The following is a 115,343-nucleotide window of genomic DNA, read 5'->3' on the forward strand; positions in this document are numbered from 1 at the left end:
TCGTCCTCGACGCCACCCGGGCGCTGACCGCACGCCTGGCTGAAGCCGAACCGCCCACCGGCCGGCCGCTCCACCTCGACACCCTCGTCGCCGACCGCCAGGCCTTGCTGGACCGCCTCAGGTCGCTTATCGGCTCCGGTCCATGAAGCGACTCGGATCTGCAGCGGCGGCACGACGATGAAGATCAGCATGCCCCACAGGAAGACGATGGCCACGGCTACCGCGGCAATCGCACCGGGCTTGGTAAAGACGACAAACAGCAGGGCCATGGCGAGGAGCGTGGCGATCACACGTCGGCATCAGCTTCCAGTCTGCCGCCGATGATGTTGCCGATGGTCATGCCGGCGCCGAACAAGAGCAGCACCCAGGTCACGGTCGCCGTCGACAGGCCGGAAACGTCGATCCGATACGGCTTGATGTAGGTGAAGACGGCGAAGAGGCTGGCCGAGGCCAGCGAGGCGATCGCGCTGACGAAATGTTGGCGAGAACTTCGGCGGTTTTTTTCGCCACTAGCCGTTGGCCACGGCCTCACATGCCTGCGCCCGCGAGCGCCAATGGCCGGCACGCGGCTGAGCGATCTCATACGCATCGCATGTCTGCGCCACATGCTGGCCTCTGATGCCATACTGCCTTGCGATTTCGGTCATCGGTTTCGACCAGACCAGATCGTAGGGCTCGGCCCGCGTCATTCTCAGCACGTATCTTCCTCTCGTATCAATCGCCAGCAACGTGAGCCAGCCTCTCGGCAATTTAGACGCGCTTGGCCTTACCTCCGCCTAAATGAAGATTTCGTGGATGCGCTCGGGCCGCGCCATTCATCCAAACGGAACGACACGACGTAGAGGAATATCCGCCCTAATTTTTCTTACCCCAGGTAGCCGGGAAAGGACTTCCCGGTGGATCTCTTCGTAGCCCCGGATATCTTTTACGCAGACGTATAGAAGGTAATCCGTCTTGCCGCTCACCGCATAGCATTCTTCGATTTCAGGGTGCTTTCGAAGAGAATTTTCGAAGCGCTCGACCGTGTGTGAGCTAACGGCCTCCAACTCGATCCGGACCGGGATTTTGCTACCGGTTGTCAAATTTCTCTCTCCGGTTTTTCCAACTTAAACACCTCATGGAGTCAGCCGCGGTTTCAGCGGGATCGAGCCGCGGGGAGAAAACCGCTGTGCGGGGTTGACCCACGCTTTCTATTCGAACCCAAACTGCCGACGACAGTATGTCTCCCTTTGAAGTTGCGCGAAGACCTCTCGTATAGCCAGGCCTACACCTGGCTTGCAAGTCGCCCGACGATCGCCCGCGCAAACATGTCGTACCTGGCATAGTCACAATCCGTGAATTCACGTCGAATGACGACGTTGTCGCCGGGGGAGGGCGAATGTTCCCTTTGGCCATCGGGGCAGTACGGTGCCACAGATGACGGCCCGGATTGCGGCATGGGGGCGCGATTTCATCCCGCGCCTGGCTGCAACCTCGTCGGATCATGAATACGATCGCTTTATTGAGAAGGAGGGGCCAAAAGCGTAGCGATGGATGACCAGCCAGGGGCAACTCCAAGAAAGTTGAGCAAGGTTTTCCGTCCGCGGCGTTCCGCCGAAGGCGTGACGTGGTCATGAAATAACCTTCTGACCACCTCGACATCAGCGTACCGCGGTTGAAGTAGATAGCGAGCCGATCGCCGGCGTCGCCAGAGGCGACCAGCGGTCCCGTCCGATCCGAGCGGCTCGCAGCGTCGGGGACAAACCTTGGCACAGATTGCCAAATGTTTGGTTTGGCCAGCAATGTTGCCGCGTGTCTTGGTTTTGCCATTGGCCCGGCTTCGGGGCGGTCGCGCTTCGCCGATCCTGTCGACGTCGGCAAGCCATCGGCCATACTTCGCAGCCCCACTGGCGTCATCAGATTGCCCGCGATTGCCACCACGCCGCAGCGGCCCGGGGAGGGGGCCTTGTTGCAGTAAGCGGGCTTCGTCGTGCCGCGCTCCTCCTTCAATCGCCACCTTGTCATCGCACCGAACTCGATGCTGCCAGAGGTAAAATCGTGCGGCTCTGACATGGATCAGGGCAAACAGGCCGCGACTGCGTAATTGATGCGACGCGGATTGGCGTCCGCCGGAATTTCCAGATCGGGACTTGCGATGAAATTTGGCACAGAGATCGTCCTTCTAGGCCTTTTTGCTTTTGGCGCCCTCGTAGCCGCCGGCTTCGGGGTGGATGAACCATTTCGCCAGCACATGTGGGTTTTGTTCTTCGCCGTGGCTGGCTTCAACGCGATGCTGATGCGCAACACCGAGTTCAAGCCCGCGGCGCCGATCGACCCTTCCGCCTACATGGATGGACCGATCCGCTACGGGGCCATCGCAACGGTGTTCTGGGGTGTCATCGGCATGCTGGTCGGCGTCGTCATCGCTCTTCAGCTTGCATTCCCTCACCTCAACATCGAGCCTTGGTTCAATTTCGGCCGGCTGAGGCCGCTTCATACCTCCGGCGTCATCTTCGCCTTCGGCGGCAATGCGCTTCTGTGCACATCTATGTATGTCGTGCAGCGCACGTCCCGCGCCAGGCTGTTCGGCGGCAATCTCGCCTGGTTCGTGTTCTGGGGTTACCAGCTCTTCATCGTCATGGCCGCGACCGGCTATCTGCTGGGCATCACCGAAGGCCGCGAATACGCCGAGCCTGAATGGTACGTCGACATCTGGCTGACAATCGTGTGGGTCGCGTATCTGGTCCTTTTCCTTGGCACCATCCTGAAGCGGAAGGAACCGCATATCTACGTCGCCAACTGGTTCTACCTCTCCTTCATCATCACCGTTGCGATGCTGCACGTGGTCAACAACCTGTCGATGCCGGCTTCTTTCCTGGGGTCCAAGAGCTACTCCGCCTTCTCGGGCGTTCAGGATGCGCTGACGCAGTGGTGGTACGGGCACAATGCCGTCGGCTTCTTCCTGACGGCCGGCTTCCTCGGCATGATGTATTACTTCGTGCCGAAGCAGGCGAACCGCCCGGTCTATTCATACCGTCTATCCATCATCCACTTCTGGGCGCTGATCTTCCTCTATATCTGGGCCGGGCCGCATCACCTCCACTACACCGCCCTGCCAGACTGGGCGCAGACGTTGGGCATGGTGTTCTCGATCATGCTTTGGATGCCGTCCTGGGGCGGCATGATCAACGGCCTCATGACCCTTTCCGGTGCCTGGGACAAGCTGCGCACCGATCCCATCATCCGCATGATGGTCACGGCCGTCGCCTTCTATGGCATGTCGACCTTTGAAGGGCCGATTATGTCGATCAAGACCGTCAACTCGCTCTCGCACTACACGGACTGGACCATCGGCCACGTCCATTCGGGCGCGCTTGGCTGGGTCGGCATGATCTCGTTCGGCGCGATCTACTACATGGTGCCCAAGCTCTGGAACCGCGAGCGTCTCTACTCGCTGCGCCTCGTCACCTGGCACTTCTGGCTGGCGACCCTTGGCATCGTGGTCTACGCGGCCGTGATGTGGGTTTCCGGCATCATGCAGGGCCTGATGTGGCGCGAGTACGACGAGCAGGGCTTCCTCGTCTATTCCTTCGCCGAAACGGTCGCCGCCATGCATCCCTACTACGTCATGCGCGCCGCCGGCGGCGCCATGTACCTCTCCGGTGCACTGATCATGGCTTGGAACATCACAATGACCATCTTTGGCCACCAACGAGAAGAGGATCCGATGCCGGGCTCTGTCGCCGCCCTCCAGCCTGCGCGATCAGGAGCCAGAAAATGGGCTTGATGGACAAGCACGCGCTGATCGAGAAGAACGCCACGCTACTTCTCGTCGGGTCCCTGCTGGTCGTGACCGTCGGTGGCATCGTCGAGATCGCGCCGCTTTTCTATCTCGAGAACACGATCGAGAAGGTGGAGGGCATGCGCCCCTACACCCCGCTCGAGCTCGCCGGCCGCAACATCTATGTGCGCGAGGGATGCTACCTCTGCCACAGCCAGATGATCAGGCCGTTCCGTGACGAAGTGGAGCGCTACGGCCATTACAGCCTGGCGGCCGAGTCGATGTACGACCATCCGTTCCAGTGGGGATCCAAGCGCACCGGGCCGGACCTGGCACGCGTCGGCGACCGCTACTCCAACAGCTGGCACGTTCAGCACCTCACCGATCCGCGTTCCGTCGTGCCGGAATCCATCATGCCGAGCTATGGCTTCCTGAAGGATACACCGATCGAGGTGAAGGACTTCTCCATGCACCTCGTCGCCAACCGGCGCGTCGGTGTCCCCTACACCCACGACCTGGTCGTGCAAGCCAACGCCGATCTGATGGCGCAGGCCGATCCCAACGCCGACACGTCCGGACTGGAAAGCCGCTATCCGAAAGCCAAGGTCGGCGACTTCGACGGCAATCCGCAACAGGTCACCGAGATGGACGCCCTGGTCGCCTATCTGCAGCTGCTCGGCACGCTCGTCGACTTCAAGAACTACGACGAAGCCGCCGGCTACCGCTGAGGAGAACAAACCGATGGAATACAACCTGATGCGCGAGTTTGCCGACAGCTGTGGCCTGCTTGCCATGGTGCTCTTCTTTGCTGGATGCGTTGCCTTCGCGCTCAGACCGGGCGGTCGCAGTCAGGCTCATGAAGCCGCACACATCCCCTTCAAAGACGACTGATCATGAGCACGCAGTATATCGATGATATGTCGGGCATCTCAACCACCGGTCATGAGTGGGACGGCATCAGGGAACTCAACAACCCCCTTCCGAGGTGGTGGGTGGTCACCTTCTACGTCACCATCGCCTGGGCGATCGGCTACACCATCGCTTATCCGGCTTGGCCGATGCTGACCTTTGCAACAAAAGGTGCGCTCGGCTATTCAAGCCGCAATGACGTCAAGAACAAGATGGCTGCGGCCGAAGCCGCCAAGGCCAAATATGTCGCGGCGATCCAGTCCAAGAGCGTCTCCGAAATCGCCGGCGACGACGCGCTGCGCGAGTTTGCCGTCTCGGCCGGCGGCGCGGCATTCAAGGTCAACTGCGTGCAATGCCACGGATCCGGCGCGCAAGGTTCGAAAGGATTTCCGAACCTTAACGATGACGATTGGCTGTGGGGAGGCAAGACGGAGCAGATCCAGCAAACGATCACGCACGGCATTCGTTTCACCGCGGATGGTGACACCCGCCAGTCGGAGATGCCTGCCTTCGTCGATGTGCTCAAGCCCGAACAGATCGCCCAGGTCAGCGCTTTCGTTGCCAGCCTTTCGGGGACCATCAAGGACAAGAGCCTGATTGAGCCCGGCGCCAAGGTCTTCGCGGAAAACTGCGCTGTCTGCCATGGTGAGAACGCAAAGGGCAACAGGGAATTCGGCGCACCCGATCTGACCGATGCGATCTGGCTCTATCGACCAGGCGAGACGGCGATAGCCGCCCAGGTCCGCACCCCGAAACAAGGCGTGATGCCAGCGTGGATCGAGCGCCTCGGCGAGATCAAGGTCAAGGAACTTGCAGTCTATGTCCATTCGCTTGGCGGCGGAGAGTAGGCGGCGGCCTATTCTCGGCCCTCCCCCCGCCAAGCGACGAGGCCCGGCGCGAGCCGGGCCTCGACCGCGTTGCGGCAGTCCGCGATTGAACTTCCTCAACGCGACGCTGCCCGCCATGCGGCAAGGGTCGCCCGACCATCGGCCAGAACCCGTGGCCGAGTGTCGGGCGCGAACATCGTCGCTGGTCACCGGAGCTTCTCGTGCTTGATAACAAGCAGATAAAATGGCTCGAAGCCGAAGCGGTCAACTCCGCCACGACACGCCAGCCGCTCTATGCCGCGCGCAAGAAGGTCTTCCCAAAGCGCGCCTCCGGGCGTTTCCGCCAGTTCAAATGGCTGGTCATGGCGATCACGCTCGGCATCTATTATCTCACGCCCTGGCTGCGCTGGGATCGCGGACCATTCGCTCCGGATCAGGCCGTTCTCATCGACCTGGCGAACCGCCGCTTCTACTTCTTCTTCATCGAGATCTGGCCGCAGGAATTCTACTACGTCGCCGGCCTGCTGGTCATGGCCGGCGTCGGCCTGTTCCTCATTACATCGACGATCGGGCGGGCCTGGTGCGGCTATACCTGCCCGCAGACGGTCTGGGTCGACCTGTTCCTAGTCGTCGAGCGCGCCGTCGAAGGCGACCGCAATGCCCGCATGAAACTGGACGCCGCACCATGGACCGCACGCAAGCTGGTCCTGCGAGCATCGAAGCACGCGATCTGGCTGGTCATAGCGGTGGCCACCGGCGGCGCCTGGATCTTTTACTTCGCCGACGCGCCTAGGTTGCTCGGCGAAGTCGCCACCGGAACCGCCGCGCCCGTCGCTTATGTCACCATCGGCGTTCTGACCGGAACCACCTATCTGTTCGGCGGGCTGATGCGCGAGCAGGTCTGCACCTACATGTGCCCGTGGCCGCGCATCCAGGCCGCCATGCTCGACGAAAATTCGTTGACTGTGACTTACAACGACTGGCGTGGCGAGCCGCGGTCACGCCATGCCAAGAAGGCATTGGCGGCCGGCCAGCCGGTCGGCGACTGCGTCGACTGCAAGGCCTGTGTGGCGGTCTGCCCGATGGGGGTCGACATTCGCGACGGCCAGCAGCTCGAATGCATCACCTGCGCGCTGTGCATAGACGCCTGCGACAACATCATGGACAAGCTCGGCCGCGAACGCGGGCTGATCTCCTACGCGACGCTTTCCGACTACAACACCAACATGGCCATAGCGACGGCAGGCGGCACCCACCCGATCGATCCCACTCTCGTTCGGACCGCCGGCGGCGCTTTCTCCGACAATCTGACGCATTTCCACGTTCACAAGATCTCTCGTCCGCGCACCTTTGTCTACATGGGCTTGTGGTCACTCGTCGGCATCGGACTGCTCTTTTCACTGATGACCCGCAACCGGCTCCAGGTGAACGTGCTTCACGACCGCAACCCGCAATTCGTGACGCTGTCCGATGGATCCATCCGCAACGGCTACACTGTGAAGCTGCTAAACATGACCCCTGAGCCGCGAACCATAGTCGTCACGATGCAGGGACTGGAAGGCGCGCAAATGAACCTCGTTGGCTCTGACCTGCCCGCAGGCCGTTCCTTCGCTATCCCGGTCGAACCCGACCGCCTCAAAACGTTGAAAATCTTCGTGCGCCAGCCCGCCAATCAGCTCCGGGGCCAGACACAGACCTTCACGTTTGTCGCAAACGATCAGGCCGGTTTGGAGTCGGACCGATACATCGCCACCTTCAACGCGCCGGAGACGACCAGGTGAGCACTAAAACAGAGCAACCTCGCGAATTCACCGGCCGGCACATGCTTCTCGTCATCTCGGCCTTTTTCAGCGTGGTCGTCAGCGTCAATGCATTGATGGCGACGCTTGCCACTACAAGCTGGACCGGGCTCATCGTCGAAAACGCCTATGTGGCGAGCCAGCAATTCAACAAGAACGCGGATGAAGGCCGCGCTCAAGCGGCCCTTGGCTGGAAGAGCCATTTGACCATTGTCGGTGGCGAGGTTCGCTACAGCCTCGCGGATGCGGCTGGCAAGCCTGTCGCATTGCATGGCGTCAAGGTGCTCTTTCGTCATCCCGCCTACGAAGCCGAGGACTACTCCATCACTTTAGCCCTTGCCTCCGGTCAGGAATACGCGGCCCGGCATACGCCCCGCAATGGCGTCTGGATCGCTGAGGTGGACGCGGACGCAGGTCTTGCGAAGCCCTATCGGGAAGTCCGCCGAGTCATCGTTTCCAATGGGGCCTTGCAATGAGTTGCTGTGCACCTGGCGCCGAGATGGTTCCGGATCCAGGCAGGGTGACGCCGGACCTGCCCTCGAACCAGGAAATCAGGCTGGCAAGCCGCCGTCTTGGCGACGGCATCATTCAGTCGGACTTGTCGGTCCCGACGGTCCACTGCGGAGCCTGCATCCAGGCGATCGAGGCAGCACTCGCAAAACTCGACCGCGTCGAGGGCGCGCGCGTCAACCTATCGACGAAACGGGTGTCGGTGCAATGGCGCGAAGGTGAGGTGCCGCCGATCATAGCCACGCTCGAAGGACTGGGTCATCCGGCGCACCTCTTCGAAACCGACGGCGACGAGAAGGACGCGATGCTTTCGGGATTGGTCCGGGCAGTCGCGGTGGCAGGCTTCGCTGCGGGCAATATCATGCTGCTGTCGGTCTCTGTCTGGTCGGGCGCTGAAGGGCCGACCCGCGATCTGTTCCACTGGGTCTCGGCGCTGATCGCCATTCCCGCGCTTGCATTCGGCGGCGGCATCTTCTTCCGGTCGGCCTGGAATGCGCTGCGACATGGCCGCATGAACATGGACGTCCCGATCGCTGTCGCAGTTTCGCTCGGCTATGCGATGAGCCTCTACGAGACAGTCATTCATGGCGAGCACGCCTATTTCGACGCGTCGGTATCGCTGCTGTTCTTTCTGCTGATCGGCCGGACGCTCGACCACCTGCTGCGCGAACGGGCCCGAACCGCCGTCAAGGGCCTGTCCCGGCTGGCTGCCCGCGGTGCCATGGTCTTGCGCGATAACGGCGCACGCGACTATCTGCCGGTCGGCGAGATCGAACCGGGCATGCGTGTGTTGATCGCCGCTGGCGAACGGGTGCCCGTCGACGGCAGGATCGTTCAAGGCACGTCGGACATTGATTGCTCACTAGTCTCGGGCGAGAGCACACCACTAGACGCCGACGCGGGAGAACTGGTCCAGGCCGGCATGCTCAACCTGACCGGCCCGCTGACTGTCGAGGCGACCGCGGCCGCCAAGGATTCCTTCCTGGCGGAAACGGTCCGTCTGCTGGAGGCCGCCGAGGGCGGCCGCGCCCACTATCGCCGGATCGCAGACCGCGTTGCCGTGCTTTATGCGCCGGTGGTACACCTGACGGCGTTCGCGACGTTTCTTGGCTGGATGGCCGCCAGTGGAGACTGGCACAGGGCGATGACGATCGCCATCGCCGTCCTGATCATAACCTGCCCCTGCGCACTCGGCCTTGCCGTGCCCATCGTCCAGGTTGTCGCCGCGCGACGACTGTTCGACAACGGGATCATGGTCAAGGACGGGTCGGCCCTGGAACGCCTGGCGGCGATCGACACGGCGGTCTTCGACAAGACGGGCACTCTGACGCTGGGAAAACCCCGGCTCGTCAACAGGTCGTCTATCGATCCGGCCATGCTGGCCATCGCCGCCGCGATGGGCGCGCATTCCCGCCATCCGCTTTCGCAGGCGCTCGCCGGCCTCGCGAGCCCGGCCGGGCAGCCGACGTTCAATGAAGTGAGAGAGCATCCGGGTTTTGGCATCGAAGCGATTGCCGCGGGCAGCACCTGGCGCTTGGGCAGGCGGGGATGGGCCGGCAGCAACGGTCGGATCGGTGCCGAAGGAAAAACCGGTGTGACGGTGCTGACCCGAAACGGAAGGCTCGTCGCATCCTTCGAATTCGAGGACGCCTTGCGGGCGGGTGCGGACACGGCCATTGCGCAGTTGAAACATGCCGGACTTACGGTGGAAATGTTGTCCGGCGATACGGTCGCCGCATGCGCCGTAGTCGCCGACGCGCTAAAGCTCGACCGTTTTACCCCCGCTCTCGTGCCTTCGGGAAAGGTCCAGCGGATCAGGCAGCAGACCAATGATGGTCACCGGGTCTTGATGGTCGGCGATGGCCTGAACGACACGCCCGCGCTGGGCGCGGCGCATGTCTCGATCGCTCCGGCCACCGCCGCCGACATTAGCCGCAACGCTGCGGATTTCGTATTCCTTCGCGAGAGCCTATGGGCGGTACCCCTTGCCTTGGACGTCTCGCGGAGGGCGGGACGATTGGTCCGCCAGAACATCGCCATCGCGATCGTCTATAATGCGATTGCCGTGCCGATCGCAATTCTTGGACACGTCACTCCACTGATCGCCGCCATCGCCATGTCCGCCTCGTCGCTGCTTGTCATTGGAAACGCGCTGCGCCTGCAAGGCTTTGCACCTACCACGACGGCTCCTTCGGCAACGCGCGCGGGCATCCGCGCATGGGTGCAGCCCTCATGACGACGCTCGTCTACCTATTACCAGCAGCGCTGTTCCTTGGCGCCCTTGGCCTATCCGGCTTTCTATGGGCGTTAAGGAGTGGTCAATACGAGGATCTCAACGGCGCCGCTGAGCGCATCCTCATCGACTGGGACGACAAGCTGGAACGCTGACCCGATCGCTGTGCCGGCAATTGTACGGATGGCGGTGGTCAGCCGGGTCGACTTGGTCGGGGCCAGACTACCAAGGCTCCCACAGCGAGCTCGCCAAGCGACGTTCAATTAGCCCCTACCGCTCGAAGGACTTGTCACCCGTTCCTCCGTGCAGGCGGCTGACGTGACAAAATACCTCGCATGGCAGACGGAAGCGTCCGATGTTTGCCTAAAAATGCTGCCGAGCCGATGCGACGGGCGCGAAGAACCGATCAGCCAAGATTAAGTTTTGCCGAGCGTACGCCAGGGGGTGCCCGTCATTCCAGGATGACGTGACCACATGGCCGACATTTTCTTGGGCCGTTGACCAGTCGAGCATAAAACCCGCCGCTGTCGGCTTTGCCGCATCTGGCTGATCCAGATCAAGGTTATCTTCTGAGCGGCGTGGTTACGTCGACCAATCCTTCAAGGGAGAATGCATGTCTAACGCACAGTGTGGTCGTTACCTTCAGCGAACCGCCGTGGTGAGAATCCCTCTTGCTGGCTGGCAATCTGCCTGGCTCGGCCCGCGGTCCTATCGGCTGCGTTGCTGGCTGCATCCTTCGTTGCCGATTTATGCGCATTCTTGTGTCCAGTGGCTTGAGGCAATGCAGCGCACACTGGCAGCCAGGGCAACCGGTCCACGGATTGCGGCTCAACGCAACCAGCACCTCACCCAGATAGCCGACGCGATGGCAGCGCGCTGATGGCCAGCAGCGACGACAGTTTCGACATCATCGTCGCCGGAGCCGGGCCGGTCGGACTTTCCTTCGCCGCATCGCTTGCAGAGAGCGATCTCAAAGTGGCGGTGGTTGAGCAGCAGGCCCTCGAAAGCCTGGCGAAGCCGCCTTTCGATGGTCGCGAGATCGCGCTGACCTTCGCCTCGATCAGCATCCTTCGCGAGCTCGGCGCCTGGGACGCCATCCCCGCTGGTCACAAGTCACCAGTGCAAGGCGCGCGCGTGCTCAACGGATCGAGCCCTTTCGCTCTGTGTTTCGATCCTCCAAGAGGATCTGCAGAACCACTCGGATTTCTGGTCCCAAATTGTCGGATCCGCGATGCCCTGTTCAAGATCATCCGCTCGCACCACCGTGTCCAGCTGCTATGCGGCCACTCGGTCGTTGGTGTAACCAACAGCCGCAAAGGGGCGGTCGTAAAGCTTTCCGACGGCAGGCGGTTGACCGCTCGGCTTTTCGTTGCAGCAGATTCGCGTCTGTCGCGCACGCGCGACCTGCTCGGCATCGCCGCCGACATCAATCGGCTTGGCAGCTCGATGGTGATTTGCCGGGTCAGGCACGAGCGCGCCCACCATCAGCTCGCAATCGAATGGTTCGATCACCATCAGACCATAGCGATCTTGCCGCTGATGGAAGGCGAGTCGTCATTGCTTCTCACATTGCGCGCAAACGAGGCCAATAGACTTCTTGCTTTAGACGACGATCTGTTCCTGATCGAATTGACGGACCGGTGTCGAGGGCGCCTCGGAAAAATGACCCTTGCAAGCAAACGCCATATCTATCCGTTGGTCACGACCTGGGCGCACAGCTTCTGGGCTCCAGGCGCTGCACTTATCGGCGACGCTGCTGTCGGCATGCACCCGGTGACCGCCCATGGCTTCAACATCGGCCTCTGCGGTCAGAAGCAACTCGCCCGTAGAATCCTGACAGCACGTGGCGACCGTCGCGACATTGCTGATCCCGACATGCTCCACAGATACGAAAGCTGTCTTCGGCTGTCGGCGGCACCGCTCTATCATGCTACGAATCTACTCGTCGGACTCTACTCAGGCGAGCACGCGGCGGCACGGTTTGCAAGGCATGTCGGGCTTCGCCTTGCCCAATGTTTTCCCTTTGTCCGCCATGGCATTTCGGTCATGCTGAGGCGGTGAAACACAGGCATGGGTAGCTTACCCCTAGCACGACGCCTTCTGCATGTCCCGCCGCTCGGCGGTGACGAAGCCGCCCGCGAGCGGGCCCTCAACGACACGCGAGCGGCACGGCAGCGGAGGTCGGTTGCCGAACACCTCGCCTGGTTCGAAAAAGCACCGGTGACCACCGCTCTATCGAGCTGCACCAGGTTTCTGGACGTCACCTTCGCGTGCCCCGGTTCGAGCGGCCGATCTCCCCGCCGCCGATCCTCACCAGGCACGCTTACGTGCAGCGGTCAGACACGATGCTTCAACCTAGGTTTGAATTTTCGCCTCCGTCCATTGGAACTCAGACAAACTCCGTTGCCTCTCCGACACACCCGTTGTCAGCCTTCTGACGAGGGTGCAACGCCGCTGTGTGAGTGAGCAGGTTCTTGGGCCGGTTTCCCGTTTGGCCTGGCAATTGCTTGGACAAAGACAAGCGATTCTGAGCACGCACGAGCAGGAGCCATGACAGCCTCGCCAGATAGACAATCCAAACAGCGGTGGTGCGTCCGCCGCAGGTCAGTATCGACATCCTGGCCGACCAATATTCTAGCGTATCCGCAGGCAGGCCCGCGGTCCTCCGACATCCCTATTAAGCCACGCATGCTCTATCGGCGCTCACCTTGCCGAAAAAAGGGACTATTCCTGCGCCCGCCAGCGGTCACCTAAATCGGTCGGCCGACAGCCAGGCATACTCGCGTCGCGTTCCTGCACCGTTCTGACAATTCCCATTCTTCTGAGACGAAGGACAACGACATGCTGCATTCTCAAAAGTCCATGAAGGGTGGAACACGGTCTTTTTCGCCGCTGCGAAGCGCACCTAATCGGCCAACAGCAGCCGCCCGCAGTTTAGCGGCGAAGAGGTCAAGGCCCCACACTGATGTGCCGAATGAAAAAGCCAGTGAGCGTGCAAAGCGCGTCACCTTCAAGGCCGTCATCACTTCTTGTGTCCTGTTGTCGGCGCCATCGTTCGCTGCCGAGGGGAAGGGCCCATTTTACATCGACAATGGGAACATCGTGGTTTCCGGCGAAATCGGTCTTGCCGACATCAGGGCCCAGGAATTTGTCTACTGGAAGCACGACTGGCACAATCACAAGGTCAGCCAGCTGGATTGGAAGAGCATAGAGGTCACTCTGCTGACGGTTGGGGTCAGTGCACCCATCGATAAGGAATGGAGCCTAAAGAGCAGATTCGATGTCGGTATTGGCGGCGACGGGCACATGCTCGACCGCGATTGGGCCAGCAAGCTCCACGACAGCTGGAGCGGCCGCGCGGTTATGCCCGATACCGACCTCGATCACTATTTCGCCGGTTCGATCGAGGTTGACCGGATCGTCGGCAGCAATGAGACCGGCAGTCTCGCGGTCGGTGCGGGCTTGCGCTATACCGATGTTAAGTGGACAGCCTTTGGGGGATACGGCATCGAATCCAGCGGGGATCCGCTCTTTCGCGACCGACAGGAAATCTGGTCGGGAAACCATAAAGTCATCAGCAATCGGCAGAAAATTCCGGTTGGCTTCGTGAGCCTGAGCGGCGAACAAGTCCTCGGTGACCTTAGCGTCAGTGGCGGCATTCGAGCTGGCCTGAGCATCGGCTTCGAGGACATAGACGACCACTGGGGCGAGCATCGCTTTTACAGTGACCTATACACAGCACCGACGATGGGAGCCGATATCGCGGTTAGTTACGCGGTAACGCCATGCACCTCGCTGTATCTGCGGGGGTCCTTCGATCGGGTGTTTCACACCCGCGGCGACGAAGAAAGCTTAGACACCGACAAAGGGCAGCTCAAGGGCCCGTGGAAAGACAGAGTCGCGGCGACGTTCCAAGCCATGTCAGTCTCCTTTGGTCTCAAGGCCACTTTTTGAGGATGCTGAGACATGCACCTTTGCCGAAGCGCCGAAGGAGGCCGAGACTGCTATGGGCGCTCGATCGCTTCCAGCCATTGCCTCAGCCGAAGCGGCACGCTCACCGCGTGACGTATTCACGATCGCTGGGCGCCGGTGCGCTTACGTTCTTGATTGTCGGGCCGTGATTTATCCATGGTCGCGCCAGCGCCGACAACCTTGCTAAAACCCGCTCCCGACGTACGATGATAGCGGGGTCGTTCACCAAACCTGTCTGGATTGCGGACGCTTCAGATCAGCTCGGGCCGCCATCGGGCATGCCAGACATTGTGTCTGGCGGGCCAATAAGCTGGCGCATCGCCGCAAACCCGCTTCGTCGCGAGGACGCGCTTTTCCAGGGCGCTGCTAAGATCGGATTTTGCCGCGATATGCGGCGCGGGACGGTACCCGCCGCGGATCTTCATCTACTCAAACGAGCACCGGGCGGCCCGATTTGCAAGACATGTGGGGCTTCGCTTGGGTCAATACCTTCCGTTCGTCCGCCACGGCATTGCGAACATGCTTGGGCGATGAAAAAGCTGCCAGTAGATTTTCGGGCTATTGCGGCGGATGGATTGCCAGGTGCGCTGCGAAATTCCCCCTGGGCAAGTTGCTGTCCCTGGCGCGCAATTCGGCAGGGACTTCCGGCTGGAGGTCCTTCGTCCCCGAGTTCCTGGGTGACATTTTCGTCGGCCCCGGGGTCGCGTTGGCTGAGGAAACGGAGCCTCCGCCGGATCTTGCCTCAGCCCGCATCGCCGTATGCTGGCACAAATGCTCCCGCCCGCAGGATGAGGCGAAGCGCCCCGGTCCATATCTCGCCACTGGCACTGCCGCCCGGTGTCGGGCTGCCGTCTTTTTCTTGTCGGAACGCCAGTCAGCCGGCGAACAATTCCCTGTAGCCTGTCGTCACCATCCAGTTCGCCCGATCGAGATGGCTGCGGGCCGCATTGCGGGCCCGTTCCGGTTCGCGTTCGGGATCGATGCCGAGGATCAGCTGCGCCATTTCCTCGTAACTGGCACTGTCGGCGGCGGCGTCCAGGAACCGCATATAGGTCGTAAAATGCCCTTTGTCGTAGGCCGTGAGGCTATCCGACCAGGGAACTTCGTCTTGCATTTCGATGTCCAAGTGCTTTGTGCGAGTTCGGCTTCAGGGCGCGTCTTCCACGATCCCAGATGTGTTTTGAGCGGCTCACTATAACGAATAGGAACGATCGTTCCTAGAACGATAGTTCCGGTTCTGGTCCGTATATCGCCATGGACCTCAAAGAGGTGATGGCGATCAACATGCGTCGCGTGCGCCATCATCAGGACCTGACGCAGGAGGACTTGGCGGCTCTCGCGCAGCTCAGCATGCGTTATGTGGGCTCAATCGAGCGCGGCCGCGTCTCCGCGAGCGTAAGTGTCCTGGGTCGGCTCGCAAAAGCTCTTAATGTTGATCCTTGCGAATTGATCAAGCCGCCCCGGTGATCAAGCAATCCATATTCCCCGTCGGCATGACTCGTTAATGCATGTCGCCCAGAAGTGTGCAGCGGTTCTGGGACAACGACATGCATCAAAATAAAGACCTAAAAGCGCGTCGCCTGAATCCGTTTCAGCGCGACGCGCTCTGGATGGCGGCGTCCAACCCCTTGAACTGAGCGGCGGCTGCGCGCAGACGGCGCTCACCGGACGCTCGGGAAATCGAACCTGCTCGGCGATGCGCTCGGCCCGATGGCTGCGTCAGCCGTTTTCCGGCGTGACAGCAAAAGAGCTATCGTTGAGAGGTCGACAGCCAGGAATGATTGTGGCCGATTGTTTAATAGTCGCTTCGAAGTTCCGCAATCGTTAAACAATGTTGTAACGAAAGTTTCACAAAACTAGCTTTTATTGTTAGTTTTATTGTGTAAAGTGTTATAGATATGCTTCGATTTGGTTTCGGTGATGCTTTGGTGATCTGGGGGAAGATTGTAAGACATATTGGGTCGGCTACGTTATTGATCTCAGGTCGGCAACCGGATTCATAACTATGATAGGAGATGTGACCATAACCGCGAACTCTAACAATGGAACTCGCCAAGCATCCACCGCATCGGCGTTGCGGACTCTGGTATGTTCGAATGAAATCGCTTTCCTTATGGAAGCCCACGACGCCCTGTCGGCGTCGGTCGCGGAGGCCGCCGGCTTTCGAGGTCTGTGGGCCTCAGGACTGTCGATCTCGTCCTGCCTGGGCTATCGCGATGCGAACGAAGCGTCGTGGACTGAGATCGTCGATGCTGTGCACAGAATCGTCGAGGCCACGCAAATACCTGTTCTTGTCGACGGCGACAGCGGATTCGGGAATTTCAACAACGCGCGTCTGTTCGCGCGCAAGCTGCACCAACGCGGGGCGGCCGGTGTCTGCGTCGAGGATAAGAGCTTCCCAAAAAAGAACTCGTTTGTCGCAGACCGGCACTCACTCGCTGAGATCGGTGAGTTCTGCGGACGTCTGCAGGCTATTCGGGACCACGTGCCGGATCCGGAATTTGTTGTGGTCGCGCGGATCGAGGCACTCATCGCGGGGCATGGTCAGGATGAGGCGCTGACGCGGGCACATGCTTATGCTGACGCCGGTGCCGACGCGATCTTGATCCATTCGCGCAAACCAGACGCAGCGGAAATTCTCGCCTTTAGCCGCGCCTGGAGGAACCGTCTTCCGGTAGTGATCGTCCCGACCAAATATTACCGCGCGCCGGTCGCGCAATACAGAGCCGCACAAATCTCAACCGTGATTTGGGCGAACCATAATATGCGTGCTGCGATCTCGGCCATGCGCCAGGTTTGCGACCGCATCATCCGCGAAGAGAGCACCGCCGGGATCGAGCGCGACGTTGCGACGCTCGAAGACCTCTTTGATCTGCTGAAATATCAAGAGCTCTCCGCGGCCGAACAAAAATATCTGCCGCATATAGCGAGCGGTGCCCGATAAACGGGCCTGACTTCCCAAATCAAGGCAAGGAGGCGCCGATGCTTGCTCGACGCACAAGCTCGTTCGGTTCATCTGGAACCGCCGCGGCGCGGGCCGCCGCAAGACAGGCAGCCCACAGCCGCCAAGAGGTGATCGACCTGACCGCTGGCGAGATCTGGAGCGAGCTCGCTCCGACCATTCGCGACGGCGCGATCAATGCTATCAACAACGGCGTCAATCGTTACACCGATACGCTCGGCATGATGGAATTGCGCGAGGCGCTGGCGCGGAAGGTCTCCTTCGATACGGGCCAAACCTTCAAAGCCGACGAGATCGCGGCAACGACAGGCGCCAAGCAAGCGCTCTTCAATGCGACCATGGTGCTGCTGAATCCAGGCGATGAGGTGATTATCCCTTGTCCCTACTGGACGACGTTCTCGGCCCAGGTCGTAATTGCAGGTGGCAAGCCGGTTTTCGTCGATACGCGTTCCAACGCATACGTCCCTCGGATCCAGGACATCGCTGCGGCATTGACCGAAAAGACCCGTGCGATCGTCGTCAATACGCCCGCCAACCCGTCGGGTGCGGTCTACGATTTTGATACGCTGACGGCGATCGCCCATCTGGCGATCAACCGCGACCTGTGGGTCATTTTCGATGAATGCTATGCCAACTTCGTCTACGGCCATCATGTGCATCACCCGATCGTCTCGGTTGTGCCCGAAGTCAGGTCTCGAACAATTATCGTCAACGGATTCAGCAAGTCGCTGGCCCTGACGGGCTGGCGGATCGGCTATCTGGCGGCTCCAAAGGAAGTTGTTGATGCCGTCAGGGCCTTGCAGTCCCATACCACCTCAAATCCCAATGTGATCGCCCAACATGCGGTGCTGGCTCACCTTGAGCGGGGAGACGGCTGCCATGAGAGCAAGCTGGGCTTGCAGCTGGCAAGTTCCAGACAGATCGGTCTCGGCATCCTCTACTCATTGAGGCGGATCCCCGCGCCTCGGGCGCAGGGCGGCATTTATTTCTATCTTGATCTTTCCAAGTTGCGACCCGCATTCAAGAATGGTCAGGCGAGCGCCGATGACGTTGTGACCTCGCTCCTTGCCGACGCCGGCGTCGCAGCTGTATCGGGCACCGCCTTCGGCGACCCCCTCGGTCTCCGCCTGTCCTATGGAATTCCTCCCGAACAACTCCAAACCGGGCTAACCCGGCTGGTTGATGTCCTCAACAGCTGGAAATGACACCACGAAGAAAGGGGGATCGACATGCCTGTCGCCGCGCCCAAGAAAGCCGTCATTCTCGCCGCCGGAATGGGCTCACGTCTGCGCCCGCTGACCGATCTGCGGCCGAAGCCCCTGATCGAAGTCAACGGCACATCGATCCTGCACAATGCGCTGCGAAACCTCGCAGCAATCGGCGTGGAAGAGGTCATAGTCGTCGTGGGCTACCGCAAAGACGCTATTCAATACGCATGCGGCAACCGCTTCCACGGCATCGAGATCACGTATGTGGAGTCAACGGTTTTCGAGCGCACCGGCAGCGCCTATTCGCTTTGGCTAGCCCGCGATATGCTGCTTTCGGGGGATTGCTATCTTCTCGAAGGCGACGTCTTCTTTGAACAGGAAGCACTCCACTATCTTAACATAGCCGATGCCACCGACGTTGCCGCCGTTGTAACGTTCGACGCTACGATGCAAGGGTCGGCGGCGGTCATTTCGGCGAGCGGATTGATCTCGACTTTCCGCACAAAGCAGACCGCGGCAGATCTTGCCGAAAGCGGGCCCAAGCTCTTCAAGACGATGAATCTACTGCGTTTGGCCGCGTCTACCCTTAGAGGCCTCATCGTTCCCGCGCTCGACGAGGTCATCGGCTCAGGTGCTACTCAGGCGCACATAGAGGAACTTCTTGCCTATCTGGTGGAAAGGCGCGGGCTCCAACTGGCCGCGGCCCGTTGCGATGGCGTGAAGTGGTGCGAGATCGACAGTGCCGAGGATCTGCAAAGCGCGCACAGCATCTTTGCTGATGCCGCGCAGCCGCTCCACCCCGCCCGGGCGTAGCGCCTGCGATAATCAGCAAAGGGAGGTCTCGATGATCCGCCTGCTTGTCGATCCGGCAAATGCAATCACCGCCATGGGCCTCGCACTCTCCTCGATCGGCATCGATTTCTCGATCGCTGGGTTTCCGGAGATCGGCATGGCAATCGTTTTGTGGGCGCTCTTGGCTGATCATTTCGACGGTGTCGTCGCGCGGCGAATGCGAGGCAGCCGTTCGGCGGAAACCGCAGAAGTCGGCAAGAATTTGGACTCACTCGCCGATCTCGTCAGCGCTGGAATTTTTCCAGCCGTGACCCTGATCGTCGTCGGGCACGGATCGCCACTGTGCGTTGTTTGCGGAGCCGTTCTCGTCGTCGCCAGCGCCTTGCGGCTGAGTTTCTTCAACGTGGTCGGGTCTCCGACAGGGCGGTTCGTCGGAGTGCCGACCAGCTGGGTCATGCCGGTGACGGCGATTGTATTCTTGCTTCGTCCCACTCTCCCCGAAAGTATTTTCGCAAAGCTGTTCGCATTCCTCCTCATCCTGCTCGCCATTCTCCACGTCTCGCCGGTTCGCGTGCCTAAAACCGCGGGCTTCATGTATTTGGTCGTGACGGCGTTTTGCGTCGTTGCATCCGCGGCGCTCGCATTTCGGGGCGCGTCTTGAGGTTGGCGGAAAGTGCCGCGAGCACGGCAGGCCGACGTGCCCTTTGTGTCCGGGCGACCGTGCTCAGCCATTGCGGCAGGCCGACGTAGGGCTGAACAATCGATAAGGCATGTCACATCGCGCTTTGTTTCCCCATTCGTCCATCGCAAATGTTGCATGACGCAACTTCGCGTTTGGCCCTGTCGTTCCCGAGGTCGCTCGCCGCTACGTTCGCAAACGACGACAGCCACGACTTCAAGCTTCTTGCCCCTTGTCGGCACCCACGAAACCCAGGGAGCGCCTCATGAGCCGTCCGCGAACCAGCGCAATCGATCTTTCCACCGCGCTGCCGCCGTGCCCATCTTTTCTGGGAGAGGCTTTGTCTCGATCCCTCGTCGAACTGGCCTCGCAATCGCAGCTCCACTGGCGGATCCGGAAAAATCGGCCCGGTGGAGAGGAACGGGATCGCGAGATCGGCTCCATATGGATAAAGCCGCGCGTCGGTGAGATCCTCCCCGCGGATCGCATCCTGGTGACCAACGGCACCCAAAACGCGCTCGTCGTCATACTGCGGCACTTGTGCAAACCGGGTGACGTCATTGTGGCGGAAAAGCTGGCTTATCTCCTGATACGTCCGATAGCCTTGTCGCTCGGCCTTATCGTAATCGGTGTCGAAATGGACGCGGAAGGGGTCGAGCCGGCCGCGCTCGAGGCTGTATGTCGGCGAGCCAGTCCCAAACTTCTCTACTGCACCCCGACAGTCCAGAATCCCACCACGGCAGTCATGTCAGCAAGTCGGCGAGCCGAAATTGTCCGCGTGGCACGAGCGCACAACATTGCGATCATAGAAGACGATGTGCTCGGCCGTCTCCATCCGGAAGCACCACCATCACTGTACGCCCACGCCCCGGATACCACCTGGTACATTATGAGCGTTTCCAAGTGCTTCGCGATGGGCCTTAGATTGGCCTATCTGGCGATACCCGAGGGCCTCGCGGCGGCAGATGTATTCAGGCCGCATCTAAGATCGTCGTCGATGTTTGCCAACTCTTTGTCCTGCGAGCTCGTTGCGCATTGGGTCGAAGGGGACAATGCTGGGCAAATCGTCGACACCGCGCGTGTCGAAGTCACGGCAAGGCAACAATTGGCCCTGCAGCATCTTGGCCGATCCGGCGCCAAAACCGTGCCGGGGGCTTTGCACTTCTGGATAGAACTGCCTCAAAACGCGAGCTGTGACGCAGTCGTCGAAGCCGCTCTGGCGGCTGGCGTCCAGATTAGATCCGCCAGGGTTTTTTCGGTGGACGATCAGCCACCTCCCAATGCGATCCGCGTGGCGATTACAGGTCCCCAGGATCACGCGCAGCTTCATGCCGGTTTGTCGATCGTTGCGGAAATCCTTTCCGACCATCTCTCACACGACCCACCATGAAGACGTTAAACAGTGCATCCATCAAGACAAGGAATACGGGAAATGAGCACGACAGACCGTCAAATAATGACCACCGCGCCTGCGGATCTGTTTGCGGGAGCCGCTTACTATTTTGCACGCTACCAAGCAGACTATCCGGCCGCGATGTTCGATTTCTTGACACAAAATTACCTTTCTGGCCGAGAGCCGGCCGTCTTGCTCGATCTTGGCTGTGGAACGGGCCAGATCAGTGTTCCGCTTGCTCGATTTGCCGATGAAGTCATCGCCGTGGACCCCGATCAAGGTATGATCGATGAGGCACGTCAATACGCCGCCAGGTCCGGCGCTCGCAACGTCTCCTTCGTGACTGGAAAATCCGAGGAGCTTGGCTTGGACATCGGCCCGTTTTCACTGGTCACGATAGCGGGCGCGTTCCATTGGATGGATCGGGAGCGGGTCCTGAAGTACCTCGAGAAGGTGGCGGCGCACGACTGCGCTATCGCTGTCATTTCGAGGCACCGTTCGAACTGTTCACCCGATGATTGGTGGTTGGAACAACTCGCCTATACCGAGGCTTTCTGGGGCGGTTTCTTTCCGGCGGGCAGCGAAGGTATCCGACCTGCCTTGAAGGTCGCGAATGGTGTCATCCTTGCCCGTTCAGCCTTCAGCGACATTCAGGACAAAAGCTTTCCTTACGAACATCATTGGGATCTGGATTCGCTCGTCGGCTATATCTTGTCCACCTCCAAGGCTTGCCCCGGGGTGCTCGGCGACCGACGGCCGGCATTCGAGGATGGCTTGCGGTCCCGACTCTCGGCGATGTCGCCCACCGGGACGTTCATCGAGCGCGGCGTCGCTTCTTTGCTTTTGGCAGCGCGGCCATAACGAGCAGTGTCTCGCCCGTATATGGCGCGCATCATCTCAGCTTCGTTCAGCATGTCGCGCCGAGGCTTGGCGGGACATGCTGAACGGCTGACATCATGCAGAAACCGCTTCCAGTTTATATGGCAACTGCTTCAAACGACCATGGAACTCACGAGCGCCATAGCTCAACATATGGTTGGCATGATCATAAACGAGCCGAACGCCCTTATCGACGAAGGACCCCACGTCGCTATGGTTGACGAGCGTGCCGCAGATCTTGCCTGCGTCCACTATCGTTTTGATCGCACGATCGACGATTTCGGCAACGGCTTGCGGCTTGTTGCCTTGCTGCCATTCGTAGGTGATGGGCTGAGCGCCGATCGTGAGGGCCAGGTCCCCAGGAGCAACCAAATAGGCGTCGACGCCTTCGACGGCCATGATTTGCGGCAAGTTGTTGACTGCCTCGATGGTCTCAATCATCAGGATAAGCAACCGGTCCTGGTGATCGAATGGCGCGGAGAACCTGAACCGGTCCACGATGCTCTGCGCTACTTTCGCGTCCGACACCAGCGGGATCATCAGACCATCGACGCCGCATTCGAGATACTTGGTCACCATCCATGGCGAGGGATCTTCCGGCCGCAGGATCGAAACGATTCCCGACAGACTCGAAGCGCGCGCCATCTCTTCCACCCGTTCCGGACCGGCCGAACCGTGTTCACAGTCGATGAGGACGGCATCGAACCCGCATTCAGCCAATTTTTCCACTAGGCTGGGCGACGGATGACTGGAGTGTACCAGGGTGCCGAAGCCCCCGGAACGGAGTTTTTCTTTTAGCGCGCGAGAGGCCGACAAGTCACGCTTTAGGAATGATGCCATTTGATAAAACCTTTTGATTGAGGAGTGGTTGGGATCAGGTCGGTCAATGCAACGGCAGCAGACCGGAGACGTCACGTCCCATCTGCTCCAGTGCCTGCTTGGGTGCGACTTTCAGCAAAACCACCGACGCCAGGTGGTTCTTTATCACGGTGGTGATCTTGACTGAGTTCTCGCCCGGGAACGCTTCCCATGGTCCCATCACCGACAACGCCGGGATCAGCGCCTGGAGGTTGGGACGCGATGCATAATATTCCCGGAGCGCTTCGGTCCCGAGCGCGAGATCGTTGGCCGGGAGATAAGCCGTGTGCGTCGCCACGATCGTCTGCCCCGCGACACCTGAAGCGAACTTCATGAACTCCCATGCCTTTTGTCGCTGCTCCGGATCCTTGGAGAACATGATGCTGATGGGTCCGGCGGCGGGCAGGTGACCGGCTTCATTGGCTACCGGGAACGGCCGCATCGCAATTTGAAACTGTCCTTCGGCGCGTTTGGCGATAGCCGCATAACTGCTGCTTGAAGTACACAGGATGCCGATCTGACCCGCGGAAAATGCCTGTCGTGCCTGATCGCGTGACATGTCCGTTCGCGCTTGTCCGCATGCGCCGAAATCCCGCAAAATTCCAAGAGCGGCGAGCCCTTCGGGCCCGACAAATCCGACGTTGCGTTCGTCATCGGCCAAGATGCGGCCGCCAAACCCATTCAAGAGGCAATGGAACGTCCAGTTGCCACCGTTGTCGTACTCCATAAACGCGCCCACGACCTGGCCTTTGCCCATGGCATCGAGTTTGCGGCCCAGCGCCGTGATTGCTTCCCAGGAGTCCGGCGGCTCGCTGACGCCAATTCGCTTCAAGAGGTCGAGGTTATAGAGGATCACCGGCATCGAGACCGCAAAGCCAAGGCCACGCATGCTTGCTCCAAAGCGGCCGATTCGTGTCACGGCCGGTGAGAAACTTTGGCTCCAACCGGCCTCGTTGCGCTGGTAACCATCCAGGCTTTGCGCAAGCTTTCTGTCGGCAAATACACGAAGACAGTTCGGGCTGATGAAAAGGACGTCCGGCAGTTCCCCAACCATTGCCGAGCGCAGCACGGTGGTGATGGCGGTCTCATCCTCTCGAATCGAGGTGTCTATGTTCAACGCAACGTCATGTCCCGCCTGATAGGCAGCTCCCAGCGCGGAATACATGTCGGCGAATATGGAGGGAAGCGCGACGACGCGCAGTGCATCCGAGGGCGCCGCGCGCGCGACAGACCCCGTGGTAAGGAAGATGGATGATGAACCGGCGAGAAAATGGCGCCGCGTGATTTCGAACATTGGTTGATCCTCATTGTATTTGTGAGCTGCGTTCATTTCACCGACCCACCAGTCATTCCCTCCACGAACCACTTCTGCGCGGCCAGGAATGCGATGAGCAAAGGGGCGACGACCAGCGTCGATGCGGCCATCAATGGGCCGTAGTCATTCCCGGCCTCCTCGTTCTTGAAGGCCATGATCCCGAGCGGCGCAGGCATCAGGTTGCCGTCGCGCACCGCAATCAGCGGCCAGAAAAGATCGTTCCAGTGAGCGACAACCGAGAAGATGGAAAACGCGATGACGGCAGGCAGCGCCATCGGCACCATGATTTTCCAGACGATGGCAAGTTCGCACAGGCCATCAAGCCGAGCCGCGTGGACAATGTCGTTCGGGATCTTCTTGAAGAATTGGCGCAAGAGAAAAATACCGAACGGCGAGACGACGTATGGAATAACCAGGGCCAGGTACGTGTTCAGGATGTCGAGCTTGTAGCAGAGGATGAACAAGGGAAGGGACAGCACCTGGTGCGGCAGAAGCAGCCCGACGAGAACCATGGCGAAAATGAAATCGCGGCCCCAGAACTTGAGCTTGGCCAGAGCGTAAGCTGCCGGCGCGCACACGAGAATTTGTGCTGCCAGGATCAGCGCGCAGACAAGGAGGCCGTTGCCCATGTACCGCGGCAGAGGCACCGAAGTGATCGCCTTGGCGTAATTGTCGACACCATAAAATTGTGCGGGAAGGACCGAGAAGGTCGCCCGAAAAATCTCACCAGGCGATTTGAGCGACAGGCTGACCATCCAAACGAAGGGTACGAGAATGAATGCGGACGTGAGGACCAGCACGCCGTGGCGCAGGATGGCGGCCGCAGGAGAAAGGCGGATCGCGCTCATTGATAGTGTACCCGTTTGTCCATGCTACGCGCCTGGAGCAACGTCAGCGCCACGACGATTGCGAGAAAGACGATGGCGACCGCGGCGCCATAGCCCGCGCGCAAATATTCAAAACTTTCCCGGTAGATCGTGAAAAGCAGCATTTCCGAGGAGTGGCCCGGGCCGCCTTGGGTCAGGATCTGGATCGTGTCGAAGGTTTCGAAAGCTCTGAGCGCCACAACGATGACGACGAACATGGACACCGGTCCAAGCATTGGGATGGTGACCGTTCGCAGGCGATCGAGCCAGTGATCGGCCCCGTCAACATCAGCGGCGTCGTATAAATCGAGCGGGATCGACTTCAGCCCCGCCATGAAGAGCACCATGGCGTAACCGAGATTCTGCCAGATGCCGATAACGGCGAGGACAGGCAGGGCCGTCGTTTCGTCACGCAGCCAGTTGGCGACAGGTAAACCAAGGGCCGCGAGGCTGTGGTTGACCAGGCCGATGGTGGGATGGAGCAAGGCCTCCCACGAGATCGCCATTGCAGTTGCCGTGGCCATGAAGGGCAAGAAATGAACTGCTCGATAAAGAGCGCGGCACGAATGGCTGCTCTCTATGAGCAGCGCGATCAAAAGTCCCGCAAGGACGGTTCCCGGAACAACCATCGCTACATAGACGACAGTGTTGATCAGCGACGCTCGAAAACCCTCGTCAAAGATGACTTCGCGGAAGTTTGCGAGGCCGACGAAGGAAAGCGAGCTGGCGCCGAACTGCCAGTCGCTAAACGCTATGACAAAGACGCCGACAACCGGCAGGAAGAACAGAACGACGAGAAAGATGAGAGCAGGCGCAATCAGTGCCCAACCCCACATTGCCTCATGCAACGAGTGTCTTCGTGGCAGCGAGACGCGCGACGATAGCTTGCCCGCGACCCCTTCCGCAGGCTGGGCAAGCCGACTGACAGCATTTAGGCTTGCGCTCATCAGGCCCATTCCCTGACTGGTGTGGACGAGTGAGCGCTCAAGACGTCTCGCGCACGAACCCGACGACCGTCGCGGTTGAAGACGAGCAGCTGGTCCGATCTGACTGAGACATGCAGCGTCTGTCCGGTGACAATATGGGGTGCGCGCTCGGCGGAAAGCCTGGCTATCAACGGTTGCTGGAGGCCGCACGGGTCGAAATAAACGAACAAATCGGAGCCCATATGCTCGACCATGCGTACCGAGCCGGTGATCACGCCCGGGCCGGAATGTTCAGCAAACTGGAAAGCCTCTGGGCGGATGCCGACAGTGAATCTGGACCCCGGCGCTATCTCGCAAGCAACCGAAAGGGCCGAGCCCGCAAGATCGACCAAGCCTGGTTCGCGCATTGTTGCGTCCACCATGTTGATCTTTGGCGATCCGAGGAACTCAGCCACGCGTATGTCGTTCGGGTCGGCATAGATCTCCTGGGGCGGGGCAACTTGCAACATCTCGCCGTCGCGCATCACAACGACACGATCGGACAGCGTCATCGCTTCCGCCTGGTCGTGCGTCACATAGACAAATGTCACCCCAAGGCGACTGTGCAGGTCCTTGATCTCGGCACGCATTTGGACCCTCAGCTTGGCGTCGAGATTGCTGAGCGGCTCGTCCATCAAAAACACGGCAGGATGGCGCACCATGGCGCGACCGACCGCCACCCGCTGACGTTGTCCGCCGGACAGTTGTCCCGGTTTGCGATTGAGCAGATGCGCAATTCCGAGCGCTTCGGCGGTGCGAGAAACCTCCACCTCGATCCCGCTCATCACCGGCCCGGAGCCTGGTAGCCATCGGCCGATGAGCGGCAGGCGCTGCGCGCGACTCAGTCGTCGCATTCGCAACGGCAGGGCGATGTTCGCGGCGACACTCATATGCGGGTAAAGCGCATAGGATTGGAAAACCATCGCCACGTCGCGACGCTTCGGGCGTACTCCATCCACCACACGACCGCCAATCTCGATGCTGCCTGTGTCCTGGACCTCGAGCCCAGCCAGTATGCGCAACAATGTCGATTTTCCGCATCCCGACGGGCCGAGAAGGGTCAGGAACTCGCCATCCGCAATCGAGAGCGAAACGTCATGCAGCACCCTTGTGGCCCCGAACGACTTGCGAATATTTGTTATGGTAATCCCACTCACGCGGCGGCCTCCTCATTCCTCACGGAAGCGACGACACGCCCAACTGACCTCGTCGACGCGCACCGCTGATGGCAAAGGACGCAGCGCTCCAGCGGTCTGATAGACCAGCTGTCAAACGTGCCCAACGCAAGACGATTGGGTAACCTGCGCCAGATTTGACGGCGACATGCAATGCGAGCTGTCGGCTCACGTTGCGCAAAGCAATAAGTAAGGAACCCAACGCTATTGAGTGGAAATGTCATGCACCCATCCTGGGCCGGAACTCATGGCTACGCGGTACCGCCGGGACACGACAGTCCGGTGACAAATATCGAATAATGTGATGGATGGTCCCAGTTTGGAGATGAATGGCCGTAAGGGATCAGCCCTCCAACTATTTTTCCGGAGCTACCGATGACGAGCGAAGATGAAGCAGTGCCTTTGAACGCAATCCGCGCTTTCGTAACGATCGTGCGCGAAGGAAGTCTGACGCGGGCAGCTAACGCCTTAGGGACGACGCAGAGCTCAGTCAGCCGCTACCTAGCGGTTCTGGAAGGATATCTCGGGACAGACTTGATGGAACGGCGGGGCAGGCGAAGCGAACTAACCGAGTTTGGAAGATTATTCGCCAACACTGTCTCGGAGCCGCTCGATACAGTGTGCTTCACCGCTCAAAGAATGCGGCGGCGGACTCGGCCGAATGCCAACCGGATTGTCGTGCGCACATCACTTTCGACTTTTGCCTATTCATTCTTGATCCCAAATCTTCAGGCATTCTCCACCGAAATGGGCGGCGTGATGGTTGACGTGATCAGTTCGCTTTCGCTGCCGACATCCACCGACGATTTCGACATCTTGATTACACGCGACCTTTCGGTCGTCGAACCTGCCGATCATTGGGAAATCTACAACGAGCAACTCGTGTGTGTGGGCTCTCCAAATCACATAACGGGCAAAAGTCTTTCGGTCGTTCGCTCGATGCCGATAATCAACGTCACATCTCGTCCCGACATACTCCCCACCTGGCTGAGAGGGATGAATCTGACATCAAGGGATATCAAGTCGGGCGCACGATACGATCACAATTACCTTGCGCTGCCTGCCGTCATGACAGGAAAAAGCCTTCTTGTAGCGCCCGAGATCATCGTCAGTGACCTGGTGCGCACTGGCGCTTTGAATGTGGTGCCGGGATCGCTTACGCCAAGCGGTATGCAATACCGGGCCTATGCGGTCGATCGCTCTGACAATCCCGAACTCGCTCGCGCCTTTTGCCGGTGGTTGGCTCGACTGTGTAAGAAGGCGGCGATTTCGGAGGCTCGTTAATATCGCATTCGGCTATGGAAAGGTCTCAAAAATCGATCAATCCGTTTGATTGCCAACGACGTCGCTGAATACAGGTGGCAGTAATTCGATCATTCGTCGATTCCAGAGGCGCGCAAGATGCTGCAAACTGGTCAAAGCCCCAAGCACATCTCCGGAGCCTCCACGCTGACGAGCAGGGCATCGCTGCGAGCCCATATCTGCGCCGGCCGTCTGGCCCACGTCATGGCGGCGCACAGTCCCTTGTCGGCAATCCTGGCCGAGGAGGCAGGCTTCGATGGCATCTGGGCCTCCGGTTTCGAACTTTCCGCTCTTTATGGACTGCCCGATGTAAGCCTTGTCTCCATGACGCGGCACCTCGACATGGTCCGTTCGATGGCCGAGCAATCATCGCTGCCGATCATAGCTGATATCGACACCGGCTTCGGCAACGCCATCAACGTGATCTACGCCATCGAGCAATACGAGCGTGCGGGCGCCGCCGCGGTGGTCATTGAAGACAAGGCTTTTCCAAAGGTGACGAGCCTCCTGGCAGATGGTCGCCAGGAACTCATCCGGACCGAGGAATTCGCGGGAAAGATTCGGGCGGCCGTTGCCACGCGCGCAGACGCGGACTTCCTCGTCATTGCGCGCACCGAAGCGCTGATCGCCGGACTGGGTGAAGCCGAGGCCCTGAAGCGGGCCAGGGCGTATGAAGAAGCTGGCGCGGACATGATCTTGATCCACTCCAAGCGCAAGACGCCCGACGAGGTGGAAAGTTTTGTACGAGCATGGCGCGGCGAAGTTCCGATAGTCATCGTGCCGACGGCCTATCCGGAAATGAACGAGTCGCGCATCCGCGCGCTCGGCAAGATTGCGATGGTGATCTATGGCAATCATGCCATTCGGGCAGCGGTCACCGCGATGAAGGACGTCTTTACCCGCATCCGCGCCGACGGCGGTATTCACCGCATCGACCCCGAAATCGTGCCCGTGGAGGAAATCTTCCGACTGCAGAAAATGGACGCCGTCAAAGCGAACGAGGATAGGTTTCTGTGGTGACGTCACCAGGGCTACTTTCCGGACCATCGAAAATAGGTCTGAGGATGACCTCCTGATGCAGCCAAGTTCGTCCGTTTCTGCATCTTCGGTGTCGGGTTCGAGGTGCCGAGCTCATTTCGGTTTTCAGTTCGCAATGCGGGCACTGAGCTTCAGGCGCCCGCGTGTCTCTCGCGGCAACGGATTTTTCGATGCTATGGCGTGCGGCCGAGTTTTGTTGTCTTTCCATCAATGGAGCTCAGGCTGCTGCATGGTTCGGCGCCACCATCGTGCGAGCAGGCGCCGCTTGGCCAGCTACTTTTCGCGCGAGGTATGCCTCGCTGGTGCCCTACGGCAAATGATGCAATGGAGGTTTCGCCGAATTGGAAATTTTCGAAAGACTTGAAGCGTTGATTGATTCGCCGGGCGCGGAAACGGTCAATGAGGCACGCTCAATGCTGCGTCAATTCGAGGCGGTCGTGACTGCCGACGCGATCCACCAATTCTTGCTGGATCTGATGACCTTGGTGTTTGTGGTGGACGCTGCTCCTCAAAATTATCACGCGCCGGTGCGCAAGCTCGTCAAGGTCCGGCTGGCAATGCTCAAGATGCTTGGCGAAGCCTCGGCGTGAGCACCGGCCAAGCAAGCCTGTCGCGTGGCGCAAGCACTATCAGCCGGATGGCGAAACGGCTGAAAATCTGTCGCGGCTGCACGTTGAATGGCGCGTGCCGCGGATCCGGTGTCATCGCCTGTCGGTTCGAATTGGATGCTGAAGAGGTTCGAATCGGCATTCTGCCATCGTTGGAATGCCAGCCGGAAGGTGACGGACTGGCCATCGCGTAACGCTCCGTGCCGGCGAACGTGGCCATGTCACCTTGGCAAGCTGCCCGCCGGCTTCCGCGACTCCGAATGCCACGCGGCGGAAGGGTCTGGGGACGACTAGGCATGCAATTTGTCTTCGAGACCTTCCTGGAGCAGCTTTCGGAAAGCGTCGATGAGACGGATTTCCGCGACGCGATGGCGCGTGCTGCCGCGGCATTCGATCTCGTCAAATTCGCCTATCTGTGCCTGCCGCCACGGGCGCCGGGAAAGCCAAGGCTGATCTCGAACTATCCGCCACGCTGGACCGCTCATTACCTGAGCAACCATTATCACGCCATCGATCCGGTGATCGCGCGGGCGCAGGGCGGCCAATGCCCGTTTCTGTGGGGGCTTCACTACAGCCGAACCGGGCTGTCGGATTTCGAGCAGAAGCTCTTCGACGAAGCGGCCGCGTTCGGCATCCGCTGCGGTTTCACCATCCCGATCCTAGACAAGCGGGGCAACGTCGCCGCCATGAGCTTTGCCGCCGACGGGCTCAATCCGGCCCTCCTGCGGGTGACCGAGCGCTACCAAGAGGCATTTCGCTTCATGGCGACCTGCTTTCATATCTGCGTCCGCCGCAAGCTCTCGGCCGATCGGGTGGTCAATGGCGTGCAGCTGACGCCGCGCGAATATGAATGCCTGGAATGGGCCGCGCAGGGCAAATCCGCACGCGACATCGCCTCGATTGTTGGCATCAGGCGCCGCACCGCCGCCTTTCACCTGGAGAACGCCAGGAAGAAGCTTGGGCTGCGCACCCGCATGCAGGCCGTGGCGCAATTCTCAGCCGCCAGAACGGGTCTCGGCTGACCAGGCACCTGTACCGCTGTACAGGCTGCTTCGGCCTCACGCCTGGCCTCCAATGGCAGGGTCAATCCTGCCAGGAGGCCGATAATCATGCTGCAGCTTATTGCTCCCGAATGGTACGGCGACTTCGCCGACGAGCTCCACGAAATGCACCGTCTGCGCCACCGTGTCTTCAAGGAGCGGCTGGACTGGGACGTCGACACCAGCGGCGGCTACGAGATCGATCGCTTCGACGCGCTGAAACCCCACTATCTGCTGCTGCGCGGCTCAATTGGCAGCGTCGACGGCTGCGTCCGCCTGCTTGCCTCGACCGGGCCGACCATGCTTGGCGATATCTTTCCGGCCCTACTGGACGGACAGCCGGCGCCGCAGGATCCAAGAATCTGGGAAAGCAGTCGTTTCGCGCTCGACCTGCCGCCGTCGGCCGTCAAGGGGGCAGGCGGCATCGCTGGCGGCACCTACGCGCTCTTCGCAGGCATGATCGAGTTCGGCCTGTGGCGAGGTCTGAGCCGCATCGTCACCGTCACCGACCTGCGCATGGAGCGCATCCTGCGCCGGGCCGATTGGCCGCTCGAGCGGCTCGGCGAGCCGCGCGCGATCGGCCCCACCAAAGCCCTGGCCGGCTACCTCGAGGTCTCAAGCGAGCGCCTCGATGCCGTTCGCCGCAATGGCGGTCTTGCCGGTCCGGTGCTGTGGGCGCCGGTCAATCCACGAGGCCGCATGATGGCTTCGCTTCGTGCTTCGGGCGGAGATACCTGATGAGCCTGCCAGAACCTGACGCCGACCGGCCGGACTGGCGCGATGAGCGGTCCTATGACTACACCCTTGAGCTGACGCGGCGCGGCTGGGCCTGGGAATTCCTGCGGCGCAATCCGGCCTTCCGGCATGATCTGTCCCACGCATTGGAACGGGCCAGGTCTGTCGATCAGCGGCCGTCGCTCGATGTCATTTTATCCTCCGCCGACCTGTCGCGCTGGGGGCTTTTGTTTCGCGTCCTCGACGCACCCTGACGCAGCCACGTTCTGGTGCCCGAGCCGATGCCCTCAGGTGTTGCCGGTCGTCGCCGAACAGGTGTCCTCCTCGCCGGCGATGCCGGCGTTCGAACCGGCGAGTCTGCCCTGCCGTGCGAGTGTGCTCAGGCTGGTTGACGGTACCCAGCATCTCCTGCTGCACAGCGCCGGCCGGCAGCTTCAGCTCGCCGTTTCGGGGCAGAGTATCCTCGGCCCCGTTCGGCTGCGCACCGATGCGGTCTGGCCGGCCGGTGAGTGGCGGCAACGCCTCTGGGCGCTCAAATGCCTCAATAGTCTCGTGGCAGGGGAACGGTTGCCGAAAAGACTGTTTGTGCCGGAAGCGCGCGGTCGTCGCCTGCGCTTTGTTCTGCGGGCTCTTGACGGCTCAGTTGCGGGCGCCTCGTACCGAGACATCGCCGAAGCGCTGATTGGTCAGACGCGCGTGCGGGCCGACTGGACGGATCCTCGCGACCATCTGCGCGATCGCATCCGACGTGCCGTGACACGGGCTCGCGTGCTCATGAATGGCGGCTATCTCGACTTTCTTTCCTGACGTGTCTCGCGCCGTATAAATGCGTCAGCTGGTGAACAGCTCCCTGTAGCCCGTCGTCACCATCCAGTTCGCCCGGTCGAGATGGCTGCGGGCCGCATTGCGGGCGCGTTCTGGTTCGCGCTCCGGATCGATGCCGAGGATCAGTTCGGCCATCTCCTCGTAGCTGGCGTCATCGGCGGCGGCATCCAGCAAGCGCATATAGATGGTGAAGTGCTCCTTGTCGTAAGCCGTGAGGCTGTCCGACCATGGCGCTTCATCCGCTACCGGCACGGTCGAGTGAGGCTGCAACATCGCTGATTCCATCTTCAAGAGCGGTCTCGCAAAACCCGTCCGCGAGTGGATTGAGACGCTTGGTGTGGAATACATATTATAGTTGATAAACTCAAGGAGCCTGATCCGCTGACTTCTCACGCATGGACATGCGTCAGTTGGTCGGTCGGAATGTGATAAGGATCAGGCTGAAGAAAGGTCTGACGCAGGAACAGCTCGCCGAAGTTTCCGGCTTCAGCCAGCAGTATATCAGCGGTCTGGAGAAGGGCCGCCGCAATCCGACGATCGTCACCATCTATGAACTGGCATTGGCGCTTGGCGTCAGCCACATGGATCTGGTTCGTCCCGACAAATAATCGATCTTGGCGTGCAAATTGCTGGGCACCTGCGCGCCTGAAGGCGCGCATCGGGTGCTCGTGAACCGAGCCCGCTTGTCTTCGCGTCGCTCAGGCGGTCTCGGCCATTCGGCTTCGCCCCCTGGCGCGGGCAGCCCTTGCGGGCTGTGCCGGTCGCCGCCCCAGGGGCGGCGTTGTTTTTTGATTTGGCCTTCCCGGCGGCGCGGTGTGGGCGGCTCTCCCTTCTAGGCCCGCCGCGGCGGCCCGCAACCCTTCGCTTTGCTCCGGGTCCTCCACTTGCGTTCCGGTCCTTCGGATGCAGGCCACCTCTGACGGCGGGCCTTTCCGGTCGTTTTTCGCCGCCCACCCCGCTTTGCGGGGAAGGGCGCGGCGAGATTGGCGAGCGGAGATCTAATTATGCGCAAGACCGGCAAACATAGCGCTAGCGGAGAAGTAGGCGGCAAGAGGAGCGAGCCGCTTAAGGGCAGCCTTTATTCCGAGATCACAGACCGCATCATCGCCGATCTGGAGCGGGGTTGCGTGCCTTGGGTGAAGCCTTGGGGCAGCGCCAAGGCCAGCCTTGGCCTGCCGAAGAATGCCGCCACGGGGCGCGGCTATTCCGGCATCAACATCCTGATCCTGTGGGGCGCGGTCATCGAACACGGCTATGCCGGCCAGAACTGGCTCACCTTCCGGCAGGCGCTTTCCCTCGGCGGCAATGTCCGCAAAGGCGAGCACGGCACGACCATCGTGCATGCCGACCGCTTCGTCCCGAAAAACGAGAAGGAACGCGCCAAGGCGGAAGATACCGAGCCGCAGGCGGTGCCGTTTCTCAAGCGCTTCACCGTCTTCAATGTCGCTCAGTGCGAGGGCCTGCCCGACGCGCTTTACAGCCAGCCCGAGCCGCTGCCCGAACGCCAGATCATCCCGCATGCCGAGGCGCTTGTTCGCAAAACCGGTGCCGATATCCGCATCGGCGGCGACCGCGCCTTTTACATGCCGTCTGCCGATTTTGTTCAACTGCCGCCGCAACCGGCGTTCTTCGAGCAGATCAATTATTACCGAACCTGCTTCCACGAGCTTGGCCATTGGACCGGACACCCAACGCGGCTTGCGCGTGACCTCTCCGGCTCGTTCGGCAGCAAAGCTTATGCGCGCGAGGAACTGGTGGCCGAGATCACGGCTGCCTTTACCTGCTCGAGCCTCGGCATCGAGCCGACCGTGCGTCACGCCGACTATATCGCCTCATGGCTCGAGGTGCTGCGCGAGGACAACCGCGCCATTTTCCGCGCTGCCAGCCTTGCCTCGAAAGCCGCCGATTTCCTGCTGGCCTTCCAGACGGATGCCGAAACCAAGATGCGGGAAGGGATCGCGGCATGAGCGCTCCCGAATCCCGTTGCGCTGCAGAGCGAGCCGACGCCGCAACGCGAGCAGACGCTCGTTCCCGATGTCCGTCCGGCCGACCTCTTCGCCCGCCGAAGCGGGCTTCGCGAAGGTGGGTCACCGCCCGCGACCGGCTTGACCTTTTGATGGACGCGCCGATGCGCCCGCGCGCGGCGCAGGAAGACGCTCGATTTCGACCGCTTCGATGAAGCCAAACGAAACCAACTCGACCTGTTCTGACCCAGTTCGACCTGTTCTGACAAGGAAGCTTTGCCATGATCCTGATCACCGACGAATTGCGCGCCCGCCTTTGCGCCAATGGTGCCGCCGAAATCGAAACCGACCATGTTCCGGTCGTCAAACTGTTCAATCCGGTCGGCGCCGCGACTTGGCTTCTGAGCGAACTCGACGCCGACGGCGACACGCTGTTCGGGCTTTGCGATCTCGGCTTCGGCTTCCCGGAACTCGGCAGCGTCAGCCTCGCCGAACTGCAAGCCGTCAAGGGACCGCTTGGCCTCGGCATCGAGCGCGATCTCTATTTTCGTGCGCGGTTTCCGCTCTCGGTCTACGCCCAAGCCGCCCGGATTGCCGGCCACATTACCGAGGCCGAGCGGCTTTTGCGGCAGGCCGCCGCCGCTCTCGAAATCCCCACTCCCGAGCTTCCGCCAGACCGGGCGGAATGACCGCGCCGCCAGGCGCAAACATCCCGCCGCTCGGCCTGCGGCCTCGCGGTGGGGCTTTTGAAAGCCCAGACAAAGGAGAAAGACCCATGCAACTTGCCCATATTTCCATCGACCAGTTGAGCGTTTCCGCCATCAACATGCGTCATTCAAAGCGCGCACCAGACATATCCGACATCCTGCCGTCGGTCAGGGCGCGCGGCGTGCTCGTGCCGCTTCTGATCCGGCCCAATGGCACGCCGGACAGCTTCGAAATCGTCGCCGGGCGGCGGCGCTATTTCGCAGCCAAAACGGTCGCCGACGAGCGCGGCGAGGCCGAACCGCTGCCCTGCGCCATCATGGAAGAAGGCGACGACGCCGATGCGCTGGAGGCTTCGCTCATCGAGAACATCGCCCGCCTCGACCCTGATGAAGTCTCGCAGTGGGAGACCTTTGCGCGCCTGATCAAGGAGGGCCGCAGCGTTGCCGATATCGCCGCCACCTTTGGCCTCACCGAGCATCAGGTGAAGCGCATTCTGGCGCTCGGCGAGCTGTTGCCGAAGATACGCGAAGCCTATCGCCGCGAGGAGATCGACACCGAAACGGTGCGGCATCTCACCATGGTTTCCAAGGCGCAGCAGAAGGACTGGCTGGCGCTCTTTTGCGATCCCGACAGCCGAGCCCCGCGCGGCTGGCAATTGAAGCAATGGCTGTTCGGCGGCCAGTCGATTTCGACCAAGGTGGCGCTGTTTCCAATCGAGGACTATCCCGGCCTGATCGTCTCCGACCTGTTCGGCGAGGACAGCTATTTCGCCGATGCCGACCTGTTCTGGCAAAAGCAGAACGAGGGCATTGCCGCCAGGCGCGAGGCCTATCTGGAAGCCGGTTGGATCGACGTGGTCGCGCTCGAACCCGGCCAGTATTTCCATTCGTGGGACTACGAAAAGACGCCGAAGAAGAAGGGCGGCAAGGTGATCATCACCGTCTCGCAGCGCGGCGAGGTGGAATGTCATGAGGGCTACCTGTCGCACAAGGAAGCCCGCCGCGTCCGCGCAGAAGGCGACTTTGGTGAGGAAGCCGAACCGCGTGCCAAACCGTCGCGTCCCGAGTTGAGCGGGCCGATGCAGAACTATGTCGATCTGCACCGTCACGCCGCCGTGCGCGCCAGTCTGCTCGATCATCCGGGCGCAGCGCTGCGCCTGATGGTGGCGCATGCCATTGTCGGCTCGAGCCTGTGGACGGTACGTCCCGAGCCGCAGCGCGCGGCCAACGAAACGGTGGCCGCCAGCATCGCCGCTTGCAAGGCCGAAGCCGTCTTCGGTGAGAAGCAACGCGAGGTTCTGACCCTGCTCGGTTCTGTCGATGAGGATGGTCCGGTGACCGGTGGCAATGGCGACGACTTCGCGCTGGCCAGCGTCTTTGCCCGTCTGCTGGCACTCCCACACGACGATGTCCTGCGCGTTCTGGCGCTGGTCATGGCCGAGACGCTTTGCACGGGCAGCGCGATTGTCGAAGCGCTCGGCAATCATCTTGGCCTCGACATGCGCGGCCATTGGCAGGCCGACGAGGCCTTCTTCGAGCTGTTGCGCGACAGGCAAGTCGCCACCGAAATCCTCGCCGATGTCGGCGGCAGGCTCGTCGCCGATGGCAATTCTTCGCAGAAGCTGAAGACGCAAAAGAAGATCATCCGCGACTTCCTTTGCGGCGAGAACGGCCGGCAAAAAGTCGACGGCTGGCTGCCGCGCTGGATGGCATTCCCGGTGTCGAACTACACGAACCGTGGCGGTTTGCGCACCGCCGATCAGTGGGCGAAGGTCCAGACGCTGTTCGTGTCGGAATGATCCTCGCATGGCGGACGGCGACGTTTTCTGGCGTCGCCGCTCGTGCGCCAACCGGGCAGCATTTATCGCTCGGCAAAGTCTCGAGTAGACCGCAGCGCCGGTCCGGTTTCAGCCGCGCGCACCGGCCGACGGATTTCCAAAACACCCGGCCCGGTGGTGGCAATCTGGCGCTTTGTGCCTGGCACGATAGCGCTGGCACGGCGCTGGAGCGTCCGCAAACCTGTCCTCGGCCAACTTCTGCCTGGCTACCACGACCGCGTCTTTGCGACATCTCCTTTTGCTCGTGCGAGCACCATTCCCCTGCCGCTGGCTTGATGACCTATGGGCGGATCCGGCCCGCCCGAAACCCTCGGCCAGCAGCTTTTTTCCCCGCCGCCTGCGGCGGCTCCTCGCGCCCGCTTCGCTTCAAAAAAGTTGCCGCTCGGGTCCTCCGCTGCCGCTGCGGCCCTCCGGGTTCAGCCGGCCCGGACGCGCCCATCACGGTCCGCCATCGCAGGGGAATGGTCCCCGGCGACAAGCAAAAAGGAGACTTTCAAATGACCGCGATCGGATACGTTACCAAGCAGGACAATGGCGGCTACAAAGGCCAGCTCAAGACGCTCAGCGTCCGCGCCGAGATCGCCATCGTGCCCAACCAGTCAAAGAGCGCCGACACCCATCCTGACTTTAGGGTGCTGACCCAAGGCGTCGAGGTCGGTGCCGGCTGGATCAGGATCGGCGAGGCATCCGGCAAGGACTATGTGAGCCTGTCGATCGCAGCACCGGAGTTCGGCCCGCGAAAACTCTACGCCAATCTCGGCCGCGCCGCCGGCCAGGATGACGACGACACCTTCGCCATCATCTGGAACCCGGCCGACTGACGCAACAGGCCCCCGCGCCACCGGCGCGGGGGCTCTTTCAGCCGAACTGAGCCAGCCCGCAGGGGCGGCGAAAACTCGCCGTTGACTCTTCGCCCGTCCCGCAAGCGCTTTTCCTTGCCGATCCTCCCACCGTCTTCAGCCGACGAAACGAGGATCATCATGGACGACGAAAACGAACGCGCCGCCCGCGCCAAGAAGGGCAGTCCGTTCCTCAACACCGCGCAGGCCGCTTTCTATGTCGGGCTCTCTCAGCGGACTTTGGAAAAGATGCGGCTCAAGGGCGGCGGCCCACAATTTCGCAAGCACGGCCGCTTCGTCCGCTACCACATCGACGAGCTCGACGCCTGGTCGAAAGGCCAGCCGAAGGGCTTTGACGCCGATGACAATCGCGCAGGCCAGCCATGATCGCGCGGCCTTCTCTTCATCTGATCGGCAGCCGGTTGCGGCGCGTTCGCGCGCGCAAGATGCTTGCCGCGGCATGCATCGGCCTTGGCCTGATCGGCTTCACCGCTTTCGTCAAGCCGACGCCCGTACTGGTCTGGAATGCCTCGGCCAGCGCGCCAATCGGGCTCTATGGCCTTGGCCTTGGTGCCGCTCGCGCCGGCGATTTCGTGCTTGTCCGCTTGCCCAAAATGGCCGCTCACCTCGCCGACCAACGCGGCTATCTGCCTCGCAACGTGCCGCCGGTGAAGCGTATCGCCGCACTGCCGCACGAGCATGTCTGCGCCTTCAATGACGCCATCATCATCGGCGGCGAGATCGTGGCACGCCGCGTTCCGGTCGACACGCAAGGCCGAACCTTGCCTTGGTGGAACGAATGCCGGGCACTGACCGGCGACGAAGTTTTCCTGATCAATGGCGAGGCTCCCGGCTCCTTCGACAGCCGGTATTTCGGGCCGGTGCCGGCCGCCAATATCGTTGGGAGGCTCGTGCCGCTATGGACCGAGTGACCCTCCTGATTTTGGGCATGGTGTCGATTGCACCATGCGCCTGTTCCGCCGCGACCGGCGCACAGCCGGCCGTCATCTCCCAAGGTCCGCAGCTGGCAAGATGGCAAGAGTTCGTTACCGAGGCAAGCCTGCGCTTCAGTGTTCCACAGTCCTGGATTTATGCCGTCATGGATGCCGAAAGCCGTGGGCAGACCATGCTCAACGGTCGGCCGATCACTTCACGAGCCGGTGCGATTGGGCTGATGCAGGTGATGCCCGACACCTATGAGGAACTGCACGTCGAGCATGACCTCGGAGCCGATCCGCACGATCCGCGCGACAATATTCTGGCCGGTACAGCCTATCTGCGCGCCATGTATGATCGCTTCGGCTTTCCTGGGCTGTTCGCAGCCTACAACGCCGGGCCGGATCGATATGAGGCGCATCTGGAACGCGGCAAGCCGCTGCCGAGAGAGACAGTCTTGTATCTCGAACAGCTTAAGGCGGCGGGTGTTTCGGCGGTCGACATGGATCAGTTCAAGGGCAAATCTCGACCGCCAAAAGCGCCGAAAATCTCCTTAGGGCGCGAATTGTTTTTCCTGAGGGACGGCGTTTCGGCGGGCGGTTCGAGTGGCGGAATTCTGGTGCCGCTCGGGTCTCAGCCAGGTGGGTCAGCGCGGCCGGACGGCAGATGAGGGCAAGGTGCTGGGCGGGGCGGGTGGGGGCACGCTATTGGCCCCGGTCGGGGCCGTGGGTTATCTCTCTCTGACTGCCCATTGTGGCACCGCTCTGCGGCGTCAAGGACCAGCGGTCCCCCCAATTTTGCCGCCGGACGCTGAAGCGCCCGACGACCAAATCGGCTCCCCCGCACGCCGCGTTGCGCTCGCTAAAGCGATCCGTGACCCTCGATGCGCCGGTGCGGGCACCTTCCGTCAGAGAACGAAAGGAGATTTCCATGACACATCGCAAAATCGTCAGCATCGACGGTGGCAGTGCAGAATATGGCGGCAGCGCAAGCTGGGCTTCCTGCTCATCCATGAGGCCGAGTGGGCGCTTTCGCGCCTGAATCGGGCGCCGATGTACCTCCACGGCGGCTATGACGAGAACGGCGACGTCATCGCCTTCGAAAACCTCCGGCCATATGCCGACATGGAGGACGCGATCCGGGCGATCGAGGCGAACGAGACGGCCGTCAGCATCCTGGTCGCGCAACGCCGCACCAAGATCGGCGACCATGAGGTCAAGGCGGTGGTCCGGGAGCTTAAGGATCGGGACCGCGACTAAAGTCGAGACGAGAGACGGCATCCGCCGCCTCTCGTCCTATGTCGCCACCGCGGAATTCCGATGGCGCGGCCGCATCTCGGTGGCGCGTTGCACGCCGTTAGGCGCCGAGCTCGAAGCAGCGCATGGACCGCCGGAGGCAACATCCGCCCGTGAGCTTGGCTTATGTACCACTGAAATGAATCATGCCGTCTTTACTGCGATGGAATTGGAATTGAGCAATTGATATTGATGAATTATTGCAGGTTGATGGGGTGTCTAATTGGTAAGGCAAGATAAAGGCACCGCCTCCATGAGGCGGTCAAGTCTTTGTCTGCACATCGTTTTCCCAGGAGGCACCCTGCGGCGCCAAGAGGCCGCGGGGCGCAAGACGCTGATTTTGCTGCAGTGTTTCGGGAGGCTGGCGTGAAAGACGACGAGTTCAAGCCAAGGCTCGGCAAAATCGGGTCGCGAGGCTCGAGAGCAGGGCAGCGGTTCGCCAATCAACTTCGGGCCGCTATCAACCGAGCCGGTGGCAAGTCTTGGCGCGGCAGTCATTTCACTGGAAGCCGGGAAGGGCGCGGCGGAGCGGCCGCCGCGCTGCTGAAATCCCGTGATCGCTATGCCGCCTTTCGCCAGCGACGGGTTGTGGTCAAAGCACGAATTGTGAAGCTGGCCGGCAAGGGCGTGGACGGAGCACGAGCGCATCTGCGCTATCTCCAGCGCGACGGCGTCACCCACGAAGGCGAGCCTGGCCAACTCTATGGTGCCGACAAAGATCGGGTCGATGGCAAGGCGTTCATCAATGGTGCCGACGGTGACCGGCATCAGTTCCGCTTCATCGTCGCAGCCGAAGACGGCTTCGAGTATGACGATCTAAAGCCGCTCACGCGGCGCCTCATGGCGCGGATGGAGGAAGATCTCGGCACGAAGCTCGACTGGGTTGCCGTCGACCATTTCAACACCGGCCATCCGCATACGCATATCATCGTCCGAGGGAAGGACGACCGCGGCGAGAATCTTGTCATCGCACCCGACTACATCTCCTCTGGTTTGCGAGAGCGCGCGGCTGAGCTGGTCAGCCTCGACCTCGGTCCACGCACCGACCGGGAGATCGAGCAGCGCCTGCGCCATGAGATGGAACAGGACCGTTTCACCAGCATCGACCGGCAGCTGCTTCGAATGCGCGATGACGATGGGCTTGTTTCGGCGGCCAGCGGCGACGCTTTTCGCCAGACGTTGCACCAGGGCCGCCTGCGAAAGCTCGAGCGGATGGATCTTGCAGCGGAGATCGGCTCCGGCCGCTGGCGCCTGGACGATGAGCTCGAAGCAACGCTGCGTCGGTTGGGCGAGCGCGGCGATATCATCAAGACCATGCATCGCGCGCTGGCGAGCAAGGGACTCGCGCGCAGTGCAGCCGATTGTTTGGTCTACGATGCGGGACAGAATGCCAAACCTGTGGTCGGCCGCACTGTCGCACGAGGGCTGAGCGACGAGATCAATGACAGGCACTATCTCATCGTCGACGGCGTGGACGGTAAAAGCCACTACATCGACATCGGCAAAGGCGAGGCCACCGAGCCGACGCCTGACGGCTGCATCGTTCGTGTCATGCCGCGAAGCACGGAGCCCAGACAAGTTGACCGGAGCATTGTCTGGATCGCTGCAGCGAATGGCGGGCGCTACAACGTCGATATTCATCTGAGGCAGGACCCTTCCGCTACCGAACGCTTTGCCGAGACGCATGTCCGGCGGCTGGAAGCGATCCGGCGAGCCGCCGGCGGCTTGGAGCGCCAGCCGGACGGAACCTGGATCATCGCGCCGGATCATCTCGATCGTGTTGCGGAATACGAGCGCGATCGCGCTAAGGGGGAGCCAGTCCTGGTCGATAAGGTCTCATCGCTGCCGCTGGAGAAGCAAGTCAGTTTCGACGGTGCCACCTGGCTCGACCGGGAACTGGTTTCCGACAAACTCGAAGGGTCGCGCAACTCTGGATTTGGCCGCGAGTTACGAGAGGCGCAAGCCCGCCGGCGGCAGTGGCTGATTGCTCAAGGACTCGCGCACGAAGAGCAGGACCGGATCGTCTATCGCGCCAACATGATTTCGATCCTGCGCCAGCGCGAGCTGAACCGCGTTGCCGGTCAGCTATCGAGTGAGCTAGGTCTTTCATATTTCGAGGCAAAGGCTGGAGATCGACTGGAAGGTAAGATGGTCCGATCGGTCGAACTCGCCAGCGGGAAATATGCCGTCATTGAAAAGTCGCGTGAGTTCACTCTCGTGCCGTGGCGGCCAGTGCTTGACCGACATATCGGAAAGGAGGTCTCCTCCGGGATCATGAGCGGGGAGGGGATTTCATGGACCATCGGTCGGCAAAGGAGCGGACCGACTGTTTCGTGACCTGCTTGTACTGAGCCGCCGCCGGTATTTGGCCCAAGAGGATGCAGTCGGTGGCAGAAGTTAGCCGACAAATCTAATTGAGCCCAGCCTACGGTTAGGTAAACGATTGATAAGGCAACATTATCATTCGTTTTTGGCACGCGACAGGCTGTGCGTTTTGATATGATTTTCATCGCCAAAAGCGCACGGGGGATTTACCCTCCAAAGCATGATTCGTCTCGATCCCGCGGCCGCCAGTCCCGCCCCGCCGCCCAGCGTTCCGGCCTGGGCGCTCGCGGCCGCCGGCGCGCCCAGCGACACCGACGCAGCCTTCCGGGTCGGCGCCGCCTTGGGCGCCCTCGACACGCTGGCCCGGGCACAGCCTGCCTGGGCCGGCGCGTGGCGCCAGCGGCTGGCGCTCAAATGCGCTGCCCCCAGCATGCGGCTAGCCGGCCGGACCGAGGACGAAGCGGCGCTGCGCGACGCCTGGCAGCTTTGCCCGGCCGGCGCCGATCCCGGTCCCGCTGGAGCCATTTTGGGGACCTGGCGCCAGTTGGCGCTGCAGCCGCAGGCGGTCAGCGCCGATCGGCTGGCAAAAGTGACCGAGATGCTCGGGCTCGCCTGGGATGAAAAGTCGCTCGCCGACCTGTGCACGCAGATCGAAGACGTGGCGGGCTCGCAGCGGCCGGCGCCGTTCGCCGCGGCGGCAATCGCCGCCCATGTCGTCGCCATGCGGCCCGACGCCGAGCTGTTGGCCTGGTGGCTCGCCGATCTGGTGCTGGCGCAAAGCCTGCGCTGGCCGCGGCCGCTGCCGCTGTTGATGGCCCAGGCTTTTGGCCCGGCGTTCCGCACCGAGGGCGGGGGCGGCAAGCGCATCCGACCGGGCGAAAGAGGTTTCGAGCGCGCGGTCTGTTTGGCGTTGGTTCAAGGAGCGGCCGAGGTCTGCCGGCTGGCCGCCGAGCTGTCGCGCCGTGCCGAAAAACTTCTGGCGGTGGCGCCAAAGCTGCGCGCCAAGGGCGCCGGCGACGTGATTTTTTTGCTGCTCAACGAAGATGCCGTCGCCGGATCGCTGACGACGAAAAACCTGTCGCGCTTTGCGGTGCGGCGCCTGTTCGAACGGCTGCAGCAGCTCGAGGCGGTGCGCGAGCTCTCGGGCCGCGCCAGCTTCCGGCTGTTTGGGCTGTAGCCGATGAGCCAAGCCTCCGTTCGCCGCAAGCCGAACGAGCAGCCGGCACTGCTCGACACCGAGCTCGAGCACCTGCCGCCGGAACTGCGCTGGCGCGAGTGGATGGGTCGCGTCGAAGCAGTGATCTTTGCGGCCAGCGAACCGGTGCCACGCGAGGTGCTGGCGCGGGTGGTGGGCAGAAGCTGCAATCTCGATTTGGTCATCGACGATATCCGCGCCGAGCTCGCCGGCCGCCCCTACGAGCTGGTCGCGGTCGCCGGCGGCTGGCAGCACCGGACGAAGAAAGCCTTTGGCGACGCCATCCACGCCGCCTTCGGCACGCCGGCCGGGGAGGGTGCAAAAGAGCTGTCGCAGTCGGAGGCGCTCGTGCTGATGTGCATTGCCTATTTCCAGCCGATCACGCGTGGTGAGCTTTCTTCCTTCTTCGGCAAGGAGGTGTCGCGCGACCTGATCGGCGTGCTGCGCGCGCAGGATCTGATCGCCTCGGGGCCGCGCAGCCCGCAACCAGGCGCGCCCTACACCTATGTGACGACCAAAAACTTTCTTTCGCAGTTCGGGCTCGACACGCTGCGCCAGCTGCCGGATTTCGAGGCGCTCGAGGACGCCGGGCTGCTGTCAAAGGACAAGCTGCTGGCCGGTGGTATCCCAGCCGGGTTGCCTAGCGGCGAGGGCGAGGACCCCGTCCGTTGACCAGGTGTCGTGAGCGGTTCGTTGCCGCGTTGCGGACCACAGAGACAGTCGATCGCTCAAGGCCAGGACGATTGGTCATGCGGTAGCCGATGCTCGGGGTCGTGAACCGAGACAAGGGCCTCATCCATCGGGGCGTCTGATAATCATGACGAGGAGCAAATGACTTCAGTGAAGGTTGCCTTTCAGCAACCACAGGATTAGTTCTGGCAGAAGGGTGGTGGGGGAATGAGAATGCCAACATGGTTGAAGGGGATGCCGTTTTGGATTCTGGGAGTGTCAAGCAACTATAGGTCGGACTGGCAGTATCTGATCGCGGCGTCACGCATGAGTAGTGCTCTGTCGCTCGCCACGCTGTTCTCATTGATCGCCATCGTGACAAAATTCACCGACCTGGTGAACTTGGGCAGGCCGGCACTCTACTGTTTCATTTTCGCAGCGATCGCGTACGCGTTGGCGATCCTAGTCATCAGGTTCCGGGCACCGGCATTCCTCCAGGAATATCCTGACTACAAGTCCTTCGACGACAAGAAGCACTCACACAGATGGGTGCTCTGGCAATTCCACACCAACCTCATTGCACTGAAGGGCGGTTTCAAGCTCCTCCCCCAAACTGTGGAGAAAAAGCTCAGCGTGAACGTGACTACGCCGCCGGGGCGAACGCGCCTGCCAGTGGTGACGGCATTTGTTGGACCATCCATTGAGAAGGACACCCCACTCAAAAATCCGGACGGCTCAACCGTGACTTACAAGATGCGAGTGCATGATCCTCTGAATTTTGACCGCGATCTGATCATGGGCTTCACGATGATGTCCAACATCGACAATGTCGAAAGGAAGTATGTCCTCGCCATCAGGGAGGACGACGCAAAGTGCGATCTCAAGTGCAAGGAACTCTTCTGGATCATCCTAACGGCTGCTGCGAAGGAGAACACCTATTCCAGATGGTTCGCATGGGCTCTCGTCCGTCTTTCGGTCCTGCTGCTGATCTTCGCGGTCATCGTAGCTGTCGTTCACGCCCTCTGGTTGCCAGCGCCAAACGCCCCCAGCAGCTTCAAATACATCTACGCGGACATCGTGCCCAAAACAGTTGGACCCCGTTCTTAGGACACATAAATAAATGCGCCAGACCCAGGGCAGCTACAAGCACGCATTAAGCGTCACGGGGCAGATATACTTTTGCTCCGCGCCAATTAGGCTGGACTCGTACGACATGTGCCAGTTCAGTTGCAGTTATTGCTTCTCACGCGATCGTGCGCGGGCTTGGGCATCGAAGGGGGTCCACCAAGCCAATCCAAAATCCTTTCGCCTCAGATTGGAACGCGTGGCGCGGGGAGAGATCAGGTCAGCCGTTGACGAATTTCTCGCTCGCCGTGTGCCTCTGCAGCTCGGCGGACTTCAGGATCCCTTTACGCCGATTGAAGGTGGCTTGGGCGTAACCAGGGATCTGCTCTGCATCCTCAGGGATTTCCACTACCCTACGCTCATCAGTACCAAAGGGGCGCTTCCCGCGAGCGAACCGTACCTGTCGCTCCTCGCCGAAATGAACGTCGTGGTGAGGCTATCGGCAGCTGGCATCCCCGAAGTGCTGCGGAAGATGGTCGAGCCCCGCACCGACGGGTTCGCGGCGACAATCCGAACGATCGGGCACCTGAGCGAACGAGGAATCACTTGCGGGCTGCGGATCCAGCCGATCTTTCCTGGCTACGAAGAGGAGGCCCTCGCGATGGCGCGCGAAGCGGCTGCGGTTGGCGTGAAGCAACTCTCGTTCGAATATCTGAAGATACCCGGGGAGTCCGTTAAGACCGAGATAGCGGCCGTTAGCCGAAGGCTCGGGTACGACGTCGTCGAGAGGATGCGGCGGCTTGGAGTTGTTAGGCTTGGGCCCGATTGGACGCTTTCGAGGGACGCCAAGCGGCCGTTCGTCCGGAGAGCGAGGCAGTTGAGCCATGAGCTTGGTGTGAAGTTTGGCGCGGGAGACACTGAGTTCATTCCGTGGAGCGACGGGAAAGGGTGTTGTGGCGCCTCCGAGCTAACGCAAGAGGAGGCCAATCACTTCGCAGCCAACTTTGTCGGCGTCATCAGATCATCGCTGGGGCGGCCAGACAAGCGTGTTAGGTTCGACATGCTGATGGACCTGTGGTCTCCGGAGCAATCGATCGGCAATTACATGGACTGGCGGCGGCGCATTCCACCCAGACAGCGTGACGGCCTAAGTGATTGGTTGGCGCTCATGGGCCGGCGCTGGAATGGTGGGAAGAGCCCCTATTCACCGGCATTCTTTGACGGCGTTGTTCCGACTCCGGACACTGACGATGCTGGCTTCAGGATCTATGACTCGTCCGAACTTGCGAAGGAGTTGTCCGGCTGACATTGCGCCTCCCCAAACGCGTCTCGGCATGGAACATGTTGAGAGCTGCCTTGCACCCGTCCTCCAGCGTAGAGGTTACTATGCTGGCTATAGCATTCAGCATCGCGTGATCGTGCACATTCCCCGTCTGCTCTCGGACAATCACTATCGGTACACGGAACGCGTTGGCCCAGAACAACTCGCCGATTGAACCGATTGAAGCATGATCGGCGTGTAGAAAGTTGGCCAGGACGACGTCCGACGACCGGATGAGATGCTTATTTCGGTCGACCACCAGCATGCCATGCCTTAAGCGCTGCAGCGCTTCTGTGGGGTTTTCCTGCTGCAGATAACCGGCGATGGAGTCGAAGGGCAGGGCCGTGGGGTCGAAAACCTCGACTGTCCGGGGAAGCAGCTCAAGCACTTTCCTCCGCCATCCAACGATTGCGTCTTCGGCGGATCCAGTGATCGAACCAGAGAGGTAGATTTTCATGATGGCTATATAGCATGCGCCGTACCCCGATCCAACGGAACGCAGCAAACGGGCCGCAGCAAACTGACATCTGGGCAAAATGTCTGTCATTTTTCAGGATTGAGGTCCCAATGCCGGCGAAAAAAGCACGCCTGCACTGGCAAACTTGCAAATCGGCCCTCGATCATGCCCAGACGCCCTTCGCTTGGACAGCTACGTCTCGCACCACGGGCCGGCAAGTCACGAAATCTTCGGGGTTCTAAAATCCAATAACGCGCTTATGTGGCCGCCGATAGACGGCCAAAGTGAGACAATCATAAGTGTTACCGAATGAATCAAAAAAGAAAACGTGGGGCTCGCCATTTCGATCTGAAATGATGATTTCTGCAGAACCGAGCGGTCCTGCCTTACTAGGCCGACAATAGGAAGCGATTCCGGTTTGAAGGCTATCGACTGACAGACTCTCGAACATTTTGCGATACGCTGGGGATTCGATCACATACCGCACCCGTCCTTCGCTGGCTCGTCTGGGAAAATTGGGATTGGCGCCAATCAGGCCGATCATGGGAAGGTTGCTGTGCGCGCTCTCGACAAACCGCCAAAAGGTAGTCGTGAAGGTGTTGCCAAAGCTTGCATGTAGCGAGCGGACCGTATCCAGGTCCGGAGTTGAGTCATTGGCTGCGACAAGAAACCGGGTCTGAAGAAAAAGCAGCTGCCCAGCGGCATAGTTTGCTTCGGCCTCGATTTGCGCATGGCAGCTTGGCGTTACGGTCTGCTCATGATCGCCAAGCATGAGGTCGGCGTGCCAAGGCAAAAGGCTGTGGCCAACCTCGTGTGCTTCATTCCAACGCTGTTTCGCATCCGGCTGTGATCTGTCCAACAGGATTCGTCGGCGGTCAGGCAGATAAAGTGCGCGGAGATCAAACTTTCTAACTGCTTCCAGTAGTAGGCCGGGGCGCTTAAGAACTTGCGCCCCGGCAATCGTCAGTTTGCTGATTTTCTCCCGAAGGAAGCCGTCATCTGTAGTGGAGTAATAGGCACGGTCGAGCTTCAGCAGATCGCGGACGTCTTGGAGCCGCAAAGGCGGATCCGGATTGCCAAGTCCGCGTAGGACTTTGTTGACCTGGTTCTCGATGTCAGATGCCGTTGCGCGGCTGAGGATGATATTACGCATTGGATCCTACTGTCTGGCTAGATAGGCGACGAACTCCTCGAGCGCCTTTTTCTCATCTCGTGACAGCTTTTGTGGTGACTCGCCCGAACGCGCCGCGAAGCGAAGAGCGTGCTCTTGCATTTCTGGTTGCGCGTATGTGTTGCCGGACAGTTGTTGAAGTGCCTTGTTCGGCAGGTCAAATGCTTGTGCGAGCCTATAGACGGCCCTAGGTTCGGGGCGGAAATGCGCGTCTCGCTCTATCCGCACGATGTCGGCAACATCAATCTCCGAGCGTTCGGCCAGTTTCTCTATGGTCAATCCTTTACGTCGGCGCATGCTCTCTATCAGAGAGCCAAACGCGAGGCGGACGGCATCCATCGATTCGGCCTCATGGTCAGGGGCAGGGTCTCGGGCAAGTGCCCCGGCAGCGATCTCGTGGTCGCCTTCCAGTTTGACTCTGCGTTCGAACCACTCCTTTGTGATTGCTAGTTTCATGGGTTTTCCTAACCCGAGAGTGCATCAGCCTGGCTTGATGTCATCTCGAAGTATCTAAGATTTTCGTACGTGCCATCGATTCCAAGATCGGTCATGCCGCAATTTGCGTAGAAGGTCTCCGACTGAGGCAGAGAGTGCAAACCGACGCGGCCATGAAAGCCTAGATCTCGGCTGTGTTCTATGGCGGCTCGGATCATGGTAATTCCAACACCTCGGAACCGCGGCTTCGAAACGATGTTCGGGCGGTTCCAGGGTGCGGTCTCGACATAATCGACATAAGCAAGATGCTTGCCGGCCTGCTCCGGAAGTCGGCAGAGGCTGCGAGCGGAATTCATCTGCATGAGGCCTTGCAGTTGGCCCTCACACATAATTGCGAATGTTTGGAAGGCGAGCAGTCCGTTGATGCGGTCCATCTTGTCTCGCCAGTTCCAATGCCAGCTCTGAGGCCAAGTCTGTCGTGGCTGACCTTGGTCGATGAGTTGGCGGATATGGTTGATAATCTGCGGTATCCAATCTGTCTCAACCGCTCTCAGATGAACCTCATCGATGCGGTCCAGCAGCTCAGCGGCCACCGGTTTTCCGGTTCGCTGGTCGTTGAGGAAGACTGGATATGAAGCCATTTAGAGCACCATAAGTTCCGCCTTCTCCTTCTTGGTTTCATCCTCGAAGAAGAGCTTTCCACCTTGTTGAAGGCGCACGTCGACCAGCTGATACAGCCTAAGCGCCTGACGAAGGACTGCAGTTTTTGACAAGTCCTTCTTGTCACAGAGATCCTGCAGCACCTGCATTTCGGCATCGGTGAGGTTGAGGGTCATTGTCTTTTTCATTGGATGCTCCCGGGATTGCGAACTCCCCAAAATTGGATTTTTTAGCGAAAAAGTCAACAAAAAAAAATCATAACATGGCTATTGTATAGCTAAATAATAGCTACTATTTATGGGTCAGGCACGGCGATGGTCGCTGTTGCCAAAATGGAGTTCTCGCAATGGCAGACCATATTCCCCCGCAGGCGCACCGTGCTTTCGACATCAAGATCGATGGCAACCCGTTTGTGTTCCATGACCCGATCGTCACCGGAGATCAGATCCTTCAGAAGGCAAAGCTTTTTCCCACGGATGAGCATCTTCTCTTCCAAGAGCTGGTGGATGGGCAGCTCGAAGAGATCCGGCCCGACGAGAGCGTCGACCTTCAACGCGAAGGCCGCGAGCAGTTCATCACCTTCAAGAGCGATCGCTCGTTTCGTTTTGTCCTTGATGGCCGCAAGTTCGAATGGGGCCTTCCCTTCATCACTGGCTTGCAGTTGAAACGGCTGGCTGGCGTCGATCCTCAGTCTTACGGCGTCTGGCTTGCTCAGCAGGTCGGCGATGACCGTCTGATCGGCAATACGGAAAAGGTCGATCTGCAGGGGAACGGAACCGAGCGCTTCTTCACCGGCATTGACACGACTACCGAAGGCGCGGGGGCAGCAGTGCTCCCGCCCGAGGATCGTGAGTACCTGACCTCGCAGGCCATCGCTTTCGAGGAGCATATCGAAGGCACTACAAAGGCAGTCGTGCTGAAAGCCTGGAGTCTGCCTGAGCGGCGTTTCGACGCCGGCACGGCCGATATCCTTATTCTCCTGCCCCCGGCCTATCCGGACTGTGCACCCGACATGTTCTACCTGACGCCCTGGGTTCGCCTTGTCACGAACCAGCGCTATCCAAACGCAGCGGACCAGCCTCACATGTTTGCAGGCAAGCGTTGGCAGCGCTGGTCGAGGCACAACAGCGCCTGGCGAGCAGGGATCGATGGAATCTGGACCATGCTGCGTCGCATCGAGCGCGCGCTGGAGATCGCGGCATGATGATCGCTGACCTCATCTTAAGGGAGCATCACCTCTCGACGTTGCAAGCCGAGTTGCTGCGTGCCGACGGAAAAGAGCACGCTGCGTATGTGATCTTCGGGATCTCTCGCATCGGTGCGGACCCATTCACGCATCAGCCTCGCTTGCGCGTGATGGTCAAGGACGTGTTCGCCGTTAATGACGACGAGATTAAGTCGTCCGACCACCAGCATATCTCCTGGAGTACCGAACGTTTCGTTCAACTGCTCGCGCGCGCTGAGCGGGAGGGCCTTCAACTCGGAATTGCGCATTCGCATCCGGCGGGACCGACGCACTTCTCGGCTCAGGACGACGCAAATGAAGCCGAACTCATTCGTTTGAGCCAGAACCGCAATGGTGCCGATGCCATCTTGCCGAGCCTGCTCTTTGCAGGAGAAGGGTTTGCAGCGGGCCGCGTGTGGCTTTCGCCAACTTCGTTTATCAACCTCGGCTCGGCAAGAACGGTTAGCAGTAGCTGGCGAACGATCTCCTTCGACCAAGAAGGCTCAGTGGAAAATCGGGCGCTTGCGCGACAGGACCTGGCTCTTGGGCCGGAGTTCAACCAGGCGATGCGCCATCTGCGCGTCGGGGTGGTCGGTGCCGGCGGCACTGGCAGTCCGTTGCTCCAACAGATTGCCCGCATGGGTGCTGGTTACATCGCGATCTTCGATCCAGACTACGTCGAGCATTCCAACCTCAACAGGCTCTATGGCGCGACGATGATGGATGCGGATCAAGGTAACAAGAAGGTCGACGTTGCCCGGCGCGAGATTGACCGCATGGGCCTTGGCACCAGCGTCGCGACCTTCGATGCCTGGATCGGGAGCCCTGCATGTCGCGATGCGTTGAAATCGATGGATCTGATCTTCGGCTGCACCGATGATCATGACGGCCGCTCGTTGCTGAACCGCCTCGCCTACTATTATTTGATCCCGGTCATCGACATTGGTCTGGCCCTGCGTGTCACCGAGCGCCACGGATTGACTTGCCTGGAGGCCGACGGCCGCGCAACAGTTCTTGAGCCCGGCTGCGCATGCCTTTTATGCCGGCGCATCGTTGATGCCGGCGTTGCGGCCGAAGAAGCGCTTCGAAGAAACGATCCGGTAGAATACGAGCGTCGCAAGGTGGAAGCCTATGTGCGCGGCGAAGGCAATCCGTCTCCAGCTGTGATCTCGTTTACGACTTCCGTAGCGACGATGGCCGTCGAAGAGATGATCCAGCGGATGAACCGGTTTCGCGGTGTCGACGGCGACATCGCCAATCGGGTGCGCAAGTTCAACATGGCAGAAGACTTTCGGCCCGGTGCAAAAAAGGAGCCCTGTCGCGTCTGTGGATCTGATCGCGTCCATGGCATCGGAGATGTTCAACCGTTTCTGGGGAGGGCAGGGTGATGCTGCGCAAGATTCTTGCCGCCTGCCTTGTTCGGCTGCATCTCGTCGAAAGACCGGACTTTTTTGTCGTCACTAGCATAAACATGCCCGCACCAAATGAGCTCAAGCCGGGCAAAGCCATCGTCGTTGGCCCGAGTCAAACGCCCAAATGGATGACGTTTCAATGCCCCTCGGGCTGCGGCACGCCACTTCTTCTTTCGCTCAATCCGACACGTCGGCCCCGCTGGGTCGTAGCGTCTGACTGGTTGGGCAGGCCCACCCTGAGCCCATCTATCCGGCGGACCGATGGGTGCCGGTGCCATTTCTGGATTCGAAAAGGTCGTGTAGAATGGTGTAAAGACAGCGGAAAAATCTTGCCGGAAAATTAGCAATTCTTGTTCCATACTTGGCCAGGTCGAGCTAATCTCGGCCAGATTCGGCCGAGTTGGGGGAGCAGATGCTTGCAGCAATGCCGTCGGAAACGAGCAGGCGACTCGAACTATTCCGGTTGGCACTGACGCTGATAGACCGCGGCAAAAGCGAAATACCATCTCAGCTTTCAGTTCATTTTGACGATGTATTGCACCAAGCGAGAAAACTTTCTGATGATCCGAATGCGATCTCTCCAGGCATAAAGCCGCAAGCGGTGCAGCTTGCAAACGAGCTGCGCGTCTATGTGGGCCTGCGGAATGCCCTTGCGGGGATCAACTCGATCGGGGATGTCAGTCAAGCCATTGCGCGTCAGGTGCTCCGGAATCTGGAGCCTGGAATTGCATCCCAAGACTGACCTTGCTCTGCTGACTGAAAGCTTAGCGCAGCTCGCAAAGACTCCATACTTTAACCGAGCGATCGAAAAGCACGTTCAAGCGCTCGTTGATGTTATTCGTCACGTTGTCGGCGCCTCTCCTCCTTACGATGATGAGATCCTCAGATCTTTTGCGGACAAGGTGTGGACATGCCATCGGTATCTCCAGGGTTCCACAACGAAGGAGGCGCCCTATGAGATCGAATATTGTATGCGCCATGCGATTGGGGACTGGCTCCCGGATCCGTGTCTGGTCACGACCGCGCTGACGGATGAAAAGGATTTCCACCTCAAACCCGGTGACCCGTGGGAATTCGTTTCAGCTGCCTTGGATCGTTATGACGGAATCGTGCCTAAGGAAAAACTGATCTTCATTGGCGTGCCACGCATTTACAAGCACATGCCTTTGTTCTGTGCGGCGCTCTATCATGAATTGGGCCATTTCGTCGACCTGACCCGCAACGTGACGGACACGACTCTTCTGCTTATGCCTGCCCCAGAGGGCCTCACGGAAATTGTCCGCAATTATCGGCGGGAACATTTCGCCGACCTGTTCGCCGCCTGCTATGTCGGCTCGGCAATTGTCGACAGTCTTGACGCGACCAATCCTCTCGGGCCTCGAACCTTTACCCATCCTCCAACGGTAGAACGTATCGACTTCATAAACGGCTTCCTGAAGGACGAGAAGTTGGAGGATCTCGACATGTTTCAGGAGGCACTTTCAAAGCTCGGCCTGCCGCCATTGCGCCGGAGGTTCAAGGTACCATCTATTGAGAGCGCTTTTGACGACATCCGCCCCCATGTAGTCGAGGAGGCGGCAGAGCTGCACGGCCTCATGGCCGCTGGCTGGTCCTACCTTGGAAAGATCAAGTCTGGCGCCGGTCCGCACTGGACCGCCACCGGCAGCTCGTTGGAGGTGATCCGCATCGTGAACGATCTTACTGAAAAATCGATCCGAAACCACTCGATCCGTCACCTGTGGTCCTCAGGCTCAACATGATAAGAAGCGACATTCTGGGAAGGCTGGGGAAGATTGGTCCAAGCGGGCTTTGGATCGATCCGCTGTTGGATGAGGGTCAGATCGGTGAGGTAACAATCGACCTCAGGCTCGGATACGACTTTCTCGTATCGATCGTGACACGGCGCCCTTTCATCGGGATTGTTCGCGATGATGAGCGCTTCAGGTCAATCCCATCCTATTTTCAGCCGACCCGCCGCGAGCTCGGCGACCGCTTCATTCTCTATCCTGATCAGGTCGTGTTGGCGACGACGCTGGAGTACATCGCACTTCCAAGCGACTGCTACGCCGACATTTTTACTCGAAGCAGCTTTACTCGCCTGGGCATTGGCCTCAGCACGATGGTTCATCCGGGGTTCCGGGGGTGTTTTTCGGTTGAACTGTTCAACCATGGAAATAATCCGATAGAACTTGTTGTCGGGGCAAAGATGTTCCAAATGCGACTTACCAAGCTAGCCGATGAAATGAAGTATGGTGGGATAGAGCGAAAATATTTTGGGAATGTCAGGCCAACACCCTCGCGCGCGGCCGATGACCATGATTTGCAGCGCCTTTCCAATTTGTCGATCAGTTATAGACGCGACTAAGAGCGCAATCGCATACGCCATTTCTCGTCTACTCGACCTCTCTTAACCTCTTCAATCCAGCGTCCAAGAACTTTTTGACGAGCTCGCCACTCGCGGACATGAGATCGTTACCGCCACGCCTTCGGAGTTCCTCCGCAGCCTCAACGAATTCGACCACCAAGTCTTGTAAATCCTCAGGCGACTTGTCCAGACGCTTGAGCATCTTTAAACTGTTGTGGGCGTATCCGAGAAAGGTCCGGTTTCTTTCGAGGGTCTGTGCAAGCATCTCAAGCGTAATTTGCTCGCTTGGTGACACGAATTGCCCGTCTTTCCAGTCCACATAAAGGGACGCATTTTTGGCATCGTTTGAGGTCTTGTGAAACTCCATCTGGAGCTTCTCGAACTCCTTCCGCGCTGTTTCCCAGTCTCCGTGTGCGTTGGCATCTTTCTCTGCCTTCGACCCGCTGAGCATGTAGGCATTGCTTTTGTTCTTGGACGAGTGGCGTTTAAGCGCTCCTAGGATTCTGTTCTGATCAACTGCAAGTCCCGACAGCAAACTAGTTGCCCACCAGCCCATGTTCTCGATTTTTGAGCATTCTTCGAGAGAAATTTGATGGAGACAGAGCGCTCGTGCCGTTGCGCCGGCTTTTGCCAAGAGTTCTGCCTCGAAGTACAGCTTCTCGGCGTTATCGAACGTCAATTCCGCGCCGCGCACAAGGACGCTCAGGAACGCACGATCTATCGTTGGAAGTGCTTCGACCATCTCAGGATATCACGCGGCTGTTGTACACTGCGATCCAGGCATCGTGCTCAGCTTTGAGATTTTCGACAAGGGCATTCACCGTCAAATCATTGATCGCCCGGGGCCTTCCATGAGCGAACGCGTTTCTGCGTTCGTGGATGTCCTTGAGTAGGTCTGCAACTCGGGGAAACCCATTGACGCGAAGGTCGTCGAAATAGTTCGTCCCGAAAAATATCTTGTAGAGTTCTTCCAGAGTAACGCCGAAGCTCGTCGTCTGAGACACGTTGTGGGAGGGCACGCATGGCAGTTCGGTGAAGCCTCTCGATTCGGGTCTCGAAGTAGCCCCAGAACAGCAGCACCAGCGCCGCCCGAGCGGACGGGCGTTCAGCATCGGCAAGGTGTGAAAACCGTTCAAATTCAGCGACCGGACGCTCCCATTCACGCTGCAGCATCTGCAGATAAATGTGGTCCTCATAGCGACCCTCGGCACCAGCGAAGGCAGGATGGATGATCATCTGTTGGCCGTTTATCTTCGTGATCTGGGGCGAGGTGTCGAATGGGTCGGCACCACAAGCCGGGCAGGGTGTGTCAACCTTCCTAATGCCTGCGCAGTCCCCACCGCAGCACACGTAGCCCGACCCTAGCCGCTTTCGGCCCGCGGGAAATGCGTCTCGCCAAAGTTGCCGTCAGGCGCCAGGCCAGCTATTGCATTCTTCCGAGGCCGGTTTCAGCCAAGTCGCCGGAAACGATAGTGCAGAGGTTAAAGGATGATCCGGGTAGCTTTCCTCATATTCCTGCTGTTGTCGGCTCACAGCGAAGCGAAGGCGTGTTTCGATCTTTCCCAGAAGCAGCCTGAGCGTCTAAGCGGCATGCTAACCTACCGGATATTCGCCGGGCCTCCGAACTTCGAGGACGTTGCCACGGGAGACGCGCCTGAGCCCGCTTATATCCTGCTGCTGGACTCACCCATTTGCCTGACGGGCGACGAACTCGCCAGCGCGGACCGGTCGTTCTCGACCGTTCAGCTATTGCCGATTGTCGGGACTGGGGGGTTGATGAAGGCGCTCGTAGGGAAGCGGGTCGAGGCGGAACTCAGTGAGCCATTTGCGGGGGTCACCGGCCACCATCACGCCCCGCTCCTGGCCACCGTCGTCAGGATCTACACAGACCACGATCCGACAAGGGAATTCGGGACCCCCGCCACCACGATCAGGGCTTTCTACTATGCGCTCGGCCAAGGCAGCGGGGATGAGGCTTCCAAGTACGTCGTTCCGGAAAAGCGTCGTTCTGGCCCTCTTTCTGCCAGCGCCACGACGGCCTTCTACGGTTCACTCGACGAACCCCTGCGCCTTCTCGGCATAGAGCCCCGTGGCGAAAGCAGCTTTGTTGCACACTATACGTTCAAGAGAGGCGCGCGTTCGTGCGACGGGCGATCTGTCGTCCAAACCGTCAAAAGGGACGGGAGGAACCTGATATCATCTATCCGGGCGCTAGACGGCTGCTAGGGCGGCGATTTTCCAGACGCCATTCGCCTGCGCCTTCCTCCAACGCCGCGCTGACACACGGACGTGACGTTGTGGCTTCCTTCGCCGTGGTCTAGCGTCCGCCTGACAGCGAGGAGGACCGTCCCATGGAACGCCGCACTGTCGTAACAGTTTGCCATGTCACCGAACTCGCCGAACGTGTCGATGGGGGGACCGGTCGCCATGGGCATGAAAATCTACATACCTACGGGAGCGGCACCGGAATGGTGCATCTGCTTCCGAGTGCTTGAAGAATGGGCAGTTGGCATCCTGGAGCGCAGAGGAATTGTTGGAGATCGCGCATGACCTGACTCCAGTCGTCGTGGATGGCAGCGCCAGTCGGCTGGGGTCCGACGTGCACGCAATGAGGTCGAAAAATTCTTCGATCATTGAAAGGTCATCGCCGATGCATTCGAGGCAGGCCAAGAAATTCGTCGCCCGTGAACTATGCGCAAGCCGTTGATCTGACTTGTTGAATGAGGAATATCGCGGGTTTGGCATTGCCGGATTGGTGGTATTTGGCCGTTGTTTTCTTGCAATTCGGTTTTGCGATTCCCTCCTGCTTGCGGGCGTGATTCACTCGTTTTGGGGACGGTGAGTCGAGGGGACGACGGTGTCCAGACCACGCGAGAAGCGCGAGACGGGAGAACAGGATCTGTTCCGCTCCAGGCTCGATCAGATCATCAACATGAAGCACGAGCTGGTGCGGCTGGCGCAGGCGATCGACTGGCCGGTGCTGGAAGAGCGGTTCGGCGCGGTCTATTCGGACCGACCAGGTATGCCGCCGTTACCGACGCGGTTGATGGCGGGGCTTGCGATCCTGAAGCACACGTTCGACCTGTCGGACGAAGAGCTGTGCGCTCGCTGGGTGGAGAACCCCTACTTCCAGTATCTCACCGGCGAAGAGTTCTTCCGCCACGAGCTGCCCTTCGACCGCTCGTCGATGACGCGCTGGCGCCAGCGCATGGGCGAGGAGCGGATTATGGCACTGCTGCAGGAAAGCCTTGCGGTGGCGGTCAAGAGCGGGGCGATGAAGCCGGCCGATACGCGCCGGGTGATCGTGGACACGACCGTGCAGCCGAAGAACGTGATGTTCCCGACCGACGCCAAGCTCATTCATCGGGCGCGCGAGCGGCTGGTGCGGCTGGCCAAGCAGGTGGGCGTCGATTTGCGCCAGACCTATGTGCGGGTCGGCAAGCTGGCGCTGATCAAGCACCAGCGCTATGCGCACGCCAAGCAGTTCAAGCGGGCCAACAAGGCGTTGCGCAAACTCAAGACCTATCTCGGCCGGACCGTTCGCGACATCAGTCGCCAGATCGCCGGCGACGCCGAGTTGGACGCGGTCTTCAAATGGCCGCTCTACAGGCATCGACGATGCTGGAGCAACGGCCACGCCAGCGCGGCCGCAAGATCTGGAGCCTGCATGCGCCGGAGGTCGAGTGCATCGGCAAGGGCAAGGCGCATGCCCCTTACGAGTTCGGCGTCAAGGTCTCGCTCGCCACCACGCTCGAGCGCTCGACATGGAAGAGACCATCGGCAATGAGATCGGCCGCATTCTGGCCGATGCCGGATATCGCGGCCACAATGCACCCGACAGCCACAAGTTCAGGGTCTTCACCGCCGGCCAGAAGCGCCGCGTCACCCCAGCCATCAAGCGCCAGATGCGCCGCCGCTCCGCCATCGAGCCCGTGATCGGCCATATCAAGGCCGAACACCGGATGGGCCGCAACTACCTCGCCGGCGAACAGGGCGATGCCGTCAACGCCATCCTGGCCGCCGCCGGCTACAACTTCTCGCTCCTGCTCAACTGGTTCAGGCAGCTTTTGTGCCTGCTCATCGCCGCGCTTCAATGCCAGCCGAAACCACGCGCCGCCTGACGCGCTTCATTGTTCACGGGCGACAAATTCGCCAAGCTCGCGTGCCGCTTGTTTTCCTAGCTGGCTCGACAGCCAGTCTCGATCCTTAACGGTTATGTCTAGTTCTGGCGTTTCGCGCCACTGTCAGTGCCTCGGCTGCTGAAATACTCTCCTGGCTGGTCGAAGAGAACGCAGCGCCTTTGCGAACTGGTGAAGCCGAAGGCCACGCATTGGCCCGCGCCCCAGCATTCATTGGCGCAGGCCTCCCGGCTCGGCGATGCCAGTACCCGGAAGCCTTCTCCGGAAAAGGCCTTGTTGTTGAAATACTCCATATGCACGGGCGCGCCCGACAAGACTGGCGTCTCGATATCGGTCAAGACCCCGCTTATTGCGCGTGCGTTTAATATCAGCTGGCCAGTCTCGCTCTTGAGGAAGCATCTCCTGTTCCATGCATCGTAAGTGTAGGCTTGGCATGAACGACCGGTGCTCTGGCACATCGCCTCACACTGGTCGATGCTGCCAGCTGCCATGGACGCGATGGAGCCGCCCGTGAGGTCCCTGTTAACGAACCGCGAGAAGCTGGCCGCGGGCGGCTGAACGATGGTCTCTTCTTGCGCGGGAGCGGGAGGCGGGGCGGGCGGGTTGGCCGGTTGACGATAGTTCTGGATCAGACTGCGGGTACCGGCTGTGTGATCATTGGAGTTTGCCGCCCCAACCACGGCTGAGAACATCCTGCAGATACCCCCTGCCGACGCGTAGTCGAAGCCAATGCAGCCAGAACGCGTTGAACAGAGCCGTCTGCAGGACTCCTGGAGCGGGATGTTGACGGTGGCGCTGATCGGGCCGTTCAGGACAGTCTCGGGATAGTCGAAGAGGGTGTCGCTCGATTGCGCGCCTGCCGGCAGATTTGCCGTCCAAACCATAAGGGCCGCGAACCCGATTGCTGAAAGTAGATTGGCGTGTCGGTTGTTAGTCGACGGCATCTAGCTTGTCCTCAATGGCGCGTTCTCAGACCAAGCGCCAGAAGAACAGCCGCTCCCGCTTGGAAGGCAAGCCTTGATACCCATCTTCATCCCGGCGGGTTCTGTCTCTCTGAGGAAATAGCCCTGTCGTCCAGGCGAGGGCGAGCCACCCCGCCACCGTCCGGGGTAAGGAAAGGACGCCAAGGAGAAAAGAGCGGGCGAGCGCCAAGGCAAGACAGGCAGGAAACCTTCGAATGCGTTCCGGCTCATGATCCCTCCGTTTGCGACGGCCTTCATTGGTATGGGTCGGGCGCCTGGCATGTCATGTACTTCGCGCTAGACCAGCCCCCTGGAACGGCCGCCCAGGGATGCCCTTTCGAATCCCAAGAGAACTGGGTCACGTTGATCGCCCGGGAATTCTGCAGGACCTCTCCGGTCAGATCTCCAAAGGGTCTGTTCCTGATGTTGAGCGGAGTTCCGCTTGGATCGGTGATCCAGCAGACTAGCGCCGGATCGCGCAACTCCCGCGGCGTGGCCGCGCTGACCACAATCGCGGCATTGAGTTGGCGCAGTGCTGCAGCTGCGTTGGACGCCGCATCGGCGCTGCAGAACCGAAGCCGCTGGCTGCTCTTTTGCGCTTCGCTGTTCCACGGCTGGCCACCGCAAAAGCCGCGGCAGTCGGTTGACAGGCTGGTTGAGGAAAGGTCCCGGATGCAACTGTCGCCATTGGCGCACCGCAAAGTAATCAGGGTTCGGTCGATCTCGACCGCTGCGACCTTCGACCAGCCCACTTGGAACGTTGTCTCCAGGGATAGCGTGGTCGCGGCATTCGCGTCGGTGTTTCGAACAGTCTGGATCCGCCGGTCGACGAAAGTGGCCTCGCCGCTGGCCGTCTTCCAGCCGCGCTCGAAAACCACTGTCCACGACAGGTGCAGCTTGTTGGCGTTTTCGCTCGCAGGCAGGCATTGCCAGGATCGAGCAAGCAACGCGACGGCTGCGTCATTTGCAGGTGGGTTGGAAGGCGACCCGTACCCCGCAACCTTGTGTCGGGCGCCGGCCGTGCGCGCCGAATTGGCTTTCGCTCCCGCCACGTTTTCGAACATCCTGCAGACGCCGGCCTCATGCGAGTAGTCGAACCCCATGCATCCTGAACGCTCGGAACAGATCTCCCGGCAGCGCTCCAGCGGGATGCTCAGGTTCGCGGTCACTTTTCCATCGAGCGTGGTCTGCGGATAATCGAAAAAAGTGCTGTCTGCCTTGGCTCTGACCGCACCGGTAGCCAGGACCATGGCAATCGCCGCCACCCATGGAAGCCACGCAGGCGCCCGCATGGAGTTGGGCGCTAATGTTGGGAATTCTTCTGGCCTGACGTGACCGCGCATGTCTGGTCGCTATTGCTCCCTCACCAGGCTCGTATCCTGCGAGACGGCCGCTCCCAATTTCCTTTTCAGGAGCATGACGTTTTCATATGATTTCTTGATGCGCTCGAGCATCTCTGGATTGCGTCGCGCCTCTTCGCAAAGGATCGCGGCTACCTTTTCCGGGATCGCCGGGTCAGGATGCTTGTCGTTGGCGAAGATCAGGATGTCGTTTCCCGCCATGACCGCCCTGCGCACCGAGTCCTCGAAACTGACGTTGTCGGTGATGGCCTGCATCTGCATGTCGTCGCTGATGACCACGCCCTTGAAGTGCATGGTGTCGCGCAGAAGAGCGGTCAGCGTCGGGCGCGAAAGCGAGGCGGGGATATCGGGCGAGTAGGCGAGCTTCGCGTTGATAACGTGCGCAGCCATGACCATGTCGACGTCCCCTGAAGCAATCAGGTCCTCATACGGGAGAAGCTCCTTCTTGCTCCATGTCTTGCTGACGTCGGCTATGCCCTTATGGCTGTCCTTCGTGCTGGAGCCGTGCCCCGGAAAGTGTTTCAGTGCCGTCAGCACCCCCTTGGCCCGATGCGCTTGCACGAAGGCCCTGGCATACGCCTCGACCTCCTGCGGGTCGGCGGAGAAGCTCCTGCCAAGCTTGCCGATGATAGGGTTGGCGGGATTGACGTTGAGATCGACGACCGGGGCGAGATTGAGGTTGAATCCCAGCCCCGCCAGGGCTGCCGCAAGATTCTTGTAAACGGCTCCCGCCTCGTCGGGACTCAGGGTCTTAGCCACGTCCGCCTGGCTTGGCACTGACTTGAACCCGACTTCGCCTGTAAGCCTCTGGATGCGACCGCCCTCCTGGTCGATGGCGATGAGGAGGCGGGTCATTGCGTATTTCTGCAGGCCATCGTTCAGCTGGCTCACGGCCTTGAGGCTTGCAATGTTACGCCCCAGATAGATCACTCCTGTGATCTCGCCGGCTTGTGCCTGTTCGACAACCCGTTTGTAGCCATCGTCTCCGACACTGTCGCCGATGAAGCCGACCAGAACCATCTGCCCGATCATCTGTTTCAGCTTGCCGTCTTCGATCGTGCGGTGCAGGTCAGTGCCCTTCGTCGGCGCCTGGGGCGCCGGGTCTGCCCGCAACGGTGCGGACAGGCCAATCAGCGCGAATGCCGCCGCCAAGAAAGGTGAAATCCAGCGCGGCATGATTCAATTCCTTGGGCTGACGGGTCGAACGAAGTCAGGCGTGACGGTACGGCTGTTCTTGCGGGCCGACGTCATGCCCTTCCTTCGGACCGGGTAAAGGTTCGAACCATAGACCAGATAGCAGCGGTTAGGCCGTGTGTTAGTCCATGTGATGCCGCCGCACTGTCCGTTCGCGTCGCATTGCTGCATGCATTCCTGGTACGTCGCCGCATAGGAGAGGGTGCTATCCCCGATGAAGGCGCTCGTAGTGAAAAGCTCCCATCCGACCGTTAAGCTGGGCGGAGCGGCCGCTGGCCCGGCCTTGAAGTAGAGGCCCGACGTTCCGAGCGCGTACGACTGCACGAACTCGAAGCCGGATTTGAGAAAGCAGCGGTTTGCCTCGACATTGTAGGTGAAGGCCCGGCAGGCGTGCTGGCTGTCGCATATCGCGCGACAGTTCTCCGCACCCTGGGCGGTCATGCCTTTCGCGACCAGGTCACCGCCCCAAAGGTCGACGCCACTGTAGGAAGCAAAGTACCAGGTCTCGGCGTTCGCTGGATCGCGATAACCGGGTATCCGGCTCCTTGTTCCCGCCGTGGAGAGCGTGTCCGTCTGGGCCGAGGCAAACCCGGCATAAAGACGGCAAATGTTGGTTGCCGAAGAGTGGTCAAAGCCGGCGCAGCCCGACCGCTCCTGGCAAAGCTTCCTGCAGCCATCGAGGGGCTGCTTGAACTCGGCGCTCGTGGTTCCGATCAAAGCAGTCTGCGGATAGTCCCAAATGTCCGGCTGCGCGTCGGCAAATACCGTTGGCGCGGTCGCCGAAACGGCAAGCGCCAGGAAGAGCAGCGCGCCAGCGATTTTCGCTGCGCCAAAGCGGCTCCGACGATTTACCTGCATCCCTCTAGTTCCCCAATTCCCCGAAGTTTACTTCTACGCGCTGGATCAGGGATTGATCGACCCTTCGCAATAAGTGGTGCGAAGGAAGCCGCCATATGCAGTGGCGCGGCTTGAGTTACTATCGGCGGCATCCTGGCAAAGTGAGACCAGCAGCGTTTGGGCCTGGGAATTCCCCTCCAGCGCGAGCTCAAAATAGGATCGGCCGGCCTTGTTCGCATCGGCGGCATCCACCCTGTCCTGCGCGAACGTCCGCGGATCGTACCAGCGGGCAATCTCAAGCTTGGCGTCCTGGTTGCCTCTTTGCATCGCAAGGTAGATCGCCTGCATCCCGACGTCCCTGTTGCCGCGCTCGAAGGCATCCTTGCTAAGCGCAAAGAGTTCATGGCCATCGGAGTCTGTCGACTTGAGCTTCTCAAGTCTCGCAGCGAGCGGAGGGTTTGTCGGGTCGGAATAGTTCGGTATGAGGCTTCGCGTCTGCGCCGTTGAGCCGGCGTCGCGTTTGCCGCCGTTCACCGTTGCGTACAGGCGACATTCGTTTTTCGCCGTGTGGCTGACGCCAGCGCAACCTGATCGCTGCTGACACAGTTTCAGGCATTCCTCCAGGGGTGTGGAGACCTGTGCACTGGGAAGGCCGTCCAGGATCGTGTCGGGATAGTTGAACAGCTCGTCCGCCTTCGTGCTTTGCGCTGTCGCTGGCGATTGGTTGCCCAAGATCAGCATCGCGGCGGCCATGATCAAGGCGAGCGTGGGCAGGCCAGGGCGGTTGCGAAACCCATTGGTCGGCATTTGCGTGGGTCCTTTCAAGGCACCCTGGCAACCGCATTGCCGAGCCTTGCTGTTTCTGGTCGTCATTCCAAAGTGCCCTCGCAATATGTGTTCGTCAGGAACCCGTTGAAGGCGGGATCCTGAGGGGAGCTCGCATTCTTGTCGCAAAGCGACCTGAGCAAGCCCGCGGCTTCCGACTTACCCTCGACCACGAGCTCGAAATAGAACCGGGCCGCCTTGTTGGCATCGGGACGGTCGGCCTTGGACGGATCGAAAGAGTTCGGATCGTAGTTGCGCGCGATCTGAAGCTTGGCGTCCTTGTTGCCCCGTTCCATAGCGAGATTGATCGCCTGCATGCCGATTCCCGCGTCGCCCTGGCGGTATGCCTCCCCGCTCAAAGCCAGGAGTTCGTGACCATCCGCGTCCGTCCGTTTGAGCCTCTCGAAACGCGCGGCCAGCGTCTCTGGCCGGGTCAGCCAGGCATCCATCCATCCAAGCCTGTATCCAGCATAGGTTCCGGCCGTCGCCAGCAGCAACAACAGCGGGATCAGGACATAAAGGTGTCGCGACCTGCTTCTTGGTTCGGTGGCGACCGGCTCAGGCACCCTTATCGGTGGCGGCGAAACGGGCGGTTCGGGAAGATCGATGATCCGTTCCGGCAGTCGAGGGGATGGCGGCGGAGGCGGGGTCAGCTCCTTTGACCATCCGCCCGGCTGTGGCGTGACCGGAGGCCAGAATGCGTTGCCCCAGACGTTTTGACCCTCGACCTCCACCTTCACCTGGAGGTCGACGGGGATCCGGTCGCAGACTTCGGGTCCTATCGATAAGGTAGTCGACCCTTGGGTTCGATTGACGACCTCTGCCGCAACACTGGCCGGACGCGCCTGCCAGCCGTCGTCGCCGAGATAGGGCGTGTCCGCGGACTTACGCGTGATCGCGAGGCGAAGGCGCTTGGAACTCCCCAGGTCCTGCGCAAACACAAGCAGCGCATGCCCGAACAGTTGCGACTCGTCCTCTACGACTTTCAGCGGAACCTGGGTCATCGCACCGGCCCAACAGCCCCGCCAGGGGACGGCGTGGACGAATCGAGAGCTTCCAGGATAGCTCTGAGCCTTTCGTTCTCGTCGACGTTGACCGTGATACCTTCGCCCGAAAGGACATTGTCGGTGACGAGCTGGTTGAACGCGTACATCCACTCAGACAGCGCCAGGTAAGAGAAGTTGCGCCGCTCCTTGCCAAGCCCGTCACAGTTCGTGACGTTCGGCCTGCGGGCGAATACCCGGATCTCGCCGTCTTCCGTGCCGTCCGGCGCCGTTGGCCGCTTGTCCTCCGGCAAGGACTCGAAGCCCAGTGTGCTGACGAAACGGTTGATGCGGCTGGTCGCAAGGAATCCAGCCCTCTCGAGCAGGATGTCAGGCCTCTCGACCGAGCTTCCGGAGAGCTTGGCGAGATCCTCGGCGATCTGGTCTTCGAGCCCCGTGCGCCGAGCCGCCGCGGCAAGCTCTGCGACCAACTCGCCGGCCAGCTTGTGGGTAATGCTGATGGCCTGCAGAGCGCCATCGTTCCTTGACAGCGCCAGAAGCCCGTCCAACCAATGCCGCATCGCGGAGCGCGCGAGATAAGCTTCGCGGGCAAGCGCCTTCTGTGAAACCGTCGGACCGGAAGGGGTCGCGGCCGCGACCGTCTTCCTTTTGTTTCCGGGCAGCGGAGGCGCGCCTGGCCGCGGCGGAGCGACGCGCTTCTTCACGGCAGGCTCGCCTCGGCCATCCGCCCCCTCGTCGGGGGCGTTCTGCCGCTTGATGCGGTTGCCGTACTCGATGTGGAGATGCTCGGAAATTCCGTTCTGCGAAATCTGCAGCATCTTCATGGCGACGCCGAACTGTTCGCGCTCCCATGCCTCGGTGAGACAGGCCAGGATCTGGTCCGACACCTCGCGGCGCTCGGCGATGCGCTTGTTGATGTCGCTCTCGACGAAATAGGGGGCAAGCACGTGGCGTATTTCGTGAGCGATGTTGGCGAGGCGGCCCCGTATCTGCCCGTACTTGATCTCGGGCCGGCAGATCGCCGCCAGATTCTCGGCCAGATAGCCCACGCCGCCGTCATTAAGCCTAAGCGCTTCGTCGAATGCCTTCGCCGGATCGCGGAAATGCTGCTGCACCTCTGGGACCTGGAGATAGGCCCTACGAAGCGCGGCGACCTTCTTGACCTTATCGGGCAGAATCTCGATCTCGTCTGGACCCTGATATTTGATCAGGAATTCGGCCTTGAAGTTGGGATTGCGCAGCCAGTAGGTGTTGTTGAACGGCTTGCCAGGCGTCCATTCGGACGGCCACTTGTGGGCCTTACCGAAATACCGTGTAAGCGAGGAACCCATGCGCGCGCTGAAACGATCCGAAAGGCTTTGCCCTTCCTCGCCGGCCTTTTCGCTGAAGTGCTTATCGAACATCGTCAGCACCAGGAAAAGCGCTGTATCCGTGCGGGTCCGGTCCGCCGGAGTCTCGCCGTGCGAGATCCTGATCCAGTCGTCGATCATGTCGGGAAGCGTGGCGACGTCCTGTGTGGAATCCTTAATGCACAGCAGCATGCTCGACAGCTCCTGCTCGGCGACGTAGCGGTCGAACAGGTAGGCAACCTTACCTCTTACGAAGAGGTCCTTGAGAGCCTGGGGATTGTCGTCGAAGTACGCTTGCAGGTCCACTTTCTGCCGGCTGCGCGCGCCGGGGAAGTCGAGAAGGTCCGTGTGGTCGAAGAACGGCCAGGGCCGCTCGGAAACCGCGATGCGCAGCTCGGCCGCCAAGGCGGTGATGACAGGCAGTGGAAGCGAAACCCCGGGCCCCTTTAGCGGCCTTATAAACAGCTCATCCTGGCCGGGCTTGCCGAGCCCGAGGAGCGTCTCGACGTCGATGATGCTCCGGTCCCGGGGGACCAGCGCCTCAATGGCGCAATAGGCATCCTTCGCGAAGCCGAGCTTCTCAAGGGCGGCGGCGAGCTCGAGATAGACCTCGGTGAATTTCCCAAAACCTCCCCATAGCACGGAGAAGAGTTCGGCGCGGTCCGCGATCGAAAGCCGCGGCGCCAGCATCGCCGCCTCTTCCCAGTAGGCACCAAGCGTCTCAATGTTGGGGAGGCCCGCGAATTGCTTTTCGAAATACTCCTGGATGTCCCAGATGTCCTCCTCGATGAGCCCACCGGATCCGGCCTGCGGCGCGACGCGTCTGCGCGCCGCCTCCAGCGTGGACACGACGGCCTCAGGCGTCAGCGGAATGCGTTTCTTCGCATCGCCGTCGAGGAAGAAGCTGTTGCCCAGTATCTTGGCGATGTCGGTCTCGCTGAGCAACCGCAGGACGACCGGAGCGCCCGCCGGGCTGGGCTCTTCCTTCACCGAGAAACGGGTCACCAGACCAGTCGACTCGCGGTCGCCGCCCGGATTGATCTCGCGAATGAAGTCGACCTGCCGTCCAAGGTCGCCGAAGCGTGCCATCAAAGGGGCGTTGCCGTTGCGGGCAAGGACAGACACCAGATAGGACTTGCCGGCCTGGCTGGGGCCGAATATTCCCACGCACATCGGCCGGTCTATCGCTTCCATCGCCTTGCGGGCCGCGACAACCGATTTCCTGAGATGTTGTTCAGCGTTGGCACGCGTGTCGCCGACCCGCTCGGCATTGGCGGTGGTCCCGATCCACGCAAGGCCGTCCTGCGCCGACTTCAGCGCGGCACCGCAGCTTTGTTTCAACTCTTCACGCATTGTTCAGTCGCCATTTCACTGGATGGAGATAATTCCCGTGTCGAGCCAATAGCCGTCGCCCGTCTCGACCGCGAGCGTGTCCAGCTTCAGTTCCATCATGCGTTTGACTGGAGCGCCGTCGGCATCTTCAGCGTCCTCAATCACGAACTCCTCGCGGGTTGCCTCGCTCGACAGAAGTTCCACTTCGCTCCTGTCGTCCTCGCCAGGCAACTCGACATTGCGCGCGATGGTCACGCGGACCGGCTTTCGCATGCCCCTTGCCGAGCGCGAGGAGCCGGCCATCAGCTTGTACAAGGGGGTCGCCACCCATCGCTCGAGCGGCAACTGCCTGAAGCCGATGCGAACCGGACTGTGATAGTCGAACTCTGCCTCAGCCGACGCCTCCGTCCGGTCGAGATCGATATCGGAGAAAAGCAGAGTCTCGTCAGGCAGCGTGGCGTTGCCCTGGAGCCTCCCGATATAGCGGGCCGTCGATTTCATCCGCAGGTACTTGGAGTAAAGCGTGAAATTGGTGATCTGCGCCTCAGACAGCGCGCACAGCATCGCGCCCACCACTGCGGTCGTTTTCGGGTCGTCGATGTGGGTGTTGCTGACGCCACGGAATGGATACCAAGTGCCCACGCGGTAGTCCTTGATCGGGATGACGCAGTCGGGGCGTACCGACATCTTGTTCATGAACAAGTTGATCATCGGCGGCAGCCGCATCGGCCGCCCAGTCAAGAGCACCACATCCGCGTCGAGGTGGTTGATCGCCTCGGCGATGTTGTCGAACACGCTGTCGAATATAGACAAAACGCATTCGTCCACGGCCTGTGGGTCGATCGCGATGTCGCAGTCGGCAATGCTGAACTGGCCGGCTTCCAGTCCCATATTTTCCTTGAGATACCCCAGGATACGGGCGTCGACCGGGATCTCGCCGTCGGGGCCAGTTCTTCCTTCGGTCTCGAAGAAGCTTCCCGCTTTGCGAATTTCCGTCTTGTGGCTCGTTGGCGGCAAGGTCTCGCATTCGGACAACACGCCGATGGCTATCGGCTGCAGGACTTGAAGCACGAACTGACGGCGCAGGTGCTTTTCCTGTTCGGACATGTTCGGGTTGTCGCCAGCGAAGCGGTCCCTGAGGTAGTTCCGCGCGTTCGCCATGCCCGCCTGGGCGAGGCCTTCCTCGATCCTTGGGATAACCAGGCGCTCGATCACCGTCTTCATCAGGTCGTCGCCGGCGATGCGGAAGCCCTCCCTGAAATTCTGGTCGGGATAGAGCGCCACGTTGTCCGTCTGGAAGTAAGTCGTCACCATCAGGTCGGTCGTGCCGCCCCCCACATCGACGCTGGCGATGCGCAGGGCCCGTTCGGCCTTCTGCTTGGACTTGGAAGCCGGAAGCATTGCCGGCCTTTCCCTGTCCTTGCCGAGCACGTCGAACAGCGTCCTAATCGAGCCGCCGAGCTTCTGCACGGCCTCTCCGTAAAGATAGACCAGGTGGACCGAGCTTGCCTCGTCCCAAGAGCAATGAATCTCCGGCCGCTGGCTGTTGATCCCCGTGTTACTCTCGCCCCATCCCGACAGCGACCACAACAGCTTGACAGCCGCCTCGGCGCGCGAGCGCAAAATGCGCTGTTCCTGGACCGGGGTCGCGGAAGGGATGGTCATTATGATGCGGCGTAGCCGTCGCGGAGCGTCCTTTAGCCTTCGCTCGCGCCGTGTGCCGGGGTTGTTCATCATCGACATCGCCTGTGCGATGACCTCGACCAGCATGAAGGTGAAAAAAGAGGAGCGCGAAAAGCAAAAGCGGCTTGCGGTCTGCAGGTCGCTGTCCTTGACCTTCACCTTGAACTGGCGCCTGTCGCTCTCGACCTGCTCAAGGACGTCGCCCCGATCGTTGACGAAGCGGTACATCGAGCGCTCGATCAGCGGTTCCGTTCCAGCATGGCCTTGCGAAGCTGCGCGGAACCTCCATTCCTGCAGGACTGGATCGGAACTCCAAAGATATCGCTTTGGCGACGATAGTCCGGTCGCCGCCTCCGTACCTTCCGATTCGCCCCGCAATCGCGACGCCTCGGGGCCGATGCGCAGCAGGCTGGGCCAGAAGAACGCCCGGGGACGCCCCGATCGCCTGGCGATGTCTTCCGAACCGAATTCGGCGGCCACCAGCTCGCACTGGCTTTCGAACGGGTCGCGGTAGACCAACTCGGGCTTCGAGAGATCCCGAAGCTCGAGCACCAGCGAGTTGTTGAGGTCGACATTCACGTCGTCTGGGAACGACTGGATCAGCAATCCGCACGAGCGAGAGTTTCCGATGTCGAGCACGAGATCCACATCGACAGGCTGGACGTTTCTGTTTTCGCTGACGGTGTCGATGAGCGTGACGCGCACGGGCGTGATCACGCTAGCCAGGAACTGGACCAAGGTGATGTAGCGCGCTAGGTGCTCGAACTGGTAAGGAAAATCTTCCGGGCGAAGCTCCTTACCTTTCCTCTGCAGCTTCTTGAATGCGTGGAAAATATCCTTCAGCCAGTCGTCCAACCATTTCTGCGCGTCGACAGGCCCTTGTCCCGGGACATCGATCTTGTGAGACAGGAACGATATGACATCGGGAAGACGGCTGACGAAACGGAACGACTCGGTCCGCATAGCGTCTTCGGGGCACGGCGCCAGGTAAGGACGGTTCGCCCTGCGCGGCGCCAGCGAGCTGTCGAACGCGAAAACCGCCCGGTGAGTACCCTTCCGGTCCCCATGGGCGTTTCTGGTTTCCGTCACCTTCACCCGAACCCAGTCTGTCGGTCCCTGTGCGTAAATCTCGTTGCCGAGGTCGTCCTTGCCGGGCTCGATCTTGAAGAACGGCATCGGAACCCAGCGGTCGAGGAAGGTGTTGAGCGCCACCGCCTTTGTGATGTCGTATGCCTCGTCGGCGCCTTGCTGAGGATATGGCTGCTGGTCGGCTTCCGGATCATCGTCGGTCCAGTTGGGCAGGAGGCGCACCACCGCCTTGCCGTCCGAACCCGTTTCGGCAAGCGAAGTCCGTTCGATGAACGACCTCGACAGCCGGGGCGAAGCGTCGAAGTCGAATCCGAACTCAACGAACTGGATGCCGCTGTCCGGCACGAGCGTGAAGCCGTCGCTAAAGTCGGCAAGGTTGGTCAGCATTCCAAAGCCTCGAAGCCGGGCTGCTTGAGATCGTCGAGTAGGTTCAGTTGCATGCACGGTCCTAACATGACGCGAACTACCGCTTACAGTCGTTCGAGGAACAACGAGTGATCTTCTGCGGGATCAAGTTGCACGATGGCAACGGATCATCCGAGTTCCAGATCAGTGCCTGCCCGATGCCTCCTCCGGATCTGTAATGCGTGACCGTTCCCGAACAAATAACCTCTTGCTCGTCAAGCCTAAACCTGAGGTCGAAGGGAACTGTGACATCCCTGTCGCCGACAGTTGTCACGTATGCGATCACCGCAAATTTATAGGAGCCAGGAGCGATATTTTCTTTCCAGACGAGGTTCTCAACCGGGTCCGAACTTACGTTTTCCGTAAGGTTTTTGTTTGAATCGATGTCTTTGATGCCATCGCCGCAAGCGGGGCCTTTAATGCTCTGATTACCGCCAAGCATTCCGCCGGGGCAGAAGGAATTTAGATCAAGGTCGTCGCGAGTGTGCCACGACAATGTCACCTGCAGCTTACCTGTGTGGCCGCCTTCCCCTGTCACCTTTTTGTCGATGCGCTTCGAAAGGTCCGACTTTGGCGGCGTAGGCACACAAGAGTTCACATGCCGCCTGAGTTGTTCCTCCAGTACCGCCGCCTCCGCCATGAGTTCCTGAGTGCGCAGGCTTTTCCGGTCCAATTCGGGCGCCGGCGCCGTAAGCGCACAGTAGGCGCCTCCCCCCTTCCCAAACGCCGTGAGACCGAATGGAAGCGTAACGCCGCAAGCGGGCAGCAGCAGCCAAGCTATGGCTCCGGCCAGCACTATTGGGATGAGCCACAACAGGCCAGCCAGCCAGCCCCAGGAGCGAGGAGCCGGCGGCGTGGGGGGAGGCGGGGCGGCGGCTGGCGGCAACTTGTCGGTTTTGCCCGATATCTCGCCCTTGCCGCTCGTCTCAGCGTCGTGTCTTTCGTATCCCCATGCCGTCAGGACGACCATACCGTCGCCCCTGCCTGAACCCCCTGAGATCCAGACGTTATCGTCTCCCGGGAAGGTCACGGCATTGCGAAGCGCCGTCGCCGTGGACCTGCCGGCAGCGTCACCTCGGCTATCTTGCGCCGAGGCCGCGCGCAGAACCGCCTGAACGGACTGGCGTAGGCGTGCCCTGTAGATGTCCGCGGTTTCGTCGGGAAGATCGCTCAGGCGCACGAGCGCATCCTCGCGCTCTGTATACCAGTCGATCCCCGAGCCGTCCTTGCGGGGCACCGGCTCAGCCAGTTCAAGCCCGATTCCGTTCGGGAACTCACGGCTGAGGATCGCCTGCATCCGGTGCACGGAACGTTCCGCGGTAGACCCCAGCGAACGCATGAGGCTGAGCGTAGTGGTGGCGACGAACTGGCTCATTGGGCGGGCCCCGGCTGCCCTGCGGCCGGAAGGGGAGCCGAGACGCACGGCTTGTCCGCCGTGGTTACGGCCACGCCGTTCGCCGACAGGAACTGGATCGCGTCGCGGGCGCTCAGCGAGAAGTTGAGCTTCTGGGCGTTTTCTCCGTCCAGGATTATGAAGGTGTTCACCCCGACCGCGCGCCCGCAAGCGTCCGAAAGCGGCCCGCCGCTGTTGCCTCGGGAAATGTTTGCCGAGTGGGTGATGACCTTGGTCGTCCCGTCCTGCGGCATGGCCATAACGTTGCCCTGCGTCACAACCATCTCGAGATTACTGATCCCGTCGGTGTTGCCGTTGATGATGTCCCGGTAAGTCTTGTCCATGGACATTACAAAGCCCGGAAAACCTCCAGCAACGACGCTGTCCAGCCTGCCGATCGCGGTCGAGAGCTGAAGGGCCTTGACGCCGCTTGGAGCGTCATCCACGCGCAGTAGGGCGAAGTCGGGATCTCCGGACGTGCTCGCGGCGGCTTTGGCCACGACATGCGCCGGGACCGCCCGGCCGAGGGCCTTGCTGGCGACGAACACCGTGTCGCCTGCACCCTCCACGACATGGTTGTTGGTGAGAATGTCCTGTTTGCCGACAAAGAATCCACTTCCCGTGCTGAGTCTGTTGCCCGAAAGAGGCGCGAGAACGAGCACCGTGGCCGCGTCGAGCGATGCCAGCAGGGCTTGCGGCGATCCAGGTGCCGGCGGCGGCTGTCCGGCAGCGGCCGCGGGTTTCGGCGGATCCGATATCTTGGGGCCAAGGATTGAAGGGTCGGCGTTGCATGCGGCTTTCGCAAGCTCGGCCCTGAGCTTGCCGATCCGCTCCTCGAGGTTCCGGTTGACTTCGGCGTTATCCACCAGGGAAGCCGGCTTAGGCGGCTGCAGGGCTTCGGGATAAAGCAGGTTGCCCGGCCACGCCGCGTACATCAGGCAGGTGGCGAACACGAGCGAAACCGCCAGGAGCGGCCAGGGCGCGATGCGTCTCGGTCTCGCTGTGAATTTTGTCTGAGCCTGTGGGGGAGCGCCTGTTGCATGGGAGGGCTCGGCAGCTTGTGCCGGAGCCATCCGCGCCGCGCCAGGACTTGCCCCGCCGACCGTCCATGGCTGGCCGGGTATACGCGGCGAGATCCCGAACGGCAGGTAAGCTCCTAGCGTTTTCTCGTTATGCCGCGCAAATGCGGCCTGCGAGGACGAGGCCTCCGGCGGCAGTGTCCCCCAATTGGTGAGAACGGGGTTCTCCCCCACCGCCACGATCGAGCTTTCGTCCGCGACATTTAGCATCGCCGCGACGGTCTCGCCGATTTGACGATCGGCCAGCGCCGGGCGGAGCGCCTCGATTCGTGCCGTCAAGGCCGAGGCGACCCGCGCTCGCATTGCGCGGTCCAGCGCTTCCATCTGTTTGGCATCATCATCAAAGGCGCCAAACCACGCAACGATCAGGCGACCGCCATCCTGGTCCTTGACGTTAGGCTCGGAAAAAAGCCGTGAGGCACCGTCCCCGCATAGTTCGTCTATGCGGGCGAATGTCGGCTCGCAATCACGCCAAAGCGACTTCCCGGCGACGGCCAATACGTCGACGGCGCGTGCATGCGTGGTGCGAATGAAGTGGACGTTGTTGCGCCCAGCCATTAGGTCTTCCCCGGCCGCAGCTTCTGCCTGTTAAGCGCGGCATCCCCGAGGGCATACTTCGGCGGAAACAAACTCTGAGTCAACAAGCTGTTAATGGATTTGGACGCCATGCTTAACCGCAAGACCCGAGGCCATATCTTCTTTGCAAATTCTGAGCTAGCTAGAATGTCACAAAGATTGCACGCACGCATATCCCATGTCGGGTATCGCGTACAAATAGTTGAAATGATAGGGTCGCCGCTGTGTCTATTGCAGAATCCTGAAGCAGACGTCGCATTGGTAAGGCGGTGTTTTTGTGGAGATAAGTCTTGGTGCGGGCTTGCCGCACGGTTCTAGCGGCTGCTCTCTTCGGTTGACCAGATCCGGCTAGGAGATGACAAGCCGGCTGTCACCCGCGTAGGTCGGCGTTACTGGGGGGTGGATGTTTGACTATACAGCTCGTCGGCTGGCGCTCCAACTTGCGATCGGAACGCTGTCATTGCTGGCGTCCGGAGTTCAGAGGACGAACGGCCAGTCCATGGGCGAACTCTTCAGTTATCCCGAGAGCGAACTTTCTGGAAAAGTGAGCGTTCAGGCGAGCGTTCCGTTGGAGCAATGCCGCTCCCTCTGTTCCTCGCGTTCGGGTTGCCTCGGATTCGACTTTTCGTCCAGCAACGGCGCTAGCGTTTGCAAATTTTTCGAAAAAGTAGATTCCGCACACAACAGTCCGGAACATACAGCTGGCACGCGAACGCTGGTCGCAGGCTACCCTCCTCCCTCGAACCCACCTCTTCAACCCTTGCCACCCCTTTCACAAACCAATCCATCCGCGCCAGAGGCTTCGGATGTCAGCGGCCGCAAGGTCAGCTATCAAGAGATTCCTGGAGACCGCCGACCAATTGGTTGGGTGTATATAAATGTGTGTTCCGGAGCACCGGTCAACGCGTCAGCGCTGCGCAAATCCGTGAATGATTTCGTCTTTGAGGCGCTCCGTCTCATCCCTGGCCGGATCGAACGTTTTGATAGGAGTAAAGCTCCCCAATGCACTGGCATGCCCAAAGCCATCGGCTATGTCTCGGCAAACGCGGAGAAGTGGAGGGTAGTTGCGGCCCTAAAGGAAATGGAACCGCTCCTCCGCTCTCTTGGAATTGGAGCGCTCGCAGACGGCAAATTGTCGACCCGAGACGCTGACGACTATCGCATCGAGATATGGCTTAGCCATCAATAGAGGCTCGCTCTAAAGGACGGAGCTTGCGGACCAAGTGGTAAAGAGCGACGACCGGCAGAAGGAAGGATCTCGCTATTGTCCGAAGCCGCCGTGGACTTAAATCCAGCTATCTTGCGATCTGCAATTGCGAAACCTGCGACAATATATGGATGCCACTCCATTTGGTCGGCTTGAAGGTGGCTGCTAGCACAACGTCTCGCACGCCACGCCGTCACCGTCTCGATCCAGCTTCCGGCCCCACGAACAGTTGTGCAGATACCATTGGGCGTCTTCGCAAGAGCTGATTTGCGAGCAATAGCGCCGCGGCTCACACGACAGGCCGCCGCTTTGCGCGACCAGCTTGCGGCTCATGATGCTCGCCGGCGCAGCGCCATCGCTATGTGACGCGCGCCAATCCCAAGGCGCTTCGAATTTCCCGACCCAAAGACCGCGCTTGGTGGCTTCGGCGTTCTTCTGCTGCGCCGCGTAGGCGCCATTGCTGTAGCGTGGCCAATCGAGGGCCTGGCCGTGCTCGACCATCCACGCCGCCACGCTGGCGCCGTCGGCGCGCCGGCAGTCGCCAACGAAGCGGTGATAGCGATCCCAAGTCACGAACGTACATTGCACCGGCCGCGAAGCCGCCAGGAAGCTATCCAGCGCTTCGGCCGATCGTCGGCCGCAGGGGTATTCGAAGCCCTTTGCGTCATCGCAATATTGCTTGCTCTCCGGCGCGTCGATGCCGTTGAAGCGGATCCGCTGCCCGTGAACTTCGATCGTGTCGCCGTCGATGACCGATGCGACGCCGGCGATCGGCTGCGGCTTAGGACCGAGCAGGTTCGAAACGCTGATGTCGGGCAGGCGATCACTATGTTGGATAAGCGTCTGCGCAGCCAGTGCGCCGGCAGCGGCAACGGTGAGGAAGATCAGCCGCCTTGGCACCGCGTTGCGCGATCGCCTTCGTTGCCAGCCCATCGTCAATCCGCCTCGTGCCCGGTGCGGCCACCCGGCTTAGCTTCCGCAGCCCGTTCACCACAGGGACGGCCCAAGCTGTCGACCTGCGTTCGCAGATCGCAGGGGTGGTTGCCGGAATCGCCACCACCGCCGCCTTGGTTCAAAACTTGGCCCGGCGACGCGGGCGGCACACCGCGATACCGTTGCACAACATCCGCGCTGCGCTGTCCGTCGCCTTCGATATGGGTGTTGTTGCTATTGGGGTTGAATGGATCGATCGTCTGCAACAGGCGATTGGTGTTGTTGGCGTCGCCTGACGCCAAGGTCATCGTGTCATAGTTGTTTAGATAATCGGCGGCGCAGCCGGATATTGCCAGCATCACCGCAAGGCAAAATAGAGTTCGACTATGCATTATCCCCGCTCCCCAAACAGACGATGACACGCGGAGATATATTTTGCAAATCTGCCAGACCCGTGCCTGCCTTGCGACTCACGCCGACCAGCCGGGCCACGTGATGTCGATCATCGGCATACCGGCGCAGTAGTAGTCATAAACGAACTGTCCGGTCGCCATGTCGCGGCACCGCCACATCAGGCTATAGTTCGGTCCGTAGAACTAATCCCAAGCGACGCCGTAGGAGGCGGCGTATAATAGCGGTACCAGCCGCTTCGGCAGCATCAGTCTTCCCCAGATAGAGATCACGCTTCGCGGCATGTCGTGCGGCAGCGATGTGTGCTCAGGCTTTTGTACGAGCGCCCAAACGACGCCTCACGGGTTTACCAGTCCGGAATTATGGGTCGCTGGTGAGTGACCTATGCGCGTGAAAACAGGGGGTTTTCTTGCCGAGGGTTCGGTTTCCCATCGTGCGGTTCATTCCGGATTGGCGGAGCGGCGCCTAGCGGGGGAACCGAAACCACCGAGTAGCAACTGGAATTCGCCAGATACTTCCGGACATCACACCATTGCTGGAGTGCACCCTCAGACTGAGACAAGGAAAATCGCGGACATCGCCCCGTGTTCAGCTATGCCGCCTTTTCCATCCGTCGTCCACCTGAATGCTTCTGTTCGTATTCCTCCGGCGTGAGATAATCGAGCGCCGAGTGCAGGCGCTGCGTGTTGTAAACGGTATCGATGAAAGCGCCGATGCGCCTACGGGCATCATCAGCATCCTTATAGGCGAGACCTTGCACCTCTTCCTGCTTCAGCGTTTTCATGAAGCTTTCCGCCTTCGCGTTGTCGTAAGGATTTCCGACGCGGCTCATGCTCGCCTGGATGCCATGGAGATGCAGAAGTTCGGAGTAGGCCCCACAGGCGTATTGAACGCCGCGGTCGGAATGGTGCACGAGGCCCCCCGGGAGCGGGCTGGCGATCGGTAATGGCCATCTCGAGGGCCTCAATGGCAAGACTCGCTCTGAGATGCGTATCCAACGCCCACCGATCACCCTGCGGCTAAACGCGTCAAGCACAACGGCAAGGAAAGCAAACTCCTCAGCCAGATGCAGGAAGGTGATATCGGCAACCCATAGCTGGTTGACCCCACTGAGGATCATGCCCCTGGCCAAGTTCGGCACGACTTGCCAACCATGCCTCGAGTTCGTCGTTGCAGGCACAAAGGGTCGCGTGCGCAGGCACAGCAGATTGTCTTCACGCATGATGCGTAGAACGCACTTGTGATTGACTTGCCACCCCTCCCGACGCAACAGGGCTCCGATCCCGCGGTAGCCGTAGTGCGCGTTGCCGAGAGCCATCTTTTGAATGAGATCGCGCAAACCTGTCTCGGCCCGTCGCGGGGCCGAGTCTAGCCAGTGACGATAATAACTGGCGCGGCTGACGCCAGCGAGCCAGCACATTCGATCGATGTTGAAGTCGCCTTGCGACAGGCCGGTCGTCATCTTTTCGATGACTTTGAAGATCCCGTTTCGCCAGGAGCGCTGCTCCGGCGCTGATCTTCCTCGAAGTGCCGCAAGGCTTCGCGAAAAAAATCGAGATCAAGCTGCTGTTGCCCGACTTTCTGCTCCAATTCCCTGATCCGGCGCCTGGCCTTGGTCAGTGCCTTTTCCTGAGGCGTCGGCAGATCGGCTGAATTCTGCAGCTGCGCGGCCCCGTCTAGTCCTGCTGTCGATCTGGCCGGCCGGCCGCGCCGGCGTGACTTCAGATCGCCATAAAGCCTCAGGTGATCACGCCACTCGTAAAGTCGTTGACGACTGATGCCGACCTCATCTGCCAACTTGCTGACGTTTTCGCCCGCCTCCATGCGCTGGAGCAGCTCCCGCTTTTGGTCTTCATCAATAAATCTTTGCCGTCCGCCCATGCCCCAGTTTCCTCTCCTGAGGGGAAACTGTCCGCGATTTTCCTTGTCTCAGTCTGGGGGTGCACTCCAGTGCCGTCCGGAATTATCTGTCGCTGTCCGGAATCAAGCCGGGCTGCAGAGGTGGTCTGCTCGCATGCCGATACGGCTTTCGATCTATCCATGGGATATTAGGCAGTGTCGCCAATAGGATCATCGAACTGATTTGTTAAATGCGCGTTTTTCCGCACGTTTCCATAGTCGGAAGATAAGCAGGCAGCATCGATTCGCCAGCGATCACGATGGCCCTTCCGTCTCGGTCCGCTCAGTTGTGCGAGGCAGCGTCTTAGCCTTTTGCTGAGGCGCCGAAACTAGAGCTGCCTTTCGCTCCCGCGCGAGAGATTGATGCCTCCCGACGAACTCGAAAGTACAGTCTCGCTTGCATTTCGTGCGACGTAGATGACATCATAGATTGTCGGAGTGGAAGCGCCCATTGCCGAGCAAAGGCGATTGGTAAGCTAGATAAGACACTTTATGATCGTGCATCGAACGCGACACGATGTTTCTGGACCCTCGGCCCATTGAGGTCCAAAAACGAACCTCGGAATGCAAGCTTGTGGGATTGGAATCGCATGGCTTCGCGTGTCGCACAATTTTATCATATCACACTCGTGACCGTTTTGGTCGGATGTATCGCCGCACCAGTCAGTTATGCAGCGGCAACTTTGCCCCGTAGCGCAGAACAACTAACTACTTATCTGCCGCGATCCCACCTTGCTGGTGATCAAATTGAGATCCTTGTCACGCGCTGGTTCGGACAGATCGAAGAGAGCGATGTCGACGGTTCGATAGCCGCGATCGAGTTCCTGCGAGGAGCCCCACCTGCATTTGCAAAGCTTGCGATCAAGAAACTGCGCGACAGCGACATCCTCGAAAAAGTCTTCATGGCCGCAAATGACGTGCAGAAGGACCGGTTGCGTAACTCAACAGTCATCAATGAAAATCAGCTTCGCGATCTCCTATGGCGCGATTACCTTGCAATGTTGCAGGCCGCATTTGCCGAAAAAGGTGATGCAGGTACCACCACCGCACTATTCCTAGTTGCGAATGTCAGCGCGATGCGACTGCTGCCGGCCCCTATCGCCGACGCATATCTCAGCGCCTTGCAGGACGACGCGCTGAACGGGCAACTGCGTGATGAGATTGCAGCCATGCTTCGTGGGCGCTGGGCTGAGCTTCGACCTCAAAAGGAAAAACTCAGAGCCTGGTCGAAAGTCGGTGCTGGAGCCTCAGTGGCGGGGGATGTCCGCCGCCGACTGGGCCTGTCGGTCCTTGCCAGGCTCGGCGAACCGCTTTCCGACCTCGAGATCAATGATGTCGCGGCCGAGGGTCCCGCCGACTTTCTTGCGATGGTCGCCGCCAGGCCGACAATTGCGCAGGCCCATATACCGCAACTCGTGGGTATCTTGCGCGACGTCAGCGACCCAGAGCTCTGGACTGCGGCGCATGCAGCACTGCAGACGGCCGACCCGGTAGCACTTTCGGCCTTCTACGCTGGGGTCGATCAACAGTCTGCGGAGAACTGGAGTCCGGCCACCCTTGATCGCTTCATTCGGTTCGCGGATTCTCAAGAGATCACAGCATTTAAGAATTGGACGGCAGCCGGAAAAGCGGTGGATTGCGACGGTCTTCGCTGGCGACTGTCGCTGCTGCAGCGTCAGACCAGCGCGCGCGATCTCAGATTTGGTCAGGCCTGGAATCTCCTGACAAAGGGAACGGTCTGCGAAAATGACCTATCGAGCGAAATTGACGACGCACTTACGTCAATCGGCGGCGACCAACTGGCGAGCCTCCTTGTCGGGGCCATCGACAAGGAAGGCCCAGGTCAGCTCGCGAACATGACCTTGGTGCTACCGCAGGTTTCGCGATCGATGGCAGGTCTCCTCGACGATCGGCTCGCTAGCCGCGATCTTGCGGCGGCAAAACGGCTCATGGATATCGGCGTCATCCCCTCCTCGATTGGTCTGGATCAACGAAACTATTGGAGTCAGGTCTTCGGGCTGCCGTCGAGAGACAAGCTTGATGTTGTCGATCTCAGGGCGCTCCAAGCAGTTGATCAACCCCCCGCCGAAGCGCTTTCGGCCGCTGAGGCCCTGGCCGGCTCGGATAGCGCAAACGTGACTGTCCGAAACGCCGCTCTGATGGCGCTCGCCGCCCATGTTCCCGAGACGGATAAGGCGGAGGCACTCCTAACTGCTGCAAGGAGCGGCAATCCGGCAATCGCACGCCCGGCGATCATCCTGCTTGCCCGAACCTATGACGAGGCAAAGGTGGGCGCCGGATTACCGTTGCCTGAAGAGGAGAACATGAGCACGATGCGGACCTGGCCGGACGTTTCGTCCGACGCCGGGGTCCTGCTCAAGACGCTAGTCCGCTATGATGCGAAGTTTGCGCGCGACTATGCCGAAACACTCGACACCCGGAACTATGCTCTGGAGCCGGGTAGCACGTGCCTTGCGCTGGCGCAGTCACCAGCGATCGATGCGGGACTTCTCGCTCGCATCCTGAATATTGCGATTGGCAATGCCGACGTCGCCGGTCAGAACGTTGCTCTTGCTTGCGTTTCGACGCTCAGTCGGCCCGGTTCTGCGACTGCTCTTCTTTCTGAGGCATGGCGCAATGTCGTCGCAACGGAACCGACCATTACTCTCGACGCGCTCAAGTCGCTTTGGGAGGACGAAGGCTTTCGCGCGGTCGCAAGGAGCGAGTTGGAAATCAAGATCGGCCAGATCGCCGGCAGACTTGCTCAAAATGCGCCCCTCTCGACAGAAACCATGAACGCTCTGGGCTATTGGAAACAAGAGCTTGTGGCCATCGACCCGGCGGAGGCTCAGGCAATCTCAACGGAGCTAAACAAGCGACGCCTGTACGCTTTTCTGGCGCTGGTGCCCTCAGTACTCATTGTCCATCTTCTACTCTGGGCCTTGCTGCTCACCGCCTATCCGCGATTTGCTTGGGTCCAGGCCGTTGTCTTCTGGAACCCGATTGTGCGCCGACTTCTCGGACTGGGTTATATAGACCTCGTTCTGCTTCACGTTGGATTTGCCCGCCGCCGGATTTTTGCACCTTTCAAAGACTCGCTGCTCGGCGATATCCTCTCTGAAAATCGCAATCAGCTCGACCGGATCTCCTACTTCACTGACAGCCGGGTATGGCATCGGCCCCGCGTCGATGCGTGGCACGCGGGTGCCGCGAGCGCGGTTGGAGCGGATCAACCGATTCTGCAGGCGCTTTCGCGTCACAAGGGGCGCGTGCTGCTTCTCGGGAAATCCGGCCTCGGCAAATCGAGCTTCCTGCGCTTCTCACTTGCGGCGCGGGCAAGGCAGGGCCGTGACGTCATCGCCTACCTGCGTGCCGATCAGTGTCGCAACGGCGTCGAAGCCCAACTTGAGGAGCGACTGAACGGCCTAGCGAGGGCCAGCGACCTTCTGGGAGCCATGATCTATGCAGGCAGGATCTTCATCTACATCGACGGCTACAATGAAGTCGACCTTGCTACGCAGGATGCTATCACCGGCTTTCTGGCGCGCTACCCCTTTGCGAATATTCTTATCGCAAGTCAGATCACGTTGCGGGGTTTCAGCACGATCGAAACTTTCGAGATGATCCCGCTCGCGGGGGAAGCGATCCGCAATTTCTTAGTGTCGCGCGAGCTCATTCTTACCGAAAACGTGCCTGTTGGCGGGGAGCTCTTCGAGAAGGTGGCGGTGAGCTTTCTAGCGGACATCGATACCCGTTCGCGTGACGATGCTGAGAAGAAGGCCTTTGACGACATCTTGTCGAACCCGATGGATCTGACATCGGTCGCCATCCTGCTCGGCGATGGCCGCACACCCGACCTTTTCGCGCTTGAGGCCCAACAGCTCGAAGGCATCGTCCAAAAACTTGCTGCAACTGGTCAAAAATTCCGCACCGAAGCCTTTTCCAAGGCCCTTTTGGACCAGCGATTGCAGGATCAGGAAGACCTCCAGAAGCTTCCGTTCCGACCAGAAGTGGCCGCGCTTGTGACGGGCAAGATGGCGATCGTTCGAACCGACGCTGACGACGCCGGATCGGTTGCCGCTCAAGAGATCCGTTTCCGCCACGATCGCATTCGCGACTATTTCACACATTTTGCATTTCTGGCATTTCCAGCTGAAAAGCAGGCGGAGTTCGCAGAAGACGCTCGCTTCGCCGGCGTGTTTCCCTACCTAGCCCGCGCGCTTCCGCAAAGCGAGGCCGAGGCGCTACGCGAAAGACTGATCACGCGGGCTGCCGATCTCGATGATCATAGGGTCAGCGACAGTTTCGTCAGGGAATTTAGCTGGCGACAAAAGATATCGACCCAAGATCCCGACTGGCTCCCCGACTATGATGTGCCGACGGTTCGCGAAGCCGACAGCCGACTTTTCGAGTTAACCGGTCGTCGTCACGAGATCGACCAGGAGGTAAACGCAAACCGGGATATCATTTCGAGGTCACGGGCCATGACGCGGATCCTCGCCGCGGCCGATCCCAATTTTCTCAAAGATGCTGCCGTGGCGATCCTCCTGGAGATGGGGGCCGACGTCGAATCGGCGGACGAGGGCGCCTCCAGGGCGCAACTTCGAAGCCCCGATGGTGTTTCTTTTCGGGTTGTAGGCCTGAGCCAACCAGGGGCGATCAAGAGTTTTCACGTCGAGGTACTGGTGGCGCGGTTCACCGGTTCGACAACTATCCCCTATGTCGTGACGAACGCACGAGCCCTTGAGGATCCGAAGACAAGAGGCGAGGACCTTGATCGTCACGATCGGCAGGCGCTCTTGAACGTCGGCGCTTATGTGATCTCGGCGCGTGCGCTTTATGACGCCTTCGTGGAGGCGCAGGGACTATCGTCGCAACGTTCGTTCTGGCAGTTCGTTCTCCCGATATCAAAACAGATGGGGGCCGGCACATGAGAGGGGTCGCTATCGGTTTTTTCCTCGCCATTTCGATTGGCGCAGCCTTCGGCGAGGATTTCAAGAACAGCTACATCAGGTTCAGCCTTCCCACCGGCTGGTCGTGCGAGACCGAGGGGACGGCATTTGTCTGCAATCCACCGCATCTCAATGGCCAGCCGGTTTCCGCGATCATGATCATCACGGCAAAAATTGCTGGCCCAGACGACAACGTGACTGCCTATTTTAAGCACTTGGAAGCAACGGCCGCGGCCATCGGTCCGAATGCCATGAAACAGGCGCCCACCTTGACGAAAATCAACGGGATGACGTGGGTGGACTGCACCATTGAAGGATCTGAGATTAAAAACTACGAAACGCGGTACCTGGCTGTCTCGGCCAACGGTCTCGCGATCCTCTATACCCTTTCGGCACAGAAGGACTATTTCGGCAAAATCATCGGATCAGCCGTCCTAGCGGTTAACACGCTACAGATGCTCGATGACTGGAAGAAATAAAGTGTTCATGACCCGCGCAGAACCGAGCGGCGATCCAAAATCGCGCCCTCTTGTCACGCGAGATCACCGCTGAGCTACCTCCAGCCCATTCACCACCCGTCAGACATATCGATATGAGCACCGGCCTTTTGGGATCAGTTCCGACAGAAAATCAAAGTAGCTGATGTTGGCTTCCCAGGAAGCTCCGCGAGCAAGATCGCTGTTCGAGGAAAAATCGTGGAACTTCTTTGCCAAACGGTCGCCAAGTAAGGACGACGCTCAAGTTGTGAATTGCCTTCTAGACGAACAATACTAGAAGTTAAGTTGGTTCTGTCCGCACCTCTTGGCGGGGTCTGGCCGACCAGCGTCAATGCGGCCAATGCATTTTGGGAACGACTACATTGTGACCCGGGGGCGTGCAACGTGAAATTTGAGTCGAGCCGCAAGGGTGCAGGTGCGCATGTCTTGCTGATTGGCATCGATCAGTATTTCGATCCTAAGATCCGGCCATTGACCAGCCCTAGTAGGAGTGTCGACCATTCTCGCAGAATGGTGGCAAAGCGGCTACCTCAATCAAGCCGCGCCGCAGCGCCAGCTGTCCCACTAGGCAAGCATTGACAGGCTGCCGAGGCTTGCTGGACGACTTGATATCACGGGCTTTTGCGTATGCAAGTCTTCTAAAATAAGCTATAGATTGTTCGTGCGGGAGACGGGGCTCTGGCATGATCGATTCAGATGTATTCGACTTTGTCGAGCGGTGTCGGAAGCACACGGCTACAGGGCCGCTCTTGAGCGACCTGCTCGGGACAGTAACAAAACTGGGATTCGAGCACCTTATATTGAGTGGCGTGCCGTTGGGCGGGCAGAAACTCGCGCCGATGGTAGAATTGAACGGCTGGCCGGAAGGCTGGTTCCAGCGCTATGTGGAAGCCGAGCATGCCGCTGTGGACGGCGTCTGCATCTATTCGGCCAAGACGTTGAAGCCGTTCCTTTGGTCCGACGTACCCGCCAAATGGTCTGGGACTGAAGCGTCCCGGCGCGTCGCCGGCGAAGCGACGGAGTTCGGGATCTGCAGCGGCTTCGCCGTGCCGATGTTGAGTGTTCATCACTGGCAATCGGTGCTGTCATTTGCCTCCTCGCAAAAGACCTGCAAGCTATCTGCGCGCCAGCAGGTGCAGCTGGTAACCATGGCGGTCTACGCCGGTATGACGATTCAGTCCTTTTCGAATGACGCCGAAGACGGTGAGGGGCCGCTGACTGACCGGGAAAAGGAAGTGCTGCTGTGGGCCGCGGCCGGCAAGACGTCGTCGGAGACCTCGCAAATCCTCGGCCTGACCGAGCGCACCGTTAAGTGGCACGCGACACGCGCCCGCGAGGCTTTCGGCGTGGCCACGACCACCCAAGCCGTCGTGGAGGCCGTGCGCAGGCGCCTTATTCACCCGTAACTGTGTCAACTGTCCGATCGGACAGGTGACGTACATTAGACACGCTGCAACTATTCCCCCAAGAACGATCGGGGGATCGCGCTATGATTACGGCTCATGTCGTCAATGCGCAGAACAAGCATCTCTACGAAAACGAGTTCGACGAGTTTCTGCGCCGGCGCCACGACTTCTTCGTGCATCAGAAACACTGGCGCCCTCCAAGCCCGGATGGTCGTGAGCTAGACCAGTTCGATACGGACGCAGCGACCTATCTGCTCGGTATCGAAGAGGGTCGCGTGGTGACCTCGGCTCGATTGATCCCAACGAGCCAGCCGCACATGGTCTCGGAGGTCTTTCCTCACATGTGCGAAAAATCGGGCGTGCCAAGGCGCCCTGACTGGGCCGAATGGACCCGCACCTTCGTCGTACCCGACAAGCGTTCGACCGGGCTGCGGGGCACGCTGACGCAGCTCTGCTGTGCGGTCATGGAATACGCCCTCGACGAAGGCCTGAGCGCAGTCGGCGGGGTCCAGGAGACTTATTTCATGCCTCACCACGGCGCCCTGAAGTGGCACGCCGAGCCGCTAGGCATGGCCAGGGAAGAAAACGGCGAATGGTACATCGTCGCGTATATCGAAGTGAATGAGGCGGCATTAGCAAGTGTCCGCAAAATACTTGGACTAGACCGTTCGCTGTTGGTTCGGCGGGGCATGGCATGCAACTCCCATTCGTCAAGGTCAATAAGCACTTGACTGAGGTTGCTCGCTGAAAATCAAGCGATCGGCTTGAAATATGTGGTCTGAGATAAACAAAGCCAGGGAGGAACATCGAGATGACGGCCCAATATGTTGAAATTCCTGGTAGCAACCGAGAGCCGCCTGTCGGAACGGCGCCAATAGCCTCCGTCCACGCCACCAATCCGCGCGAGCGAATCGAAGTGAGCGTGTATGTCAAAGACGAAGGTGGCGACCCCCTACTGAAGATGAAACCTGGGGCCGTGCCGTCTTCCACCACCGAGTCCACCGCAGCGCAGGATAGCGCAGCGTTCGATAAGGTTCGCAAATTTGCCAGCGAAGCCGGCTTGTCGGTAGTGCTGCAGGATCCCGCTCGGCGGCTGATAAAGCTTGCCGGCCCAGCCGATAAGCTCGAAGCCGCTTTTAGAACAAAACTGCATTATTACAACGATGGCAAGAACGCATTCAGAGCGCGATCTGGCAGCCTTTCGGCACCTGCCGACGTCGTCGACAGCATTGAAGCTGTCCTTGGTCTAGACACCCGACCTATCGCCAAACAAAAGCTCACCCGTGTGGCCAATCCTCACGTTGTGACCGGTCATCTCCCAAACGAAGTAGGACGTTTTTATAACTTCCCCCAAACCAAAGGGCTTGGCGCCGGACAATGCATTGCGCTCATTGAACTTGGCGGAGGTTATCGCGACAGCGATAATCGGTTGGCCTTCGAGACTATGAGGCTGCCGGTCCCCACGGTGACTGCTATTTCGGTATCGGGCGGAGGCAATAATCCTGGACCGGATCCGGACGCGGATGGAGAAGTCGCACTCGACATTCAAGTTGCTGGCGGGGCCGCACCGGGTGCCAAGATCGCCGTTTATTTCGCGCCAAATACCATCCAGGGCTTCGTCGACGCGATAACCCGTGCCGTAAACGACGCCCAGAACAGACCGTCGGTTATTTCCATCAGCTGGGGCTCGCCGGAATCGAAATGGACCGGGCAGGGCTTGGCGGCGATGAACTCTGCATTGAAAGATGCCGCAACGCGCGGAGTAACCGTGTTTGCTGCTGCCGGTGACAACCTGGCCACAGATGGCGTTGGCGATGGCCACGCGCACGTCGATTTCCCAGCGTCATCTCCCTATGCCGTTGGTTGCGGAGGCACCCTTATCGATACCGCCAACGGGAAAATTAGGGGTGAGGCCGTTTGGAACAACGGCGGATCTGGCACGGGGGGTGGAATAAGCGACCGATTTGACGCCCCGGGCTATCAAGCAAATGTCAAGTTTCCGCCTTCGGTCAACCCTCGTCGAGGGCCGGGGAGGGGGGTGCCGGATGTCGCGGGTGACGCCGACCCGCAGAGCGGCTATCGAATTGTCGTCGCCGGGAGCGGTGCCACGATCGGGGGGACGAGCGCGGTCGCGCCGCTATGGGCCGGATTGATCGCCCTGATCAATGAAGAGTGTGGTCGCCCGCTTGGCTTCATTCAGCCATACCTTTACGGCGCCCCTCAGGCATTCAGCCAGATCACCAAAGGCGACAATAAGGACAACGGCATAGGTTACTCCGCCGGGGGCGGTTGGAATGCCTGCACCGGGCTCGGAGCACCCAAGGGGGAAGACCTTCTTGGTGTGTTCAAAGTGGCAAACAGAGGCAGCAATGTTCCCGTCTCGTAGAGGCTTATCCGGTAAGCAGGAAGCAAACTGAAGCCCTGAACACTCTAAAACCTCTTGGCGTCGATTGCCCAGATGGGGGAGCACGATGGCGTTTGTAGTTGCATGGGTCTCCGGTAAGCGGCAGGTAACTTACCGCGATCAATCCGGTGCTGAACTTACTAAGAAGGACGGCAGTCGTTCCTGGCGCAACAACAACCCAGGCAATATCGCCCGCGGGCCGTTCTCCGAAGCCCATGGGTCCATTGGCGACGATGGCAAATTTGGAATCTTTTCCGACGAGGAAACCGGCTCGGCCGCAATTGTGGCCCTATTCACCAGCAATTCCTACAAGAACCTTTCGATTCGCGACGCCTTCTATCGCTACGCGCCGCCAGCCGACAATAATGACACTGAAGCCTATATCGCGGCCGTTACGGCCGCCGTTGGCGTTCCTCCCTCGAAGGTCGTGGGCACGCTGTCGAGTGCGGAGCTCAGTAAGCTCGCAGGAGCGATCAAGGTTCATGAGGGATGGATTGTCGGGACGCAAAGTGGCAGCGCCTTATCGCCACGCGCGATAAAAAGCGCGGCGATCAGCGACATTGTCGAGAAGCTGATCACGGTTGGATCGGATGCCGGTTCATGTCAGGTGATCCGCGAAAAGGCCCGCCAGGCCATGGTGCGGATTTACGGAAAGCCGACTTTGCACAACGCCTGCGCCTGCACTTTGAGCCTATTTCTGCAGAGTGCGGGCTATCCACTCGCCAAGATCGTGTATGGCGCAGGTGCACTAGCGCAATATCTCAGGCAACACGGATGGCAAAAGGTCGAGGTCGGGAACCAGCAGGCCGGTGACGTCGGCGTCTGCCGGGATGATGACAAGACTACAGCTGGAGCCGATCACATATTCCTGGTCGTCAAGCGAGTGGACGCCGATCAGATGCTGATCGCGGACAACCAGGAGAGTTTCTCACCGCATCCTCGATTTGCTTCAGGCAAGGGAGGCAAGACGCCGGTCGACTACTTTCTTCGCTATTCCGCCACATCGCCGCTTGCCGCTTTCGTTTCCGAGGACTCGACGGAAATCGATTTCGATGAGGTCGTGACCTTGGATGAAGACACGGATGCTTTGGTGCCGAAGTTCGACGAGCAGGGCGAACCGTTAGCTAGCTAACGGGTGACGGATATCTGTCCTGGGTTGGCTCTGTTGCGGCAGATATCTTGTGCCTGCAGATGCGCATTGACGATTAGGGGAGAATTTGGTGGCCGTCGAACTGGACCTTCACACTCAGCTCCAAGCGCAGATCGAGCGCGATTTGGCGACATGGAACGATGCGCAGCAGAAGCAGTCGATGCGATATCGGGCCGCAAGAGAAGCGGCAACGGCGCTTCAGGCGGACTTTCATCTAGCGCCGAAACATCTTCTTGCGATCGGCGACTCGTGGTTCGACTACCCTATCCAGGGCAACAATCCGCTGTCCGGACCTTCCGATATCAAGGTTCAGTTGCAGGCAATCTGCAGCCCATCGCCCATCATCTATTCGACAGCGCATCGCGGCGATGCGTCCACCGACGAGATGAGCTTGCCGAAGCAGGAACGTATCCTGCAACTGCTGATGGACAAATCGAAATGGCCCAGCGGAAAGCCGGACGCCATCATCGTGTCTGCGGGCGGCAACGACGTTGCCGGCAACAACTTCTCTATTTTTCTGGATTACAACGATGGGGCAGCAAGCGGCCTGAATGCACAGCGCTACACGGGCGTCCTGGCTATCGTCAGATCGAGCTATCTTTCGCTGTTTTCATTGCGCGACCGACATGCACCAGGCGTGCCGATCTACGCCCATTGCTATGATTTCCCCACCCCAAACGGAGTGCCGGCACCATGCGGATACGGGCCGTGGCTGAAGCCGTCATTGGATTTCTGCAATTGGCCGGCTGGCGCGGGCAAGGTGATTGTTCATGACGCACTGGCCCAGTTCAAAGCCATGCTTGATGGATTGGCGGCCGATCCCTCGAACAAGTTTCATGTCGTGCCGACGCAGGGGACCCTTAACGACACCCATTGGGCGAACGAACTGCATCCAGACCCGACGGGGTTCAGGATGATTGCGCAAAAATTCGCAACCGCTCTTGGAATGAACCAACTTTCGCCAGCGCCTGCGTTGGAGGCCAAGGCTTCTTCCGCGAAGAGATCCACGAAAACCGCAACGACGAAGAAAGCCAAGGCAGGAAAGCGGAAACCTGAGCCTGTAAGCGGCCGGTAAGATCGGGTTCGCCAGATGCGGTTTAGGACTGTTTTGGGAAAGGCGTTATGAGGCGGCCGGTCAGCCTGGCACTTGCAGTCCTCTTGGCTGGTTGCACAACAAAGCCACCGACCAGCGCGGAGAGTCTTGTCCAAGTTCCGCTTATTTTGGGCGCTTTAAAATGCGCCTTCGCAACCGCTCTGATGAAAGAACAAAATCCGGATAAAGTGAAGGTGCTCGAAGGGCAGGTTGCGGCTGGTACTTTGACCCTCAAAATTGTCTATAACCGGTCAAAAGACTTCAGTTTGAAGGGGAAGGCAGCGGTTGGTGGACCCTTCGTGTTCGCTTACTCAGGTGGAACAGCGAGTATTTTGCCCAACTTCTCCACCTCGGCAGCGGAGACTGGGACGCTCACAACCACCTTGCCGTTCAGGTACTATCTTTACGCCACCAACGCCGACGTTTGCAATCAGGTTGACGCCGCAACGCAGTTGAAGTTCGGATTTTCTGACTGGCTTGCCGGCATTATCTCCGGTCTGGAAGTCAACTCTCCATACTATCCTTTGGGTCAGGTGGACAACGTCCAGTATGGCGCGGACTTCGGCGTCACGAAAACTACGAAGGGAGGCGTCGACTTCGATATTGTCTTCCTCTCGGGCTCGGCGAACGCAACCTCCACCAGAAATGACGTTCAATCCATCTCGTTTACGATCGGCCCCCCATCCAAAACAAATCCGGCGCCCGACATCTGGAAACAAACAAGACACTGAGTTGCATGTATCAAACGAGAGGAAGTTCCATGGCTAACTCGCCCAAACCGTCGTCGCCGAAGTCGCCGCCCCCGCCGCCACCAAAGCCGGGAGGTATTCCGACCGAACCTGGAGCTTTCCCGGCCCAGGTAGGCGCCGGTTCCCCAGTGGCATCGCGGATGCCCACCAACAAGGCGGTTGCGGCGACGGGTGGCTCTGCCGTCGGCGCGGCGATCTCGACACTACTTGTGTACGGCATAGAGTTGAACCATGCCCTACCCGACACGGTATCCGGGGCCATCACTACCTTGGTGACTGCGGCAGTTACTCTAGCTGCCGCCTACTTCACGCCGCCTGGAACCAATGAAACCATTATTCTTACTCCTGAAGGACCGCGTTCGGCCAGGAGATAGCGGCGATTCTCGATCCTGTGGAGGTCGTGATGATCGTCCGAGATCATGAACAAAATCTGCGGTGAGGAGATTTGTGATGAATACCAAAAAATCGCTCTTATCCGCCGTTACGCTGACCGCGATCGTCGCGCTCAGCGGCAGCGCGTGGGCCGACATCCTGATCGGCGTCGCCGGTCCGATCACCGGTCCGAACGCCGCCTTCGGCGCACAGCTGCAGAAGGGCGCGGAACAGGCTGTCGCCGACATCAACGCGGCGGGCGGCGTCAATGGCCAGCAGCTCAAGCTCGAGATCGGCGACGACGTCTCCGACCCGAAGCAGGGCATCTCGGTCGCCAACAAGTTCGTCGCCGACGGCGTCAAGTTCGTCGACGGCCACTTCAATTCGGGCGTCTCCATTCCGGCGTCGGAAGTCTATCAGGAGAACGGCATCCTCGAGATCACGCCTGCCGCAACCAATCCGAAGTTCACTGAGCGCGGCATGTGGAACACCTTCCGCACCTGCGGCCGCGACGACCAGCAGGGTATCATAGCAGGCGACTACATTGCGCTTAATTTTAAGGACGCCAAGATCGCCATCATCCACGACAAGACGCCTTACGGCCAGGGCCTTGCCGACGAGACCAAGAAGAACCTCAACGCCAACGGCATCAAGGAAGTGATGTATGAAGGCATCAATGTCGGCGACAAGGACTTCTCGGCTCTCATCGCCAAGATGAAGGAAAACAACGTCACCCTCATCTACTGGGGTGGCCTGCACACCGAAGCCGGCTTGATCATCCGTCAGTCGGCCGACCAGGGCCTGAAGGCGCCAATGTTCTCGGGCGATGGCATCGTCTCCAACGAACTGGCCTCGATCGCCGGCGACGCCGTTGCCGGCACGCTGAACACCTTCGCTCCGGATCCGCGCAAGAACCCGGACGCCAAGGAAGTCGTGGAGAAGTTCCGCGCCGCCGGCTTCGAGCCGGAAGCCTACACGCTCTACTCCTATGCCGCCGTGCAGATCATTGCCCAGGCCATAGCCAAGACCGGCTCGGCCGACGATGCGCAGAAGGTTGCCGAGATCATCAAGTCCGAAGGTCCGTGGAAAACCGCAATTGGTGAGATCAGCTACAACTCGATAGGCGACATCACCCGTCCTGACTATGTCATCTACGAATGGAAGAAGGGCGACGACGGAAAGTATAGTTATTTTGAAAAGGGGACAATATCGCCTAATACCTGTACGGGTAGTGCCGCTAATGCCTGCGCTGCCGGAACGCAATGCTGCAAAAACGGACAATGCAGTAAGACCTGTAACTGACCCATGAATATCTTTGGCGAAAATAGATGGCTCGTATTTGTTTTGCCGGGATTTGTGGCTTTATTTGTCGCGAGCTTCGTTAGCAATCTTCCAGAAATACCCGATTCGCATTTGCCGATTATATACGTTGCCTTGACAACTCTGAGTGCGGTAATTCCTCTTGGGATAACCCACATCTATGGTATCGCTTCTGGGAAGAAGTTCGAACTACAAAGCGTGTTATATTCAAAATATTTCGTAACATCCGTTTTCTTGTGCTCGCTATTGCTAGGATTGTTGTTTGGAATTGCAAATTCTACCGACTATTTTTCGGCAAAACTTAGGGAGGTATTCGGCAAAGACGAGATTTTAAAGGCAAGTCAGTCAGATCTTCTTTCCTTTTTGCTGAAAAATGCGTACAATTCAAAATTCGTTGACGGCCAGCCGCATGTTGTGGATAAGGATACCAACCGATACGCCCGAATAAAGCTCTCAAATGAATCTTTTTCGTATGAAGGAGTGGTAACTCAGTTTTCCGTCGATCCCGACGACACTGAAATATACCTATCGCCTGCATGCACGATCAAAAAAGGGAAAGCAACCTTAATCAAAGGGCCAGGCGTTTGGCTCAATATGAAGGATTCGAAGGAGATCCAATTCATATATAGCATTTGCTCTATCTGCGCCGCACAGGTGGAAATCTCAGCCGGCCTCCCCGCTCCTGACACATGCCCATTTCACTAAGGTCTACTATGCCGAGTGAACCTAGCTTAGGGAGGCGTTCTCACTCAGCCGGCCGTCGAGTACCGGATGGGAGTTCTGCGGTCCTCTCCCCTGACATGCCTCGACGAACCAGTTCTCCGATGAAGCGAGCGAACGGAACGATATCGAGCTGGGTACTCGCACGCTCCAGGGCGGCCATGTAGTCGGCGCGACGTTGGACCGGAATGACGGTCCAGGGATAACCGCCGGCAGCCATCATGACGTTCATCAAGAACCGCCCCATACGACCGTTCCCATCCATATACGGGTGGATGTAAACGAAGGTGAAATGGCCAAGCACGACGCGTGCCGCGGGGTGTTCCTCCTGTTCGAGCATCTCGAAAAAGACCGGCATCGCATCTCGCATGGCGTTCGGGGGCAATGGAACATGCATGGAATTGCGGATGAACACGCGCTCGCTGCGGTAACCTGCCAGATCGGCGGGCTTGACGATGCCTGCGGTAACGCTGGGAGCGAATAGCTCGCGGTACCATCCCCCATGATCCTCATCCACTACGCGGCCAGGGTTTTCGTTGGCAAGGACTGACGTGACACTGCGTTTTACCGCCTCGAACGCTTGAAAATAGCCGCGCGCCGCGAGCGCATCCCGGTGCTCGCCGTCTTGCGCGTCTCTGTCGGGATTCCAGGTGCCGCTGCGTACCCGGTCGATCAGCTCGGGGCTGACACGGTAACCTTCGATGGATAGCGAATGATAGGCATCGGTGGCATAGACGTCGTCGACACGACGAAGATAGCCCTCGACGTCGTTGGGGCGTCCTGGCGGCTCGGGGAAGTTGTCGACGACCGCACCGCGCATTTCCTGCCACATCAGCCTGATGCGACCGGCGTAGGGCGAGGTTTCGCGGCGCGGCAAGGTCAATTCCAGTTGTGTGTCGAATGGGTCGGTTTCACGGACCAGGAAATCGGCGGCCCGCATGCCGCGAACGATGTCGTCTGCGATCCGTTCTCGGCCGATGTTGCGGAACGCGCCGGCGAGCCGGCCGGCAATTATTGTATGGCCGCCCTCGAGCAGACGGGTGAGAATGTCCGATGCGTCCGAAAACATTGCCAATGCCGTTCGCGCGTCGGTCGGTTTTTGCGTGAAGAACCCGGGGGAGACTTCGACGAGCGCCGACGGCAACGCGTAGAGGCGAAGGCCGTCTATCTCGGTCACATCGCGTGCAGCCGGCATGCTGGCCCGCGTATCGAAGATCGAGGTGCCATACAAGAGTGCGGTAGGCTTGTTGCTTCCTCCGGGGGATCGCACCAACAATTGCTGCGGGACTGTGCGATTGCCGGCGTGAAAAGAAAGGGAGGGTTCAGGTGCGAGGCACCAGTCGTTGCCGAAGCGATCACCCAAATAGCTGGCGCAGAAATCCCAAAATGATGCGTACCAGCTGGTGGTCTCACCTTGCCGCTGTTGTGGATTGGACGGGATATACCAGCCTTTCATGACTTCTTGCAGGAAACCGTTTTTGACCAGCCGCTCTCGATGAGTACGTGATAGATCGGACGAACGCAGGGCTACCATGTGTCGATCCTGCAGTCTCTTCAGCGCGGCGAGCGACTCTGCCAGCTTCTCGTTGGGGAGTGCCATTTTGTTTGATCCATAGGGTTTTGCGTTGCGCGACGGTTAGGTTTTTATGTTGTACGCTTTTTAGGGAATTAAGCTGCACGCTTATTAGGTTATCATGTTGCACCAATCATAGGGTATTGTGCAATACCCTTGTCCCACGGCGTGAGATTAGGGTTGTGTCGCCATAGGGAGTTCCCGGTCCGCCGGCGGCGCCGACGACAATGTTTGAAACGACACGTCGGCAGTGGCCGCCGGGGACGTCGCCGCCGGGTTGCCGACGATGACATCGAGCGTGCCGATGCCGATCTTCTCAACGCCACCACTCGACGGCACAGTTGCCGAAGGTCGCCGAACTTTGCTACCGAAACCCAAGATGCTTTTTGAACCGCTCATTATGACGGTTGAGCGCCATCGATCTGGTGCTGGCATCTGCCCCGAGCCTCCGTTCGGGTCCGGGAGCGCCCAGCATGGCATTTCGATTTATCCATACGGCCGATATCCATCTCGATTCGCCTTTGCGCTCCCTTGCGTTGCGCAATCCCGAGCTTGCCGAGCTCATCGGAGATGCCAGCCGCCAGGCATTCGTCGCTGTCGTGGATCTGTGTCTGGCGGAGCGTGTCGATGCTCTTGTGATCGCCGGCGATCTTTACGATGGCGACCAGACTTCGATGAAGACGGCGCGCTTTCTGGCTTCACAGATGACGCGCCTTCATCAAGCTGGTGTCAGGGTTTACTTGATCCGCGGAAATCATGACTCGATGTCGCGGATTACGAAGCAGCTCGTGCTGCCCGACACGGTGACCATCTTTGGCGGCCGCTGCCAATCCGTGGTCCAGTCTGGCACCGCGATCGACGTAGCCTTCCATGGGCTGAGCTTCGCCAATCCCAAGGCGCCCGAAAGCCTGCTGCCCAAATATGCTGCCCCGCAAGAGGGAGCTGCGAATGTCGGCATCATGCATACGAGCCTGGCCGGCTCCCCAGGGCATGACGTTTATGCCCCTTGCAGCGTCGCCGACCTCCACAGCCACGGCTTCGGCTATTGGGCGCTTGGCCATATCCACCTTCGCCAGGTCTATTTGGGCGCGAGCACGCTGGTGATGCCGGGAATCCCTCAGGGCAGGGACATCAATGAGGCGGGCGAGAAATCGGTCACCCTGGTCACCATTCGCGACGATCGCTCTGTCGAGATGGAGGAGAGGCTCACCAGTGTCGCGCAATTCGAACGCGTGAGTATCGATCTGACCGGGACGTCCGAATGGAGCGAGGCCATCATCCGCATCCGGGCAGGCCTGGAGCAATCGCGCGAGGGTGCCAGATCGCGCTACCTTGTTGCCCGCCTAAGTTTGCTTGGCACAACTGCCCTGTCATGGTTGCTGATGCGCGACCGGGAGCTGACCATCGCGGAAGCCGAACAGGCAGCGGAACAGGTGGGCGACACCTGGGTCGAGAAGCTGGAGCTTGGTCTTTCGGCTCCCGCTGTCGCAGACGTGGGAACTGTTGCCGATCCTACCTTGGAGCTTGCACAGTCCATGCGCGCCAATGCGGGCTCTGAAGCGTTTCGAGCAGAAGCGCGGGAATTCGTGTTGAAGACGATCGCGGACCTACCCCCCGATGCGAGGGGTTTCGCGGGCAAGGACGAAGCAGGGCTCGAACAGTTTATCGACGACGTGCTTGCCGGAAGCGTTGACCTGGTCACGGCGAGGCTCAAGGCAGGTGCAACGCGATGAGACTGCGGCGCCTTGATCTGACCCGCTACGGCAAGTTTACCGAGAAAGCGATCGACTTTGGAGAAAGGCCGGTTTCAGGCCCCGATCTGCATATCGTTTTCGGCCTGAACGAGGCCGGCAAATCGACGGCACTTTCCGCCTACCTTGATTTGCTCTTCGGCATCGAGGAGCGTAGCCGCTACAATTTCCAGCATGACTACAGCTCCATGCGCATCGGCGGGCTGCTCGAATTCGAGGGGCAGGCGTTTGCCGTTTCACGCACCAAAAGCCGCAGCAACTCGCTGCATGATGCCGAAGGACGGCCACTGAGCGAGATTGCCATTTCGGCGCACCTCGCGGGCTTGTCCCGGGATACCTACAGCAGCATGTTCTCGCTCGATGACGAGACGCTGGAAGCGGGCGGCAAGGCGATCCTGGAATCGCGCGGCGATCTCGGCAAGCTCCTTTTCACCGCCAGTGCTGGGCTCGGCCATGCCAGCGATGTCATGGCCGCACTGGAGACGGAGGCCGACGGTCTTCATCGAAAACAGGCCCAGACGACCGAAATCGCGCTGCTGAAGAAGCGGTTCGCGGAACTCAAGTCACGCAAGGAGGCGATCGACACGCTGGCCTCGACATTCGAGGCGCTCGAGGCGGAACGGGCGGAAGCCCAGGAGAAGTATGACCGCAGCCTGGCGGAGCGCGCGGCGTTATCGGCCCGGTTCGTCACGATCGAGCGATATTCGCGCGCCGCGCCCCTCCTGGCGGAAATAAAACGCAAGGCAAGCAGGCTGGCTGAGCTGCCGGACAGGCCGTCTCCTGCCAGGACCTGGAGTGGCAGCGTCGCGGAATTGATCGATCAGGACGCACGGTTAAGAACCCGTCTCCAGGCCAATGCCGATGAGATCGATCGCGCGAGGGCAAAGATCGAGGCTATGGTCGTCGACGAGGCCATGCTGGCGATCTCGGAGCAGGTGCGAGGACTTGCCGACCGCAAGGCGCGCTATCTATCCGCGGGCATGGACCTGCCGACCCGCAAGATGGAAGTCCAGTTGCTCGACCAGACGGTGGCCAACTGTCTCGCCGCCCTCGGAAGGTCGGCCGAACAGGATCCGTCCCGGCTCATTCTGCCGGCAATTGTGGTCGGCACGCTTCGCTCCTTGGTCGAACAGCGCTCCGGCATAACGACGAGCCTGCGGATGGCCCGCGATGAGGCCGCTTCCGCGCTCGACCAGCTCAACGCTGCGCGAGGTCGCGTTGGAGAGGAGAGGGCGGTGCCCGAGCCAGCAAGAGCAAGGCTGATCGCAGCCGTGTCTGAGGCGAAGGCCAGTGGCCACGCACGCGAGATAAGAGAAGCGCTCGCGTTGGGGGAGGAGCGGCAAACAAGACTGACGGATGCGATGCGGCGCCTCCAGCCGTGGTCGGGAGATGCGGAGACACTTTCGAAAATGTCGGTTCCGCCACCGATGCAGATAGCTCAGTGGAAAACACTGGCCGCGGACCTTCAAAGGGATAAGGCAGTTTTCTCCGAGCGTCTGGCTGAGCATGAACAGAGCCGCATATCTACTTCGGCGCGGCTGGCTGCTGTCCGCGCCTCGGCCGAGATCGCCGACGACGAAACAGCCGCAGCCATACGACGCGAGAGGGACGAGGCCTGGCGAAATCATCGGGCGGACCTCAAGGCCGAGACGGCGGACGCCTTTGCCGCGGCATTGACCAGGGACGATCATGTTGGCCAGGCTCGATTGGCCCATGCGGGCGGGCTGGCGGATCTGCGCGCAGTCAAGCAAAAGGCTGCCGAGACCGACGCTGCCATAGAGCGCGTCAGTGCCAAGCTGGCTGAGGTGGAAAAGCGCGCCGAAACGGCATCCGCTGAAATCAGGCGAATGGCCAGCACCTTGCTTGAGGATTGCCAGGCGCAGTCGCTCGACCTGTTGATCGGACATGTCGAGGAGCGCCTTTCCGCGCGCTCTGAAGCGCTTGGCGCCTGGGACGACATCCTGCTCGCACGCGCAAGGATTGAACGCGCGACAGCCCAAGGAGAGCGGCTCCATCTCGGATTGGCCTCGGCTCTTCGAAGCGTTGGAATTCAGCCGGAAGCCGATGAGGCCCTGGAGGCCATGGTGGTCGCCGCCGACCGCTTTCTCGACAGGCAGGCGAAGGTCGATGCGGAACGAGCGGAAGCACTGAGGAGCGTCGCCGCGAAGGAAGAGGAGCTGGCCGCCAGGCGGCTCGCGGTTGACATTGCCGAACGGCGAGATGCTGCATGGCAGGCCGGCGTCAATGAATCGCTGAAGGGGACCTGGCTCGAAGGCGGCATCGCCGGAACCGGGCTCGGCAGCGTGCTCCATCAGCTGTCGGACCTGTCAAAGGCCCTGCAGGATCGGGAGGCCCTGCGTACGCGCATAGGCAAGATGGAGGCGGACAGGACTGGCTTTGCTGAAGAGGTGGCTCGGCTGGGTGCACAAGTCGGCGAGCGTGCATTGGACGGCGCGCCAGAACAGGTGAGCCTCAGGCTGACAGAACGTCTGGAGCAAGCCGAGCGCGCCCGTGAGGCGAAGGCAAATCTCGTCCTTGACGTTCAAAAGTTGCACGACGTTCGAGGGGTACTGAACGCTGAGGTCGCGGCAAATGAGACCACAAAGCAGGAGGTGCTGGCTGCCTTTGGGGTGAGAACTCTGCCGGAGGTCGCAGAGCGAGATCAACAGCTTCGCGAGCGAGACGGTCTGCACACTGCCGTGGCCGAGCTTGAGGAAAAACTGACGAGCGAGCTCGCTCTCGACGATTTCGCGCAGGCGCGATCCTTGCTCGAAGGTCTCGATCTCGATGGGCTCGCAATTGAAAAGGCTGAGGTCGAGCGGCGCCTCGCCGACGTCGATGAATCACTGCAACAGCAGCTCGTCCGGCGTACCCGGGCGGCCGATAAGCTCGATGCGATTGGGGGCGACAGCCAGGTTGCCCGCATCGATGCCGACCGTCGCACCGTCCTTCTCGAGATCGAGGACAAGGCCGTCCGCTTTATCGAATTGAAGCTCGGGGTGATGTCGGCGACGAGCGCGCTCCGGGTCTACCGCGAACGTCACCGCTCTGGAATGATGAGCCAGGCCTCCGACGCCTTCGCACTGATAACGCGCGGCCAGTACACAGGCTTGACGACCCAGCCGGTAAAGGGCGGAGAGGTCCTCATCGCCACGCAGCGGGACGGCCAATCGAAGATCGCAGACGCTTTGTCGAAAGGCGCGCGTTTTCAGCTCTACCTGGCTCTTCGCCTCGCCGGATATTATGAGTTTGCCAAGCTCAGGCCGGCAGTTCCTTTCATAGCCGACGATATCATGGAAACCTTCGATCATCTCCGGTCGGAGGAAGTTCTCCGTCTGTTCGGCGAGATGGCCAGTGTAGGCCAGGTGGTCTATCTCACCCATCATCAGCACTTATGTGACATTGCAAGATCGGTCATTCCCGAAGTCGCCATCCACGAACTCGGGTGATTCAAACAGCATTGTTGTTGGCGCGCCTCGTGGTAAGGCGCATCGCAATTGCGCTTGGCGCCTTTCGGCCGCTCTCTCTCAGGCTCTCGGCGGGGATCCCAAAGCTGCCGGTCTCCTGATCGGATACGATCACCGCAGGCCTCAGAGGGGGAATCAGACAAGTTGCGCGTCAGCAGGCACCTGGGTGCTAAGGCCAGCAGTAGATACTAATCAGTGGGCAAGAACCTGCCAGCCGTTTCACACGAAAGAATTGCGTGAACAACGCAGCCTTCTGCGCTAGTTCTGGATCATTATCACGGAACGTGGAGCCAGCCGCTGCGCCTGCCTCAAGCTCATCCCCTCGATTTCGATTGGCGATACTCCGCCGAATCAGTTCAGGCGATATGTGGTTTGGTCTCGCCTGAGACAACAGTCCTGCCGTGGGCACGCCCTCTGTCTCTCGCTACCTAGATGTTGCTTCAAGAGATTCGATTCTGGTCGATAGACAGCCCTTTCAAAACGTCAGGAAACATATCGTAGCCGACGTCGGAGAAGTGACGCTGAAGACCCAGCAATCGGTAGCAATTCTGGATCCACCTTGGTATCCAGCCGAGGCGAAACGATGGATAGCTTGGGCAGCTTCAGTGGTCGGCCAAGGAAGCCAAATTCTTGTAACCCTTTGGCCGGAGCATACCCGCCCAACCGGGAGGGCGGAACGAGAAGAACTCGCTGGTTGGATTGGTGGATGGGGGAAACTCGATGACGTTGGCATCGCGGTAGAATACCTTTCGCCAGAGTTCGAACAGGCGGCCCTCAGGAGGACTGGCGCCACTAGTTCCGGTGGGGAGGCTCGACGTGGCGACCTTCTCAGCATATCGGTTAACTGCGAACCTAGTATGCCGCCATCTCATAAAGAGCCGGGGCGATGGATTCGCTTCACGATCAACGACTATCAGCTCGCCGTCCGTGATGCGCCGCACGCCGCCGGTCTCTCGACAGTGGCACAAGTGCTCGGGGCCGAGGGATGGACCTGGCCTCATGTAAGCCGGCGGGCGCTTGGCCGGGACAATATCGACTTGTGGAGTTCTCAGAACGAAGCCGCTGTGGTCAGCGACGGCCATCATCTGATTCAGGCATTGCGGGCGTACCTGCACTCGGAGCTACCGCCGACGGAACTGTTCCTTGCATATCCGTCACTTGAGCAGTGGCGCATCCCGAAACCACCCTTTTGGAGAGTTGCAGAGTGGCAGCACCGTTCATAGCGCTGAGGTTCAGGGATACTACGCCGGGTGTGGATACCATTCAAACTCACCGCGAGATCATTTCCGCCAAAGGCTTCGTCTGGTGGGGCTGGTGGAAGAAGACGTTCGAGGACGAGCACCTCGATGCGCTTGACACCATGAATGGCCCAACGATTGCCTATATCGTCGACCGCTCCACTAGGCGGATGTTTACTGCGACGGTTGAGGCGTGGCGCCGAGGATTGCTGGACGCTGACGAGCTGGCTGCTGTTCCTAGCTACTATGTCGACGAGCATGACCGCATCTTCGGCTGGTTCAAGCTCACCGATATTGAGGCGTGCGAATATCTCGACGAGGTGGCAAACAGGTTTGGCGATCACACTCTGGTGTCACTCGACGGGCGGTCCTATCAACCTGATCGTGTAGCCGCGACGACCCGCGCCAATCGGTCGGCGATCCTCCACCTGTCCGATCTGCATTTCGGACCGGACTACGACTTTCTCCTACAGGGAGAACCACCGGCTATCGGCAATACGAAGAAGACGCTCACGCAGGCGCTGATGGATGACCTGGGCAGGATAGGCGTCCAGGACGATATCGGCACGATCCTGGTTACTGGGGACTTCACCACTAAGGGCGACTGGAGCCAAGCCGTACGCAGCAGCATACTGGCCGAGTTCGCAAGCCTCACCAAGGCGCTCGGTCTCGAGCGAGACCATATTGTTGCCGTTCCCGGAAACCACGACATTGTCCGCGCGAAGGATCCGTCGGACGTCGATCCCGCCAAGCTGGCGGTGAGCAACCAGGCGACTTACGAGCACGAGCTTCAGTACCGCATCTTCTGCGAGGAGCTAATAGGCCGCAGTTGGAAAGAGACGCTGAACTACGTTCGACGAGTGCAGCTCGGCGACGTAGACGTGCTGATTGGCGTGCTGAATTCATGTACCATAGTTCAAACCGAATGGAGCGAGTACGGCTACATCGGCGACAGTGGGATCGACGCCTTGCGCGAACTCGGCGCCGAGCGGATCGATCGACCAACATACAAAATCATGGCTCTGCATCACCATTTGTTGCCCGTGACCACTGTCGCGACTCTGAACAAGAAGGGCATAACGCTTTCGGTAGACGCCCCGCGAATTTTGGACGCCGCTCAGCAGGCCGGCGTGCAACTGGCGGTTCACGGCCACGAGCACATGCCGCGGGTGGTCAAATATGACAATCAGCCGCTTGCCGGTGCTCCACAACAGCCGGCGATCTATGTCGTTTCAAACGGCAGTACCGGCGTTTCGCCGGTGCGCCGTCCCGGCAACGAACGCAACACCTACTGCATCTTCCGCTTGAACGACAAGGAAATGCACCTGACGATGCGCGAGCTGCGTGCGGACGGCAAAGTGGGTTTGTCCCTCTTCAGTGGTGACTTGGAAATTTCACCGACCTTGCCCAAGACGGCGACCTGAAACCTGATCCTCGCGAGTCAAGGTGCGACTTTGAACTTAAGGTGCAATTACCGCTAGCCTGTGCAAAACTGGCGGGAAAGCGGGGAACATTCGCTGGCACATGTGGCGCTAATGCCCACTATGTGCCCTTTAGCCGAACGGCTAGTTGTCGGCCAATGAAGCAATCGATTGGGTATCGCTTTGAATTTTCGCAAGGATGAATCGCTGGACGCATTAGCGCGGGCCGGGAACGTGGCGCAATTCATCAGCTTCTTTCCCACGTCCGGTGGCGACTTCTCTCAGAGTTACTCGCGAGTCTTCGGCTACGCCCCCAATCACCACTTCACTGACGCCCAAGAGGCGCTTGCCGCGCTGCTGGACGCGAGTGTGGATGGCTCGATCAATCTGCGCAGCTATGCTCCGGACAGTCCGCGGAGCAAGGAATTTATCTACGGGATAAGTGACGTGCAGGAAGCCCTCGCCGGACTGAAGCGACTTATTTCGTCGGGCCTGTTCGTGATCGCCAACGAGACCATCGATATTAATGATGGCGGGGTTTCCGGCGTGATCCAGGGCGGCATCATGGAGTTCGCTCCTGATGACACACCGCGGTGCGTGGAGAAGCCCGGGGTGGCCTCCTTACCCGTGCCTTGGGCGCTTGACTTGCTCACAAAGGTCTATGGATTTCGACCTGAGCTCAAAATGCAGAGTCAGGGACGGCTTGAGTTTAGCATTCATCCTCGGCCACGCGGATGGAAGAACAGCCACACGCTATGCTGGGAATTGGAGCCTGAAAATACGGCTGCGGCGACTGCCAGCATGAACTGGCCCAACCGCTTTAGCCGACATATCGGTGACAAGGCGTTCGGCCTGCTCATGGCCGAACTCGTGGGCGCAAATGTGCCAGCTACCACTGTCTTCGGGCGACGTGTTGCCCCGTTCACCTTCGGAAAGCCGACGGGAAGTCACGAGGTCTGGACCCGGACCTGTCCGCATGAGCCAGAGCCAGGGAGGTACACAACCCTCAAGGGCTGGACTGACCCATTCAAGCTTATGTCCGTCGAGGATTCCAACCACAGTGCCATAGCTTCCATAATCTGTCAGGCGGCCGTGCCGGCGGCCTATTCAGGCGCTGCCATTGTCACGATCGATGGAACGCTGCTTGTGGAAGGCCGCTCCGGTGAGGGCGATGGCCTGATGCTGGGCATCGATCACCCAGAAGAGCTGCCGTCTGAGGTCGCCAAGCAGATCGACGCGGTTTACGGCACGCTGTCCCGCTCGCTTGGAGCCGTACGCTTTGAGTGGGTCTATGACGGTCAGACAGTCTGGGTGGTACAGCTGCATCGCGGTGCAACCCAGACATCACAGACCGTTCTGGTGCCGGGAGAGGCAGCCCACTGGCTGACCTTCGAAGCGGCCGAAGGGCTCGAGGCACTGCGAACATTCCTGAATGACATGCCAACTGATGCAGGGGTGAAGATTGAAGGCGAGATCGGACTTACAAGTCATTTGGCCGACCTCGTCCGAAAGGCCAAGCGACCGGCCATGTTGGCAGCATCAGCCTAAAGCCCCTCGTGCGGATGGCTGCCTGGCCTCCGCCACAGATCCTCTATATCATCGCCGTCGACGCGTTGCGCTGCCAAAAGGTGACTGGCAGCGTCCGGGACGCTGTAGGCGACGGTCAGCTCGACCAAGGCATTTTCTAAGGGTCTCGTTTTCCTTCGGTCGGCAAACGGATAGTCGGCAATCTTCATGAACGTGCCCTTCCCTCTCGGTTGGGGATTCATGATCGTGGACCCGCTGTTTATCGGGCTCAGGAGAATCTTATCGCGATGCGAGGCGACCAAGGACGCAGTATCAAACGTTAGAATCGTGTGCGGGCGATCCCGGTATGCTTTGGCCGCCAGAAGCCTGCGCAACCGCTTCTTGTGGAGCCAGAAGAAGGTTTTGCCATTGAGGATCTTGTACCACTGAAATGGTGTCAGCCCGTCCTGAAGGCACTTCTGCAGCGCGCTGTCACTCATCGGCTTATTGTCACGGATGACGGCGTTGGGCAGCCCATCCTTTGCGATATCGACGCTCTCGGGCCGAAGCCTCTCCTCAATGGCAAGCCGCTGTTCGCCAAAAATCCCGTAAGCATCGAGGAGCGCTGTTGCACTCATCAAGCCTCGGTCACGGATCGAAGGGAAGGAACCGTCCTCCGCCATGTGGTACAGCCGCGGATAGATGCTGATTAGTTCGTTTTCTTGCACTCGCAGCTCCTCAGTCCCACTGCCGCCGGTCAATGATAACGGCGTCCTTGCCGAAATCCTTGGAGATCAGCGACACGCGGGCGTTGGTGACCTTCTCCACCCGCTCGATGAAGTTCCTAGTAGTCGCATTGAGCTCCTCGAAGGTTTCCGCCTTGCGATTGTCGATTCCGAGGTAGTCAGCGAAGGTCAACGCGATATCCGTTACCCCGTTGATGGTAGCGGCGCGTCGCACTTGTTCCCAGTCAAACTCGGCAATGCGGCGTTCCTTGCCAGAAACAGTGCCAACTTCGATCTTGTGTAGGTCTGCCGCAGGAATGTCGCTCCGCGCGGCAATGTCCTCGACTGTAATCTCGTGCATCATTGGCCCGGACGTACCACCGACGCGGATGGGATAGGTCCGCATGACCATGATCACCCGCCGGACCCTTGTTGGTGCGATGCCGGCATCGGCGAGGCATCCTGATGCCGTTGTCTCGCGCGAGGTGACGAATGGGTACTCGCCGTGATGCAAGCTAAGATCGGTTCCCTGGGTGCCCTCGAGGAGCACCGACTTGCCAGCAGCATAAGCCTTCTCGAGCTCGACTTTGGTGTCACGGATGAATGGCTTGAACTCCGCGATATTTTTTGCGAGGCGGACCTTACTGCCCCAGTATTTGTTGCCGTCTCGCCCCAGGATTTTTCGCGCCGTAGCAACTCCAACACCTTTTTTCGTCGAGCCGATGACCTCGAGGGTGCCCGCCTCCTGTTCGATGTCGCTGTCCTCGATGATAATGGCCTGCGGATCGATCGACAGTCTGCCTTCGGTGAGCTGGAGGTCCGAGATCTCCTTGAGCACCTGCTTGATTGAGAGAGTTGCGCCCGCGCCGATCAGGATCTTCGCGTCAAGATTGCTTTGCGTTCCCGACGGAAGTTGAATGTAGTCGTACTTGGGATCGGCGACCTTATGGCCAGCATTCGGACCCCCCACCCGCATGAGAACATCATACTTCTCGTGTTTGGCGAGATAGGCACAGATATTGCCCTTCCCCTCGCTTCCGTACTGAGCGCCAACCAGAACGTCGACGCACCGCGCGACCTCGCGGGGAAACAAGCCGAGTCCCGCAGTTGCCTGGGCCAGCAACGATCGAGGGCTCGAACGGTGGGTTTCCAAAACCACGTCGGCGACTTCCGCGAGCGTCTCAATCTTGCTTTCCGTCGCCCCGTGCTCGCGTGCCTCGTCGTAGCTGTTGAACTCCCGGATCTCCGCCTTGCGTGCCAAGTAACGCTCGCGCAACACGCCAATTGGCGCAGTGAGGTGGACGTGAACGACTCTGTCGCCAAATTTGTCGCGGAAGTGTTTAACTTGGTCTAGCGTCCGGACCGCATCCACCAGCCAAACTTGATCCGCCGGAGCCCCGCTAGTTTCAGCCAGAAACCGATCGAGGACCCACTTTCCGTTGGTCTCAACGTCGAGCTTATCGCCAAGCTTGATCAGTGCGTCGCGATCGTCGGTATCACTAGCCCGAAGTAATAGCACCCGCGTTGACACGCGTCTCGCGCCAAAACGTGATGTCAACTGTTCAGTGAACATCGATTTTCCGGCCGCAAGCGGACCAGACACCAAGAAAATTGGTTTCAGCGCAACCTCCTGTCACTAGAGAACCAAAATCCTACCTACCCTAGGACTCAGACTCCCCACGTCGAAGAGATACGCATCGATTTCAATTCAATCTATAGCTCACACTAAGTTTTTTTGTTGAGAAATGCCTAACCGACTTGTTTTGTGCGGATAGTTCTATTGCAAGGCTTCATACCGGCGAAGGAACGCGCTCTTAGCTTCGCGAGGCGACAGGAAGCGTACCTTCACCAGGGCGGGCACAATCCGATCGCGCTTGGCCCATTCGTCCGTGCCTGCCGGCATAATCTGAGCCTGCTCGGCCGCCAGCACACGCAGATCGGCTCGCTTGATTGCCGGGCTTGACTGAGTGCTAATACCAAACCGCTCAGCGATCGCGCGCTGCATCTCAGTTTCAATCTGCCTGTAATCTGGAAGCATCTGCTTGAGGGGGCGCGTAATATCTCCAAGGAAGGCCTCTGCCGCATCGTGCAGCAAGGCGGCCAATGGATCCTCTTCGACGAGGTCACTGACCAGCAGGCTGTGCTCAGCCACAGAATAGAAATCCAAACACTGGCCCGCATAACGACACTGAAGCGCCAAGCCGTGGGCTATATCCTCGATGGTAAAGGCGCTGGTATGAGGCGACAGCAGGTCGAGCCAAGTGCCACTATGCAGCATTATCGAGGGTCCCACATCAACCTTCACTGCCGTTACCCGCTGCCTGCTCCATGACATGCTCATCTCCCCTTAAACTATCGCTCTGCTACCACAGATCAACGAACTTGCAAATTTGCAATTTCTATTTTATCCGAGGCGGATGAGGCTGACAACTGAAGAAGCATTGAGAATCGCAAGAGACATTAGGATTGCCTTAGCCGATCGGCATCTTTCTTCGGCAAGTGCAGCACGTCTGAGCGGGATTCCGCCCAGCCGTCTCAGTCGTATACTTGGTGGGCAGTTCGCAACACCAAATCCCAACGTGGTGCAAATTTGCACGTTTCTGGGTGTAGCGCTCCCGCAGTGCCAGTACCCCGAGGGCGCTGCACGCATAATTGCCAGCGCTCTGAAGGTCTGGGACGGAAGTCCGGATGATGTCGAGGAGGTGGTTAAGCTGTTTAATCAGATTGCCGCCCTGCGCCGTCGTTAGCGCAGGGAAATGCAGCGCGAAATATTGGGGCTAGGCTTGAGCGCGGCGGACAGTCCGCAATCGGCCTTCATAGCGGCTATTGGTGTGCTCGCCGGAGCTACGGAGCAGATAGCGCTCTTGGCGCAGAAAAACAGACCATGTTCGCCTTTTGTGCTTCGAAAGTCGCATAAAAGGCAGTCTGGAATTTGCAGAAATTTCCAGAAAACCGCCACCCTCTTCACGGTCTCAGATCGCGTCGAACCTGCCGGCATCGCCAAAATCCGCGGACGACTTCCTTGGATCGGGGTTGCGCGGTGTCAGAGTCGCTTCGGCATCCAGGCTATGCATTGTTCCAGGCGTTCCAACCTAGCCTTTTGCGAACGAAGCTGGTGACCTACGTTAAGCAGATTGGATTTGCCTTTGGAACCAGCCGCATTGATCAATTCGGATTCGAGCAAAGCTATCCGATCGCGCATCTGCTGAGCCTCCGTCAATCGTATTTCTCTAATCCAACCTAGGCCGCGCATATTCAACGATCACCATCCATGCAGCGTGGATTAGCATCCGAAAACTAACGCCAGCAGATTCGAAAAACTCGCATTTTAAGCGTTGCTAAAATTCGCCGCGCTGTCCTACGTTTGCGCGCGTTCCCGACCGCAGATGACGGCACCTCTTTTCTCGCCCTTCTAGTTTCAGAATAATCTTAATTGACTTGGTAACGGCTCTTTCAGAGCCTCTATCTAAAGAAACAGTGCCAATCTCCAAAGAAACAACATGACGCCTCGCGCCAAGCGTATTCTAGGCAAATCAATAGTCGTGACGATAATTGCAATCGTCGCGACCTTTGCTCTGTCGTTCACGGCAAGACTCGCCTTGCACATGCCGATCGATTGGCTGAGCTGGGTGGAATGCACCCTCATTCCCATCCTGATTGGAATGCCCGTCGGTGCCTACATCTTCGCCCAGTCGGACACCATCCAAGACACCTTTGACAAGTTGGAGAAGTCGTATGCGGCCCTGAGAGAGACCCACGACAGGCTGGCGTTCGTGACCAGCCACGACCCGATGACGGGGCTTCTTAGCCGCGGCGGATTCATGGCAAGGATGGACAGGAAGCGCGATGAGGGTGAATACGACACGCTTCTCGTTATCGACCCGGATCACTTCGCCTCGTTCAATGACAAGCACGGACATTCCAAAGGTGACGAGGCCTTGGTTCGAATCGCAAAAGCGCTTGTCTATCTAACGCGCCCTGGCGATTCAATTGGACGCCTTGGTGGCGAAGAGTTCGGGGTCCTGCTGCGAGGGGTCCGCAAAGAGCAGGCAATGACCATTGCGGAGAACATCCGCCGTCTTATCGAAGGGATGCCTTGGATCAAAGGGCAACAGGACGATCTAAAGGTGACTGTCAGCATCGGGGGTGCGGAAATCCCTCCCAATGCAGATAGTCAGGATATCCTTCGCACAGCAGAACGATGCATTTTTGAAGCGAAACAGCGTGGCCGGAACCGCGTTTCGTTCGACTACGAAGCAACCAGATTGCGAGTCACGACTCCATAGCCGACCCCGCTTGGGGCGGATTCCTTCGGGTGCGGCGCTACTCAGTAAATCAACCATCGTGAGTTCAAACGAGTGCCACACGCCGCAACAAATTGCGTTAATCGGAGCGCATCAAATTTCTGATGCCGTGCCAATCGGAAGCTATAGTCTTCGATTTGCACTAGGCTGCCTCAACGCGAAGGCGGTTGTCGGTTGCGATGATCCGCCGCTGTCCCCCAGCAAAGGCGGCACTCTGCAAAATCCATGATTTCCCTCGGGCGCGATGCGGCTTCTTCCCTATCAAGCCGTCATCGCCGTGACAACATATTCTGCGATAGTCGCAACCGACCTCGATCGGTGGCCTCTTACACAGACAAGCCGTTCACCAGGTCGGAGGAAATGAAATGAACGCCGAAGTTTTCAGCAGCCCCATCTTCGTGAGGCGTTCCACGGTTATCGTGCAATAGATTGCCGGCCTTGCGGACGCAATCGATTTTCTCGATGAATGGCCGGAAGATCGCAGAGACTTGATCCATCAAACCGCCCTTCGGGCGTGCTTTGACGCCCACGACGGGCACAAGCCTATAGGCGCGGCCCACAATGCCTTTCTCGGCTTTGCGAAACGGGCCGGGATTTTGGAAGACCCAAACTCCGCGATGCAATGGGTCGTTGCCTGCAAATCGGGAAGCGGAAAGGTGCAGGTGTAGACTGGCGCTTGGGTGAGATTGGTCGAAAGAAGGCAGCGCCGAGCCTTGGAAGCCGGCGCAACCCAAATTCGCCAGTTCCCTTGTGGCGCAGCCGGCGCGCCACTCGCCTTGCCGGTGGCCGAGTTCATCGCCTTGAAGCAGAGCGGATGCGACTGGCGAGGCAGGTCAGGCGATCTTAATATCCGCTGCTCCGGGAGCTTGCTGAATGGCGTCCTTCGTGACCTTTCGACGGCAGGGACGGCCAGACGGGGTAGGACCTTAGCCGAATCCCGACCTGACCCAAATCAATTCGCGCAGAATGGTTCGATCCAATCGCCACTTGCTCTGGACGCAGGCCGTCGACAGCACAGGTCGGCGATCCCGTTACGCGAGACGCGATGTCTCTTCGAAATACGCACCGATGATGGAGGCGACACTCTTGCGGGCAACCGGCGGGCTGAACAGGAACCCCTGCAACTCGCCGCATTTTTCGGCGCGCAATGCCTCCAACTGCGCGACCGTCTCCACCCCCTCGGCCGTGGTATCGATGCCGAGGCTGGTGCCGAGGCCGATGACGGCACGGACGATCGCGAGCGACTCTGGACACTGGACGATCTCGCGGACAAACGACCGGTCGATCTTGAGGCGGTTGAATGGAAACTGCCTGAGGTAGCTCAGGCTGGAGTAGCCAGTGCCAAAATCGTCGAGCGCAATGCGCACGCCGAGCGATCGAAGTTGCTTGAGAATGGCGAGGTTGGTGCTGCTCTCGGCCAGCAGCACCGACTCAGTGATCTCAATCTCCAACTGGTGCGCCTCCAGCCCGCTGCCGGCCAGGGCCAGTCCTACTGCTCCGACGAGATTCCCTTTGCGGAACTGCACCGGCGATACGTTGACGGACAGCACCAGATCGCGCGGCCAGGTTGCCGCCTCTCGGCATGCCATCGCAAGTACCCAGCGGCCGAGTTCGTCGAGTATGCCGGTTTCCTCTGCGATCGGGATGAAATCCGCGGGCGACACCATGCCGCGGCGCGGATTTTGCCAGCGCAGCAGGGCCTCGAACCCGCGGAGCTTTCCGGTTTGCGTCCGGATGATTGGCTGGTAATGCAACTCGAACTCGCGGTCGATCTCGGCGCCGCGCAGCTCTATCTCCAGCGCACGCCGCTCGCGCTGGCGCATGTCCATCCCGGCTTCGAACCAGCGGAAGGTACCCTTGTCCGATTGCTTCGCTCGATAGAGGGCGAGATCGGCGCATTTCAGTAGGCTGTCGATGTCGGCGGCGTCGTCCGGGACCAGCGCAGCGCCGATACTCGCGCCGATCACTATCACGGCGCCGTCGACCTTCCGGATGGCGGTAAGATCGCGGATGATGCGCTGGGCGAGCTCCTCGACGTCGGAGCGGCATTCGACCGCCGGCACCAGGATCGCGAATTCGTCGCCGCCGAGCCTGGCCACCACGTCGGTCTTGCGCACCAGGTGTCTCAGCCGCGCGGTCACCTCTATGAGGAGTGCGTCCCCTGCCGCGTGTCCGAGAGTGTCGTTGACCGTCTTGAAATTGTCGAGGTCGATCAGCACAACGGCGAACCGCCGTCCGTTCTGCTCGAGGCTGTCGGCCGCGTGCTCCAGCTCGCGCGTGAAAACTGTTCGATTGGCCACTCCCGTCAGCGGATCATGATGAGCGAGGTAAGTGATATGGGCTTCGGCGCGCTTGCGCTCGGTGATGTCGACGATAGTCGATAGTATTGCCACCTGGTGGTCTACGAGGGTTTCGCTTGTGTACTCGATCACATCGAGCTCGCGGCCGTCGGCGGTGCGGTGCCGGAGCACCAGCTCGCGACCGTCCCTCTCGCGGTTGGTGCGGCCATCCACGCGGATTTCGGCAAGGCTGCTGTCGAGGAAGTCGCCGCGACTGTAGCCATAGAGGCGCAACGCCGCTTCGTTGACGTTGAGAAAGATGCCGGTCGACTGGCTGTGCACGAACATCGGTGCCGGATTATCGTCGAAAAGAGAGCGGAACAGGGTCTCGCGCGCCTTCAGGTCGCGAATGTCGGTCAGTGTGACCGCCAGCACGCCGCCGGCGATGTCGACGCCGACCTGCAGAGCGACCCTCTGCTGTCCCAGTCCGTAGGCGAGCTCGAAGCTCGATATGCGCCCGCCGGAACCCGCGCACAGCAGCTCTTGTGGAATCTCGCTTATGCCGACCTTGGTCAGCGCGTCCGAGAGCCGGGTGAACTGGAGGCTGTCGATGCTCGATCCGAGGAAGGCCGCCGCGGCCTCGTTGACGCTTAGTATGTAGAAGTCAGACGTTGCGCCATGCCCACAATCGATCGGGCTCAGCCCGATGATGCCTTCCTGCGTGGAGTTGATGAGCAGACTGGCAAGCTCGACCTGGCTGGCGCGCGGGCGAAGGAATAGAACGAAGTATTCGCCCGGCCAGCGGCACGACAACGGCAGCGCGACGATCTCGATCGTGGAAACCTTGCCGTCGACGACCCAGTGGCAGACTGTGAGGCGCGGCTCGCCTGCCGAGCAGGCCTTATCGATAGCGGAGCCGATCGCTAGATTGAAGGCATATGGCAGTTCCGCGAGGCTGCGAGCGGACTCCGCAAGGCCCACGATCGCGCGGAAGCGCTGGCCGCAGCGCAGCAGGAGAGGTGGCTCGTCCCCTAAACGACGGACGACAGCGATCTCATCCGAGAAGCGGCCGACGCTGCCCAACGCGATCTCCTCATAGGGCGGCAGCGCGCCTGCGCCGCAGGCGGATTGCCAGCGGCGCAGGATGAGCCTCACGTCGTCGAACTCCGTTTGGGCCGCTACGCTCTGCCCCGCAGCGTCGACCGTGCCGAGGCCCGTATGATCCAGCCCGATCATCGAGTGTGCACCCTTCTGCAGGGAAACGTTTCTGAGAGCCGCAATCATGGTCGCATCTCGCCGGTTCTGCTGCGGGTCCAATCGGGTCAAGGCCTCTGAGGAGCGCAAGCTCCGCTCGCCCAGCGCATCCGGCATTCTAGGCAAGCCCGGGTCTGCCGCGGTGCGGTCGCGCGCCTTGTCTGATCCCGTGCCCCGCTCGTCGCGGAACCTATGGCGAGGACCCTTAACGTTCGACTAAACGAAGCGTCATGATCCCGTTACATCGAGTGCCGCGCAGAGGCATTTGGTTCGTCGGCCTGCTGCGCGAGACGGCGCAAGCGCATGAAATGGTGGTGCATGCCGAGTCGATCAACCGAGACCACGTGGATATGCTAGTGTCGATCCCGCCGAGCCTGTCGGTATCGCGCGCGGTGCAATACTTGAAGGGGCGCAGTTCGCACAAGCTGCTGAGCGAGTTCGGGATATTGCGCAAGCGCTACTGGGGCCAGCACCTGTGGGCGAGGGGCTATGGGCGGCGACGAGCGGGAACGTTACCGACGAGATTTGGGTTGAGTATATCAAGAACCAGACGCCGCCGGAGCCTGACGACAACTTCAACGTGACGTGAGTTCGCGCCCTGTCCGCCAACGCGCGGACCGATCCGGCTTTAAGCCGTAACCTGAAGCCACCGCCCTTTTAGCAGGTGGAGAATTCACACGGTTTTACGAAGTAAATCATGCCCAACGCATCGTAGCTGGCACAGGATTTCCGATTGCACGGTTCGTGGTTGGCGAGTGGTGATTCGCCCACGCTGAGCGTTGCTTCCCGAAGTTCAAGCCCGTGCCAGCCCACTGACCGGTGCAACGAGAGCTCCTATCTCTTTGGCGCCATCTGTCCGGGCGCGGGCCGGTGCGGCGTTGGCGCTGCCGTTCGCCGACACGAGGCCTCAAATCGGCCGCCATATCGCCAGAGGCAGGTCAGTGCTGCCTGGATCGTGCCGGCTGCACACCACTGCCAAGCTCAAGGGCCGAGGAACATCACGCTGAACTCCTGCCCTGCGTGCGCAGGAAGCCCCCGCCGATGAAATGAGTCCGGTGGCTCAAGCCGAGGAAATTTGCGGGCGGCCGACACGACGTCACACACCATGTCCTGCTTGAGCACCTCGATCGGAATGCGGCCGTCGAGTTCGGGCGAGGGGCGAGTCAGCCAGAACCACGCCAGCCTTGGATTGCCGATTGCCGATAGCACTTCGCTGATCCCTGATGCCGGCCTGCCGTCGACGAACTGGGCGAGCGGGAAGACATGCTTGCGGCCGCCCTTGCGCAAGGCAACGACCTCATTGCGCCTTTGCCAGCGATGCAGCGTCGAGCGCGGTATGTGGAAATGCTCTTCCAGAAAGGTCGATCCGGCGACCTCGCCCGCCCAATCCTCAATCAGCACCGACTGCAGATCGTTGGCCGGCTGCAGCGATGAAGGTGCTACGGTTGCCGGCATCAGGCTTTCATCTGCGCTGTTGGCACTTGCCAAGCCGCCGTGCGCGAAGTCCGCCACTGAGCTGAAGAACTCGGAGACAAGCGCCGCGCATTCGCCCTTGAAAGAGCCGATCGAAAGCCGCTGTGCTTGTGGAAGGAAGGGCACGGCGGCGGCGACGCTGCCGGCAATAGCGCTGGCTGAAGCCAGGGTCTGTGTATCAAGAACGATGCCGTGCTGGATCAGAGCCTGTTGCACGGCTTCCGCGACAAGGCCTGCCAAGGCCTTCTGCGAGATCCCATCCGTCGGATTTTGAAATCTGGTCATGTATCTGTCTTGCGCGCCCTGCGCTGCCCTCCCTAGCTGCGGCCGATTGTTGAACGGCTACAGCGACGAGCGGAAATGGCAGCAGCAAAAGATACAGCGACCCGACCAGTTGCTGTCTAGCATTTCGACACCCCCAACGAACTGTTGAGGCGTCCCGAAATGTCAGTCACGGGACGCCTCGATTTGCGTTTAGGTGCGATGTGTGACAGCCGCGCGACGGTAGGAATCATCGTGCCGGTCGGCACGATGGGGAGAGCCGCGTCACGGACACTGGCATTTTCTCGTTACCTATGATTTGAAACATGCGGGCGCAATTAGGATCCAGTCTACAAGTACATCAAACATAACTATACGTGGTGCAAAGGGGTCGAATCCGTATGGCTACAGCGGTCAAGCGGGGCAAAATCCGCGACGACTTGAAAGCGTTGGTTGACGCTGACGATGTGGTCTTTGTGGCTCGCATCGCCCAGGAATGGGGTTCAACTACTACTGTGCACATTGGTTGAACAACCCGGGGCGGAGCTGGGCGACAGCCGCTCCATACGGCATTCCATCGACCTTAAACTCTATGCGAAGAAGTTTGGCTAGCGGCAAACAATCTGAGTCTCATCACATCCTCCATCGTGGCAGTCTCACGAAAGCGTCATGAACGTTTGCTAATGAGCCCCGCTTGGGGGAATGTTTGGTGGACGAAGACAGCCCGTATCGTGAAGCTTATCGCTGAACTGCCCCCCATTTCGACCGGACAATCGGACAGCGCATCACGGAGGCGCCCCTCGACATTCATCCCAGCCACTGGCGCGATTGGAATGAGCAGAAGTGATCGGAAACCTTCGCCCGCATGCTGCTGGATGCATCCCCTCAATCGAACGGGATGCCCTCTACCTTGGCCGCTGTCTCGAGATCGCCGCGGAAATAATAAGTGGTGAGTTGGCAGTCTGTCTCAAGTAGGCCTGCCAGAGCACATGCGGGCTCTTCGGCTCAATGTGACACCCACGCAGCCGGTCGGCATATCAGATCGCCCGAACCTCGCCGGATGACGTCTTCGTCGACTGTTTGTCCACGGGTGGTCCGTAACTGATCTTTTGACCATCCTGCGAGCGTTCATCCCATTCGCTCTGAAGCATATGAACCTGGCGACGGTGGAAACACGACCGTCTTGCTGCCGTTGAGGAATACTCGTCCGTGGATGTGCGC

The 115,343-nt window shown here is 59.8% G+C and carries 98 protein-coding genes and 4 pseudogenes (1 of these 102 running past the window's edge); 65 read left to right on the forward strand and 37 right to left on the reverse strand.

Going from position 1 to position 115,343, the window contains the following annotated elements:
• Positions 1-149: 149 nt before the first annotated feature.
• Both RFM52_RS17430 and RFM52_RS32805 read right to left on the reverse strand, forming a co-directional pair.
• Positions 150-463: pseudogene (locus tag RFM52_RS17430) on the reverse strand (MFS transporter); the annotation flags it as partial.
• A gap of 352 nt (positions 464-815) precedes the next feature.
• Positions 816-1,082, reverse strand: coding sequence for an Lrp/AsnC ligand binding domain-containing protein (locus RFM52_RS32805; protein WP_430678082.1), 267 nt, complete (start codon positions 1,080-1,082; stop codon positions 816-818).
• 1,052 nt (positions 1,083-2,134) lie between these two features.
• Between RFM52_RS32805 and ccoN the strand changes: the two genes are divergently transcribed.
• The 10 genes from ccoN (at position 2,135) to RFM52_RS17480 (ending at position 13,992) form a co-directional block, all read left to right on the forward strand.
• Positions 2,135-3,766: a cytochrome-c oxidase, cbb3-type subunit I gene (gene ccoN / locus RFM52_RS17435; RefSeq protein WP_320292935.1), complete on the forward strand. Its 1,632-nt coding sequence runs from the start codon at positions 2,135-2,137 to the stop codon at positions 3,764-3,766.
• Positions 3,757-4,488: a cytochrome-c oxidase, cbb3-type subunit II gene (ccoO, locus tag RFM52_RS17440; protein WP_320292936.1), complete on the forward strand. Its 732-nt coding sequence runs from the start codon at positions 3,757-3,759 to the stop codon at positions 4,486-4,488. The genes ccoN and ccoO overlap by 10 nt, the downstream gene beginning before the upstream one ends.
• Positions 4,489-4,501: 13 nt before the next feature.
• Positions 4,502-4,651: a cbb3-type cytochrome oxidase subunit 3 gene (locus tag RFM52_RS17445; protein WP_320253014.1), complete on the forward strand. Its 150-nt coding sequence runs from the start codon at positions 4,502-4,504 to the stop codon at positions 4,649-4,651.
• Positions 4,652-4,653: 2 nt separating this feature from the next.
• On the forward strand, positions 4,654-5,517 hold the full coding sequence (gene ccoP, locus RFM52_RS17450; RefSeq protein WP_320292937.1) for a cytochrome-c oxidase, cbb3-type subunit III: 864 nt from the start codon (positions 4,654-4,656) through the stop codon (positions 5,515-5,517).
• Positions 5,518-5,717: 200 nt separating this feature from the next.
• Positions 5,718-7,277: a cytochrome c oxidase accessory protein CcoG gene (ccoG, locus tag RFM52_RS17455; protein ID WP_320292938.1), complete on the forward strand. Its 1,560-nt coding sequence runs from the start codon at positions 5,718-5,720 to the stop codon at positions 7,275-7,277.
• A 41-nt stretch (positions 7,278-7,318) separates the two neighbouring features.
• Positions 7,319-7,771 (forward strand): FixH family protein, encoded by a 453-nt coding sequence (locus RFM52_RS17460; protein WP_430699211.1) that lies wholly within the window; start codon positions 7,319-7,321, stop codon positions 7,769-7,771.
• Positions 7,768-10,041 carry a heavy metal translocating P-type ATPase gene (locus RFM52_RS17465; protein WP_320292939.1) on the forward strand — a complete coding sequence of 758 codons (2,274 nt, stop codon included), beginning with the start codon at positions 7,768-7,770 and terminating at the stop codon, positions 10,039-10,041. The genes RFM52_RS17460 and RFM52_RS17465 overlap by 4 nt, the downstream gene beginning before the upstream one ends.
• Complete coding sequence (gene ccoS / locus RFM52_RS17470) at positions 10,038-10,193, forward strand: cbb3-type cytochrome oxidase assembly protein CcoS (protein ID WP_320217189.1); 156 nt, start codon at positions 10,038-10,040, stop codon at positions 10,191-10,193. Before RFM52_RS17465 ends, ccoS begins: the two co-directional genes overlap by 4 nt.
• A gap of 724 nt (positions 10,194-10,917) precedes the next feature.
• Complete coding sequence (gene ubiM / locus RFM52_RS17475) at positions 10,918-12,099, forward strand: 5-demethoxyubiquinol-8 5-hydroxylase UbiM (protein ID WP_320292940.1); 1,182 nt, start codon at positions 10,918-10,920, stop codon at positions 12,097-12,099.
• Positions 12,100-12,879: 780 nt separating this feature from the next.
• A complete protein-coding gene (locus RFM52_RS17480) occupies positions 12,880-13,992 on the forward strand; it encodes an omptin family outer membrane protease (RefSeq protein ID WP_320292941.1) in 1,113 nt (370 codons plus the stop codon).
• A gap of 892 nt (positions 13,993-14,884) precedes the next feature.
• Here RFM52_RS17480 and RFM52_RS17485 read toward each other — a convergent pair.
• The gene (locus tag RFM52_RS17485; protein ID WP_320292942.1) at positions 14,885-15,124 is read right to left on the reverse strand and encodes a DNA -binding domain-containing protein; all 240 of its coding nucleotides are present in this window, start codon (positions 15,122-15,124) and stop codon (positions 14,885-14,887) included.
• A 140-nt stretch (positions 15,125-15,264) separates the two neighbouring features.
• Between RFM52_RS17485 and RFM52_RS17490 the strand changes: the two genes are divergently transcribed.
• The 7 genes from RFM52_RS17490 (at position 15,265) to RFM52_RS17520 (ending at position 21,905) form a co-directional block, all read left to right on the forward strand.
• Positions 15,265-15,477 carry a helix-turn-helix domain-containing protein gene (locus tag RFM52_RS17490; RefSeq protein ID WP_320217193.1) on the forward strand — a complete coding sequence of 71 codons (213 nt, stop codon included), beginning with the start codon at positions 15,265-15,267 and terminating at the stop codon, positions 15,475-15,477.
• A gap of 538 nt (positions 15,478-16,015) precedes the next feature.
• Entirely contained in the window at positions 16,016-16,954 is a 939-nt protein-coding gene (gene aepX / locus RFM52_RS17495) for a phosphoenolpyruvate mutase (RefSeq protein ID WP_320292943.1), read from the forward strand.
• A 38-nt stretch (positions 16,955-16,992) separates the two neighbouring features.
• A complete protein-coding gene (locus RFM52_RS17500) occupies positions 16,993-18,177 on the forward strand; it encodes an aminotransferase class I/II-fold pyridoxal phosphate-dependent enzyme (protein ID WP_320292944.1) in 1,185 nt (394 codons plus the stop codon).
• 24 nt (positions 18,178-18,201) lie between these two features.
• Complete coding sequence (locus RFM52_RS17505) at positions 18,202-18,993, forward strand: phosphocholine cytidylyltransferase family protein (protein ID WP_320292945.1); 792 nt, start codon at positions 18,202-18,204, stop codon at positions 18,991-18,993.
• A gap of 31 nt (positions 18,994-19,024) precedes the next feature.
• Positions 19,025-19,633 (forward strand): CDP-alcohol phosphatidyltransferase family protein, encoded by a 609-nt coding sequence (locus RFM52_RS17510; RefSeq protein WP_320292946.1) that lies wholly within the window; start codon positions 19,025-19,027, stop codon positions 19,631-19,633.
• 283 nt (positions 19,634-19,916) lie between these two features.
• Positions 19,917-21,041: an aminotransferase-like domain-containing protein gene (locus RFM52_RS17515; protein WP_320228027.1), complete on the forward strand. Its 1,125-nt coding sequence runs from the start codon at positions 19,917-19,919 to the stop codon at positions 21,039-21,041.
• Positions 21,042-21,083: 42 nt separating this feature from the next.
• Positions 21,084-21,905 (forward strand): class I SAM-dependent methyltransferase, encoded by an 822-nt coding sequence (locus tag RFM52_RS17520; RefSeq protein WP_320292947.1) that lies wholly within the window; start codon positions 21,084-21,086, stop codon positions 21,903-21,905.
• Between the two features lie 93 nt (positions 21,906-21,998).
• On the opposite strand, the gene RFM52_RS17525 is transcribed toward RFM52_RS17520, so the two are convergent.
• The 5 genes from RFM52_RS17525 to RFM52_RS17545 all read right to left on the reverse strand — a co-directional run bounded on the left by RFM52_RS17525 (position 21,999) and on the right by RFM52_RS17545 (position 27,084).
• The gene (locus RFM52_RS17525) at positions 21,999-22,763 is read right to left on the reverse strand and encodes an HpcH/HpaI aldolase family protein (RefSeq protein ID WP_320292948.1); all 765 of its coding nucleotides are present in this window, start codon (positions 22,761-22,763) and stop codon (positions 21,999-22,001) included.
• A gap of 43 nt (positions 22,764-22,806) precedes the next feature.
• Positions 22,807-24,075: an extracellular solute-binding protein gene (locus tag RFM52_RS17530; protein WP_320292949.1), complete on the reverse strand. Its 1,269-nt coding sequence runs from the start codon at positions 24,073-24,075 to the stop codon at positions 22,807-22,809.
• 32 nt (positions 24,076-24,107) lie between these two features.
• On the reverse strand, positions 24,108-24,944 hold the full coding sequence (locus tag RFM52_RS17535) for a carbohydrate ABC transporter permease (RefSeq protein WP_320222804.1): 837 nt from the start codon (positions 24,942-24,944) through the stop codon (positions 24,108-24,110).
• On the reverse strand, positions 24,941-25,798 hold the full coding sequence (locus RFM52_RS17540; protein ID WP_320293752.1) for a carbohydrate ABC transporter permease: 858 nt from the start codon (positions 25,796-25,798) through the stop codon (positions 24,941-24,943). The genes RFM52_RS17535 and RFM52_RS17540 overlap by 4 nt, the downstream gene beginning before the upstream one ends.
• Positions 25,799-25,908: 110 nt before the next feature.
• The gene (locus tag RFM52_RS17545) at positions 25,909-27,084 is read right to left on the reverse strand and encodes an ABC transporter ATP-binding protein (RefSeq protein ID WP_320292950.1); all 1,176 of its coding nucleotides are present in this window, start codon (positions 27,082-27,084) and stop codon (positions 25,909-25,911) included.
• A gap of 393 nt (positions 27,085-27,477) precedes the next feature.
• Here RFM52_RS17545 and RFM52_RS17550 point away from each other — a divergent pair, with 393 nt between their 5' ends.
• The 8 genes from RFM52_RS17550 to RFM52_RS17585 all read left to right on the forward strand — a co-directional run bounded on the left by RFM52_RS17550 (position 27,478) and on the right by RFM52_RS17585 (position 32,632).
• Entirely contained in the window at positions 27,478-28,386 is a 909-nt protein-coding gene (locus RFM52_RS17550) for a LysR family transcriptional regulator (protein ID WP_320292951.1), read from the forward strand.
• A 117-nt stretch (positions 28,387-28,503) separates the two neighbouring features.
• Positions 28,504-29,424 (forward strand): phosphonopyruvate hydrolase, encoded by a 921-nt coding sequence (locus RFM52_RS17555; RefSeq protein ID WP_320292952.1) that lies wholly within the window; start codon positions 28,504-28,506, stop codon positions 29,422-29,424.
• 359 nt (positions 29,425-29,783) lie between these two features.
• Complete coding sequence (locus RFM52_RS17560; protein WP_320228035.1) at positions 29,784-30,032, forward strand: hypothetical protein; 249 nt, start codon at positions 29,784-29,786, stop codon at positions 30,030-30,032.
• Complete coding sequence (locus tag RFM52_RS17565; RefSeq protein WP_320292953.1) at positions 30,029-30,244, forward strand: hypothetical protein; 216 nt, start codon at positions 30,029-30,031, stop codon at positions 30,242-30,244. The genes RFM52_RS17560 and RFM52_RS17565 overlap by 4 nt, the downstream gene beginning before the upstream one ends.
• Positions 30,245-30,346: 102 nt before the next feature.
• Complete coding sequence (locus RFM52_RS17570) at positions 30,347-31,072, forward strand: helix-turn-helix transcriptional regulator (RefSeq protein WP_320252996.1); 726 nt, start codon at positions 30,347-30,349, stop codon at positions 31,070-31,072.
• A gap of 87 nt (positions 31,073-31,159) precedes the next feature.
• On the forward strand, positions 31,160-31,828 hold the full coding sequence (locus RFM52_RS17575; protein WP_320292954.1) for an acyl-homoserine-lactone synthase: 669 nt from the start codon (positions 31,160-31,162) through the stop codon (positions 31,826-31,828).
• Entirely contained in the window at positions 31,828-32,079 is a 252-nt protein-coding gene (locus RFM52_RS17580; protein ID WP_320256351.1) for a transcriptional regulator domain-containing protein, read from the forward strand. The genes RFM52_RS17575 and RFM52_RS17580 overlap by 1 nt, the downstream gene beginning before the upstream one ends.
• A 37-nt stretch (positions 32,080-32,116) precedes the next feature.
• Complete coding sequence (locus tag RFM52_RS17585) at positions 32,117-32,632, forward strand: DUF2285 domain-containing protein (RefSeq protein ID WP_320292955.1); 516 nt, start codon at positions 32,117-32,119, stop codon at positions 32,630-32,632.
• A gap of 24 nt (positions 32,633-32,656) precedes the next feature.
• Here the strand turns inward: RFM52_RS17585 and RFM52_RS17590 are convergent, their stop codons facing one another.
• Positions 32,657-32,923, reverse strand: coding sequence for a DNA -binding domain-containing protein (locus RFM52_RS17590; protein ID WP_320292956.1), 267 nt, complete (start codon positions 32,921-32,923; stop codon positions 32,657-32,659).
• Between the two features lie 122 nt (positions 32,924-33,045).
• On the opposite strand from RFM52_RS17590, the gene RFM52_RS17595 reads away from it, so the two are divergent.
• From RFM52_RS17595 to RFM52_RS17660, 14 genes are all read left to right on the forward strand, one after another.
• Positions 33,046-33,258 (forward strand): helix-turn-helix transcriptional regulator, encoded by a 213-nt coding sequence (locus tag RFM52_RS17595; protein WP_320222794.1) that lies wholly within the window; start codon positions 33,046-33,048, stop codon positions 33,256-33,258.
• Positions 33,259-33,654: 396 nt separating this feature from the next.
• Positions 33,655-34,617: an ArdC family protein gene (locus RFM52_RS17600; RefSeq protein WP_320292957.1), complete on the forward strand. Its 963-nt coding sequence runs from the start codon at positions 33,655-33,657 to the stop codon at positions 34,615-34,617.
• Between the two features lie 278 nt (positions 34,618-34,895).
• Complete coding sequence (locus RFM52_RS17605) at positions 34,896-35,303, forward strand: DUF2958 domain-containing protein (RefSeq protein ID WP_320292958.1); 408 nt, start codon at positions 34,896-34,898, stop codon at positions 35,301-35,303.
• 86 nt (positions 35,304-35,389) lie between these two features.
• Positions 35,390-37,120: a ParB/RepB/Spo0J family partition protein gene (locus RFM52_RS17610; RefSeq protein ID WP_320292959.1), complete on the forward strand. Its 1,731-nt coding sequence runs from the start codon at positions 35,390-35,392 to the stop codon at positions 37,118-37,120.
• 536 nt (positions 37,121-37,656) lie between these two features.
• Positions 37,657-37,980: a DUF736 domain-containing protein gene (locus RFM52_RS17615; protein ID WP_320292960.1), complete on the forward strand. Its 324-nt coding sequence runs from the start codon at positions 37,657-37,659 to the stop codon at positions 37,978-37,980.
• Positions 37,981-38,139: 159 nt separating this feature from the next.
• The gene (locus tag RFM52_RS17620; RefSeq protein WP_320222788.1) at positions 38,140-38,385 is read left to right on the forward strand and encodes a helix-turn-helix transcriptional regulator; all 246 of its coding nucleotides are present in this window, start codon (positions 38,140-38,142) and stop codon (positions 38,383-38,385) included.
• Positions 38,382-38,930, forward strand: coding sequence for a S26 family signal peptidase (locus tag RFM52_RS17625; RefSeq protein WP_320292961.1), 549 nt, complete (start codon positions 38,382-38,384; stop codon positions 38,928-38,930). Before RFM52_RS17620 ends, RFM52_RS17625 begins: the two co-directional genes overlap by 4 nt.
• Complete coding sequence (locus RFM52_RS17630) at positions 38,918-39,604, forward strand: lytic transglycosylase domain-containing protein (protein WP_320292962.1); 687 nt, start codon at positions 38,918-38,920, stop codon at positions 39,602-39,604. The genes RFM52_RS17625 and RFM52_RS17630 overlap by 13 nt, the downstream gene beginning before the upstream one ends.
• A 382-nt stretch (positions 39,605-39,986) precedes the next feature.
• Positions 39,987-40,193: a hypothetical protein gene (locus RFM52_RS17635; protein ID WP_320292963.1), complete on the forward strand. Its 207-nt coding sequence runs from the start codon at positions 39,987-39,989 to the stop codon at positions 40,191-40,193.
• A 402-nt stretch (positions 40,194-40,595) separates the two neighbouring features.
• On the forward strand, positions 40,596-42,566 hold the full coding sequence (gene rlxS / locus RFM52_RS17640; protein ID WP_320292964.1) for a relaxase/mobilization nuclease RlxS: 1,971 nt from the start codon (positions 40,596-40,598) through the stop codon (positions 42,564-42,566).
• Between the two features lie 208 nt (positions 42,567-42,774).
• The gene (locus RFM52_RS17645; RefSeq protein ID WP_320292965.1) at positions 42,775-43,731 is read left to right on the forward strand and encodes a DUF1403 family protein; all 957 of its coding nucleotides are present in this window, start codon (positions 42,775-42,777) and stop codon (positions 43,729-43,731) included.
• A 3-nt stretch (positions 43,732-43,734) separates the two neighbouring features.
• On the forward strand, positions 43,735-44,421 hold the full coding sequence (gene scpB, locus RFM52_RS17650) for an SMC-Scp complex subunit ScpB (RefSeq protein ID WP_320292966.1): 687 nt from the start codon (positions 43,735-43,737) through the stop codon (positions 44,419-44,421).
• Positions 44,422-44,652: 231 nt separating this feature from the next.
• Positions 44,653-45,525 carry a hypothetical protein gene (locus RFM52_RS17655; RefSeq protein WP_320327865.1) on the forward strand — a complete coding sequence of 291 codons (873 nt, stop codon included), beginning with the start codon at positions 44,653-44,655 and terminating at the stop codon, positions 45,523-45,525.
• Between the two features lie 322 nt (positions 45,526-45,847).
• Positions 45,848-46,789: a radical SAM family protein gene (locus tag RFM52_RS17660; RefSeq protein WP_320292968.1), complete on the forward strand. Its 942-nt coding sequence runs from the start codon at positions 45,848-45,850 to the stop codon at positions 46,787-46,789.
• Here the strand turns inward: RFM52_RS17660 and RFM52_RS17665 are convergent.
• From RFM52_RS17665 to RFM52_RS17685, 5 genes are all read right to left on the reverse strand, one after another.
• Positions 46,743-47,261, reverse strand: coding sequence for a hypothetical protein (locus RFM52_RS17665; protein WP_320292969.1), 519 nt, complete (start codon positions 47,259-47,261; stop codon positions 46,743-46,745). The genes RFM52_RS17660 and RFM52_RS17665 overlap by 47 nt on opposite strands.
• A gap of 238 nt (positions 47,262-47,499) precedes the next feature.
• Complete coding sequence (locus RFM52_RS17670) at positions 47,500-48,414, reverse strand: ImmA/IrrE family metallo-endopeptidase (protein WP_320292970.1); 915 nt, start codon at positions 48,412-48,414, stop codon at positions 47,500-47,502.
• Between the two features lie 6 nt (positions 48,415-48,420).
• Complete coding sequence (locus RFM52_RS17675) at positions 48,421-48,888, reverse strand: helix-turn-helix domain-containing protein (RefSeq protein WP_320292971.1); 468 nt, start codon at positions 48,886-48,888, stop codon at positions 48,421-48,423.
• Between the two features lie 8 nt (positions 48,889-48,896).
• Positions 48,897-49,508 carry a GNAT family N-acetyltransferase gene (locus tag RFM52_RS17680; protein ID WP_320292972.1) on the reverse strand — a complete coding sequence of 204 codons (612 nt, stop codon included), beginning with the start codon at positions 49,506-49,508 and terminating at the stop codon, positions 48,897-48,899.
• Positions 49,509-49,715, reverse strand: coding sequence for a transcriptional regulator (locus RFM52_RS17685; protein ID WP_224518262.1), 207 nt, complete (start codon positions 49,713-49,715; stop codon positions 49,509-49,511). It lies immediately after the preceding gene.
• A gap of 158 nt (positions 49,716-49,873) precedes the next feature.
• Between RFM52_RS17685 and RFM52_RS17690 the strand changes: the two genes are divergently transcribed.
• The 6 genes from RFM52_RS17690 (at position 49,874) to dcd (ending at position 54,529) form a co-directional block, all read left to right on the forward strand.
• Entirely contained in the window at positions 49,874-50,731 is an 858-nt protein-coding gene (locus RFM52_RS17690) for a multiubiquitin domain-containing protein (RefSeq protein WP_320292973.1), read from the forward strand.
• Positions 50,728-52,140 carry a ThiF family adenylyltransferase gene (locus RFM52_RS17695; RefSeq protein WP_320292974.1) on the forward strand — a complete coding sequence of 471 codons (1,413 nt, stop codon included), beginning with the start codon at positions 50,728-50,730 and terminating at the stop codon, positions 52,138-52,140. Before RFM52_RS17690 ends, RFM52_RS17695 begins: the two co-directional genes overlap by 4 nt.
• Complete coding sequence (locus tag RFM52_RS17700) at positions 52,140-52,508, forward strand: ubiquitination-like system serine protease family protein (protein ID WP_320292975.1); 369 nt, start codon at positions 52,140-52,142, stop codon at positions 52,506-52,508. Before RFM52_RS17695 ends, RFM52_RS17700 begins: the two co-directional genes overlap by 1 nt.
• 68 nt (positions 52,509-52,576) lie before the next feature.
• A complete protein-coding gene (locus RFM52_RS17705; RefSeq protein ID WP_320292976.1) occupies positions 52,577-52,906 on the forward strand; it encodes a hypothetical protein in 330 nt (109 codons plus the stop codon).
• Complete coding sequence (locus tag RFM52_RS17710) at positions 52,890-53,924, forward strand: M48 family metalloprotease (RefSeq protein WP_320292977.1); 1,035 nt, start codon at positions 52,890-52,892, stop codon at positions 53,922-53,924. Before RFM52_RS17705 ends, RFM52_RS17710 begins: the two co-directional genes overlap by 17 nt.
• A complete protein-coding gene (gene dcd / locus RFM52_RS17715) occupies positions 53,921-54,529 on the forward strand; it encodes a dCTP deaminase (protein ID WP_320292978.1) in 609 nt (202 codons plus the stop codon). The genes RFM52_RS17710 and dcd overlap by 4 nt, the downstream gene beginning before the upstream one ends.
• Before the next feature lie 28 nt (positions 54,530-54,557).
• Here dcd and RFM52_RS17720 read toward each other — a convergent pair whose 3' ends face one another.
• Together RFM52_RS17720 and RFM52_RS17725 are read right to left on the reverse strand one after the other, a co-directional pair.
• A complete protein-coding gene (locus RFM52_RS17720; protein ID WP_320292979.1) occupies positions 54,558-55,271 on the reverse strand; it encodes an AbiV family abortive infection protein in 714 nt (237 codons plus the stop codon).
• 1 nt (position 55,272) lies between these two features.
• Positions 55,273-55,665 carry a hypothetical protein gene (locus RFM52_RS17725; RefSeq protein WP_320292980.1) on the reverse strand — a complete coding sequence of 131 codons (393 nt, stop codon included), beginning with the start codon at positions 55,663-55,665 and terminating at the stop codon, positions 55,273-55,275.
• A 352-nt stretch (positions 55,666-56,017) separates the two neighbouring features.
• Between RFM52_RS17725 and RFM52_RS17730 the strand changes: the two genes are divergently transcribed.
• A complete protein-coding gene (locus RFM52_RS17730) occupies positions 56,018-56,755 on the forward strand; it encodes a hypothetical protein (RefSeq protein WP_320292981.1) in 738 nt (245 codons plus the stop codon).
• A gap of 631 nt (positions 56,756-57,386) precedes the next feature.
• Positions 57,387-58,650: pseudogene (locus RFM52_RS17735) on the forward strand (IS5 family transposase).
• 98 nt (positions 58,651-58,748) lie between these two features.
• Here RFM52_RS17735 and RFM52_RS17740 read toward each other — a convergent pair.
• The 10 genes from RFM52_RS17740 to RFM52_RS17785 all read right to left on the reverse strand — a co-directional run bounded on the left by RFM52_RS17740 (position 58,749) and on the right by RFM52_RS17785 (position 73,739).
• Positions 58,749-59,612, reverse strand: coding sequence for a PAN domain-containing protein (locus RFM52_RS17740; RefSeq protein ID WP_320292982.1), 864 nt, complete (start codon positions 59,610-59,612; stop codon positions 58,749-58,751).
• 272 nt (positions 59,613-59,884) lie between these two features.
• Positions 59,885-60,880 carry a PAN domain-containing protein gene (locus RFM52_RS17745; RefSeq protein ID WP_320292983.1) on the reverse strand — a complete coding sequence of 332 codons (996 nt, stop codon included), beginning with the start codon at positions 60,878-60,880 and terminating at the stop codon, positions 59,885-59,887.
• A 102-nt stretch (positions 60,881-60,982) separates the two neighbouring features.
• On the reverse strand, positions 60,983-62,167 hold the full coding sequence (locus tag RFM52_RS17750; protein ID WP_320292984.1) for a glycoside hydrolase family 3 protein: 1,185 nt from the start codon (positions 62,165-62,167) through the stop codon (positions 60,983-60,985).
• Positions 62,168-62,170: 3 nt separating this feature from the next.
• Complete coding sequence (locus tag RFM52_RS17755; RefSeq protein ID WP_320292985.1) at positions 62,171-63,043, reverse strand: PAN domain-containing protein; 873 nt, start codon at positions 63,041-63,043, stop codon at positions 62,171-62,173.
• Between the two features lie 45 nt (positions 63,044-63,088).
• Positions 63,089-63,829 (reverse strand): PAN domain-containing protein, encoded by a 741-nt coding sequence (locus tag RFM52_RS17760; RefSeq protein ID WP_320292986.1) that lies wholly within the window; start codon positions 63,827-63,829, stop codon positions 63,089-63,091.
• A gap of 62 nt (positions 63,830-63,891) precedes the next feature.
• A complete protein-coding gene (locus tag RFM52_RS17765; RefSeq protein WP_320292987.1) occupies positions 63,892-64,851 on the reverse strand; it encodes a hypothetical protein in 960 nt (319 codons plus the stop codon).
• Positions 64,848-67,553, reverse strand: coding sequence for a putative virulence factor (locus tag RFM52_RS17770; protein ID WP_320292988.1), 2,706 nt, complete (start codon positions 67,551-67,553; stop codon positions 64,848-64,850). Before RFM52_RS17770 ends, RFM52_RS17765 begins: the two co-directional genes overlap by 4 nt.
• A 15-nt stretch (positions 67,554-67,568) precedes the next feature.
• Positions 67,569-70,691 (reverse strand): virulence factor SrfB, encoded by a 3,123-nt coding sequence (locus tag RFM52_RS17775; RefSeq protein WP_320292989.1) that lies wholly within the window; start codon positions 70,689-70,691, stop codon positions 67,569-67,571.
• Positions 70,692-70,767: 76 nt separating this feature from the next.
• Entirely contained in the window at positions 70,768-72,084 is a 1,317-nt protein-coding gene (locus RFM52_RS17780) for a hypothetical protein (RefSeq protein ID WP_320292990.1), read from the reverse strand.
• Positions 72,081-73,739: a trypsin-like peptidase domain-containing protein gene (locus RFM52_RS17785; protein WP_320292991.1), complete on the reverse strand. Its 1,659-nt coding sequence runs from the start codon at positions 73,737-73,739 to the stop codon at positions 72,081-72,083. The genes RFM52_RS17780 and RFM52_RS17785 overlap by 4 nt, the downstream gene beginning before the upstream one ends.
• A gap of 421 nt (positions 73,740-74,160) precedes the next feature.
• Here RFM52_RS17785 and RFM52_RS17790 point away from each other — a divergent pair, with 421 nt between their 5' ends.
• Entirely contained in the window at positions 74,161-74,946 is a 786-nt protein-coding gene (locus RFM52_RS17790) for a PAN domain-containing protein (protein WP_320292992.1), read from the forward strand.
• A 183-nt stretch (positions 74,947-75,129) separates the two neighbouring features.
• On the opposite strand, the gene RFM52_RS17795 is transcribed toward RFM52_RS17790, so the two are convergent.
• The 4 genes from RFM52_RS17795 to RFM52_RS17810 form a co-directional block, all read right to left on the reverse strand.
• Complete coding sequence (locus RFM52_RS17795; RefSeq protein ID WP_320292993.1) at positions 75,130-75,897, reverse strand: thermonuclease family protein; 768 nt, start codon at positions 75,895-75,897, stop codon at positions 75,130-75,132.
• A gap of 2 nt (positions 75,898-75,899) precedes the next feature.
• Positions 75,900-76,289 carry a hypothetical protein gene (locus RFM52_RS17800; protein WP_320292994.1) on the reverse strand — a complete coding sequence of 130 codons (390 nt, stop codon included), beginning with the start codon at positions 76,287-76,289 and terminating at the stop codon, positions 75,900-75,902.
• A gap of 611 nt (positions 76,290-76,900) precedes the next feature.
• The gene (locus RFM52_RS17805; RefSeq protein ID WP_320292995.1) at positions 76,901-77,770 is read right to left on the reverse strand and encodes an IS3 family transposase; all 870 of its coding nucleotides are present in this window, start codon (positions 77,768-77,770) and stop codon (positions 76,901-76,903) included.
• Positions 77,767-78,189: a helix-turn-helix domain-containing protein gene (locus RFM52_RS17810; RefSeq protein WP_320276790.1), complete on the reverse strand. Its 423-nt coding sequence runs from the start codon at positions 78,187-78,189 to the stop codon at positions 77,767-77,769. The genes RFM52_RS17805 and RFM52_RS17810 overlap by 4 nt, the downstream gene beginning before the upstream one ends.
• A gap of 608 nt (positions 78,190-78,797) precedes the next feature.
• Between RFM52_RS17810 and RFM52_RS17815 the strand changes: the two genes are divergently transcribed.
• The 10 genes and pseudogenes from RFM52_RS17815 (at position 78,798) to RFM52_RS17860 (ending at position 92,855) form a co-directional block, all read left to right on the forward strand.
• Positions 78,798-83,141 (forward strand): NACHT domain-containing protein, encoded by a 4,344-nt coding sequence (locus RFM52_RS17815; protein WP_320292996.1) that lies wholly within the window; start codon positions 78,798-78,800, stop codon positions 83,139-83,141.
• A complete protein-coding gene (locus RFM52_RS17820) occupies positions 83,138-83,638 on the forward strand; it encodes a hypothetical protein (RefSeq protein ID WP_320292997.1) in 501 nt (166 codons plus the stop codon). Before RFM52_RS17815 ends, RFM52_RS17820 begins: the two co-directional genes overlap by 4 nt.
• Positions 83,639-84,339: 701 nt before the next feature.
• Positions 84,340-85,062 (forward strand): LuxR family transcriptional regulator, encoded by a 723-nt coding sequence (locus tag RFM52_RS17825; protein WP_320292998.1) that lies wholly within the window; start codon positions 84,340-84,342, stop codon positions 85,060-85,062.
• 83 nt (positions 85,063-85,145) lie between these two features.
• Complete coding sequence (locus tag RFM52_RS17830; RefSeq protein WP_320292999.1) at positions 85,146-85,793, forward strand: acyl-homoserine-lactone synthase; 648 nt, start codon at positions 85,146-85,148, stop codon at positions 85,791-85,793.
• Between the two features lie 80 nt (positions 85,794-85,873).
• Complete coding sequence (locus tag RFM52_RS17835; protein WP_320293000.1) at positions 85,874-87,448, forward strand: S53 family peptidase; 1,575 nt, start codon at positions 85,874-85,876, stop codon at positions 87,446-87,448.
• 85 nt (positions 87,449-87,533) lie between these two features.
• The gene (locus tag RFM52_RS17840) at positions 87,534-88,598 is read left to right on the forward strand and encodes a hypothetical protein (protein ID WP_320293001.1); all 1,065 of its coding nucleotides are present in this window, start codon (positions 87,534-87,536) and stop codon (positions 88,596-88,598) included.
• An 88-nt stretch (positions 88,599-88,686) separates the two neighbouring features.
• The gene (locus tag RFM52_RS17845) at positions 88,687-89,691 is read left to right on the forward strand and encodes an SGNH/GDSL hydrolase family protein (protein ID WP_320293002.1); all 1,005 of its coding nucleotides are present in this window, start codon (positions 88,687-88,689) and stop codon (positions 89,689-89,691) included.
• A 47-nt stretch (positions 89,692-89,738) separates the two neighbouring features.
• Entirely contained in the window at positions 89,739-90,440 is a 702-nt protein-coding gene (locus tag RFM52_RS17850) for a hypothetical protein (protein WP_320293003.1), read from the forward strand.
• A 468-nt stretch (positions 90,441-90,908) separates the two neighbouring features.
• Positions 90,909-92,030, forward strand: a pseudogene (locus RFM52_RS17855) (branched-chain amino acid ABC transporter substrate-binding protein); the annotation flags it as partial.
• 105 nt (positions 92,031-92,135) lie between these two features.
• A complete protein-coding gene (locus RFM52_RS17860) occupies positions 92,136-92,855 on the forward strand; it encodes a hypothetical protein (protein WP_320293004.1) in 720 nt (239 codons plus the stop codon).
• A gap of 40 nt (positions 92,856-92,895) precedes the next feature.
• Here the strand turns inward: RFM52_RS17860 and RFM52_RS17865 are convergent, their stop codons facing one another.
• The gene (locus tag RFM52_RS17865; protein WP_320293005.1) at positions 92,896-94,470 is read right to left on the reverse strand and encodes a Fic family protein; all 1,575 of its coding nucleotides are present in this window, start codon (positions 94,468-94,470) and stop codon (positions 92,896-92,898) included.
• Between the two features lie 446 nt (positions 94,471-94,916).
• Here RFM52_RS17865 and RFM52_RS17870 point away from each other — a divergent pair, with 446 nt between their 5' ends.
• The 4 genes from RFM52_RS17870 to RFM52_RS17885 all read left to right on the forward strand — a co-directional run bounded on the left by RFM52_RS17870 (position 94,917) and on the right by RFM52_RS17885 (position 103,868).
• On the forward strand, positions 94,917-96,176 hold the full coding sequence (locus RFM52_RS17870; RefSeq protein ID WP_320293006.1) for a metallophosphoesterase family protein: 1,260 nt from the start codon (positions 94,917-94,919) through the stop codon (positions 96,174-96,176).
• A complete protein-coding gene (locus RFM52_RS17875; protein ID WP_320293007.1) occupies positions 96,173-99,643 on the forward strand; it encodes an ATP-binding protein in 3,471 nt (1,156 codons plus the stop codon). Before RFM52_RS17870 ends, RFM52_RS17875 begins: the two co-directional genes overlap by 4 nt.
• Positions 99,644-100,865: 1,222 nt before the next feature.
• On the forward strand, positions 100,866-102,323 hold the full coding sequence (locus tag RFM52_RS17880; RefSeq protein ID WP_320293008.1) for a metallophosphoesterase family protein: 1,458 nt from the start codon (positions 100,866-100,868) through the stop codon (positions 102,321-102,323).
• Positions 102,324-102,491: 168 nt separating this feature from the next.
• Positions 102,492-103,868 (forward strand): hypothetical protein, encoded by a 1,377-nt coding sequence (locus RFM52_RS17885; RefSeq protein ID WP_320293009.1) that lies wholly within the window; start codon positions 102,492-102,494, stop codon positions 103,866-103,868.
• Here the strand turns inward: RFM52_RS17885 and RFM52_RS17890 are convergent.
• The 3 genes from RFM52_RS17890 to RFM52_RS17900 form a co-directional block, all read right to left on the reverse strand.
• Positions 103,865-104,554, reverse strand: coding sequence for a DUF7002 family protein (locus RFM52_RS17890; RefSeq protein ID WP_320293010.1), 690 nt, complete (start codon positions 104,552-104,554; stop codon positions 103,865-103,867). The two genes, RFM52_RS17885 and RFM52_RS17890, sit on opposite strands and share 4 nt — an antisense overlap.
• Positions 104,555-104,564: 10 nt before the next feature.
• Entirely contained in the window at positions 104,565-106,124 is a 1,560-nt protein-coding gene (locus RFM52_RS17895) for an adenylosuccinate synthetase (RefSeq protein WP_320293011.1), read from the reverse strand.
• A 204-nt stretch (positions 106,125-106,328) separates the two neighbouring features.
• Positions 106,329-106,886 (reverse strand): hypothetical protein, encoded by a 558-nt coding sequence (locus tag RFM52_RS17900; RefSeq protein WP_320293012.1) that lies wholly within the window; start codon positions 106,884-106,886, stop codon positions 106,329-106,331.
• A gap of 1,165 nt (positions 106,887-108,051) precedes the next feature.
• Here RFM52_RS17900 and RFM52_RS17905 point away from each other — a divergent pair.
• Positions 108,052-108,837 carry a GGDEF domain-containing protein gene (locus RFM52_RS17905; RefSeq protein WP_320293013.1) on the forward strand — a complete coding sequence of 262 codons (786 nt, stop codon included), beginning with the start codon at positions 108,052-108,054 and terminating at the stop codon, positions 108,835-108,837.
• Positions 108,838-109,283: 446 nt separating this feature from the next.
• Entirely contained in the window at positions 109,284-109,523 is a 240-nt protein-coding gene (locus RFM52_RS17910) for a DUF982 domain-containing protein (protein WP_320293753.1), read from the forward strand.
• A 363-nt stretch (positions 109,524-109,886) separates the two neighbouring features.
• Here RFM52_RS17910 and RFM52_RS17915 read toward each other — a convergent pair whose 3' ends face one another.
• A complete protein-coding gene (locus RFM52_RS17915) occupies positions 109,887-112,418 on the reverse strand; it encodes a putative bifunctional diguanylate cyclase/phosphodiesterase (RefSeq protein WP_320327866.1) in 2,532 nt (843 codons plus the stop codon).
• A gap of 248 nt (positions 112,419-112,666) precedes the next feature.
• On the opposite strand from RFM52_RS17915, the pseudogene tnpA reads away from it, so the two are divergent.
• A pseudogene (gene tnpA / locus RFM52_RS17920) lies at positions 112,667-112,977 on the forward strand (IS200/IS605 family transposase); the annotation flags it as partial.
• Between the two features lie 392 nt (positions 112,978-113,369).
• Here tnpA and RFM52_RS17925 read toward each other — a convergent pair.
• Positions 113,370-114,101 carry an antitoxin Xre/MbcA/ParS-like domain-containing protein gene (locus RFM52_RS17925; protein WP_320293015.1) on the reverse strand — a complete coding sequence of 244 codons (732 nt, stop codon included), beginning with the start codon at positions 114,099-114,101 and terminating at the stop codon, positions 113,370-113,372.
• Between the two features lie 1,149 nt (positions 114,102-115,250).
• Positions 115,251-115,343, reverse strand: the 3' portion of a protein-coding gene (gene purU / locus RFM52_RS17930; RefSeq protein WP_320293016.1) for a formyltetrahydrofolate deformylase. It continues 792 nt past the right edge of the window; only the last 93 of its 885 coding nucleotides appear in the window; the start codon falls outside the window, past its right edge; it ends in the stop codon at positions 115,251-115,253.

Source organism: Mesorhizobium humile (assembly GCF_033977215.1).
GTDB lineage: Bacteria > Pseudomonadota > Alphaproteobacteria > Rhizobiales > Rhizobiaceae > Mesorhizobium > Mesorhizobium humile.

What these genes read in the sequence shown, in the direction of transcription:
- ccoN (WP_320292935.1), top strand. Translation starts at nt 2,135, where the DNA reads ATGAAATTTGGCACAGAGATCGTCCTTCTAGGCCTTTTTGCTTTTGGC.
- ccoO (WP_320292936.1), top strand. Translation starts at nt 3,757, where the DNA reads ATGGGCTTGATGGACAAGCACGCGCTGATCGAGAAGAACGCCACGCTA.
- RFM52_RS17445 (WP_320253014.1), top strand. Translation starts at nt 4,502, where the DNA reads ATGGAATACAACCTGATGCGCGAGTTTGCCGACAGCTGTGGCCTGCTT.
- ccoP (WP_320292937.1), top strand. Translation starts at nt 4,654, where the DNA reads ATGAGCACGCAGTATATCGATGATATGTCGGGCATCTCAACCACCGGT.
- RFM52_RS17460 (WP_430699211.1), top strand. Translation starts at nt 7,319, where the DNA reads ATGCTTCTCGTCATCTCGGCCTTTTTCAGCGTGGTCGTCAGCGTCAAT.
- RFM52_RS17465 (WP_320292939.1), top strand. Translation starts at nt 7,768, where the DNA reads ATGAGTTGCTGTGCACCTGGCGCCGAGATGGTTCCGGATCCAGGCAGG.
- ccoS (WP_320217189.1), top strand. Translation starts at nt 10,038, where the DNA reads ATGACGACGCTCGTCTACCTATTACCAGCAGCGCTGTTCCTTGGCGCC.
- ubiM (WP_320292940.1), top strand. Translation starts at nt 10,918, where the DNA reads ATGGCCAGCAGCGACGACAGTTTCGACATCATCGTCGCCGGAGCCGGG.
- RFM52_RS17480 (WP_320292941.1), top strand. Translation starts at nt 12,880, where the DNA reads ATGCTGCATTCTCAAAAGTCCATGAAGGGTGGAACACGGTCTTTTTCG.
- RFM52_RS17485 (WP_320292942.1), bottom strand. Translation starts at nt 15,124, where the DNA reads ATGCAAGACGAAGTTCCCTGGTCGGATAGCCTCACGGCCTACGACAAA.
- RFM52_RS17490 (WP_320217193.1), top strand. Translation starts at nt 15,265, where the DNA reads ATGGACCTCAAAGAGGTGATGGCGATCAACATGCGTCGCGTGCGCCAT.
- aepX (WP_320292943.1), top strand. Translation starts at nt 16,016, where the DNA reads ATGATAGGAGATGTGACCATAACCGCGAACTCTAACAATGGAACTCGC.
- RFM52_RS17500 (WP_320292944.1), top strand. Translation starts at nt 16,993, where the DNA reads ATGCTTGCTCGACGCACAAGCTCGTTCGGTTCATCTGGAACCGCCGCG.
- RFM52_RS17505 (WP_320292945.1), top strand. Translation starts at nt 18,202, where the DNA reads ATGCCTGTCGCCGCGCCCAAGAAAGCCGTCATTCTCGCCGCCGGAATG.
- RFM52_RS17510 (WP_320292946.1), top strand. Translation starts at nt 19,025, where the DNA reads ATGATCCGCCTGCTTGTCGATCCGGCAAATGCAATCACCGCCATGGGC.
- RFM52_RS17515 (WP_320228027.1), top strand. Translation starts at nt 19,917, where the DNA reads ATGAGCCGTCCGCGAACCAGCGCAATCGATCTTTCCACCGCGCTGCCG.
- RFM52_RS17520 (WP_320292947.1), top strand. Translation starts at nt 21,084, where the DNA reads ATGAGCACGACAGACCGTCAAATAATGACCACCGCGCCTGCGGATCTG.
- RFM52_RS17525 (WP_320292948.1), bottom strand. Translation starts at nt 22,763, where the DNA reads ATGGCATCATTCCTAAAGCGTGACTTGTCGGCCTCTCGCGCGCTAAAA.
- RFM52_RS17530 (WP_320292949.1), bottom strand. Translation starts at nt 24,075, where the DNA reads ATGTTCGAAATCACGCGGCGCCATTTTCTCGCCGGTTCATCATCCATC.
- RFM52_RS17535 (WP_320222804.1), bottom strand. Translation starts at nt 24,944, where the DNA reads ATGAGCGCGATCCGCCTTTCTCCTGCGGCCGCCATCCTGCGCCACGGC.
- RFM52_RS17540 (WP_320293752.1), bottom strand. Translation starts at nt 25,798, where the DNA reads ATGTGGGGTTGGGCACTGATTGCGCCTGCTCTCATCTTTCTCGTCGTT.
- RFM52_RS17550 (WP_320292951.1), top strand. Translation starts at nt 27,478, where the DNA reads ATGACGAGCGAAGATGAAGCAGTGCCTTTGAACGCAATCCGCGCTTTC.
- RFM52_RS17555 (WP_320292952.1), top strand. Translation starts at nt 28,504, where the DNA reads ATGCTGCAAACTGGTCAAAGCCCCAAGCACATCTCCGGAGCCTCCACG.
- RFM52_RS17570 (WP_320252996.1), top strand. Translation starts at nt 30,347, where the DNA reads ATGCAATTTGTCTTCGAGACCTTCCTGGAGCAGCTTTCGGAAAGCGTC.
- RFM52_RS17575 (WP_320292954.1), top strand. Translation starts at nt 31,160, where the DNA reads ATGCTGCAGCTTATTGCTCCCGAATGGTACGGCGACTTCGCCGACGAG.
- RFM52_RS17580 (WP_320256351.1), top strand. Translation starts at nt 31,828, where the DNA reads ATGAGCCTGCCAGAACCTGACGCCGACCGGCCGGACTGGCGCGATGAG.
- RFM52_RS17590 (WP_320292956.1), bottom strand. Translation starts at nt 32,923, where the DNA reads ATGTTGCAGCCTCACTCGACCGTGCCGGTAGCGGATGAAGCGCCATGG.
- RFM52_RS17595 (WP_320222794.1), top strand. Translation starts at nt 33,046, where the DNA reads ATGGACATGCGTCAGTTGGTCGGTCGGAATGTGATAAGGATCAGGCTG.
- RFM52_RS17600 (WP_320292957.1), top strand. Translation starts at nt 33,655, where the DNA reads ATGCGCAAGACCGGCAAACATAGCGCTAGCGGAGAAGTAGGCGGCAAG.
- RFM52_RS17605 (WP_320292958.1), top strand. Translation starts at nt 34,896, where the DNA reads ATGATCCTGATCACCGACGAATTGCGCGCCCGCCTTTGCGCCAATGGT.
- RFM52_RS17610 (WP_320292959.1), top strand. Translation starts at nt 35,390, where the DNA reads ATGCAACTTGCCCATATTTCCATCGACCAGTTGAGCGTTTCCGCCATC.
- RFM52_RS17615 (WP_320292960.1), top strand. Translation starts at nt 37,657, where the DNA reads ATGACCGCGATCGGATACGTTACCAAGCAGGACAATGGCGGCTACAAA.
- RFM52_RS17620 (WP_320222788.1), top strand. Translation starts at nt 38,140, where the DNA reads ATGGACGACGAAAACGAACGCGCCGCCCGCGCCAAGAAGGGCAGTCCG.
- RFM52_RS17625 (WP_320292961.1), top strand. Translation starts at nt 38,382, where the DNA reads ATGATCGCGCGGCCTTCTCTTCATCTGATCGGCAGCCGGTTGCGGCGC.
- RFM52_RS17630 (WP_320292962.1), top strand. Translation starts at nt 38,918, where the DNA reads ATGGACCGAGTGACCCTCCTGATTTTGGGCATGGTGTCGATTGCACCA.
- RFM52_RS17635 (WP_320292963.1), top strand. Translation starts at nt 39,987, where the DNA reads ATGTACCTCCACGGCGGCTATGACGAGAACGGCGACGTCATCGCCTTC.
- RFM52_RS17645 (WP_320292965.1), top strand. Translation starts at nt 42,775, where the DNA reads ATGATTCGTCTCGATCCCGCGGCCGCCAGTCCCGCCCCGCCGCCCAGC.
- scpB (WP_320292966.1), top strand. Translation starts at nt 43,735, where the DNA reads ATGAGCCAAGCCTCCGTTCGCCGCAAGCCGAACGAGCAGCCGGCACTG.
- RFM52_RS17655 (WP_320327865.1), top strand. Translation starts at nt 44,653, where the DNA reads ATGCCAACATGGTTGAAGGGGATGCCGTTTTGGATTCTGGGAGTGTCA.
- RFM52_RS17665 (WP_320292969.1), bottom strand. Translation starts at nt 47,261, where the DNA reads ATGAAAATCTACCTCTCTGGTTCGATCACTGGATCCGCCGAAGACGCA.
- RFM52_RS17670 (WP_320292970.1), bottom strand. Translation starts at nt 48,414, where the DNA reads ATGCGTAATATCATCCTCAGCCGCGCAACGGCATCTGACATCGAGAAC.
- RFM52_RS17675 (WP_320292971.1), bottom strand. Translation starts at nt 48,888, where the DNA reads ATGAAACTAGCAATCACAAAGGAGTGGTTCGAACGCAGAGTCAAACTG.
- RFM52_RS17680 (WP_320292972.1), bottom strand. Translation starts at nt 49,508, where the DNA reads ATGGCTTCATATCCAGTCTTCCTCAACGACCAGCGAACCGGAAAACCG.
- RFM52_RS17685 (WP_224518262.1), bottom strand. Translation starts at nt 49,715, where the DNA reads ATGAAAAAGACAATGACCCTCAACCTCACCGATGCCGAAATGCAGGTG.
- RFM52_RS17690 (WP_320292973.1), top strand. Translation starts at nt 49,874, where the DNA reads ATGGCAGACCATATTCCCCCGCAGGCGCACCGTGCTTTCGACATCAAG.
- RFM52_RS17695 (WP_320292974.1), top strand. Translation starts at nt 50,728, where the DNA reads ATGATGATCGCTGACCTCATCTTAAGGGAGCATCACCTCTCGACGTTG.
- RFM52_RS17700 (WP_320292975.1), top strand. Translation starts at nt 52,140, where the DNA reads ATGCTGCGCAAGATTCTTGCCGCCTGCCTTGTTCGGCTGCATCTCGTC.
- RFM52_RS17705 (WP_320292976.1), top strand. Translation starts at nt 52,577, where the DNA reads ATGCTTGCAGCAATGCCGTCGGAAACGAGCAGGCGACTCGAACTATTC.
- dcd (WP_320292978.1), top strand. Translation starts at nt 53,921, where the DNA reads ATGATAAGAAGCGACATTCTGGGAAGGCTGGGGAAGATTGGTCCAAGC.
- RFM52_RS17720 (WP_320292979.1), bottom strand. Translation starts at nt 55,271, where the DNA reads ATGGTCGAAGCACTTCCAACGATAGATCGTGCGTTCCTGAGCGTCCTT.
- RFM52_RS17730 (WP_320292981.1), top strand. Translation starts at nt 56,018, where the DNA reads ATGATCCGGGTAGCTTTCCTCATATTCCTGCTGTTGTCGGCTCACAGC.
- RFM52_RS17740 (WP_320292982.1), bottom strand. Translation starts at nt 59,612, where the DNA reads ATGCCGTCGACTAACAACCGACACGCCAATCTACTTTCAGCAATCGGG.
- RFM52_RS17745 (WP_320292983.1), bottom strand. Translation starts at nt 60,880, where the DNA reads ATGGTCCTGGCTACCGGTGCGGTCAGAGCCAAGGCAGACAGCACTTTT.
- RFM52_RS17750 (WP_320292984.1), bottom strand. Translation starts at nt 62,167, where the DNA reads ATGCCGCGCTGGATTTCACCTTTCTTGGCGGCGGCATTCGCGCTGATT.
- RFM52_RS17755 (WP_320292985.1), bottom strand. Translation starts at nt 63,043, where the DNA reads ATGCAGGTAAATCGTCGGAGCCGCTTTGGCGCAGCGAAAATCGCTGGC.
- RFM52_RS17760 (WP_320292986.1), bottom strand. Translation starts at nt 63,829, where the DNA reads ATGCCGACCAATGGGTTTCGCAACCGCCCTGGCCTGCCCACGCTCGCC.
- RFM52_RS17765 (WP_320292987.1), bottom strand. Translation starts at nt 64,851, where the DNA reads ATGACCCAGGTTCCGCTGAAAGTCGTAGAGGACGAGTCGCAACTGTTC.
- RFM52_RS17770 (WP_320292988.1), bottom strand. Translation starts at nt 67,553, where the DNA reads ATGCGTGAAGAGTTGAAACAAAGCTGCGGTGCCGCGCTGAAGTCGGCG.
- RFM52_RS17775 (WP_320292989.1), bottom strand. Translation starts at nt 70,691, where the DNA reads ATGCTGACCAACCTTGCCGACTTTAGCGACGGCTTCACGCTCGTGCCG.
- RFM52_RS17780 (WP_320292990.1), bottom strand. Translation starts at nt 72,084, where the DNA reads ATGAGCCAGTTCGTCGCCACCACTACGCTCAGCCTCATGCGTTCGCTG.
- RFM52_RS17785 (WP_320292991.1), bottom strand. Translation starts at nt 73,739, where the DNA reads ATGGCTGGGCGCAACAACGTCCACTTCATTCGCACCACGCATGCACGC.
- RFM52_RS17790 (WP_320292992.1), top strand. Translation starts at nt 74,161, where the DNA reads ATGTTTGACTATACAGCTCGTCGGCTGGCGCTCCAACTTGCGATCGGA.
- RFM52_RS17795 (WP_320292993.1), bottom strand. Translation starts at nt 75,897, where the DNA reads ATGGGCTGGCAACGAAGGCGATCGCGCAACGCGGTGCCAAGGCGGCTG.
- RFM52_RS17800 (WP_320292994.1), bottom strand. Translation starts at nt 76,289, where the DNA reads ATGCATAGTCGAACTCTATTTTGCCTTGCGGTGATGCTGGCAATATCC.
- RFM52_RS17805 (WP_320292995.1), bottom strand. Translation starts at nt 77,770, where the DNA reads ATGACGACCGGCCTGTCGCAAGGCGACTTCAACATCGATCGAATGTGC.
- RFM52_RS17810 (WP_320276790.1), bottom strand. Translation starts at nt 78,189, where the DNA reads ATGGGCGGACGGCAAAGATTTATTGATGAAGACCAAAAGCGGGAGCTG.
- RFM52_RS17815 (WP_320292996.1), top strand. Translation starts at nt 78,798, where the DNA reads ATGGCTTCGCGTGTCGCACAATTTTATCATATCACACTCGTGACCGTT.
- RFM52_RS17820 (WP_320292997.1), top strand. Translation starts at nt 83,138, where the DNA reads ATGAGAGGGGTCGCTATCGGTTTTTTCCTCGCCATTTCGATTGGCGCA.
- RFM52_RS17825 (WP_320292998.1), top strand. Translation starts at nt 84,340, where the DNA reads ATGATCGATTCAGATGTATTCGACTTTGTCGAGCGGTGTCGGAAGCAC.
- RFM52_RS17830 (WP_320292999.1), top strand. Translation starts at nt 85,146, where the DNA reads ATGATTACGGCTCATGTCGTCAATGCGCAGAACAAGCATCTCTACGAA.
- RFM52_RS17835 (WP_320293000.1), top strand. Translation starts at nt 85,874, where the DNA reads ATGACGGCCCAATATGTTGAAATTCCTGGTAGCAACCGAGAGCCGCCT.
- RFM52_RS17840 (WP_320293001.1), top strand. Translation starts at nt 87,534, where the DNA reads ATGGCGTTTGTAGTTGCATGGGTCTCCGGTAAGCGGCAGGTAACTTAC.
- RFM52_RS17850 (WP_320293003.1), top strand. Translation starts at nt 89,739, where the DNA reads ATGAGGCGGCCGGTCAGCCTGGCACTTGCAGTCCTCTTGGCTGGTTGC.
- RFM52_RS17860 (WP_320293004.1), top strand. Translation starts at nt 92,136, where the DNA reads ATGAATATCTTTGGCGAAAATAGATGGCTCGTATTTGTTTTGCCGGGA.
- RFM52_RS17865 (WP_320293005.1), bottom strand. Translation starts at nt 94,470, where the DNA reads ATGGCACTCCCCAACGAGAAGCTGGCAGAGTCGCTCGCCGCGCTGAAG.
- RFM52_RS17870 (WP_320293006.1), top strand. Translation starts at nt 94,917, where the DNA reads ATGGCATTTCGATTTATCCATACGGCCGATATCCATCTCGATTCGCCT.
- RFM52_RS17875 (WP_320293007.1), top strand. Translation starts at nt 96,173, where the DNA reads ATGAGACTGCGGCGCCTTGATCTGACCCGCTACGGCAAGTTTACCGAG.
- RFM52_RS17895 (WP_320293011.1), bottom strand. Translation starts at nt 106,124, where the DNA reads ATGTTCACTGAACAGTTGACATCACGTTTTGGCGCGAGACGCGTGTCA.
- RFM52_RS17900 (WP_320293012.1), bottom strand. Translation starts at nt 106,886, where the DNA reads ATGTCATGGAGCAGGCAGCGGGTAACGGCAGTGAAGGTTGATGTGGGA.
- RFM52_RS17905 (WP_320293013.1), top strand. Translation starts at nt 108,052, where the DNA reads ATGACGCCTCGCGCCAAGCGTATTCTAGGCAAATCAATAGTCGTGACG.
- RFM52_RS17915 (WP_320327866.1), bottom strand. Translation starts at nt 112,418, where the DNA reads ATGATTGCGGCTCTCAGAAACGTTTCCCTGCAGAAGGGTGCACACTCG.